This window comes from Caproicibacter fermentans, assembly GCF_014303955.1.
Classification (GTDB): Bacteria; Bacillota; Clostridia; order Oscillospirales; family Acutalibacteraceae; genus Caproicibacter; species Caproicibacter fermentans.
Map to the genome: position 1 here is coordinate 3,611,400 of NZ_CP060286.1, position 115,343 is coordinate 3,726,742.

Sequence of the window (115,343 nt, forward strand, 5' to 3'; positions counted from 1 at the left end):
TATCATAAACTTCTATCTTGCTCAATGATAATTAGGTTGAAATGGAAAAACAGCCGTTCGAAGGAAACATCTACAACGAAGAAGAATTGGAAAAGCTGTTCCAGGTTGTCAAGGGAACGCTGATTGAACTGGCGGTTCTTCTGGGTGCGTTCTATGGACTGCGAAGAAGCGAGATTGTTGGGCTGAAATGGGATTCCGTTGATTTTGTCCAGAAAACATTTACGATTCGGCATACCGTTACGGAAGTCAGCATCGACGGCAAATTTCTGACGATTGCGCGCGACCGCACCAAAACGAAATCCAGTTGCAGAACATTGCCGCTTGTTGCTCCATTTGAAAAGGTACTGCAAGAGTTGAGGCAGAAGCAGGAAAGAAATCAAAAATTATGCGGCAGCTCCTACTGTAAAAAATATCTTGATTACATTTATGTGAACGAGATTGGAGAGCAGATCAAGCCGGCGTATATTACGGATCATTTCCCTCGCGTGCTGGAGCAAAATCACATGCGCAGAATTCGTTTTCACGATCTCCGCCACAGCTGCGCGAGTTTGCTGTACGCTCATGGAGTGAGCCTCAAGGAAATACAGGAGTGGCTGGGGCATAGCAATATCGGCACAACCGCCAATATCGATACCTATTTAAGTTTCGATTCGAAGGTTTCCTCCGCCAACGCAATCCTGAATGTTTTTCCCGGTGCTCCATCCCTTACACATCCCTTACAAAAAAAGGCGGTAAATTCCACGGATTCCGTAAATTCAGCGAAGCGCAAAAAAGCAAAAAAAAGTCTCCAAACCCGCATGAATACTGGGCTTGGAGAAGTTCCGTTCTGGTGCCGCCAGCCGGACTTGAACCGGCAAGGAATCACTTCCGAAGGATTTTAAGTCGATTCATCCATTAAAGACTGAACGGGGTCTTGATGATTTCTGAAATTAAATATACGCAAGCGCTTGCTGATGATAAGTACACCTCTTTCTATGATAATCAAGCATATAAAAAATTAGCTGAGTATATTGCTCCAGGAAGTCCGGGCAGCGGATTTTCCATTTCAACAGTAAGGGGCAATATGCTTATACATGGCGAATTTGATAAAATCGTATTAGAGAAGGGATTCGTCCGCCTAACACAGATGGGTTTTAACTTTACAAAAGTATGTATGATTGAGTCCGAATTAATATCTGACCGATAGATTTATTCCACAAATCATCTTTTGTTCGTAGAACAAAAATAAGTCCGGGAATCCGTTTTCAGATTCCCGGACTGTTAATGTTACGGGCTATATCCGCTGTATCTCATTACGGAGCATCTGCTTGATTTTATCGTTCATGGTTTCACTGCTGGTGGTACTAAAATGAATCGTCACTCTGTACGTGGTTTTGACGCGATGATGAGCAGTATGTGATTTAGTTTGACATTGAGTTTCTAAAATTTTTGCAAAATCAGGAATATATTGGTGAAATACGTACAGGGGCGTGATATACTATAAAAGAATGAAGGATAATATGTAATTATCCATCGTTCATTGAAGGAGGAAATAGAGATGCGCAACCATCAAATAATCGAAAACATTCTTTCCCAGTATAATATTGATAATATTGACTTTGACGTATATGTTATTGCAGATGCGCAAGTACAAACAATAAAGGAAAGCGATAATCGTATTTGTCACGCTGATGAAAGTGAACTTCTTTTCGCGTACCGAGTTTGCAGAAATTGCATCCGCGCTCTTCAACGTATTTGGATTTGTTCGAGTATTTTATTCTGAGATTTCCTTTATTGAGTATATTTTACGAAACCATATTGATCCTAACGGTTGTATTGTATATAATTTGGCCCGCGATGGTAAGATGCCAGGAAAGAAATCGCTGATTCCATCTTTCTGTGACCTTTATCATATAAAATATACTGGTAGTGACGCATTCGTTATATCTCTGCTAAGGAATAAGCCAGACTTTTCTGACATCCTTTCAGTCCACGACATCAATGTCCCTATTTCAGTTGTGTTTAATCCCAAACAAGAAAACCTTTCTGAGCTAAATACGGCCCTTGAAGGACATGAAATACTCATTAAAAATGTTTGTGAATCAGCAAGTATCGGACTAACGCGCGAATGTAAAATGTTATTTTCTTCAGATGCATATCCAAAATTGCGCCAAGTAGCTACCAGTGTAAATCCCAAACAGGTTTTGGTCCAGGAATTTATTGATGGAATGGAGTGTGAGGTGCTTGTACTGCAATATCACAAAGATTATTATGCCATGACGCCAGTTGTCATTACATTTCCAAAAGACAGAACCTTTATGGATACACAGATATCCAATGGATATCAATATGGTTTTCAATTGCTACAGACCCCTGTAGCCAGTAGCATTTGTGCGACCGCAGAACATGCTGCCTCCATATTGAATATTAAAGATTACGCCCGGTTCGATTTTAGGGTTCGGGATAACATTCCTTACCTATTTGATATTGCTGGCACTCCATATACCATTCATCATAGCTCAGTAGCTTATCTCTTCAATGAGTATGGGTTACAATACGAAGATATCTATAAGACGATTGTATCTTGTATGTTCTCTAATTATTAAAATTAAAAGATTTACTGATACGAAGTGTATTGCAGATCAGAAAGCATCAATCCTCTGAAAAAGAATTTGGATAGCACCGTTTCTCGTCGATCCGTTTGAACCAAATGAATACAAAAATCATAGGCGCTTAGCACTTCTTTTGAAAGTATGAGTCTTTTAAGAGCAGCATTCTTCTTTTCCCAGAAAATTTCCTGCTTTTTAAATAGTGCTGGTATAAAGCCATCTATTTTATGAAATAGCTTTTCTGCTAGTTCCCATTTCTTGTCTCGCAAAGCTCGGTAAGCTTCAAACCACACGAAATAGTATCGGTAAAAATCATCTATATTTTCATCACTAACATCGGATACATCTGTGCATTGCATTAAATTTTCAATTTTATCTTTGTAATTGCTGTAACTTGCATCGTCGTCGCAATATAAGCACAGGGAGCATAGATTTGTTAAAATGACAAATTCGGTTGCACAAGGAGTACCCTGTAATTCTTGTGCAAGAAGTAGACGAGTGTTTTTCGCTTTAGTTGCACATTCCTGCTGATTACTTGAATTTTGTTCAAATTCTAGAAATTGAGCGATCAACAAGTTGTTGTTAATTTTAGCAGGCTGCGGAAGCATTATACCTTCTCTATCTGCAATTTCAGCAGCAGAGTTACAACAAATCTGTGCTTCTTGATATTTTTGAATAACGATGTCGGTACCCGCCTGGCAAACGAGGGTTATACAATATTCGTCCCAAATTTGACATTCAGAAAAGTACTTTTTTGCCCTCTCATAGTAAATTTCACATTGAGTAGGATTGGCAAAAAGGAATGCTTTTCGATTGAAAATATTTTGAATATACTGTGCAAGACCTTTTTCCCCTTTTGCTCTGGATTCTATAGAAAGCTGTTGGCTGAGTGTGTATAACAGGTTAAACTCATCAATGTCATTTCTTACATCTAAGATGTAAGGTGCAATTTCATAAACGATCGTAAGACGAATAATAGTTTCATCTGCTGGTTTTAGTTGAATCGGATTGATAAAATTTGAAAGCATAAGCTTATTCTTTGCATACTGTAAACATTCATTTAAAAGCATTTTTTGATATTTATCGTTTGTTTGAGTCATAGTATAGAAAAAATGGAAACAGGCTCTGGCCAATTCAGCTTTCAATGGCAATTCAAAGTCAAATTGCTTTAGCTTGCAATATATAGAATATGTATTGTCTCCCGTGGTAGGGGATTGCGAGAGCATGTCATAGAAATTTCGAATCTCCATAAATTCATTCAGTTGCTGTGTAACTGCATATTGTTTAATCAAATCATCAATCCGATTAAGTAAATCATAATCTAATAATCGTTGGGAAAAAATGTAGGCTAGACATAATAAAGTAAAGGCTTGTGATGTAAGCTTTCCCGCAAAAAGCGTTAGATAATACCCGCGAAAGTAATAATTATCTTGCTCTGTCTCTGTATAATATCGATAATAATATAATAAACGCTCTTTTCGTTCACTGATTTCTTCTTTTCTTAAAATAGACTGAATTTCAGGGCAGTGAAATTCATAAAAGCAATTTTGATCCTTATCTATAAAAATCTCATGTTTTGCAATATCAAATAGGTAAGGAATGTTATCCCGAACCCTAAAATCGAACCGGGCGTAATCTTTAATATTCAATATGGAGGCAGCATGTTCTGCGGTCGCACAAATGCTACTGGCTACAGGGGTCTGTAGCAATTGAAAACCATATTGATATCCATTGGATATCTGTGTATCCATAAAGGTTCTGTCTTTTGGAAATGTAATGACAACTGGCGTCATGGCATAATAATCTTTGTGATATTGCAGTACAAGCACCTCACACTCCATTCCATCAATAAATTCCTGGACCAAAACCTGTTTGGGATTTACACTGGTAGCTACTTGGCGCAATTTTGGATATGCATCTGAAGAAAATAACATTTTACATTCGCGCGTTAGTCCGATACTTGCTGATTCACAAACATTTTTAATGAGTATTTCATGTCCTTCAAGGGCCGTATTTAGCTCAGAAAGGTTTTCTTGTTTGGGATTAAACACAACTGAAATAGGGACATTGATGTCGTGGACTGAAAGGATGTCAGAAAAGTCTGGCTTATTCCTTAGCAGAGATATAACGAATGCGTCACTACCAGTATATTTTATATGATAAAGGTCACAGAAAGATGGAATCAGCGATTTCTTTCCTGGCATCTTACCATCGCGGGCCAAATTATATACAATACAACCGTTAGGATCAATATGGTTTCGTAAAATATACTCAATAAAGGAAATCTCAGAATAAAATACTCGAACAAATCCAAATACGTTGAAGAGCGCGGATGCAATTTCTGCAAACTCGGTACGCGAAAAGAATTCACTTTCATCAGCGTGACAAATACGATTATCGCTTTCCTTTATTGTTTGTACTTGCGCATCTGCAATAACATATACGTCAAAGTCAATATTATCAATATTATACTGGGAAAGAATGTTTTCGATTATTTGATGGTTGCGCATCTCTATTTCCTCCTTCAATGAACGAAGGATAATTACATATTATCCTTCATTCATTTGAACTGTTTTGGACAACAAAAAAGCTCCCGTGCAAACGGGAGCTGAAATTGAAAATCATAAGGTAATTCGGTTTCTTGGGTGTTTTTTTTCTCATAATGTTCTTTTGTTTACTTAATGATACATGTGTATAGATTTGTGTTGTTGTAATAGAACTGTGACCTAAAATACTTTGTATATAGCGTATGTCAACATCATCTTCCAACATCAGAGTGGCAAAAGAATGCCGAAGCATGTGTGGTGTGACGCGCTGTGTTATTTTGGCTAGTTCAGCATCTGATTTAATCATACCACGGACAGACTGTTCACTAAGTCTGCCACCCAGTCTATTTACAAAGAACCATCCAGACTCTGAGATCTTTTGAGAATAAGCTTTCTGATATGTACGCAGCGCTGTGAGAGTATCAGGATTGCTAATAAAGATAATTCTTTCCCGTGAACCCTTTCCCTGTACCTTAACAAATCCGTTTTTGAGGTCAATTTCCGAAGGCCTTATAGAACACAGCTCCGAAACGCGCAAGCCAGTTGCAAATAGAAGTTCTAAAACCGCTATATTTCTCAAACTGACGTAATACTGACATTGTGTCTGTTGCTGTTTTGCTGATTGATATGCTGCTCTCAAGAGTTTTTGAATAGTGGATAATGGCAAGGCTTTTGGAAGTACAAGTGGCTCGCGAAAATCCAAATGAATTTTGCTAATTGGATTGGATGTAATTTGCTCATCAAAGTAGAGGTAATTAATGAAGGCTCGGATACAGGCAATTTTCCTTTTTACGCTTTTTGGCTTGTATTTTACATGCAGCCTTTGAATATATTTACAAATGCAATCTTTTGAAAGTGGCTCTGGTTCGTCCACAAAAGAATTTTCAAACTGCGAGAGGTCAATCCGGTAAGCTTTCAATGTTTTGTCATTCAGCATTTTTTGATACTGGCAATAGGTTAAGTAATTACTAATTTGTGAGTGTAACTGGTTCATGATGTTCCTCCTGCTTTTTAAATTGAATTCATTATGAACTGTTTTTCAAGGTCTGTCGAATATATCATGGATCATTCCAATACCTCTGCGAGCTTTTATCCAACACATACAATAGTGAGATAATTTCATAACCAAAAGAGCTAATGCCTTATAGAATATGAAGGCATTGGCTCTTTTTTGTATTTCCTTCATGAAGATGTATAACGGAATCCAATATCGAAAATGAAACGGAGGCGATACGTTGAGAAAGGACGAAAAACTTCGGACAATCTATGAAACGATTGCCCCCTACATTACCCGAACCGGAAACAACTGGCGCGATTACCTGACGTTTGGAGCACGGTTTTTCAAGCATTCCTTTGATAATATGCTGCTGATCTACGCGCAGAATCCCGACGTAACGATGCTTGCCACCACCAAACAGTGGAATCAGGCGGGTCGATATGTGAACTCAGGGGCGAAGGGCATCGCCGTCTGCGAATACGAAAATGCCAGACTGACGATCAAATACCTTTTCGATATTTCACAGACCAACGGGCGGGCAATCAAACCGACCGACTGGCAGTTGACAGAGAACACAAAAAGTGAAATCTCAAAGCGGCTGGCTTTTTCCCATGGTTTTGAAGACGGCGGGTTTCCTGACCTGCTTCACCATCTTGCCGCTGAAGCGGTTTCTGACCACTATGAAGCCTATTTGCAAGATTTGAGTGTCGACATCGACGGCAATCTGTTTTCCGAACTTCCCGAAGGCGGATTTGAAGCGCAGTTCGTGGATCTTCTGACGACAGCGTAACATATTTTATGGGAAAACGATGCGGGCTTCCCGATGAAGAGATTCCTTTGGGAAACGGCATGGATACAATCCATCATTTCAATACTCTTCCGCTTGTCGGGCAGCTTGGAAACGCCGTTACCTCAATTTCAAAAAATGCCCTTTTGGAAATAGAACGTACCATAAAAATTGTCAACAAGGAAAGGACTGAAAATCATGGAAAAGCCATTGGTGGAACTGAATTACACAGAGAAGGACGGCATGATGCTACCGAACATCCAAGTATCCAACAATCAGGAGAACGACCGGCCGTTGGGGCGGTACGGCAGGCTGGCGCTGGAATATCTCAGGGAGAGCCATCCGCAGCGGTATATGACTTTGAAAATGGATGGCACTCTGATGGAGAAAATGCACCAAGTCAACGAGGAAGCTCTGAAACAGATCGAGGCTCTCACGCAGCAGATGCTTCAAAAGAAGCCGATGCCGGATACCGAGGACACGCTGGAGAGGACGAAACATCTCAACAGCCTGCGGCGGTCAGCGGAGGAAATCGTTCTACGCGACTTGGTGCTGAAACCGAGGTAAGCCCGTCGCCAACCGAACAGAATACGGAAAAGGAGTCATCGCAGGATGGCTCCTTTTTTGTGTCTTTTTCCCTTACGGATGAACAGGTAAGACGGAATTGCGAATCCATCCTCACCAGCACAGGGTTGTACCCGACTGAACTGTACCGCACCGTCCGCATCCTATATGAACAAGATGGTTTATCTCCGGAACAGAAAGCAACTTCTCTCGGCAAGATTTACAGTACCTACGGTGACAGGAAATATCAGGATGACATACTATACGGGTATGGCAATGTGGCCCAGCCGATAGTTCCGCAGCCGCCCGAATAACCCGCCATGTTGGCGGCTTCACGCAGAATGCCAAAGTAAGCCAAGATAACATCCTCCGGAGTCTGAAAATGATCCAGACTCAACGGGGATAAGTATGATTAAGAAATTTGAAAATGTGGACGTGATTGACACGCTGCGAAAAATCATGCTCCACAACACGCGATACTATCAGACGGATTTTGAATACGACATACGCACACTGGCCGACGCCGCCGAGTCCAATTCATGGACCCGGCCTTTTTTATGGATGAGCCGCGAAAGCGGAACGTGGTACTTTCCCGAACGGGACGTTTATATCAAAAGCACGCATCCGTACAATTCATGGCAGTCGTACCGGAACGATCAGGGCGTAAAAGCCTACTGGGTCATATTTGACAAACAGTCCGAAGATCATAAGGTAACGGGCACGATTTGTGAACTCGATTATCCCAAACACGCGGATCAGGTCCAAAAGAGTGCGGTTCAGCCGAACCGTGTGGAGCTTGTATTCAAGCGTCCCGCTGCGGTGCGGGTTTATGATTTTGAAGACTACGATAAGAACTGGTATGCCATTCACAGGGAAAACGGTGATATCTACAATAGGAGCTTTCTGGTGGAAAACGAAGCTGCCCTGCAAAACCAGATTGCCGACATTCGGAACGCCTGCTTCCAAGAAGCGGAACCGGTTGGCGTGGACGAGTATGTTTCCGAAATGGTGCGGCAGCATTTTTGCAGCCGCGGTTATACAGTCGGCGATATGACATATGTAATCCCCGATGATGTTTTCGAAGCCGTTCGGCGGGGAATTCCAGCCTACGCACTGTACCCCGACAACCGAAAAGAATTAATCCCGTCCGTAAAGGAAGCGGATCGCCTGAATATGCACGAAACATTGTTTGGCATCCGCCTGGAAGATAAAAAGCTGCTGGATTACTTGGTGAAACGCCCGTCCATGAAAGGGAAACTATTTTCTGGAGAAGAGCTTTTGCTGCTTGACTCCATTTTACTTCATACCGGAAAAACGGACGCTTTGAATGAACGTGGCAGAGAAACGCTTGACCGGATGATTCAAAAGCTGGATTTGGTAGTGTCTCCGACAGGCAACGAGGCAAATGAGATGGAACGGTCCTTGAATCACGAAGCGGAGTCGGATGAGCTGGAACGGTGAGGTGATTGTCGATGCGCTACGCTGATACATCTTACCGCCATTTCACGATGAAGAGATTGACAATGCCAATCACACCGATATTCTTTTCCTGGCTGAAAAATACGGCTATGAACCGGAAAAAGCAGGCCGGAAAGTTGTACACATGAAGCATAGCGGGGGGCTGTACTTGTTTCCGGAGAGCAATCGCTTTTTCCAATGGACCGGCCCTGACGGTGGAATCAAAGGCGGTGCCATCGATTTTGTTATGAGGGAGGAAAAAGTCTCCTTCGGAGAAGCAGTCGGGAAGCTGCTCGGAAAGGAGTACGCCACCTGCACCTGTGAGAGAAAGCCCTATCAGAAATGTCCGAGAAAACCGCTTGTGCTGCCGGATAAAGCGAAAAAATTTCAGGTTTGCCTATTGGTATCTTACGTCTGTTCGCGGCATCGATCCGGAGATCGTTCGGTTCTTTATGGGTCAAAAGATGATCTATCAGGAGGAGAAACACAGCAACTGCGTTTTTGTGGGATACGATTCGGACGGAACGGCGAAATATTGCGCCATGCGGGCAGCAAGTGAAAAAAGCAGCTTTAAAATGGATGCCGAAAATTCCGACAAAAGCTATCCCTTCTTCCATGAGGGAAAAAGCGATTTGCTGATCGTCAGCGAAAGCCCGATTGATCTTATGAGCCACGCAACGCTGGCAAAGGTGTACTACAGTCTCGACTGGACCGGGATCACCGTGTTTCCCTCGGCTGCCTGTGGGATGGTGCGCTGGAACGGTATCTGAAAAATCATCCTCAGATTAAGCGTCTTGTGTTCGCGGTGGACAACGATTACCTTTCCCGAAACAAGAACGGCGTCCTAACAAATTGGGGCCAGCGAACCGCCGCCAAGTGGTGTAAAAAGTACAGCGCGAAAGGTTATGAGTGTGCGGTTCACCGGCCTCATCTAAAGGATTTCAATTTGGACCTGACCGAAATGAGGAAAGGCCGGACACCGAATGATCTGGATCGCCAGCGCGAGTCAGAACTGCAAGCCGAGTTTGAAAGGGACGCGGCGGAAGACCCGGCTGAGGAACAAGATAGTGAAGATGAATTATCGCTATGAACGCTAAAAAAACAGATCTTTTGTCCCCTGAATAGCATTGAATTCGCAGAATAATTTCAGTATAATAATATAATCAGAATGAAAAAGGAGTTGGTGAAGATGGCGGACAAGTTGCATCAGCAATATGTTCTGATGCACAAAAACATACCTGTTGTCGATTTGGAGCTTGACACTGCTTCCGGTTCCATCTCCGCCATAGGCTCCGCTCATGAGGAAGCGCATATCCCCGTTGGCATTCCAGTGAAAAAGGGGGAAATTGACCGTGCAGCCCTGAACGAATGGTGGAAAGGCCGCGCGATTCCGGCAAGCCGCGACGGGATACGCCACGCACTGCTGAAACTGAATGTGTCCACGACACAGCAGCTTTTGGATAAATGCCTGGGCCTCAGTTTATCGGATCAGTACTGGATATGCCCCAAGAAGTCGGGGATTGAGTGGAAAGACATAAACTTTTTCGATCATGCCTTCGCCGACGATATTGGCAATATCCTGTTCGGAAAGGGTTCGTCCAGTGACAAAATCAGCCTGATGTCTCCTGACAATACCTCGGACGGCTGGTTGAAAAAGAAATGGGCGATCCTTGACGGAAAGCGATGCCTGATTAAAGGCGGCAGCGGTGCGACGCAGCAGGAGCCATACAACGAGGTTCTGGCAAGCCATATCATGGACAGACTTGGGATTCCCCATGTCCCTTACACACTGATGTTGCAGGATGATTATCCGTACAGTGTCTGCGAGGACTTTATTACTCCGCAGACAGAGTTGGTTCCGGCTTGGTACATTATGCAGACGCAGAAGAAGCAGAATCATGTTTCCGTATATCAGCACTATCTTGACTGCTGTGAGGCACTTGTAATTCCCTACGTAAAGGATTCCCTTGACCGGATGATGGTGCTGGATTACATCATTGCCAACGAGGACCGTCACCAGAACAATTTTGGAGCGATCAGAAACGCGGAAACACTGGAATGGCTTGGAGCCGCCCCGATTTACGATAGCGGATCTTCCCTTTGGTTTGCAAAGCCCACGGCGCTTATTTCCCCCGGTGCGAAGGTTCCGTGCAAGCCGTTTAAGGCCGACCATGAGGAACAAATCAGGCTTGTATCGTCGTTTGACTGGCTTGACTTGTCGGCCCTAAAAGGTATCGACGAGGAATTCCATGAAATCCTGAACGGTTCTCTGTTCATTGACGAAGCACGGCGCGACGCCTTGTGCTTTGCACTCCGCAGGCGGGTGGAAATGCTGATGGAAATCGTCAATTCCCGCGTCGTGCTGTTCCCTGTGGACGATTTAAGTACGGATGTGACGGAAAATGTGGCATATAGCGGAATGGATACCGAGGATGAGGACTTAGAACGGTAACTAAATATTATTAGGAAGGACTGCAGCAAAACGAATTTGCAATAGCAAACTGCACAAGAAACAGTCTCTATAAAAAGAAAATGCGCCTTGAAACGGCTCTTTGAGCCCAATCAAGGTGTATTTTTTATGCACTATTTTGCAACAGCCCCTTTTATACTTCTATGGAGATGGCGTTAGAAACAGAAAGGTCTCCACAAGGTGCTGTTATGATTAATAGACGCATATAAAATATTATCACTTATTTTGAAAAAATTGCCCTCTTCAAGGCGATTTTTCTTGATTTCTACGGGATAAGTGAAAGGAGATCAATTTGTTTGGAAGTCAAACAACAGCCAAATAAACTTAGGCAAACAATTCATAGGAGGTAGGTTCAATGAGTCAAAAGTCCATATCTACGGTGCAAGCAGCATCCAATGTCCAGATTTCCTACTTGAGCAGCGGTACATGGAAGACCATTAATGACCAAGTACAAAGCTCTATGGATGGCATCAAAATTCAGACAAGCTCAAACAGTTCCTATTATTTACAGTATCGGACATGGAATCAGGGGAAAACAGATTATTATCCTTATGTAAAAAGTAATGTAGATGATTATGCCGGCTCGTCAGGCAAACCTGTCCAACGGCTCCAAATACAGGCATACCAAAATGATGGCACAAAACTGTCAGCAGGTATCGTTGTAATGTATCGGGCATTTGTTGATGGAGAATGGCTGCCTTGGGTAAGCAATGCTGATCCTGAATGGATGCGAAGCGTACAAAACAAGTATAATTTGGGCGGTACTCTGGACACTGATGATTCTTATGCCGGTAAATCAGGCAAAAATATCAGTGGTATTGAAATCCGTGTTTATGAAGAAGGAGCAATTGGAGATTTTTCCGGAGGGGAAGCAACAGCACTCCTAAGTTATATGGCTGATAGTACTTCAAATTGGAATTCTTTTGAAAGAAGCACAGTCGCATCCCATATTGATGGGATCAAAATGCAAACTACAAACAAACCTTATTATCTCTTATATAAAACGTGGAACTCCGGTCAGTCCTCTTATTATCCGGCTGTCAAGAGTACCGACAATGATTATGCAGGCTCTGCGGGGAAGCCGATTCAGAGATTAAACATTCAGGCATATAAGAACGATGGCACAAAATTGGTTTCCGGTGTTATTGTTATGTACCGTGCCTACGTAAATGGCGAGTGGCTGCCTTGGGTGAGCAACGCTGATCCAGAATGGATGAGAAACGTACAGAACAAATACAGTTTAGGCGGTACGTTGGACACGGGCGGTTCATTTGCTGGTGAAGCAAATGAAGATATAAGCGGCATTGAAATACGTATTTTTGAAGATGATTCCCTGAACGCCGGAACAGATGATTTCTCAGGAGACGAACTCAGTCTATCATTAAGTTATATGGCTGACAGTAACGATAATTGGAACGGCTTCAATGGAAGTGTAACTGCACCACATATTGACGGAATCAGAATTCAGACAGACTCGGCTCAGCCCTTTTATCTGCTTTATAAAACTCTAAATTCCGGTCGTGATACGTACTATCCTGAAGTATCAAGTACGGGGAATGATTATGCGGGTTCAGCAGGAAAACCAATCCAGAGGTTAAGTATCCACGCTTATCAAAATGATGGTACAAAATTGACTTCCGGCATTGTCGTAATGTATAGGGCTTTGGTTGATGGAAGGTGGCTGCCTTGGGTCAGTAACGCTGACCCCGTGTGGATGCGTGGCGTTCAAACTCAGTATAACCTGGGTGGAACATTGGATCTAGATGCCTCTTATGCGGGTGCATCGGGTAAAAATATCAGTGGTATCGAAATTCGGGCATTTAAAGGCGACACAAATCTTACTCCTATAGAAGATTTGCCCGGAACAGAAACCACGCCATCCTTAAGTTATATGTACGACAGCATTTCAAACTGGCATTCCTTTGACAAAAGCGTGATGTCAGCACACATCGATGGAATAAAAATACAAACCAACCCGAATAAACAATATTATATTAAATATCAAACATGGAATTCCGGCCAGTCTTCCTATTATCCGGAAGTTGCCAGCACAGAAAACGATTACGCAGGTTCAGCAGGAAAGCCAATTCAGAGAGTAGGACTCCATGTCTATAGAAGTGATGGTGTAAAATTAACAACCGGTGTTGTTGTCATGCTTAGGGCTTATGTGGACGGAAATTGGCTGCCTTGGGTAAGTAATGCCGATCCTGAGTGGATGCGGAGCGTTCAAAGCAAATACGATTTAGGTGGAACACTGGATACCAACGGCTACTACGCTGGTATAGCGGGTAAAAATATCAGTGGTATCGAGATCCGAGTTTTTGAAGAGAATGGAATAAATACAACACCTACTACGCCTACAGGAAATTATAAAATTATTCAGGCGCCATTTATTTCACAATTGGGGGATTATCCCACCGGATGTGAAAGTGTGACTGCCGTCATGGCACTTAATTACGCGGGGATTAATACCTCGGTGGATACATTTATTGATACTTATCTGGATAAATCCACTATACCATTTGATCCAAATCTCACATTTGGCGGAGATCCCAGATCGTCCCACTCATATGGATGTTACTCGCCAGTGATTAAGAAAGCTTTAGATCGAGTGTTATCCGGTAAAGGCTATGAGGCTGATATATTAAATAGTGTATCCTTGGAAACATTGTGCTCCCAATACATTGACGAAGATATTCCAGTAATTATGTGGGCTACGATGTATATGAATCCACCATATATTGGTTCCACGTGGACTTTCAACGGTAGACCAATCCAATGGATTGCACCGGAACATTGTTTACTGCTAGTGGGATATGATGATAACAATTATATTTTCAACGATCCTCTGCAAACACAAGCCTTGAAATTTTACAGTAAGTCATCCGTCGAAGCTGCCTATAAAGGTTTATCCAGTCAGGCCATTGTCATTTTGAAAAAACTAAATAGGCCTTTCAATGAATCAAATCACGAAGCTTTAGAAAAAGAATTATCGGCACAAGTGGAAAGTGACATTGATTGGTTGCATAAACTTGGAAAGTGGCATTCCAGCGAAGAAGCATTAAGTAACGTATTAAAGTACGACAATGTCATTACTAATATTTGCAATCAGTTTTCTATGCAAAAAGCCTTGTTGCAAACGGTAATTTTTAGAGAGCAACGCTTCGTATGGTTTGCAGATGATGTTGCAGATGGGGTCGTAATGGGATCATATAACTATGACGCTGCGCTCGCTGAATGGATGAAATTGTCCCCAGCACAACAGCTAATTGTTCCCGCCCCGCAGATTCCAATTCCATATAGACACGATTGCAGTACTGGATTGTCCCAAATATTTGCAGCCACGGCTATTAAAGCAATTAATTTTGCTGTCGATCAAGGAATAATTTCTGATGAGAGAAAATATAACGGTGAGAATCTTGATGATCTGAAAACTATTTGGTATAAATTGAAAGATAATGACACTTTCAATATTAAATGTGCCACCTTAACACTAATATATGAATCTCTTTCAACTTTGGGATATCAAGACAATTTTGTAAAGTATTCGATGGATCAAATCGCAATGGTTTTCACTAAATACAATTCGCTTTCAGACATGCCAAACGATTATGGGAAAGATTGTGCTGAATGGTATAAAATTTTTAACAAATATAATAATTAAATTATGACACAGCTTTCTTAGTACAAAACTCTATAAAAAAACAGTCTTCAGCTATTCGCATTACTGAAGGCTGTTTTTTGTTATAATTTAATTGTCAATAGTGAAAGTTTCAGTTATTAGAGGCCAAACATACTTAAAAAGTTATTAAATCCAATTAGCATGACTGCTATAGCAAACAATACAACAAATAATAAAATGGGAATTACCCACATCCATTTTTCCTTGTGATAGAATGTATTCCCTAACCATATAGAAACAGGTAAAGTGGCCACGAGCAAAAATATTAGAGCTATTGCACCAATCATGATAGAAATATCCGTTTCACTTCTTAAATCATATGAATACCCTTTTCCGTGACCTGTAATAAACATATAGATAAAGCCTATCCAAATGGGCGAAATCAAAGCTATAAACCCTTGCCATATCAAAGCAATGGCTATTTTCGTTTTTTTCCTCATGTAATTTTCCTCTCAGTCTCAAAAAGAATACTGATTTCAGCCCTCCTTTTGTATCTTGTTATCTTTAACAGTAAAGTGTTCCGTTACCTTCAAGGAATCAGCGACCCATAGCGCAATCTTTCCAGAAGACAAATCTACGGAATCATCAAATGCTCCGGTAACTAAATAAGGAATGTCCTCTCGATAGCATTGTATAATATGATGTTTTTTGCCCCCATAGGTATAGGAATACTGAACTTCCGTTATTTTGCCGTGAGTGCCATCATAATGTTGATAATTGAAATCAATTTTTGGCGGATTCACCTTACTCGATTGATCTGAACTTAGTATATTCGCAGCATTGTCAAATGATTTTTTCATGTGCTTTTCATAAGCATTGGTTTTTCCGGCAAACAAATCTTTATACATTTGTTTGTCTTCCTCAGTTATCGCCGATGCTGAATAATAGTAATTTCCAATACTCACTGTAAAAGGCAAGGAATCTTCCTCTGCTTCAAACTTTTTCTCAGCCGCATCCTTAGGACACGCAACAACGGATAAATTATAATGTGGACCGGAAGCCCAACCTTCTGGTACTCCGAATTCAAAAGTCGCAAGATCCCCTTTACTGTTTTGTGTAACAGTTTTCATTGAAACCGGTGAATTTCCCACTGGGCTTTTGTTCGTTTGGCATCCAACCAAAAGGAGCAATAAGGTGAGCGCCATAAGTGTAATAGATAATTGTCTCTTTCTATTCATTTCTTCCCTCTTTTTTATTTATTGTTCTATTTTAGTCAGTCTGATTCTAATTCGCCGTTCCACTGACTAGCAAGAAATTTATAACCCATGGAAAAAAGTTAATTGAAGTTGTTAATTCCAGCGTCTTCCCGAAGTAAGCAGATAAAATATCAGTTCTAATAGTTATTATAAAGCATTGTATTTATTATTAACATTATATCATTTCTGTTTCTTTTTTCTACCAGTTTCATGCAAGCATTTATTGGAAAATATTAGGCAGCAGGAGGATAGGTATAGCAGACCAGTATTTTCAATATCCATTAATATTAACTTGGAATCCCTTTCGTTATCTTTTATCTATAACCACAATACGAACACTTCCGTTTTCGCTTTTTCAGGGAGCGAAGCGACAAGCCCCTGCCGGGTTACCGGCAGGGGCAACTTAATGCCAAAATCTGAAATTCTGGAGTTAAGGCAGGAATAGCCGTCATACTTCCGGCGCGTTTACAGCTTGAAAGCAGAGCTTTCAACATCTTTTCTCAGGTATGATTTTATATTTTCAGTATGATTTGCGTCATACTTTGTAATTTTTCATTTTGTATTGCTATTGTGCGGACATTTGCATATAATATAAAAGAAGATTGTTGCCGATGAGCGCGAAAGGAGCGATGAACCAATGGCAAAGACGTCGAATCTATATGCCCGGATTGAGCCTGATGTAAAAGAACAGGCTGAATCAATCCTGTCTGCACTGGGGATTCCGGTATCAAACGCCATCAACATGTTTTATAAGCAAATAATTTTACAGCGTGGGATTCCCTTTGAAATGAAACTTCCTGCAAGTCGGGTTCCCGACCTCAGTAAACTTACAAAAGAACAACTGGATACCGAATTGGAAAAGGGCTATGCGGATGTAGCTGCCGGTCGTACAAAAGCGGCTGGTACTGTGTTTGAAGATATCCGAAAGGATTACGGAGTATGAGCTATTCGGTGAAAATCTCCGAACAGGCAAATTCAGATCTGAGGGAAATTTTCGAATATATTTCCTTTGGACTGCAATCTTTTCAGAATGCAGAGGGACAGCTGTCACGGCTTGAAAAGAATATTTTGTCGCTGGACCATATGCCGGAGCGTTTCCGCCGATACAGCGAAAAGCCGTGGCTGAACCGAGGCCTGCGCATCATGCCAGTGGACAACTACTGCGTGTTCTATATCCCTGATCTTGAAAAGAAAATTGTCAACATTATCCGCATTCTGTACGGAGGCCGGGATATAGACACAGAGCTTGCAAAGCACACGGAAGAATAACACAGAAACTCAATTTAAATGGAAGAAAAGCAGTCTCATTTTTTAAGGCTGCTTTTCGCTGTCTATGGGAGAAAACAATCCATCCCGAACAGATCCGCTTGTAAAGGCAGTCAAAGGAGGCCCTGTTTGAAAGAAGAAGAGTGTAAAACGGAGCGCAAAACGCTCCATTTGCCGATCGATACCATCAAGGCACTGGAAAAGCTGGCGGCGAAAAATGGAACGGATTTATCCAAGGAGATCCGGCACGCCATCGACGCCTACCTTGACGTTTCCGTTACCGCCGAAAACATCAACATGATTCACGGGGCTTCCGGTCAAGGGAAATAAAAAACGGGCGGAAAGCATGCTACAGGCGGAGCGGAAAAAGTTTGAGCAGAAATCGGTAGGTGAAAACAAAGACATTCTGTTTTCGGATTTTCTGTTAAACTGGCTTGATATGATGAAGAACAGTGTGGAACTCACTACCTATGGGTCGTATGCCTATGTTGTGAAAAACCATATTATTCCGTATTTCAAGGAAAAGAAACTTCTGCTTCGGGACGTAAAGCCAAAACATATTCAGGATTTCTATCAGTACGAGCTGAACGACAAAGGAGTTTCCGCAAACACGGTCATTCATTATCATGCCAACATCCGAAAGGCTTTACAGTATGCTTTTGTGACGGGAATGATTCCATCCAATCCCGCCGACCGCGTGCAGCGTCCCAAAAAACAGCCGTTCGAAGGGAACATCTACAATGAAGAAGAGTTGGCAAAGCTGTTTCAGGTTGTCAAGGGAACGCTGATTGAACTGGCGGTTCTTCTGGGCGCGTTCTATGGTTTGCGCAGGAGTGAAATCGTCGGATTGAAATGGGATTCCGTTGATTTTATCCAGAAAACCTTTACGATTCGCCATACCGTTACGGAAGTCAGCATCGACGGTAAATTTCTGACGATTGCGCGCGACCGCACCAAAACGAAATCCAGCTGCAGAACATTGCCTCTAGTAGCTCCTTTTGAAAAGGTACTGAAAGAACTGAAGCAGAGGCAGGAAACGGACCGGAAATTATGCGGCAGCTCCTACTGCAAAAAATATCTTGAGTACATTTATGTAAATGAAATTGGAGAACGGATTAAACCGGCATATCTTACGGACCACTTTCCCCGAGTTCTGGAGAAAAACCATATGCGCAGGATTCGTTTTCACGATCTCCGCCACAGCTGCGCGAGTCTGCTGTATGCTCACGGGGTAAGCCTCAAAGAAATTCAGGAGTGGTTGGGACACAGCAACATCAGCACAACCGCTAATATCTACACGCACCTGAGTTTCGATTCTAAGGTTTCCTCCGCCAATGCGATCCTGAATGTTTTTCCCGGTGCTCCATCCCTTACACATCCCTTACAGAAAAAATTAACAAATTCTGTAAATTCAGTGAAACGCAGAAGAACAAAAAAGTCTCCAAACCCGCATGAATACTGGGCTTGGAGAGATTCTATACTGGTGCGAGTGTTCATAACGACAAACTCGGGAACCCGTATAAAATAAAGGTTTTCGGCATCAGGCAAACGGATATTACATTAAAAGTAAAGCAGTTATCTTTTCATCTGTTCTTCTGCATTCCAGTCAATGGACGGCAGTGTTTTTCCTGAAAACCATTTACACCCTAAACTAATCCAGTGTTTACGCCAGATTGCAATAGATTCATCTTTATTTAGAAAGTCGTCGCACCCAAATTGAAATCCGCAGCAGGGACAAACTTCATCAGAACCTACGCCACGATTATCATAAGGGGGATTTAGCAGTCCGTCATATTTGCATACAGGACAAATATTCTTCATTGGTTATACCCTCCGACAAATGGTAAATTGCTCAACCTTTTAATAGGGATAAATATCAAAGTTGATTTCGGCGTTGATTTTTGCAGCAAATTGGATACAGGCGCGTGAGAATTCCATAAGGGGGCTTTCACTATCATATATTTTAGCTACTATTCCAAAACCACACTTTAGATTGTTCTCTGTCAAAATAGAGTTAATCGCTATTTCTTTCTCTTTGAGAAGATCCATTATTTTTTGGAATTGGATCATAACATTTTGGGATTCTTCATATCCCGTCGAGATGCACCATTCTGTTTCTGCAAATTCCGGAATTTTAAAATCTTCTTTTCGGCGGGTCTCTGTGGGAGTTAAACCTAATTGTAGTGATACCTGATCGATATCAAATTTATCTCCGACAATCCAAAAATCTACCATCACACAAGTTTTTTCACTTTCCATTTATCACATACTCCTTATTCAATTGAAACTTTAATTCCGGTTTGTTTGCCTTCCAAATAACACTGACCAGTATTATTATCGACTTTAATATCGAATTTTGATATGTTGCTTTTACCAACATAATCTTCTTTGAGATCGTGTGCATCTTTATATCCCTTGGATTTTGCAATACGGTCAGCAGTTTTATTATCGACTTTTCTAAGACTTGGCTTACTATTTTGTTCTCTTTCGCCAATATTTCCGCTTCCCCCTCCTCCGCCGAATCCGGATGTGATAACATATCCGCCTGTTTTAATTACATAATGTCCGTTGACTTCTTTTGGTTCCTCAAGCAACTGTGTCGATCCTGCTTTGTAACAGCTATTATCCACAAACCCGTAAAAAGTCTTTTTATGTGGCAGATTGTTAGTTTTGGAGTAATCAACCTTGATAACATGGCCCTTCATTTCGGGGAACGGATCACAGTAGCAAATAATTGCTTTCGGCTCAATACGTCGGAGCATTTCGTTGTAGCCTTGTAGAAAAAAATCCTTTTCTTTTTTTTACACCTAATGTAGAAAGTGCAACAACGGAGTTCCTTTTGATTCCATCAAAACAATACCAATAGCTTTGAGGTTGTCCCCAATACACAGTAGGGATTACCGTAAATCCTTTAGACTGTAAATATGCACCGCACCACCTCGAACGGAATGTGTTGTAAATTTGCAACGATACCGGCATGGTATAATAGGCGCTAAATTGAGGTGACAATACACCTTTGTACTGACTAAGTTTTTCAAGACGCGGCTCAGGATCATTCCAGACGACTTCAAATTTGTAATCATCCAAAAAAAGTGGACAAAACTTTGTTCATTAGCTTTATCGCCGGGTTTAATTTGGTCATAACCAATCAGTTGGACATCTTTGAGGTCAATGTTTTGCCGACGAATAATTGGCATTTCAAAGATCCCATCACTCTTGAATTGATTTCTCAGAAACAACGGGTTGCTTCTGAATTCTTCACTAGTCACACTTTTCACCCTTTGGAAAGTTTAGCAGGCAAAAAATATGCCTCCACATATACCTCCAAAAAGGATAAGCATTGCACTGAAAAGGGCAACATTATTTAGATTTATAATTTATTTGTGCAAGTAAACGATATAAATATATTATCATAAACTTTTGATATAAGGGCAATCTCAAAATATTTTTTAATAAATTAAACCTAATAATGAAAGAAAAGCAGACTGACATATCATCAGCCTGCTTTTGTCGTTATGACCACTCGAGGGTCATTCGTAATGGTGCCGCTGACCAGACTTGAACTGGTACGGTATTGCTACCGAGGGATTTTAAGTCCCTTGTGTCTGCCAATTTCACCACAGCGGCAAATCTTTAATTTTGAAATTCCTAAATTCAAGGGATGCAAGTAAGGGATGCGAAAGAAAAAACAGATTTTGTTCTTGAAAAAATTCAATAGCCATGCGGGCTTGCAGATTTCAAGCGATAATGGACTGAACGGATTTTAAGTCCTTTGTGTTTGCCAATTTCACCATGGCGGCAAATTTAATTTTAACTTCCCTGAATTTCATCACTTCGGAAAATTAAGGGATGCAAGTAGGGGATGCGAAGCGAAAAGCTGTTTTGAACCTTAAAAAACTAAATAGCCATGCGGGTTTGCAGATTTCAAGCGACAATGGACTGAACAAATTTTAAGTCCTCTGTGTCCGTCGTTTCCACCACAGCGGCTCAGTTTTTAGCAGGAGTTATTATACCATAGCTCGGCGGCAAAAGCAAATCAAATCTTATATTTATGATTCGATTTCAATATCTTTGACACGGAAGTATTCTTTTGTCTCCGCGACACGGTAAACCTCCGACTGATGCTGCCGGAGCAGTTTTGTCAAGGCGTAAACGTCCACCCAGATCTCATTGTTGCATTCCTTCTGACTTTCGTCGAAAACCAGCTGAAGCCCGAAATGCAGATGGCTGACTTTGATATTATTCACATTTTCCTTGGAACTATATCCCGTACGGCCGACATACCCGATCACATCGCCCGCCTTGACGGTCTGGCCGACGCCAAGACCGGCAGCATACGGGCGGTTTTGTCGAAGATGCGCATAGTAATAGTACCGTTTGGTGTCAAAGGAGCGAATCCCGATTCTCCAGCCGCCGTACTGATTCCATCCAAGCGCTTCCACGATCCCGGATTCTACCGCGATGACCGGTGTTCCGGTCGCCGCCATCATATCGTGACCCAGGTGGGGCCGTGAGTATCCATAGGTGCGCCGCACCCCGAAATCATCACATTCCGAGTAAGGAAATGTCTTCGCAATCGGCGAATAACCGATCAGACCGTATTTTTCCTCACCGTTTTCCCGGTATTTTCCGAGAAGTCCGCCCAGCACCGCCGTATAGGCTTCCAAATAGTAATGATAGTATTTCATATCCTTGGTGATTTCATCAATGCCGGCAGTCTGCAGCTTTTCAACGAAAGCATCCATGTCGGAGCTTTTATAGCGGGTGAAATTCCCGCCGTATTTTGCCCCCAGATAGGCTAGAATCTGAATCCAGCTGAGGCTCCCGCCTTGTTCATGGGATTTAATATCCAGATTCATCGCCTTTTTCAAGGCAAGATACGAAACGTTGAATTCGACATATTTAATGTAATCCGCTTCTTTTTTTCTTGAATCTGTGTAGGAACCGACTGATGGACATAGCCGGCGGAAGCGGTCAGAAGGACAACCGCCAGAAAAAGGAGTAAAACTGTTTTCAGGGCCTTTCCCGTATGGTAAAACAACATTTCATCCCCCGCTGTTCTACCCAATCATATGTGAATCGCCCTGAAAATATGGCTCAAATTACCGCTGCAACGGTTTGAACCATAATTTTTATGTCACCCCAAACGCTGACTTTGCGTATATATTCCAAATTCAGTTCAGTTTTCGGCGGCAGGATTTGTTCAATATAGATCCGGTCCGGATCGCCGGAAGCAACCAGAAGCCTGTCTTCGTCCTTAAAGGCAATGCTGGAAGGAGCCGTAATCCCGGGACGAACCAGAAGCGTCGCCATCCCTTCGGGGCTGTAGGCGTCCACATAACGCCGGACTTCCGGCCTGGGGCCGACTAGGCTCATGGTTCCGTTTAGAACATTGATCAGTTGCGAAAATTCATCCAGCCTGCATTTGCGGATCAGCTTGCCGATTCGTGTAATGCGCGCGTCTTCACCGGTGGTAACGGCGGGGCCGATTTTGTCCGCGTTTTGTACCATGGTGCGAAATTTATAAATTCTGAAGTCCCGATTGTAGCGGCCGACCCGGACTTGGCGGTAAAAAACAGGGCCGGGCGAGTCAAGCTTGACCGCGATTGCCAAAAGGAGCAAAACAGGCGAAAATATCAAAAGGATGAAAAGAGACGCCAGGATGTCTCCGGTGCGCTTTAAAAACAGCGTAAAGCGTTTCCTTTGCAGCTGATTCCAATATTCCTGGGTAAACTCATTTTTCATGTTTGGCGGAAGAGCTTTCAATGTCATGTCTTTTTCACCATTTTCAATTTACTAAGTTTATTGTACCATTATATCACAGCTTTTACGCGAATGATTTTATTTTTTGAATTCGTATCAATCGTATTTACATTGCTCTACAAGAAATGCTATACTGATAAATATCACGGGGAAAAAGGAAGGATATCTCTTATGCATTATCTTGGGATTGACCTTGGGGGAACAAATATTGCAGCCGGTGTGGTTGATGAAGATTACCGGATTGCGGCAAGGGCAAAAAGAAAGACATCCGTACCCTGCACGCCGCAGGAAATCACCGAACAGCTTGCTTTAACCGCTTTGGAAGCGCTGAAAAACGCGCGGCTGACCTTAAATGATATTCCTTATGTGGGAATCGGAACGCCGGGCACGGTCAATCGGGAAAGCGGAGTGGTTGAATACTCCAATAACCTTTTCTTTGAAAATCTTGAACTCAAAAAGCTTCTGTCCGAACGGCTGAATCGGGATGTGATTCTGGAAAACGACGCCAACGCGGCGGCGTTCGGCGAGTACAGGGCGGGCGCCCTGAAAGGGGCCAATAACGCGCTTGCAATCACGCTCGGCACCGGGGTCGGCAGCGGCATTATCATTGACGGAAAAATCTACGCGGGCAGCAATTTCGCGGGCGGCGAAATCGGACATACCGTGATCGTGGCGAACGGAAGGCCCTGCACCTGCGGACGCAAGGGCTGCTGGGAATCTTATGCTTCCGCCACCGGCCTGATCGCCATGACGAGGGAGGCCATGCAAAAGGATCGGGAATCCCTGCTGTGGAAGCTGGCCGGCACTCTGGAAAATGTGGACGGCAGGACCGCGTTCGAGGGCATGAGGGCCGGTGACCCGACCGGAAAAGAAGTTGTGGATGAATACATATTTTATCTTGCGTGCGGCCTTGCAAACTGCATTAATATCTTCCAGCCGGATATTCTTTGCATCGGCGGAGGAATCAGCAACGAAGGGGAGTCGCTGATGGTTCCCCTTCGCAAAGCGGTCGCCGACGAAAACTACGCGCGAAACGCTCAGCATCAAACCCTCATCTGCAGGGCGCAGCTCGGCAACGACGCGGGAATTCTCGGCGCCGCTTTGCTGGGCGTATAAATACAGATTCAATGAATCGCGGGAGGAGTACAGTGATGGAAAAGCTGGAATTTGGCAGACTTTCCAACGGACGTCCCGTTGAAAAGGTAAGCTTGAAAAGCAAAAACGGGATGACGGGCGAGTTCTTGAATTATGGGTGCCGCATCGTCCGTCTGACGGTCCCGAACCGTGACGGGGTTTTTGAAAACGTGGTTCTGGGGCACGATTCGCTGGCGGAGTATGAGGCTCCCGGCGATGTGCAGGGCGCCGTCATCGGCCGCTTTGCCAACCGGATCGCGGGCGGGGAGTTCACCGTCGGCGGGAAGTCTTATCATCTTGCCAAAAACGAGGGGAACAACACGCTTCACAGTTCGGCGGCCGGGTTCCAGAACCGCCTGTGGCAGGTAAAGGAGACCACGGACGGCGGCGAGCCGTCTGTAACCTTCTCGCTCCTGAGCCCGGACGGCGACGGAGGATTCCCGGGCAATTTGCGCGCGGAAGTCACCTACACTCTGACAGAGGATCGTTCGCTTCGGATTGACTACCGTGCCGAAACGGACGCTGAGACGCCGCTGAATCTGACAAACCATTCCTATTTTAACATCACGGGGAATGCTGCAAAGGATGTTCTCGGCATGGAGCTGCGGGTGTTTTCGGACGCAATGACGGAAGCGGACGGCGGTCTGATTCCAACGGGAAGGCTTCTTCCGGTCGAAGGGACGCCGTTTGACTTTCGCTCCGCCGTTCCGATCGGTTCTCAGATCGGCGAGCCCGATCCGTTTCTTGTCCTGTGCGGGGGATACGATGTGAATTATGCTCTGAACGGCCCGGAGGGAATTAAAAAAGCCGCGGAGCTTTTTGACCCTCAAAGCGGAAGAGTCATGCTGGTCATGACCGATCTTCCCGGCATTCAGGTATATACGGCGAACAGCTTTGCCCCGGGTACGGTTGGATTCGGAGGAATTAAATATCAGCCGCACCATGCAGTCTGTCTGGAAACACAGTATTTTCCGGATTCGCCTCATCGGCCGGATTTTCCTTACCGGAACCTGGTACCGGGCCAACGTTTCCATTCCGCCACAATTTTTCGCTTTGAATGCAGATAAATATTGAAAAGTCGAAATCCAGCAAAAGGCCGGAACAACCGTACCCAAAGGGTACTGGCTGCTCCGGCTTTTTGCAATGACTTTTTCAGGGTTTGCGAGTCGGTGCTTTACTGATTTTCTTGAAGGAGCATCCTTTGGAAAAGAAATCCGACTACATTTAACCAGCGTGGATGAGACGGTTCTAAAGCTCCTGTGCCGGAGGAATTCAGGGAGTGGTGGTGGATTAAGCGATTGCGCTCTGGAGGAAGAAATACCCCTGCTGTAAAAAATAATAATTTTTATTATTTTTTTGTAAAGGCCTTGCAAATTGGAAGAGGTTATGATAAGATAAATTCATAAATTAAGAATGATTATTATTTAATTGGAGGTTGATTCAAATGCCGGCATTTACAAATCCGTTTTCAGGCAATGTTGAACGAAAAATGAGCCAGGAGGAACTGATTCAGGCAATCCGTTTGGATATTGCCGGAGAATTGGAAGCAATCTACCTTTACGATGCACATGTTCAGGCGACGGACAACGAAACGGCCAAGACCGTAATCGCGGATATCAGGGATGAGGAAAAAGCCCATGTCGGAGAACTGATGACGCTTTTGAGAACACTCGATCCGAAGGAAGCGGAGCTGTTTGCCTCCGGGGAATCGGAGGTCAGGGAACTGCTGGAGGACCTTGGAATTTCCGGTGGGGAGACCCGGCACGCGGCGGATCAATCAACCGTTGGAAACCTGTTGGAATAAAAAATCACGAAAGGAGGAATGAGGATGAGTTACCTGTCAAGAGAGAGCTCCGCACTATCTGCGGAGCTGTGGCGAAAAATCGATACGGCGGTGTTGGAGTCCGCCAGAAAGACATTAACCGGTCGGCGTTTTCTTCCTGTCTTTGGACCGCTCGGCGTTGGTGTGGAAAGCATTTCGATCGACAGCGCGGGACAAGTCGGCGAAGTTGCCAATAACGGCTTTATTACGACGAAAGCCAGAAAATACATGGAAATCCCCGCCCTTTATCAGGACTTTACCCTGGCGGCGAGAGACCTCGAAAACAGCGCGCGCCTCGGTTATCAGGCCGATCTGACCGGAGCGGTGCATGCCGCGCAGGCATGCGCCCGGATGGAGGACAAATTCATTTATTTCGGGAACGGCGATTTGGGCTATGAAGGCTTACTGACCGCTTCCGGAATTCAGAAGAGAAAAAGGTCCGAGTGGAAGACCGGCGAGAACGCTTTTACGGACATCGCCGCAGGAATCGAGAGCATGGCGGCAAAAGAGATTTACGGCACCTATGCCTTGTCTCTCAGCCCCGACCTTTATCTCGATCTTCAGCGGATACAGCCGGGAACCGGCCTGCTGGAAATCGACCGAATCAAAAAGATGCTGGACGGAAAGGTGTACCAGTCGGCTGCTCTGGGCAGCGGCAAGGCGGTTCTGGTTTGCTCTGAGCCGGCTAATATGGATCTTGTCATAGGGCAGGACCTTGCGGTCGCTTATCTGGAGCAGAAGGAACTGAATCACTGCTTCCGTGTTCTTGAGACCGTTTTGCCCCGTATCAAAAATAAAAACGCTGTTGTGGCGTTTGAATAAAATTTAAATTAATTTGAAGGAGAGATCATTATGTCAAATGCAGATTTTTATCGTTGCGAAAGATGCGGAAATATTGTTGTTAAGGTGAAAGACGGCGGCGGAACGCTCGTGTGCTGCGGTCAGGATATGACGAAGCTGGTGGCGAACAGTACGGATGCCGCTCAGGAAAAGCATGTGCCGGTTGTGACAAGGGAAAACGGCAGAATCAGGGTTGCCGTGGGATCCACGCTGCATCCGATGTTGCCGGAGCATCACATTGAGTGGATTGCGCTGGTTTCAGGCGAAAGGGTGGAGATTAAATACCTGCAGCCTGGTATGCAGCCGGTTGCCGATTTTGAAGACGCGGAAAGCGGAACGGTTTATGAGTACTGCAATCTGCATGGTCTTTGGAAAGCGGAGTTTTAAAAGGAATTCTAAAACGGCGAATGATTAAAGCAAAAACTTCGAATAATACCGGTACCATTATTATTTCAGGAGGTTATGACAGGATGGCAGTACAGAATGCAATGACTGCGGACTATCTTCGCTCCGCCTATGGCGGAGAAAGCATGGCGCACATGCGCTACCTGATTTGGGGCGATATGGCCGAAAAAGAAGGTTTCCCCAAAATCGCAAAGTTGTTTACGGCGATCGCCTATGCGGAACGGGTTCATGCAGGCAACCATTTTAAGGTGCTCGGCGGTTCGACATCCGATTCCACTGTCGCGGCCGGCGGGGTTTTCGGGACCGGCAGAACGGCGGAGAATCTTCAGGGAGCAATTAACGGCGAACTTCATGAAGTGGAACAGATGTATCCGGTATATCTGAATGCTGCGGAGTTTCAAAACGAACCCGAAGCAAAACGCTCTTTTCATTTTGCACTGGAAGCGGAGAAAGTCCACGCAAAGCTCTTCCAAGACGCCCAGAACGCGGCAAAAGAAGGAAGAGACATGGAATTGAAGGCTGTTTACGTTTGCCCTGTCTGCGGCCACACGGTTCTGGACGGAGCGCCGGACCGGTGCCCGATTTGCGGGGCGAAAAAGGAAATGTACAGGCAATTCTAAAAAACGGCAGAACTGGACTGTTGCAAAATGGGCTCATCCCAAAATTGAGCAAAAAATGCGTCTTAATCAGGCTTTGATAGCCGTTTTAAGGCGCATTTTCTTACTTTTCCGGTTGTTTATTTGTGTATTTTGCTGTCGCAAATTGCTGATGGAACAGCCTCCTTTCCATAATTTTATATTATGTTAACAGAAGCGTAAGTTTTTGTTTCAACCGGTTTTTTTCAACATGTTTGCCCCGATTGTTGAAAGACTGGGGTTTTGCTGCCGCTGTAAGATGGAAATTGTTGAAAACAAGGTGGAAAGTGTTGAATAATCAACATCGAAATTCTACAATATTAAAATAAAAAACAGGTTTATGTAAAGTGCAAGTAACCGATCAGAGGCAATCCTGATTCTATATTTTCTTATATGTAATTATTTAACCTTGAAAATAATGTAAAATACAATGGCGATTATTAGCAAAGGCCGGAAAGGAGGCACCAGGATGGAGAAAGCGGAACAGAGCAGAAAAAAGTGGATTATTTTCACCGTTGTCACTTTGATTTTTACCATTGCGATCCTGACCGGTGCTTTTTTGATGGTTCATCATATTCGGGAGAATTACGCAAGATATTCGCCGGACCAGATTACTCAGAGAATCATGAAAGAATTGGAGCCGGAAGACCTGGTCAAAGTAGAACCCGGACAAATCTCAAAGCATTATGACATACCGGACGGCGTTGTTGAGGCAAGTTCGCTGTATATGAGCAAATCCAGTGAAAGCGCATCGGAACTTGCATGCTTTCTTCTGACTGATACGTCAAAATACGATCAGCTGCAGCAGGCCATTCATGCGCACATCAGTGCAAAGGCCTCGGGATTTAAGAGTCTGAATCCAACCCAGTACAACGCCTTGAAGAATGTTTTAATTTCCCAGAAAGGACGATATGTTCTGGTTTCTGTGGGGAGCGTAACAACGGCGGAGGAAAAACTGTTTTTAGATTTACTGAGTCAAAAAAACACTTGAAAATCCTGATACAATATGATAAAATATTTTGCATGCGGGAGTAGTTCAGTGGTAGAGCGTCAGCTTCCCAAGCTGAATGTCGCGGGTTCGAATCCCGTTTCCCGCTCCAAGACAATTGCCCAATCATAGTTGCATGGCCCATAAAGCCAGTATTTATGCGGGCTGCGGGAGTTTTGAATGAGAAATTCAAGACTCCCGTTTTTCATAGATGCACACCTTCTTTTCTGCGGATTTGAGGGTTCAATCATATATAACTTAAAATACTCAGAATAGTGGTATACTGTTTGTAGAGGTGGTTGTATTCAGATAAGCCGGTTCTGCATAGCATCATTTTTTAGACGACTAAAATAGCTGACTGTCACTTTATAAGTGGTTGTCAGCCATTGTCCTTTATTGATAATACTGCCAGGGGCTTACCAGATGCGACAAATGCAGTGGGAAGCTTGTGCCAACGTCACAGACATGACCGAAGCCTCTGTACCGGCAAATAAATAAAGAGCCTTTTGAACAACCGGGCCGTTCATGCGGATTGAGACCGTGATGCAGGTGCTGAAAGAAGACGGTAAGCCGGCCGCTTCGAAATCGCGGATGTGGGTTTACGCCAGCAATGACCGCGGCGGCCGCCGATCCGATACTTTGAATATCAGCCGGACCGCAGTGGGAAGCACGCGGCCGCTTTCCTGAAAGACTTTACCGGCTTTCTGGTGACGGACGGCTACGCCGGGTATCATATAGTTGACAATCAAAAACAAACTCAAGTTTTCCATATCAATCATGTTCGTTTGGGACATACAACTTATTAAACTATCTTAAACCTTTCCGGTTTAATGTCGGAAAATATTACCGCAAAAGTTATCATACCCGAACATCTCTTGACATTACCTGGGGCATGAGAGGACAGTGTGATTTGCGTATGAACAACGCCGCCTTTTTTCGTATAGTCGTATATCATCCGTCCCACTCGTCTATAAGCTTTTCGCCGATGCGGTAGGCGGTTGCTGCGACGTCTGCTTTTGCCCAGCACAAAAGAAAGGGCGGCTCTGAAATTCAAAGCCGCCGTTTCTTTGAAAAGAGGAATATATCTGCCGGACGACGCTTTTTTGCAGCCGTCCGGCAGAAAATACAAAGGTCTGTTTCACTATTTACATCAATAGCGCCTTATAGTTCATTAATCGTATCGGTAACTGCCATATTCTGAATTCGTTTTGCCGGAGCATAGACCGCAGCGATAGCGGCGGCAATAACAAACAGAAGAATGATCACGAGAGGAACAGCGGGAATACTCCACACAGCGTAGCTATAATGAGCAGTAATAAGGTAGTCATATAACAGCTTACTGACCAGCAGACCAACGGTACAGCCGACGGCACAACCGCATACAGCATAGGTAAACGCTTCGGCAGCTATCATTTTCATTATCTGATGTTCATCCATGCCAACCGCACGCATGGCTCCGTACTGCTTGATCTTTGCGGACACGCTCATGGAAATGCTGTTCATAATATTTAATACCGTGACCAAAGTAATAATGGCTAAAAACGCATATACAAACAGTACGAACGCAATGTAGGTATTGGCCGTGCGCTGGTCGCGCAGATCGGAAAGCGTACCGTTTTCGTTTACTACGCCGCGGATGGCGGCCACATTTTTGTTCGTAGCGTCTTTTGACGTTTGGATCAGCACGAGCGAATAATCGGAAATGCCGGTCAGCCGGGTAAACGTTTCGTCGGAAGTAATGAGCGTTATTTTTTCGTCCAAACTGCCGTCGCTGCTAAAGGGGTTGTATTTCAGCGTCCCCGCGATGGTCAGCTTCTGACCGTTTGCTTTTAGAACGTCTCCCGCTTCCAAAGAATCGTTTTTGCCGCAAACAGCAAGCACATACTTGCTGTTCCCGTACACTTTCCCAATATCGCTGCCTTCTTTCAGTAGTTTGTCTTTCGTAAGGCAGTCCAAGTCAAAGTTACTATAGGAAACCAGGTCAATCCTTTCAGACCGGGAATTGTCTTTTCCGACTTCCGCCGGAACATCAGACAGGTTACGGCGGGCAAAAACACGTTTCACGCCATCCATACCCTCAAGCTTATTCAGCAGCGCACTGTCAACGGAATTTGAAGCATCGCTGCCGGAAATTTTGATGTCGGCGGTATTCGACGACTGCGGCATAATGCAGCCTACAAACTCTATCACAACCGTAAAGCTCAAAAAGAGGATAATGCTGAGCGCGAAAGAACCTGTCATAAGAATCAGGTTTTTCTTATTCGACACGGCATGGTGAATACCAAGGGCGGTTTCAATTTTGAAAAAGCGGGTATGCAACGCATGGTTTGCGTGGTTTGCAGCTTCAGAGTTGCCCGATACCGCTGTTACAGGGGATACTTTGGCGGCCCGTTTTGCAGGAGAACCGGCGGCAATGAGAACCGTAATAATACCTACAAGGATTCCGCTGACAATTCCGATCAGGCTGATTCCAAATAACGGTATGTTGGAAAACTCTTCCCCGACAAGATACCGCAGCACGCCACACAGCGCCCATGTGATTCCGATTCCAAGTAAAACGCCGATCGGAATAGCCGTTTTACACCAGTTCAGCGCTTCTAATCTTACAAAACGAATTATTTGCTGCCTGCTCATTCCAATACAGCGCATCATGCCGAAGAATTTTGTCCTCTGAGCGACATTGCTGTTAATGCTGCTTGAAATCATCAGCACTCCTGCAATCAGGATCAGCACAAACAGAGCCGCAGCAAGAAGAAAATAATTCTGTACCGCAGCGCTGCCGATCATATTTTCAAGCGCCTGACTGCCGTGCTTTGCCAGCAATCTTGCGGTCTCCATTCGGACGCTCATGTCCGCCATGGAAAAAACTGCCGTTACCAAAAACACCGCAAAGATGATGCAAAGAAGCGTCATGCGGTTCTGCCGTCTGTGTACCTTTGCGGAAATCGGAATCAGGCTAAGATAGCTTTTCATTCGCGGCACCTTCCGAAATCAGTTAATACACCGTCGGAGACCTGCAGGATCCGGTCTGCGGTCTGTGCGATGCTTCGGTTATGGGTAATCATAACGATGGTTTGTTCATACGTCTTTGCGGCTTCTTTCAGCAAAGCAATTACTTCGCTGCTGTTCTGCGTGTCCAGATTACCTGTCGGCTCGTCCGCAAGGATCAGGGACGGCCGCGTAATCAATGCGCGCCCTATCGCCACACGCTGCTGTTGTCCGCCTGATAACTGACTGGGTAAATGGCTGCGGCGCTCTTTCAAATTGAGCACAGTAAGCAATTCTTCCAGATACTTTTTATTGGGTCTCTGATAGTCGAGCAGTACCGGAAACATAATATTCTGCTCAACATTCAGTTCTGGAATCAGATTAAAGCTCTGAAAAACAAACCCGATGTTTCTGCGGCGGAAGATTGTCAGACTGCTGCCTTTCATAGCAAAAATATCTTTGCCGTCGATAAATACTTTTCCGGAAGTGGGATTATCAAGCGCGCCCACCATATTCAACAGTGTACTTTTACCGGAACCGGATTCTCCGACGACTGCAACAAATTCACCTTTTGGAACGGAAAAGCTGACATTTTTTAATGCGTGTACGGCTGCTTCCCCGCTGCCGTAGATTTTGGAAACTGATTGAACTTCCAATAAATTCACAGGTTACCTACCTCTTTCTGCCTTGATATGGAAAGAGTATCACATCAAGCCTACTGTCAGATGACGCACATCCTACAATTTTGTAGGGATTAAAAAATTGATTGTAAAAGCAGTGCCGATACCTAATTCGCTGTCAACCTCGATCGTTCCGTTGTGCGCTTCAATCACGGCTTTTGCAAGCGGCAAACCGAGCCCTACACCCTGCGCGTCTTTCGAAAAACGGCTGCGATAGAACCTTTTGAAAATATGGTGCAAATCCTCCGGGTGAATACCGCTTCCATCGTCTTTAATGATGACTTGTATCACAGACGCAAATTGTTTCCACTCAATATCAATTTCATTTCCTTTCTGGGTATGGTCAAAAGCGTTTTTTACAATATTGCCGATTGCTTCAATCAGCCAATTACGGTCGCACATTAGAGAAATATCTTCATCACCGGATAAAACCATTTTCTTTTCTTCTTGCATAGCACGAAATGCAAAGTGCCTCTCAATCCCGCCCATCATTTCGGATACGTTTTCTTCAGCCTTTTCTATCACGATTGTTCCGGCATCGAGTTTTGCGATTTTCAAAAGGTTTTGGACGAGTGTTTCTATCCTTTCCAGTTCTTGTTCCGAAAGACCTGTAAATTTCTGAATCGTTTGTGAATTCCCAGCTTCACCCTGTAAAATGCCATTATACACATTAAGCGCCGCGAGCGGCGTTTTAAGCTGATGCGAAATATCCGCTATCGTATTCTTCAAGAATTCCTTTGCTCTCAGTTCGTTTTCAGCGTGGGCATTCAAAATGGAAACCAAAGAATTTACTTCCTGGAACAGTCTGTATAACTCGCCTTCCTCATCACACTGGATACGGGCGTCTGGATCTCCGGCGATATAATCGGTAATTTGTTCTGCGGCGGTTTCAATAATCACGTGCTGTTCTTTGAAATACGCATAGCAGAAAATCAAGATTGCCACGGCCATGCATAAAGAGGATAGATAAATAGAGACCGCTGTATTTTGAGCTGTTACGTTCATAAAGACTGCTGCAACAACCGCGAACACAAGTATGCACATTAGGATCCTGGAAAAGAGCGCCTTGATTCTTTTGTTTGCCAGTATTTTCATCGTACACCTCAATCCGCCGAATTCCATTTATAGCCCATCCGCCGGACGGTAATTATCCTTCTGGGGCTGCCCGGATCATCTTCAATTTTTTCGCGTAATCTTCGAATGTATACAGAAAGCGTATTGCTGTCCACGTAATTTTCGCTGCAATCCCATAACCTGCTTAAAATCTGTTCCGGTGAAAGTACTATATCCGGATTTTCCATAAAAAGACGCAACAGCTTATATTCGCCTGCCGTTAATTCAAGCGGTTCACCGTTTTTATAGACTTCTCCTTTTAGAAGTTGAATTCTGATACTGTTAGAACACAGTTCGGAATCTTCCTGAATAAAATTATTGCTTCTGCGGAGCAGCGCGTTTACCCTTGACATAAATACTGCCAGTTTAAAGGGCTTTGTAATGTAATCATCGCCGCCAATATCAAGTCCCATGATAATGTCGGTTTCTTCGTCCGCCGAAGTTAGAAATATAATGGGTACCTTTGAAGTCTGCCGGATTTTTTGACAAATATCAAAGCCGGAACCATCGGGCAGAGAAACATCTAAAATCACCAAATCATATTCACCATCCGCCCATATTACACTTGCCTCATAGCTTGTGCGGGCAATCTCTATCTCGTATCCCTGCTTTTTTACTGCGAAGGACAGACCTTGCATTAAGCTTAAATCATCTTCAACCAATAGAATACGCTTCATTTGCTTTCATTCCCCCTTGGTTTGTTGAGTTTATATCGCTTATCAACGGTTTATCTTTTTCGGATTGACCGGATTGCCGCAATCTTTCTAGCTCCCGGAATGAGACCGGCAGTGCAGAAATCGTTTATCCTTCTGGGAGTAACAGCCCGCTTTTCGCTTGCTTCTTTCAAGGTCGTATAATCCATATGGCTTTACATTACCGCCACATTACGCTCTTTCGAACAATACAAGGATAATCATGTGAATTGTAAAGCAATGGTTTTGAATTCAAAACAGTGTTTTAGCCTGTATCTAAATTGAGCAAATGAACAGTTAAACAATCCATGTGTCAGGAGTTGAACGTGCACATGGATTTTTTGTCTTGTATCAATTATAAAATCCGCACGAAAACTTAAATTTACAATTCAGCATTACTCCGTACCAGGCAGTTGGAGGGCGACCATTAACAGATTGGCAACTTCTTCAGGAGATTTCCGCATTCCTTCGCTTGCCCATTGCCAGAGGACATTTAAGAGGCCCCCGGCACTGTATGAAAGAGCATATTTCATTGCCTCTGAATTTTTGGCCAGAGGATAATTGCCTTTACGCATCAGATACACTTCCCGAAATATTTGGTTGTACTCCTGCAATAACAGCGACATTAAATTATTACGGTAAAGCAAAAGAGCCAGTTCCCGATGTTCATTCCAAAGCTCCAGATACCAACGAATTGTATGAGAATAGCTGTGATCTTCATCAGTGGCAAGCTTTAGAATTCCCGTGCGCCAGATCGTCTGCAGATGAAAACAGATCACTTCTTCTTTCGAGGAGAAAGAACGGTAAAAAGTTCGGCGGGACAAATCGGCTTTCTCCGCAATTTCTGAAATACTGATTTCCCGAAATGGTTTTCTTTTCATTAACTCTAAAAGCGCATTCGCCAACCACTTCCTGGATCGTAAAGCGATTGGATTTTGTGTATCTTTCATGTGGCCTCCTTCAAGTGTCTCAAAAACGGCCAGATGTAGCACTTGTTCCTGAAATCTTGAATTACTGTTGTAGATTCATTATAATAAAAATAATGAAATGTCACAAGTGAGACATCTGCAATTGTGAGGCGATATTATGAAAAATGTGATCTACTATTTTACAGGGACGGGAAACAGCCTTCGCGCGGCACAGGTTATTGCAGAACGCCTAGGCGATACAGAAATCATCTCCATGCGATGCGACCCAAAGGATGTCCCGTCGGAAAATGCTGAGAGGATTGGTTTTGTTTTTCCAGTACATCACTGGACAATGCCGGCGTACGCGATTCATTTTGCAGAGCAGGTAAAGTTAAATCCGCGTGCATACATTTTTGCGGTCTCTACGCCAGGGCTGATCAATGGAGGCTGTCAGGATAGACTGGCGGAACTGCTGCAAGAAAAACACTGCACACTTTCCTACGGAGAGAAAGTTTACAGTGTTGCCAATTATGTGGCTATGTATCCGCCGTTTCCTGATCCTGACAAGCGCGTTCCAAAAACCGAAAAACAGCTTTTATACATTGCCCAAGAAGTTGCTGAAAAGAAGCTTCGCAATTATCCGCACGCCAATGCAATAACGAGATGGCTCGCACCACGGAAGATGCAGAAGTTTATTGAGCATTGCCCGTCAAACGATAAATACTTTTCTGTCTGGGATGACTGCATTTCCTGCGGATTGTGCGCGAAGGTCTGTCCCTGCCATAATATCAGTTTTAAAAATGGCAAACCAACTTTTCTTCACCAGTGCAGCCAATGCATGGCCTGTATTTCATTCTGCCCAAAACAGGCAATCAATTTCCCAAAATTCACACGGAAACGAAAAAAGTATCATAATCCACATGTCACAGCAGCAGATGTCGCTTCAGACAGAAAACAATACCCGCCACAAAACTAATTTGAACGCATCGGAATGCCTATTATTCCTATACCTACAAGGGTAAAAACATCAGATTATTCAGGCTATCGTGAGGACGAAACCGCAGTCGGTTAGCAGAAGGCTATGGGAAAAGCGTTTTGGTTTTCCGGTTAAAGAATCACAACTACGAGTTTTTTAGGCGGAAATGAAAAAAGTACTACCCAAACATTCAAATTGCGGTTAAAATAGAAACAGCAAAGCCGGCCGGCCCTCAGCGCAGACTTTTTTAAAGCTTTGCAGTTCAGCAGGCCTGCGGCGGTGAGGACCAGTTCCCATTAAATCGAAAGCAGCGTTCCGATTTCAAGCCCTTGGAGAGGGGCTCAAAATACTACTACTTTATAACGGTGAGGACATATTTATGGCTTGTACAACGATTCTGGTTGGAAAAAAAGCATCCTATGACGGTTCTACCATGATCGCACGGAACGATGATTCCGGTTCCGGTCATTTTACCGCTAAAAAATTCGTAACGATCCATCCCGGAGACCAATCGGCAGCCTACAAATCAGTGCTTTCCCATGTGGTAATCGAACTGCCCCAAAATCCCATGCGGTTTACGGCGGTACCGAATGCCGCAGAAGGCGATGGCATTTGGGCAGCCAGCGGCGTGAATGAGGCAAATGTAGGCATGACAGCCACGGAAACCATTACTTCCAATCCGAGAGTGCTGGGAGCGGATCCGCTGGTCGAGTATCATCCGGCGCAGGACGGGCAGCCTGAAACAGCCGGCGGCATCGGCGAGGAGGATATCGTTTCTATTGTACTTCCTTACATTCACAGTGCCCGAGAAGGGGTTAAGAGGCTGGGCGGCCTGCTGGAGAAGCACGGTACCTACGAGATGAATGGTATTGCCTTTCAGGATGCCAATGAAATCTGGTGGATGGAGACCATCGGCGGCCATCACTGGATCGCCAGAAAGGTGCCGGATGATGTTTATGTCGTGATGCCGAATCAGCTGGGACTTGACCGGCTTGATTTGGAAGATGCAGTTACCGAAGAGAAAGACTATATGTGTTCGTCAGATATGAAGGAGTTCATTGAAAAGAACCATTTGGATTTATCGCTGAACAGAGACCTTAATCCGAGAGACGCTTTTGGAAGTCACAATGACGCGGATCATGTTTACAACACGCCGCGCGCCTGGTATATGCTGCGGTATTTTAACCCGCACACCAAAGTATGGGACGGTCTGGATGCAAATTTCACGCCGCGTTCCGATGATCTGCCCTGGTGCATGGTGCCGGAGAAGAAGATCACGCCGGAGGATGTAAAATATGCACTGTCCTCTCATTATCAGGGAACGCCGTACGACCCCTATGAAAGATATGGCGATCCAGCGATGAAAGGCGTCTTCCGCCCGATCGGTATTAACAGGAATGACTTTATGGCGTTGATCCAGATTCGCCCGGACGTCCCGGAGGAGTTCCGCTCGGTAGAATGGATCGCTTTTGCGTCCAACACCTTCAATGTACTGGCACCTTTTTACGCCAATGTGTCCGCAACACCGGACTATCTTGCCAATACGACAAAGGAAGTTTCAACCGACAATTTCTATTGGTCCAGCCGCATGATCGCCGCTATGGCGGACGCTTCTTATGGGAAATCCGTGTTTCATATTGAACGATATCAGCTTGCCGTGCAATCCAAAGGGCATGAGCTGATCAACCAATATGATGAAAAGCTCCGGCGGGAAGCAGATCTTGCCAAGCGAACCGCCCTTCGGGAACAGGCCAATCAAAAAGTCGCGGACATGTTGAAAAAAGAAACCGCTGATACACTGGACAAAGTCCTCTTTGAGTTGAGCAGCCAGATGAAGAACGCCTTTTCCAGATCGGACGCTTGATCGGAACACGGGGCTCAGCCTGATTTCACTCTTATAGCGAAAAGCGGAGTAAAAATGACCTTAAAGAAAATATATTCAGACAAAGCTGACGAATATCTCTAATCAGTCTTCGCATTGGTACGATAAAAGCACAAACATTCGCCGGATACTGGTCAAGGCTGTGCTTGTTTCAAAGCCTTTCTTGGCCTTGATTAAGATGTTGTTTATACGTCTATGGATATAAATCCTGTAAATGGTGAGATAAATTAGTATGATTAAGCATTGGGCATCGCAACTGGATTTGAAAACCGGTTTTATCTATGATTTAGCACGTTAATTGTTTAAGCCACTCGCTAACAAGGTGACTGAATACCTCCGGCTGTTCAATTTGCAGATTATGCCCCGCGTTGTTTAAAATAGCCAATGACGCTTTTGGATAATTTTCAATGATTTTAAATAAATCACGATAACCAACACAGGAATCCTGCCGCCCGGCAATCATAAGAGTAGTCCTTTGGAATTTGGCATAGAACGGGTCGTCAACCTCAAAAGAAAATGAATATTTTTTCCGAAGTCTTTTAAGAAAGGGCTCATTTGCAATGCTTAATCCCACTGCAATTTCATTTTGGTATCTGTGAAAAGTGTACTCGTTTTGTATTACACCCATTTCACAAAATTCCTTTGCTTCATCCGGTGAAAGACTGGAAAGAAATTTTTCATCACGATAGGCAACCGTATCTTCTGGACAGTCTCTTTGAGTGTTTTCTGCAATGAAAACGGGACAAATCAAAAGGAGTCCATCTACCTGATTCTTCATCTTGTGAATGATTCCCCGGGCAAGATAGCCGCCATAAGACTGGCCCGCAAGCAAAAAATTTTGGTTTGGGATTATGCGTTTGATGCTGGTTATAACTGCTTTCAGCATATCATCTGTACTGATGATCCAAGAGGGAGAATCAGATTTTCCCATGCCGGGCAAATCCAAATAAATGCGTTTATATCCTTCATGCTCCCGAAATATGGGTTCCATACATCCTGTCATCAGCCTATGGTCCGGTGAAAAACCATGAAGCATAACAATAGGTTTTCCATTGCCAATCACTTCATAATAGATATTTGCATTGCCAATATTACAAAACAATCGAATCACCTTAAAATTTTTTTAAATTATATCATTTTTTATCACGGTCAGCAACACAAGAAGGAACCTGCAAAAAGTGTTTGCAATTCTGCTACACCTATGTTTTTACTCTGCAGCTCAATTAGCAAAAGACGCAAGGCAGAAGCCCGGAAAGCGGCATGAATGCCAGCTTTCCGGGCTTCTTACTGTACGTTTTCCTTTGTTATTCGCCGATATAATCCTTGCCGAGAGCGTCAGCGGCCAGAATTGCGGCATAAAGCTGTTCCGGAGTAACATCACCCAGCATGTTGTGAATGGATTCCCCCGAAGCGCATGCCTTTTCCGCGGCAATCATTACTCTGGAGGGGTCGGTCACGCCAACCTCCTTCAGCGTAACCGGCAGACCGACGGAAACACAGAAGTCCATCACCTCTTCGATTTCTTCCATGGGAGCGTCTTCCAAAACGAGCTGCACAACCGTTCCGAACGCGACCAGTTCCCCGTGCATTGTTTTTTCGCATTCTTCCAGTGCGGTAAAACCATTGTAGACGGAGTGAGAAGTTGCAAGGCCGCCGTTATCTGCACCTACACCGCTTAAATAGGTGTTGGCTTCAATAATAGCCTCAACTGCCGGAGTGAGGATACCGAGTTCAGCGGATTTTTTCGCCTTGAAACCGTCCTCAAGGAGGGTGTTGTAGCAGAGCTTACAAAGTGCCATGGCGGATTTTGTGATGCCGCCGTTTTCTAAACTGGGAGAATTCGTTTTCTGACACATTCTAGCTTCGAAATAAGTTCCCAATGCATCGCCCATGCCAGAGACGAGAAAACGAACCGGCGCTTTTACAATAATAGAAGAGTCAACAATGACCGCATCCGGATTTTTGGGATAGAAGATATACTTTGCAAAGGACCCATCGTCGTTGTAAATTACGGAAAGGCCGGTGCACGGGGCATCCGTAGCACATACGGTCGGAATAATTACAACCGGAAGTCCTTCGTAATAAGCTGTGGCTTTCGCTGTGTCAATTGCGCTGCCGCCGCCAATCGCGCAGATTACACCAACCTTGTTTTCTTTTGCAATCTTTTGCATTTTAGCGATCTCGCCGACTGAACTGATGCCGCCAAAAATCTCAAATTTTATGGATGCATTTTTGCCTGCGAAGCTCTTTTCAATTTTGGGCCGTGCTGCCTTATAGCCGCTTTTGCTGCATATAAAAAGGATGGATGTGCCCAAATCTTTCACATGATCATACAGTTCGAGTAAAGCATCAGGGCCCTGAACATATTTTGACGGTGCTCTCATTAAAGCCAGCATTTATTATCGCTCCTTCATGTTAATATTTTAACAATATTAAGTATAATGAATTTTTAGTAGTTTTTTCGCTTCAGTCGAAAATTATTAAATAAATTTGATCATCCCTCGCAGACTCCATATTTTCAGTAAGAGTGCGATTCCAGTCAAAACCATGTTTTTCCTTGAGTCGTGAGCTATTTTATTAAGGACGTCTCTGGTTATCAGAAAGGTCATGACAGACGGTTTTCATACGGTAAAACTTTCAGATGAAATTGGGACCAAGCAGGCAGCCGCGCAACTCGGTGCGGCCTACTACACGCTGCCGGAATGGCTCCAGAAGCGCAAGGTTTACGGTGATCACGCTTCGGGCTGCTTTGGCTAAAAGCATCGTGTTCCGGTACATTATGACCTGTTACAATCTATTCAAATCCATACCGGCAATCCGCAGGGCGGGTTTGTTTATATTCTGCACGATTCTTCATTTCTCCGCTCCAAGTAAAAAGCCCGAAAAGCAGCATGTATGCCAGCTTTTCGGGTCTGTTTTTTGCATATTGGTCCAAATGGGGAGTATCCTAGGGGCAAGGGAGGAAAAGTGGCAAACCGAATTTTTATGGCATCATTCCAAATTAAGAATTTCAGCAATCTGCATCATAGTATTGACCCGGTAATCCGCAAGAGAGGAGCTCGCTGCGTCGCCGATTGCGATTGCCGTCATGTTTCCCGCTTTCGCCGCCTCAATTCCTGCAACCGCATCTTCCACGACAACACAGTTCTCTGGTTTTGTTTCGAGTTTTCGGGCAGCGACAAGAAATACCTCGGGGTCCGGTTTGGAATGCTGAATTTCAGTTCCGTCCGCAATCGCGTCAAAAACGGTTTCAAGACCGATTTTTTGAAGAATCTTCCTGGTGTTTTTGCTGCTGCTTCCGATCGCGATTTTTACACCGGCTTTTTTCAGGCGGTTGATCAGTTCCACCACTCCGGGTAAAATATCCGAATGCTTCAGATTATCGAGCAGCTTTACATAGATGTCGTTTTTGTACTGCATCAATTCTTGTTTTTGCTGTTCGCTGTAAGACTTTTCCGACTTTCGCAGGATGATTTCCAGAGATTCGGCGCGGGAAACGCCGCGGAGCAGATTGTTGATCTGCCGGTCAAAGGGAATTCCGTTCCGGTCCGCCATGGACTTCCAAGCCTGAAAATGCAGGTCGTCGGTGGATACAATCACGCCGTCCAGATCGAAAATAACGGATTTCAAGATTTCTGCGTCCTTTCTGCCATTCCCTGTTTCAGCCATTTCAAACTAAGAGGGAGCCAGTAGGGGATGCTTAGCCCCTTGATTTCCGCCTCACTTTTCGTGTTTTCATCACAAAGAGACATTCCATGCGGCCCTTTTTCAAACAGATGCAGTTCACAGGGGACACGAACCGAATGGAGCGCGGTGGCAAGCCCTAACAGATCCGTGGGAGGGATCAGGCTGTCTTCATAGGTGCCCCAGACGAATGTGCGAGGCACTTTTTTATGGATTTTAGGAATCAGGTTCAGGGATGCGGCTTCCTCCTGCGTTATATTTTCGTGCCCAATCATGATTTCCTGGATACTTGGGCCGCGAAAATCCGGAATCAGGCCCTGCTCCATCATTTCCAGTACGAATTCAGGAGTTTCCCTGTTTTGGGGAATCAGGGTTATGGCGGGATAACCTAATATAATATGATTCGGGCGGATTTGATCTTCCGTCAGACCCATCTCGTCGGTGAGGAGAGGCTGATTGAAATAGATGCCCAGAGAGAGCGCCAGATTCCCGCCGGCGGAAAACCCGATTACCGCGATATTGTTACTGTCGAGCAGCCAATCCTCCGCGTTTTGGCGGATAATATTCATCGCCCCGGCAAGCTCTTTCAGGGCAGTGGGGAACGGGTGATCAATTTTGACGGAGTATTCGAGTACGAAAGTATGGTATCCCTTTGCCGCAAATGCCAAGGCAACGGGCTCGCCTTCGTTTTTCGAAATCATAGTATACCCGCCCCCCGGGCACACCACAACAGCCGGGCGACGGATGCCTTTTTTGGCAAATTCCCCGTCATCCAGAATGTTCGCGGTCAGTTTGGCGTCGCTGCTGTCGGACACCGGAAAAACAAAATTTTTCATTTAATATCTCCTTAAAGCTTTGTGTCCCATTTCCCGCAGAAGGGGTCCACAGGACTTTTCCCGACAAACTCGGAACGCCCCAAAAGCTTATCTACCAGTAGCTCCAGGGTATAGTCGTTCACGCCGTATGTATTGATGTATGTCGGTACACGCGGCACGTCCAGCAGATGATACGGGTTTTCTACCGAAATAAAAACGGTTGGAATGGACTTAAAGTAGATTGGTACGTTCAGGCCCATGGGATTCTGCCATTCAATCCGCACAACGGTTTGATTTGATTTGGTGGCAAGGCTGCAAAGGTAAAGGATCAGATCGTAATCCTCACGCATTTTTGAATAGGATGACTGGTGCCCTTCATAAACGCCGTCAGCGTGGAAGAGGGTTACCGTAAATCCCTCTTTTTCAAGCAGCCCGCGTAATTGGCCTGTCAGGCCCGACTCTCTGGAGTAGCCGATTGCGTTTGCTTCGCCCTCAATGTCATACAGAAGAACGCGTTTCTGCTTTTCGGGAGAAAGAGGAAGCAGCCCCGGCTGTTCCTTCACAAGCGTGATGGAGCGGTCGGCGATCTCACGCGCCGCTTGACGGTGCTCGTTGCAGCCTAGCACACGTTCCGCAGCCTTAGCGTCCGGAATGTTGTCCTTTTTATGAAGACCCAGCGAGGCTTTCAGCGCAAGAATCCTGCGGACGGCTTCCTCCAGCCTTTCCCGGCTTAGAAGCCCGTCTTGAAAGCCCTTTCGCATAAAACCGACGTCTTCCTCCAGATTCTTGGTGAAGAGAAACATGTCGCATCCGTTTTCAATCGCTTTTGGAACCGCCTGATCGCGCGGCATAGCCATGGCGAACCCGGCCATCGTGGTCGCGTCGGTCAAAATCAGTCCGTTAAAACCCATGCTCCCGCGCAGAAGTCCCTTGAGAAGCTCTGGCGAAAGCGAAGCGGGAAGAATATCGGCGTCCGAGAGCGAGGGGTTCAGCTTTTTAGAGTATTGCGGCTGCGCAATGTGACCTACCATCACAGCCTTGGCCCCGTGGTCGACCAAATAGCGGTAATTCCTGCCGTAGGTCGCTTCCCATTCCTCCGGGGAGAGGGAATTGATGGAGGTGACAAGGTGCTGGTCCCGTTCATCGGTTCCGTCACCGGGAAAATGCTTGATGGAAACGCAGACATCCTGCTCCTGGCAGCCCTTCAGATACGCTTCTCCACAGCGGAGCACCATGTCGGGGTCACTGCCGAAGGTGCGCGTGTTGGTGATTGGGTTGCGGAAATTGTAATCAATGTCGATCACAGGGGCAAAGGCGAAATTAGCGCCGACGCTTTTGCCTTCCTCCGCGCAGATTTTTCCAAGCTGATAAGCATAATCGGGGTCGCCTGTCGCGGCTACCGCCATATTGGAGGCGATTCGAGTCCCCTCCTGTACAATGCCTTTCCCGCCGTTTTCCAGGTTTGCTGCAATCAGCATGGGAATGCGGCTGTTTCGCTGCAGAGTTGTTACTGCGGCAATCACGCTGTCCTTATCCATGGGACGGCACATCAATCCGCCCACGCCGAGATCTTTGGAAAGATGGGTCAGAAACTCCTCGTCCTGACGGTATCCTACCATGAAGAACAACTGCCCGATTTTTTCATCGTCCGTCATTGCCTTTAATGTGCTTTCAACCCAATTCACATCGTCATCTGTTAGGAAAAAAAGGATTCTGTTTTAAGTTTTCAATATTCATTGCCGTACTCCTTTGCTATGCTGAAACAATGCCGGAACGGTGGAACATCCGCTGAGAAAACGCATGCAGCTTTTCCTGATTGGTGGTGTACCCCATAAAGATCACAATAAAGGCGCCGAGGATAATTGTTTGGACGGAGCCGTCGATTCCAAGAACGACCATCCCGTAAGTCAGCGCGTTCATTCCGATTGCCCCGGAGAAAATCCCCAGCGGCAGATTTGAGAAGCGGGCCAGATAAAGCCCCACAAGAACGGGCCCCATGGAGGAGAACATAATAGAGGTGGAGCCCAGATTTGAGGCAGGGCTAACCGAAACGGTGGAAGCGTTCAGCACGGCCGCCACCCCAAGGGTTGCGCCCACCAGCAAATAGGTCTGGATGATATTTTTCTTTTCATTGACGCCGTTATTTACCGCGAGCTGTGCATTGATGCCGAGGGAACGGGTATCGTAGCCGAATTTTGTGTCGGTAAGGAGAAAATAGTAGACGCCGAGGACAATAGCCAGAATGAGATAGCAGTACGGCGCCTTCGCAAATATAGTGAGCTTGGTATCCATAAACATATTGGCGCCGGAACCATCAAAAACCAGACCGCTGAGCGCTTCATAGATCATCACCACACCGAGCGAAACAATGATGGTAGGAACGCGGAGGAACAGGTACAGAACTCCCTCCAGCAAAGCCAGCAGAGTGCCGATGGCTACGGTTAAAAGCAGCATCAGAACCGCATTCAGACCAAGCATGGAGGCAAGGTTGCTGCCCAGAATGCCGGACAGAATGACGATGGTTCCGGCGGCGAAGTCCCACCGCGCTCCAGAAAGCGGAAGCGCGATCGCAAAAGCAATGATGGTAGACACAACACTGCCCCGAATGATAATATCAAATGCGTTGCCGCTCCAATACCCGGTTTTTTGTGCGCCAAGCGAAACCAGCAAAATGACCGCATACATCAGAAAGGGAAAAGAGAATGTTTTCATCAGACGCAGCAGTTGTTTCATAATCTTGTATTTCATGATCTCAATCAGACCTTTCCGGTTTCCCTGAAAAGAGAGCCGCACAGCTCAACCGTTGTGAACCGCGCGGCTTTGCTTTTCTGCGTTATAGCGCTTTTCTTGCCGCCTTGATTTCCGCAAGAGAGCGGTTGGTCAATATATTCAGGTCTTTCCATGTTGCGTTTGAATTGAAAGTTTTCATCACTTTTTTCAGCTCGTCCGCCGTAACGCTTCCTTTGGACTTGTCGGCCGGAATGACGTAGTTCTGGAAATCGGTGACTTCCTGTTCATTGGTGACAATCGGGTAGCTGACCGTGCCGTTCAGGCTCCAATCACTGTAGCTTTTTCCGTTGACGCGGTCATATAGCTGAGCGAACATATTGGCCACGATCTGGCTGTAATTGTTTGTCCCGGCCGCAACGACGCTGCCGCCTTTGATCGCAGTCATTGTAGAATCGTTGTAGCCCAGCGAAAGGATTTTGGTGCTTGGCTTTGTGCTGTCCTTGATGGCGGGGTAAATCATATCCATTCCGGAACCGAGCCCAAGAATCGAGTCGACGTTGCTGTGCTTCGTGAAAACGTTGGTCACAGCCGCTTTGGCAAGGTCAGGGGTGTACATGAAAGTTTCCATATCGTAGACTTCCGCGCTGGGGTCCAGCTGCGACATCTTTTTCTTGAAGCCGTCGGCGATTTTGGTTCCGTCCACAAAGGTGAAAGCCGGGAAGGAAATGACCCCGATGTGCTTCAGGCCTTTTTGATTGGCAATTTCAGCATAGGTTTCTCCAAATTTTTCAGGGTCGCCGTTGAACTGCTTCAGTCCGCCCACAAAGTACTTGCTGTTTCCCTTATAGGAGCTTTGAATATCGCCGAGCGCGACTCCGTAATAGACGCCCCTTTCTTCGCACATCTTGATGCTGTTGTCAAGTGCGGTGTCATAGCCGCTGATCACGGCGTCTACGCCCTTATTCAACAGATTTTCCAGGCCGCTGATGTGCTGGTCTTCGCTTTGGCCCACGGTTGCATACTCAAACTTTACGTTAAAGTTCTGCTCCAGATAGGAGGCGTAGGATTTAATTTCTTTTCCCTGTATGTCTGTATAATTGTAAAGAATTACGCCGATTTTAACTGGTTTTTGATTGGACGCCGAGCTGGAACCCGCCGTGCTGTCTGCAGACCCGTTGTTACTGGAGCATCCGGTCATGGAAAACGTCAGAGTAAAAATTGTTATCGCTGCCAGAAGGTAAGCAGTCAGTTTTTTCATTTTCATTTTTATTTCCTTTCCTTACTGGTTTTATTTTATCTGCAGGCGGTGTTTTCCGCCGTGAAAAATAAATTAACGAGGCAGAACCTTTTTAGACTTTGGCTGACGGATGGTGAGGAATACGACAATCAGGAAAATGATGCCCTTAATCAAAGAGACCACCTGCGTGTCTACCCCTGCCATAACCAACCCGTTGTTCAGTAACACATACGTAAAACTGCCGATGATTGCACTGCTGATGCGGGATTTTGCCCCGCCGTTCAAAGCCATTCCGCCAAGAATCAGGGCGACAATCGCGTCCATCTCCAGGCCGGAACCGGTTTTTTCGCTGACGCTTCCGGTTCTGGACAGAGAGAAAACGGCGGCAATCCCCACCATGATGCCGGCCAGGACATAAGCTTCCACCTTAACCTTTTTGACACGGACCCCGCTCTGCATGGCAGAAAGCGGATTATCACCAATGGCACGGTTCTGCTTGCCCAGCTTGGTCAGATTGAAAAGAACCGTCATCACGATGCAAAGAACCGCCATTGTGCCAATCAGGAACGGTGTGTTGGAGCGGAACAGTTCCAGGCCGGCCGTATTGTGCACCTCAATTTTATCAGTGCTCATGGAATTGACGTATGTGACAATTCCGCGGGCGACGAACATCACGGAGAGAGAGGAGATTGTGGACATCAGACCAAACTGATTGGTCACTATGATGTTTAACAGATAACACGTGACGGAAACAGCGATTGACACCAAAATTGCCGGCAAAACCTGGCCTGCCGTCAGGTTCATCACATACGTGGCGCACAGGGAACTCAGTGCGACCACTGCGCCGACGGAGATGTCCATTCCCCCATGGGAATAGATAAATGCCATTCCCAAGGTAATGGTGAGGATCACGACCAGCTGACGGATCAGCGTTTCCAAATTTCGGGCACTGAACAGATCGCCGTCCGTAAGATACAGAAAGACCGCGATGACGAAAATCAGCCCGAAATATTGGATAATATATTGTTTGTAATTCTGAATCCAGTGCAGGATACGGGAACCGAAACCGCTTTTTAATGTATTTTTCTCTTCCACGATCGCACCGCCTAAATCATATATTCAATAATCGAGGATTCCACCAGCTCCGGACTTCGTTGAAACTCCATGGAAACGCATCCATCCTTCATAATAAGGACACGGTCGCTCATTCCAATCAGTTCCGGCAGCTCCTCGCTGATGATCAGGATAGCGCAGCCCTGCTTTTTCAGCTGATAAATCAACTGGTACATGGTGGTTTTAACTCCTACGTCGACGCCGCGTGTCGGGCTGTCCAAAATCAGGATCCTGGACTGGTTTCCGATCCACTTTCCGAAGGATACCTTTTGCTTATTCCCCCCCGAAAGCTCGCCGACTGTCTGGTTGACGCCGCTGCACTTGATGTGCAGGCTGCCCACCTGCTTTTGAGAGAATTCTTTTTCGGCGCGCGGAAGGATAAAAAATCCTGTTTTCAGTTTGTCCAGTGCGGAAATCACCAAATTGTCCTTGATGGAAGCGTTCAGCAAGAGAGTTTCCTGATCTCTGTCCTTGGAAACGTAGCCGATGCCGTTTTCCATGGCGGTTTGAATATTTTTTACTCGGACCGGAATTTCCTTCCCGCCGGCTGATTTTGTATCTTGCAAAACCGTGACTTCGCCGCGCAGTGGAGGAAGCATCCCATACAACAGTTTTCCCAATTCATGCATCCCGCTTCCCGAAAGCCCCCCAACGCCCAGAATTTCGCCTTCATGCAGATCAAAGGTGACATCCTTCAGCGGTCCTGCGTCCACATGGCTGACCTGCATCATTCGCTTTTCGCCGTGGCTGGCATCAAAATCGCTGCGGTAAAAGTTATCCTGAATGGAACGCCCAACCATGGTCTGCTTAATCAGGCGCTCGTCAAATTCTTCTTTCCGGAAGGCGGAAATGAGTTTGCCATCACGCAGAACCGTTAAGCGGTCGCAGATTTCCATCAGTTCCGGCAGGTCGTGTGAAATGAAAAGAACCGCCTTGTTCTGTTCCTTTAAATCCCGCATGATTTTGTGAATCAAGGATCTTCCTTCATAGGAAAGGGCCGTTGTGGTTTCGTCCACGATCAGCAGAGTGGGATCGAAATACAGTGCGCGGGCGATTTCAACAAGCTTCCGCGTTTCAAAGCTCAGGGTTTCAATCGGTGCGGTAACATCGAAAGAAAGACCGACTTTTTCCAATGACTTCTCCGCTTCGCGCTGCATTTTTTTCCGGTTGATGGAACCGTGCTGCAGGAACATTGCTTCATCGCCGAGAAACAGATTGTCCGCGACGGAGAGCCCGCTGATGGTGCCTGTTTCCTGGACGATCATGCAAATTCGGTTGTCCCGGGCATCCAACGGACTGCGCGGACGATACGGCTTGCCCCGCAGCAGGATTTCGCCTTTGGTGGCCGTGTGAATTCCGCTGATGATGGAGGAAATGGTTGACTTGCCCGAGCCGTTTTCTCCAATCAGTCCTTGAATCTGGCCGCAGTAAACCTTTAGGCTCACCCCATCCAATGCTTTGATGCCGTCAAAGGCCTTTTCTAAATTTTTCGTTTCCAAAAACAAATCTTTTTCCATGACAAACACCTCTTTAACAGCTTGCAGAGTAAAAGGGAGAACTTACCTAGGTAGTGTTTCCTGACGGAGTTGCAACATTGTATTGGTATAATATGCAAATATTTTCATATAGTATGAATTGCTCTGCAGAACTTGCTGTCGTCTTGCCCTTGGCTTTCTTTCGGTACATATGAAATTATATACGGATTTTTTCCTGAATACAACCGGCAATTTTCTCGATAATTCACACACTAATTTAAAAGAAATGAATATGAAAATTTTCATGTTCATTTTGTACAAGTATTATGCACTTTCTATGGGGTATGGCTATATCAATAATTATAATGCTTTCTTGTAGCTTTTTCCCATTGAAAAAGCGGTGGAAAAAGCTATAATGAAATGAGTGAGAAAAACTTATGAAAATGAATTACAAATTTTCACATATTATTTTTTGGAGATTAAAATAAAATGAAAAAAGTAAACATGAATGACGTTGCAAAGCAAGCAGAAGTTTCACTGACAACCGTTTCTCGTGTGATTAACAATTCCGGTTATGTCGCCGAAGAAAAAAGGAAACGTGTCGAAAATGCGATTCGTGAAACCGGCTACCTTTTGCCGATTCAGCCGGAGAAGCCGGCACACATGGAAAATCTGATCGGGTTGATTCTCCGCAAGATTTCCGTCAACATTTTTTATGATCAGCTTAGCTCCGCCCTCCTGCAAGAGGCAGATAAGGTGGGTTACAGCATGGTGGCAATGTACAGCAACGGCGACCTTTGCAACGACAATCTGCGCGGCTATGTGGAAAAGCTTTTGAAATATAAGGTCAGCGGTATCGTCATCTGTGGTTTCGGAGACGAATATCTCTCCGAAAGCCTGAGGGAATTGCTGCAGGAATGCGGGATTCCAATTGTTTTTGTGGAACGCACAGCAGGCTGCTACGGTTTTAACCGCGTTTTGGTGGACAACTCCCTTGGAACCTATTACGCAACAAGATATCTGATCCAAAAGAAGCACGGCCGGCTGCTTTATATTGGTTTTGATAAGAAAGGCAGCGTTGAAAAGTCGCGGACCAAAGGGTTCCTGCATGCGGTGCAGGAGGCGGGCTATGCCGACTCGCAGTATTCAATTTACTCCTGCCCGGACAGCTCGGTCGCCTCGGGATATGCCGCAATGAAGTGGGCGCTTGAGAAGCAGGCCGATATCACGGGTGTGGTAGCTTATTTCGACGGTTATGCGGCCGGGGCGATGCAGTATCTTTACGAAATTGGGCGTAAGGTCCCGAATGACATCGAGATCATCGGTCACGATGATACTTATGCGCCGAATCTGGCTCCGCCGATCAGCAGCGTTCGCATGCCGTTCGAAGAAATGGGTTCTGCCGCGGTAAATATGATTCTTGAAAATCAGGGAAACACCATGGATTTTTTTGCAAAAACCGTCTCTCTGGAACCGAAACTCATTCTGCGCGGCGGAAATGCACAGGCGGTATCTCTATAAGCGCTGCAGTTTGAAATAGTGGTAGTAAAGCATATAAACCCCAAAAGAAATAGTCATGCCCGATTAATTTCACGTTTTGAGTAGCAAGTTATCCGAAGCAGAGCAAAGAAAGCACACCTAAAGCAAAGCTTAGGTGCGCAGATTTGGATAACTGTTATTGAACGAAACACGGCCGGTTGCAGAAGACTATGGGGAAAGCGTCTTGAGTTTTCGTATGCCCCGCAGCCGCGCCGAGTACTGTTTCAATCAAAAGCTAGAGCCGGGCATCTTTACAATGCCGGCTCTAGATGGATCTGAATTAAATTTACTTTTGAACTTGCTTATGGATTTACAAATGCTGTATTTTATTCAAAGTTTCCGTAAAGCCAGGACTCACTGCTGCCGGTCAGCCGGTAATTGAGCTGGGCTGTGTCCTGATCGAGATAAGAACCGTTCTGATATTTTTCCAGTACGACCGTAATGTGTCCCCATGCATCGTTGGACGGAGAGCCGATTTCAGACCGTGGAATTACCATTTCGATTCCTCCGGTTGTGGTGTCCCACTGCGGTGCTATGACGGAAGAAATGGTTTTGTTCAGTGACCAGTTACCGCCGGACACAGTGTATTTGTTGTAAGCAGAATCCGTGTTGCTCCGGGTAAAGAGGAACGCCATATTTCTTCCCAATGAGGAATCATGAATGGTTTTGGTCGATGTACTTGCGCTGTTGCTGAAATCCTCCGTATAAACGCTGACTTTAAAATTATTCTGTGAGGAGCCGGGGAGAGTCCCTGCTTCGTTGTTGATGCGAAGGTAGAGGTTATTCGCATCGTTGCTGATGTAAACCTTTTTAATATCCGTTTGGCTGTCCGAAACAGCGGTATCGCCGGGAGCATCCGCATAATAGGGGACGTATTGATACTGGCTCCAGTCTCCGCTTGCGCCGCTGGTTACGCTGATGGATTTGTAGCAGCCGGAATTGTTTTCAGAGGCGTAAACCCGCATATCGTAGTTGTTCGCATAGGCCAGACTTGCCAGAACAAACGAGGCGGCCGTAACCGGCTCGCTGGCCGTGCTGACACAGGGGGCCTCCGTCACGTTGCTTGCGGACTCTCCGGTTACCATCCATCCGGTGGCGGTTCTGTGCTTGAACCATTCCAGCATGTTATATGCTTTGTCCGGATTCCCGGAATAGATTTGGTAAACCGCGTCCCACATCGTCATCTGGGGCCACGACGGAGAAGCTTCCAGCGCCTCGTTGCCGCCCGGGCTCCACTGAGAGGTGTAATAGAAGGTGTCGCCGGAATATCTGGGCAGCCCGTATACGTCGTGAGCGAGGTCGGTTTCCAGCTTGGAAATGTGACGCGACGCCCTTGAGGAGTTCACGTCGATCGCGCCCAGCGCGAACAGAATATTGGTGGACGAGTCTTCCAGGGTGTTGTTGGAGAGGTCGGAGTTTACGCATCTGTTATAGTATCCTTTGGAAACATTCCAAAGGCCCTGACTGCTGTCATCGCGGTTGATCGCCGTCAGGATGGAACTGCCCGCGCCGTTGTAGCTGTCCGTTAAGGCGGCGTTGCCCATAGCTGCAGAAATCAGCGCCGCGCTTTTCAGACCCATGGCATAGGCTGCCTGTGTATAGGTGTAGTATTCGGAAGTGTCGCCCTCTTCCCAGATACTCTTGTCCGCAGGCCCAAATCCGGTGCTCTGGTTGATATTGTTCATAATATAATTCGCTGACTTTTGCACTGTGGAATAAAGAGCGGAGAGGAACGACTGGTCTCCTGTCAATTTATAATGCTGATAAACGCCGATTAGAAACATGCCGATGGAATCGTTTTCAGGTTCTACGAAATTCTGATTGGTGTTGTCCCATAATCCATAGCATGTGTGGAAGGTGCCATCCGAATTCTGGCGTGCCGCAAGCCACTTCCAGTAGGTTTCGGCCTCGTCGGTAAATCCGGCGGCGTCTAGTGCCATTGCCGTCACGGCGGAATCTCTGGCCCAGATTTTATAGCCGTAATTAACAGGGTTTGTCGTTGCCGGCATGGCTCCGTCACCGGTAGAGCTTCCGGGGCGGATCGAATTTTTAATCATAACCAGATTCCTTTTGTAGAGAGCAGTCAGGTCGGAATCTGAGAGGGAGGGAACGGTTTTTCCGCTGAACCAGTTCTGGTAATCGCTTGCCGTTTCTTCAAACCAATCGCTGCCGCTCCGGGAGGCCGCGGTATTGCACAAAGCCTGAATCTCATTCAGGGAGGCGCCGAGCCCCAGGTAGAAATATACGTATTGCGTGCCGCCGGCGGGAATTGTCACCGTTTGCTCAAATGCGGCGGAAACGTCCTGCGCAGAGACACTGGAGTTATTTTTGAGCGTGCCGCTGCCGTCAAAGGTATACCAGGGGGAGCAGGTTTGGCTGGAGGTGCTGCTGTCGGTATCGTTTGCCGCCTGATAGTAGCTTGGGGCCGCAAACGCTCCCAAAGCCAGATAGGGCTGGGAAGAGGCGCTCCTATTTACAATGATAGCTTTCCTGGAAGAATCGTAGCTTGCTGAAATTGTGTTGGAAGTGCTGTTGTTGGGGTGGAGCATATCAAGAACGCTGTAGGTTGCGCTGGAGGATCCGCTGTTTTTCAGCGCATAGCGCGTTACGATCAGGTTCTGATTCGGAATGGTCGCATAGTCTCTTGAAATCTCGATGGAAGGCTGGCTGCCGTCGTATTTCAGGTAATTGGTATGTAAAATACCGTCCTCGTCAAAATAGCCTTCCGAGTCGAAATTATGGGTCTGGTCATATTTGACATTGTTGGTTTCATCCCGGAAAAAGCCTGCGTAATCCTGAATCTGATTTTGGGACCAGTTGCCCGAATATCTCAGTTCGGAAAGGCGGGGGCCTTTTCCGCTGGAGGTGTCGGTGTCGTACAGCTTGCTGGCCTGCCAGATCGACATCATATTGTTCCAGTTCGAGGTGTACAGACTGCGCACGGAAACATGCTTAGGGGTCACAACAAGATTGTCAAGATTGATGTATCCGTCCGAGCTGTTTTCCACCGCAACTTTTACCGTGTGTGTACCGGAGGAAAGCGCGGTTCCAACATCCGTGGTGTTCCATATGTCCCAGCTTCCGGTGTCGGCGAAGTACGCGTTGCTGATAAAATTGCCGTCCACGTAGATTTCACGGACGTTGGTTGCTCCGGTATAATTCGTATAACGGAATCGAAGAGTAGTGTCTTCAGCGGTTGAAATGTTTATGGTAAATTGGACGGAATCGCCGGTATCGCCGAACCCGTCGACAAAGCCGGAGCCGGTATAACCGTTATGGTTCGTATTGGTGGTCACGTTGTTTAGCGATGCGGTTTCGGCTTCGTACTGGTTTTCCGTGTAAATTTTTGCTTCTGCGGCCGATTTCGGCAGCCATCCGAATCCGGCGAGCAGGCTGAACGCGAGCATGGCTGCGGTTACGGACTTTAACCTTCTCTTGTTTGCCAGTTTCATTTTCTTTTCCTCCTTGTTTTTTGATTTATCATGAATTCGCCGGTTGGATTTCAGGAGCTGATTTCAATATGATCCAGGTTAATGTATCCCTCGTATCCGCTTGAAACCAGCAGCACCAATCGGTGCATTCCCGACCTCATAGAAACCTGTTTTTCAGATTCCTGCCAGGTGTTCCAGTCTGCGGTTACCGGAAAATCCACTTCTCCTTCGGAAGCATTGTCCATAATCAGAAGGCGTTTGCATTCCGCCGCGGTTGCGTTTGAATATCTGAACTTTAAGTTGTAGTACCCGGTGGTCGGGACATCAAGATCAAATGTTACGGAAGAATACATGGTTCCATACGAATCCACAAATCCGGTTCCCGTGTATCCGGGGTGGTCTGTGTTGGTTGACACGCCGGAAAGGATGGAGCTCTCCGCTTCAATGATGGACGGGCAGGACTCCGAACCCCATTTCAGGTAGATCATATCCCAGTATTCCAGGGATGGAACCGTAAACGTAACGTATTTTCCGTTTGAATCTGTTGAGACCGTATAGTTGAGGGCCGTGGATATCCCTTCGTCCGCATCCGGAGAAGCAACACTGACGCCGGCAACGGATTTGTAGGTCGGAATGTAATATTTTACGGTCAAATTTGTCTTTTCGTCAGGCACCGCGGCTGCATTCCTCCAGTTTGTATCGGTTTCGGCAGTCATGTTGATGAGATGCAGAATCCCGTAATCGTCGCCTTTGTTTTTCGGGATAAACCAGATCTTGCCTGCTTCGCCGCTTCCGGACACGGCTTCGCCGCTGATACTGATGTTCTGAAGTCCGCCGTCCGACGGGATAATATCCGGGTCATACAGCAGATTCTCGTATGCCGTGATGAAATTGTACTGATTTTTCATCGCCGTTCTCAGGTTGTCCCTCATGGACTTATACGCTTTGGGGTAATAGGGATGCCCCAGCATGACGGCGTCGCTGTAGCCGGAGGAACCATTGGCCATGGAGAGACCGGAACCCATTTCAATATGCATGGCGCCGGAAGCGGCCAGCACCGCGTCCGTCAGGCGGACGGAATTTGAATCGAAGGTTCCCAGCGTGATGCTGTCAAGACGGATATCTCCACCCGCATTGTCGCTGTCCTGCTGAATCCGGATCGTGTGCGTTCCCTGCGTCAGGTACAGCGTCTTTGGCGTTGTGAACGACGATTCGGCGGAATACTGATACCAGCTTGGGTCGGCGGGGATCAGCCCGGTTCTTGTGCTGTCAAAGTTTGCAACCATTGTTTTGGTTCCATCGACATAAATGCTTTTTTGGGCTCTGGTATCGGTTCCGTTGGAGGCAAGGAACACAAGAGAATAGGTCCCTGTTTCAGGAGCCTGAACGGTATAGGAGGAGTAATCGCCTGTTTCGTCGAATCCGGTGACATAGGTTACGTTGTTTTCCGTCCCGGAATGGACGCCGCTGAGAGTGCCGCTCTCGGCCTGATAAGTAGTCCCGAGATTATCGTACTGGTTCATATACGCGGCGCAGACCATCGTCTTGCCGCCGTCGTTTTTTCTTTGCCAGTCGATGTAGTTCTTCAGATCGTTATAATTGCTGCAGTTTTCCCAGATTTCGCTGAACGGGAAATCCGTATTCGCGTTTTTGATAATATCGTTGGAAGAAAAATCATCGTTGGGAGACGCGGCTCCATTGACCGCGTTCATGGTGATATAATTTTTACTGCTGTTGTTTGCCGTTAAATTTTGCTTGATTTCATTCACATAGGAAGAAAAGGAATTTGCCAAATCGACGGAGTTTCCCGAGTAGTCGTAGTAATTGACATTGCCCCAGAAATCACCCATCTGATCGAGTTGAATCCCATCGAACCCAAATGTGTTAACGGCCCCCGTGTACTGACTGGACATGAAATTTCGCCAGGACTCATTAAAGGGATTGAATACAAAAAGAATCGGGAACGGCTTTCCCTCCAAAGGAAATATAAATTGGTCGATACGATTCAGAGAAGATGGATTGTTGGTTTCGTAGCTGATATTATGATTGAGATTTTTGTACAGTCCCCATTCCTTGCTGACACCGTAATTTTCATATCCTTCCCGTGCCATATAAACCATTTGATAGGCCATTGCCTTTTGATTCAGATTATGTCCGGCGTTAATCCTCTGCAAAATGCTGGCTTTTGAAATGGTGTTCCCGAACATGTCCTCCCAGGTGGCCGCCGTGTCCGATGGAATATCCTTTTCATGGCGCCACATCCAGTCGTAATACTGAACAAGGTTGATATGGTAATCCCTTGCCAGTTCCTGCATCAGGGAAGTGCTTTCCGTTTCGGATTCTCCTACCGGAAAATCGACGCTGTACCCATAACGTGGATAGCGGGAAACATCGGAAGAAACGTCGATTGCCGTTACTTTGGTGCTTCCATTCCCCAGCGACACCCGTACCAGATATCCGGTGTAGTCGGCAGAATCGCATTGCCATGAGAGATTGTGTCCGACTGTTCCGCCGGCTGCTACGGTTACATTTTCACTGCTTTCCCAGACCTGTTGGTTCAGATGGTAGATCTTTGTAGTGACGGTCTGTTCGATACCGCTTCCGGTGCTGTTTTTGATTTTTGCAGTGAGAATGGCGGTGTCTCCCGGCTGATAACAGGCTTTATCCGTGTAAAGATCAATGATTTCACCGTAAGCCGATGGGGTTGAGCTGAGGGTAGTCTGTTGCTGAGATACGGAGGCTGCCGACTCAGCCGCGTAGACGGTGCCGCCGTTTGAAACGATTACGGCACAGGCCAGAGTCAATGACAAGCAAGCTAGAAACCTTTTCAATCAAATCCTCCTCCTTTTTTACACTCCTCTTTTCTGATAAAAAAGCACGCGTAACACTTCCTTCCATAATTTACATTTATTTCCATATTCATTATAACGCAAATATATTTTGGTTTAAATTCCTATTTTTTTAGATTTCAGTTCAATTTTTTTATATAAAAATTAAAATTTTGCAATTTATTCTTGTGATCAGTAAAGGATAAGGCTGGATGAAGAAAAGAAATGTCCGCTTCCTATAAATTGCACCATTTAACGCGAATCGGCTCTGCTTTGATCTCCCTTTCTAAACTTCATGATTGTATTTATTTCCGCTGAGAGATATAATGTGGAAGAAAAAAATTCTGATTATTTATAGCATGGGAAAGGGACGCAGAAGATAGGTTCTTCCAACAGAAAGACTGCGTTGAATCGGATTGTCATGGCCGTAATAGATTTACAGGCTCCATACCGTGTATTTCATATTTTGGGGCAATAAAATGAACAAAAGGCCTTGGATAAGCAGACATTCGTTGAGGTAATGCTGAATATGGCCGGAAGCTGTCTACATGAGGATACGGCATATCGGTTCCGCCAGCCGGTGCTGCTGCTTTGCGGTGTCGATGACAAATTGGGAAACATTAGGAAGGCTGCGGAGCCTTGGGCAAAAGAAGACAGAAATTGTTATTTGCATATGATTGAACATGCAAATCATAACTCCAATCAGGACAACCCTACTCAGGTTAACCGGTTGATCGCGGGTTTTTTGGACCTGAATCAAACTTTTTTTCGCGAGCAGGAAGAGTTGTGAAGGAGATTTGAGATCAGTCGATTGCACTGTTTCTTTCGCTCCGAAAACATGAGAAAGCCACCGCACCGGAAAAGGGGAACAGAATGAATGTATTAGTATTGGGCGGCACAAGATACTTTGGTGTACATATGGTTGAAGCCCTTCTTCAAAAAGGGCATCAGATCACGATTGCCACCAGGGGGGTTGAAAAAAGACAATTTCGGCAACAGGGTTCGGCGGGTTGTTGTTGAGCGCACATCACCCCGAAGCATGGCGGAAGCATTCTGCGGCAGATTTTTTGACGTAGTGTGCGACAGCCTTGCTTACTGCTCCAACGATGTGAAATATGCGTTGGATTCCATAAGCTGCAAACGCTATGTGATGACATCCTCGGCGTCTGTGTACGATCTGCATGTCGATACAAAGGAAGGCGACTTTAATCCTCTTGTAAAACCGTTGAAATGGTGTAACAGAGCGGATTACCCGTATGATGAAGTCAAACGACTCGCAGAGTGCGCCGCGTTTCAGGCATACCCCTCGCAAAACACAATAGCCGTCAGATTCCCATTTGTGATAGGACCCGACGACTATACCAATCGACTGTATTTTTATGTCGAGCATATTGTAAAGGGGATACCCATGTTGATTGACGATATCGATGCGCAGATGGGATTTGTCAGTTCAAACGAAGCGGGCCGTTTTTTGGCTTTCTTAGCAGAGCAGGAGTACACAGGCGTCATGAACGGAAGCAACAGCGGAACAATATCGTTACAGGAGATCATTCAGCATGTGGAAGAAAAGACAGGCAAACAAGCAATTCTATCAAATCATGGGGATAATGCTCCCTATAACGGCGGAGTGGATTATAGTTTAAATACCAAACTTGCGTCAGATTTAGGTTTTTGTTTTTCTCCAATCAGACCATTTATCTATGATCTGATTGACAGGTACCTAGAACTCGCCGGAAAGTAAAATACGATTTCCCAAGAAGTTTAATGAATAGACTTTAGGGAAATCCAGTGATTTGCACGCTTTTTAAAAACCGCAAATTGCTTGTGCGAAAAAAACTCAGTACACATCGGAAGCGAGGCGAAGCTCAATGGAATTCAATGAAAAATTGCAGCAATTACGAAAACAGAAAAATTTGACACAAGAGGAACTTGCCGACTCGCTCTATGTATCCCGCACGGCGGTTTCCAAATGGGAATCCGGGCGTGGATATCCCAACATCGATTCCCTCAAAGCGATTTCAAAACTCTTTTCCGTATCCGTTGACGAGCTGCTTTCCGGCGAAGAATTGATAACGCTGGCGGAAACGGAAAGCAAAGAAAATGCAAAAAGCTTTTCCGATATGGTTTTCGGAATACTCGACTGCACAATGGCCCTGCTGCTTTTTCTGCCGTTCTTTGGGCAGCAAGGAGACGGTATGATATACACCGTTTCGCTCATTGCTCTCACGGATGAACCAAACTATATTCTCGTTCCGTATTTTGTGCTTGTGTCGTTGACTCCCTTTTTGTGATGCTCACTACAATGCTCATGTATGTGGATGTGAAGCCTGTAGGGCCGAAGGGTTCTTATGTAGGGTTGGCAACTCTGAACAAATGGATGTCTGAACGGCTGGGAGTCAATATGCTCCTGTACCACATTACCGACTGGCTTGGCGTTGTGCCTGTTTTGTTTGCCTTGGGCTTTGCGATCCTGGGGCTGACTCAGCTTATTAATAGAAAGAGTCTGAAGCGTGTGGATTACAGCATTCTCGTACTGGGAGCGTTTTATCTGCTTGTGATCGGGGCTTATTTGTTTTTTGAGTTCAATATCGTAAATTACAGACCGGTTCTTATTCAGAACGTTTTAGAAGCGTCGTATCCTTCTTCCACCACACTGCTTGTCCTATGCGTTATGTCCACGGCGATCATGCAGTTCAACCGTCTGATAAAGGGCAGATCGGCAAGAATTGCCATTAATGCGGTTTGTGCCGTCTTTGTTGTCATCGCTGTAGTCGGGCGGCTGCTGTCAGGAGTTCACTGGCTTACCGATATTCTTGGCGGTGCGCTGCTGAGTTCCGCGCTTGTTATGCTGTATGATTCGGTTAATACATTTATTGAAATTAAAAAAAACCGCTGAGGCAGGCCCGGCCCCATAAAGAGCGTGCGCGGTCCGGAAAAGCAAGGGTTGCGCATAACGACAGACAATTTCATGGAGTGAAGGCACCGTCTGTGGAAAAAGTGCAATTTGTGTGAGGGACAATTCGGAATATTGGTACCGTCATTTAAATGCCGACCACTTGGCTACAGCATTTCCATTTTAGATTGCAAATATGGACATATCCTTCCTCCGCCGAAGGAGGGGGAGGAATATAAGTAAATTCTACAATTCAACTGGAATTGCTGTAATATGATTTGCCTGTCATGCACCGTAATTCTTAAGGCTTTATGTTTGGAATAATAAGTTCTGGAGGATGAAAATGATTTACAGAAAGATGGAAGAAGCTGATATTCAAAAAGTTATTCCGCTGTACATAGAATACTACAATTATAAGGATAACAGCTGCTGGACGAAGGAAACCACCTATAAACGCATTCATCAGGTTTGGAGCAGAGAGGATTCTCATTGCTTGGTTCTTGAAAATAATGAAGTCATAATCGGCTTTGCGATGGGTTATTTTGAGCAGTATGACGATCTGGTCGCTTACGATTTGATTGAGATTGTGATTGCACTTGCCTATCAAAATAAGGGATTTGGCACTGCTTTGATGTTGGAGCTTGAGCGGCAGGTAAAAAGCATGGGCGCGTCGATGATTCAGCTGCAGGCCGTAAACGATGAGAAACATAACCGGTTTTACGGCAGGTTACAGTATAAAGACGTCGGCAATCTGATTTTAAAAGCAAAATGGCAATTAGGCGCGGATTAAAAATATGGACGTCCCCGGCTGCCGGAAAGGTCATAAAGTTTTTTAGTTTTTTTAAAATGCCTCTTGCAATCTTTTTTTAATAGACTTACTCTTTATTTCAAGGATATCCTTCATCAATGAAAGGAGAAAACTGATTGCATGAAGCAGGAAAAAATTGAAGAGCTTGAAAAGGTGATTTGCGCCGAGTATGGCAATATCGCGGGCATTCTTGTGCAAAAAAGCGGAATGAAATTATACGAAAATTACTGGAACGGATACACGGCCGGTCATGCTGTCCACGTGGCATCGGTGACCAAAAGTGTTGTTTCCGCGTTGATTGGCATCGCTATCGAGCAGGGTTATATTGAAAACGAGGATCGGAAGGTGTTGGACTTTTTCCCGGATTACACGGTGAAAGCGGGCGAAAGAACAATACAGAACATTACTATCAGAAATTTACTTACCATGACGGCCCCGTATCGATATCAGACGGAGCCCTACGAAAAGTTCTTTACAAGCCGGAACCCGATTCGGGACGCCCTCGATTTGTTAGGCGGAGACGGTGCCATCGGAGAATTCAATTATTCCGCCATCGGCGGAACTCATATTTTGTCGGGAATCCTTGTAAAGGCGACAGGGCGGTCCGTGCTTGATTTTGCTGTTGAAAATTTATTCGCGCCACTGGAAATGAAAGTGCCGCGCAATGTGGTGCTGCGTAATAAGGAAGAACATATCGCTGTGATGAACGATAAAAACACCAGCGGCTGGGCCGTTGACGCGCAGGGAATCAACACGGCGGGCTGGGGCCTTTTCCTGACGGCTGAGGATATGGCGAAAATAGGCCGGTTGTACCTGAACGGCGGAGTATGGGACGGCAAACAAATTGTTTCGGCTGGGTGGATTGCTGAGAGCACACGCGAACATAGCCGATGCGCCGAATGGGGAAATCTGGCCTACGGCTATCTTTGGTGGATCCTTGACGGCGACAGCTATGCGGCTCTGGGTGACGGAGGCAATGTAATCTATGTGAATACAAAGAAAAAAATGGTGATTTCCATTGCTTCGCTTCTTATACCGGATGCCAAGGATCGAATCGAACTGATTCAAAAATATATCGAACCGATTTTTCAGGATTAAAAAACGGTAATCCATTTCCGGATTGCCAAAACCGACAGGGCCGCGAAACAATTCCGTTGTCTCGCGGCCCTGCTATTTGGTTTTGATTGGATTTCATCGGACCGATGCCGGCGGACGGAAGATGAATCAGTCCGTCCGTTTCACAATTTGCAAATGTGCAACGGCTGAACCGCTGCCCTGACCTGTCACGGGATGTTTTGGCGAATGAACATTGAACATAAAACCATTTGAACTGCAGATTGTTTCAACGTCATGGCTTTCTTCCACGACCGCGTGTCTGACCCTGCCGACAATCATCGCGTTAATGCCTTTTCCCGAAAGGTCGGACGCGGTTTCAAGCGTGCATTCGTAGCACAAGAAGGCCTCTCGGATTCGGGGCGGTTTTATTGTCGTTGCCGGCTCGGCGGTAAAGCCCCCAACAGCCAATTCGTCGGTATCGTCATCATTCTGCTCGATGGTTTTCAAGCAGCGGTCGTAATAATCCGGATTGAGGAAATTGATGCAGAATTCCTTGTCGCGGAGAATATTACGGTAAGTATGCGTACTTTGCATCAGGCCGGACATGACGGCAAAAAAGCCGCCGCCGTCGCCGGAAAATGTGCTCCACGCGTGCAGGCAGGCGTTTGGCTTTCCGTTTTCTTTTCGTGTCGTAATCAAAAACAGGGCGGAGGGGACGCCGCACGCAAACTCAAGATGGGAAAACACGTCATACTGACCTTGCCATTCTTCCGCAAAGGTTGCGGGCCGATTTTCGTCAACTTCAAATCTCATTCTTTTGACTGCTCCTTCCATTTGACATAAAAAAGTTTGAGCGGTCTGAAAGGGGACCTACAGCAATTCCAGTTGAATTGTAGAATTTTCTTATGTCCCTCCCCCGCCGAAGGCGGGGGAGGGACATGTCCGTATTTGCAATCTAAATTGGAAATGCTGTAAGGAGCGCCCTGATGGACACTCCGGTTCCCGGCTTCGGTCTTTTTACTGGATCTTAGCTGACCGCTTCTTACTGATACAGAATACCACATCAATCCTGACAACTGTATGTCAGCTTCACTCGTACTGCTTTAAAATTATTTTCGCTTCTTTCCGAATAGCGTCGGCAAGGCTTTTGGGGGATAGAACTTTCGCGCCTTTCCCCAGCCCTAAAATGGTTTTTACCATTTCGTGTTCATTCACATAATCCCATTTGGCAAGAATGCGATGATCAATAATTTCGTAGGAATCCGGGCCGTATTCATCCACCGCCACGTATTCGAGACTGCGGTCCAGCAGAAGGGTCGCGTATCGTTTTGTTTCAGGATCGGACAGAAACGCATCAAGGTTCAAACTTTCTTCGGGAACGTCCCGAAACTGAAAGGAATCGTCGGTCATTTCCAGATGTAGCAGACGGCTGAGCTTAAACAGCCTGAAATCATCGCGCAGACGGCAATAGCCGAACACATACCACGCGGACCATTTGAACGTAATCAAATACGGTTCCAATTCCCGCTTGGTTCTGCCGGTTTTACTGTAATATTCAAACCGCACCGCTTTTCTCGTCAGGATTGCGTCTCGAAGCAGAGCAATCTTGGGCGCGAGATCATTTTTATAAAAAGAGGCCAGATCGATGATGATTTCATCCTTGAGTGAAATAAAACGATCCGGTTCAGGGGAAAGCTTCGCGATCAGGGAACGGATGGACGGGTTTGACATCACGCTTGAAAGACTTTTCAGTCCAAGTAAAATACTCTGCATTTCCTCCCGTGTGAGCGCGCTTTTATCCAGCGTGAAGCCTTTCTCAATTCCGATTCCGCCGTCCCCTCCCGGGTAGGTGATAATTGGGATTCCGGCTTTCCCGATATCCTCAATATCCCTGTAAATGGTACGCAGCGACACTTCGAACCGTTCTGCAAGATCTTTTGCTTTCACTTTGTTTTTTTGTGTAAGGATCGTCAGGATTCCGAGTAAACGGTCGACCTTCATGACACCACTTCCATTTCTACCGGTATCATAGCAAAGCTGTCATGAGAATGTCAACTTAATTGCCTCCCCGCAGATCCGTTTTTCGGTTCAAAAGGCATGATGCGAAATCCAATTCTCTATTCTAAAAGAAAGAGATGTATGGTATAATTTTCTAAAACACCGGTCCGTTTTTCCTTTCCATGCTTGAATATTTTACGGTTCGGAGATCGAAAAGCAGGGTAGGGTTTTGGATGCGGAGCAAGGAGTAACAGCGTGAAAACAGATCGGCTTCTGGAGATTATTATTTATCTTCTGAATCACGAGAAGGTCACGGCGAAACAGCTGGCAAACAAATTCGACGTTTCTGTCCGAACAATCCAGAGAGACGTTGACAGTATTTCTTTAACCAGAGTTCCGATTTTAGCCGCGACGGGCCTTCATGCAGGGAGGACTCAATCGCGGAGCTTGAGGAGTATTTCCCCGGGGAAAAGAAAGAACGGCTGAACGACGGAAATTATTTGCTGCACCTGCATGTACCGCCGCAGGAAAAACTGTGGCAGGCTCTGCTTCTCAGTATGGGACGCAAAGTCAGAATTTTAAGCCCGGAATCTTATCGGGACAGGCTGGTTCGTACCGCGGCCGGATTTTTATCAAACCATGACATGCTTATGTCGTAAATGTTGTGCTATGATGAGGAAAACCTGAAGGAGTGATTTTTATGAATTCATTTGGCACGGCGCTGATCGCCTCTCAAAAAAGCGCGGTGATTCCGGAAGAACAAAACCTGTTCGGACAGTTTGTCGGCGATTGGGATTTTGACTGGTATGACAGGATCGGAGCGCATGCGGGAAGGCATGTCAAGGGGGAATGGATTTTTGCGTGGGTGCTGGAGGGCACCGCCGTTCAGGATTTGTTTATCTGCCCCTCGAGAGAGGAACGGCTGGTCAACAGCCAGCCTGATAACGAGTATGGCACGACAATCCGAATCTACAATCCCAAAACCTGCGCATGGGATATTTTCTATGGCTGCACTGGGGAAGCCACCCGGCTGGAGGCTCGGAAAGAAGACGATAAAATCGTACTGACGGAAATCGGCGACAAGAAAATGAAGTGGATTTTTTCAGAGATTACAAAAGATTCTTTTCGCTGGCAATGCGATGATACGGAAGACGGCTTGACCTGGAAGACTTACCGGGAGCTTTTTGCGGTGAGGAAAAAAAGATAAGAACCATTTCTTAACGGTTCATATCCAATCAAATAGAAAAGAGAAAGCTCGGCATCAAGTGGGAAACTTGAAGCCGAGCCTTTTCTATTCACAGTTGAAACGGCTGCCGATCATTTTCGGAAAATCCAGGCTTTGCCAACCTGCGGCAGGTACGGAAGCGTCATCCTTTTACAGCCCCGGCGGTCAGGCCTTTCATCAGGCTTTTCTGAAAGATCAGAAAAGCGACGATCACAGGAATCACGGCAATCACGGCCGTCGCGGCCATCAGATTCCAATGCGCACCGGCAAACTGCTGGAAATAAACCGACAGCGCCTGGGGAATGTTATGCTTTTTCGTATCCTGCAGGAAGAATACCGCTTGGGCGTAGTTGTTCCAGATGCCGAATCCGTTCAAAATTATAACGGCGGCGACGGATGGCTTGAGCAGAGGGAACGTGATTTTCCAGAAAACCCGGAACCAGGAGCATCCGTCGATAATCGCGGCCTCTTCAATTTCCCTTGGCAACGACTTTACAAATCCCGTAAAGATGAAGACGGAGGAGGGAAGAGCGATTGTGGCGCAGACCAAGCTCATTCCCCAAAGCGTGTTGATTGCGTTCAGACGGATCATCAGAGCGTAGAGAGGGACGGTGTTAATGATTCCCGGAATCATCATGCAGCTCATGAAAAGCCAGAACACAAACTTGTTGAATTTATAGTCGAACCGGGCGATAGTGAAGGCGGCCATTGCTCCGAAAATGAGAATGATCGCCAGCGATTCCACAGTGATGACAGCGGAATTGACAATCGCCGTTCCAATGTGGGATTTCTGCCAGGCATCAATAAAGTTCTGAAAATAAAAATCCGGTACGAACAGATTTCCCTGATAAAAGATCCGCTGAGGCTTGTTGAGAGACAGAATCAGAAGAATATAAAACGGAATCAGACAAACGGCGCAGATCAGAATAATTGCCAGATGTTTCATGAAATTGACTGCAGAATTCAAACCGTTCACTCCTTTTCCCGCGTCAGCCGCATCGAAATCATGACGGGAATCAAAATGATAAAGAACATGATGATCGCCACGGCGGTGGAATACCCGGTTTTGCTTCCGTAGCACATACGCATGATATAAATGCTGAGGGTTTCGGTGGCGTACCCCGGGCCGCCGTCGGTCAGAGCCATGACGATATCGAAGACGGCAAGGGAACCGATAATGTTTGTAACGACGTTGATCCGAATAGACGGCAGCAGCATCGGCATGGTGACATAGCGAAAGCTGTCCCAGAAACCGGCTCCGTCGATTTTCGCGGATTCGTACAGCTCATCGGGAATGCTCTGCAGTCCCGCCAGGTAGATTACCATGGTCATCCCGGCGTACTGCCATACGTTTACAAGAACAAGCACAACCATACACGCGGTGTAATCCCCAAGCCAGTTCCCGAGAAGCGAGGATTTTCCGATCAGATCCAACGCGTGAAAAACAAATCCACGGTCCGGCTGCAGCAGCATGTACCAGATGTACCCCATAATCAGAGGGCTGATAATGGCGGGCAGATAGATCATCACGCGGGCAATGCCTTTTCCCTTGAATTTTCCATTCATTAAAAGCGCGTACCCAAGACCTACCAGATTTAGCAGCGGCGCGCTTCCCAACGCAAAGATCAGCGTGTTTTTAATATCCGCAATGGCCCTACTGTCTTTAAAAAAATCAAAGAAATTCCGCAGGCCGATAAAATTAGCTCTGCTGATGCCGTCCCAGTCCGTCAGGCTCATCCAGATTCCCTGCGAAAGCGGATAAAGAAAAAACACCGCGAACAAAAGAAAAGCGGGAACGGCCATAAAAGTGTGCAATCCAATTTTTTTTGTTTTCATCATACCGGCAGATAACCCCTTTTAAAAAACGGGGGGGTATCTTTTAAGACACCCCCGCGCAAAATGTCTTCGCTTATTTCATGCCGTCGTTCCAAGCTTTTTCGTACGCTGTGGCAAAGGTTTCCGGCGTGTATTTTCCGCCGAGCAGGTCCTGCACCATACGGCCCGCGTCGTCACCGGAGAATCCGGCCGGCTTTTCATTGGTGAAATCGATGTTGGCGGCGGATTTCAGGGCGGTGGTGACCTCATTTGCCAGAAGCGCCGGCGCCCAGTCGGCCTGAACATCCGTGAAGGCGGAGGGAGCTCCCGCGGCTTCGCTGTATTTTTTCTGGTTTTCCGGTTTAAACAGATAATTTAAAAATTCGATGGCCTCCGCTTTGTGCTTGGTCGTGGCGGAGATGGAATAACCGGAATCCTCCGCGCTTAAAATGACCGATTTGGATTTCGGCATATAGGATGGATAAGGAGCAAAGCCGATTTTGCTCACGATATTGGGATCGGCGTCCGTCAGGCTGGAGAGGACCCACATCCCGTTGCTGAACATGGCGGCTTTTCCGGTGACGAAATCCTGCACGCAGTTGTCGCTGGTCGCGGTCAGCACGTCGGAGTTGATCAGGCCTTTGTCCTTTAGGTCCAGCAGGTCTTTTGCGAACACGGCCATGGGGCCGTCGGCGGCGCCGAAGTTCAGCTTTTCCTTGTCGTTGTCGAGCATCGCTTTTCTCGCGCCGACCGTTCCGAGCGTCTGCTTTATGTACCCGTGCGGAATGAATTCAATCAGGTGGCCCAGATGCCACGCTTCTTTTCCGAAGATAAACCACGGGGTCACGCCGGGTTTCTTTTGCTTGATGGTTTCCAGATTCTTTTCGAATTCTTCCCAGGTGGTTGCCTGCTTTAAACCCAGCTCGCTGAAAATATCTTTGTTGTAAAAGAATCCGGCCATTGTCATGTTGGTGCAGACACGGTACTGCTTTCCGGTTTTCACATCGGTGCAGTCGGCCTTCATCGCGGCGGAAAGCCGGCTCCACCAGTCCGTCTGGTCGGACAGGTCAAGGTATTTGCCCTCATCGACGTAACCCTGCTCGTAGGTCGTCATGATGTCGGGTACCTCGCCGGAAGCAAACTTGATCTTGATGATGTTACTGGCGTCCTTCTGGTATTCCTGCTCCACCGTGATCTTGTCCTGGGACGAATTGAAATCATTGATGATTTCATTCATGACATCGATGGTTTCGATTTTGCCCGTGAATAGTTTCAGGGTTACTTTTCCCCCGGAATCCGACTGCGAGCCTGCTTCGGAAGACGCGGCTCCCTGAGGCTGGGACGACGCGGAGGGGCTGACCGACGTAGCGCATCCGGAAAATGTTCCGCCAAGAAGCGCCGCACTCAGCAGTACGGCTAAAAGTTTTTTCAATGAAAATTCCTCCTTTAAAATTCAACTGCCTCCTTTTTAAGAGTAACATGTTTGCAAAGAAAAGAAAATTCCCGCTTTATTAGATAATAGTTTGAGTTTTTTGGATTGATTATTGGTTTAATTGCTTAACGCCCGGATTGTTGGTATAATGTTAATAAGGGGGAGGCGGCGTTGATGAAAAGACGATTTTTTCACCCCTATCGCAGTTGGAGCATCCGGCGAAAGCTGCTGGTGATCATATCTCTGCTGATCGTCCTGTCCGTGACGCTGGTATCCGTATTAAGCTATAACCGTTATACGAATTACTTTACGGAGCAGACCAAAGAACAGACCCAGCAGATCATCGATCAGATCAGCATGAATGTGGATACCTACCTGAAAGAGCTTTTTCGGCTCAGCCTGACGCCCTATTACAATAACAGTGTCATGGAGGAACTGGAAAGTCAACCCCAAAACGATATGGAGAAGCTGGAAAAGCAGCGAAAAATCGAAAATTATCTGGGCTCCGTCATGATCTTGCCCCGCGACGATATTTTGCGCGTTTATATTCTGACGAACAGCGATGTTTACTCCAATGTAAAAACGCCCTATAACATGGCGGATTACCTTGATTACACGAAATCCTCGTGGTATCGGCAGGCCATTTCCACCCAGGAACAGATTTTTCTTCCCGTCCATTCGGAAAAGGTCTTCGGAAACGACAAAACGCAGATTTTTTCCTTTGTTCAGAGCCTTCGAAGCAAAGAGGATAATTCCAGGGTTCTCGGCGTGATCAAGGTTGACGCGAATTACGCGGGAATTAAAACCATTTGCGATAAAGTTCAGTTGGAGGACGGCAGCGCGCTTTTTATTATCGACCAGGATAAAAACATTATCTACCAGAACAGCAGATTTACGGTCGGAAAGCTGGATGACCCAATTTATCAGGCTGCTCTGGAGACGGACGGAAGCACGATTTCTTTAATTGACGGGACAAAATATGTCATCAACACTTCCACCCTGAGTACGACAAGCTGGAAGATCGCAAAAATCAGTTCTTACAACCAGTTAAACCGGTATTTTTTGGAAACCAGGAACGCCGCGATTATCGCTGCGCTGGTCTGCGCGGCCGCTGCCGTTTTTGTACTGGTCCTGTTTGCAAACAGCTTTTTAAATCCTATTTTTACGATCGTCAGGCGGATGCGGGAGGTGCAGGACGGCGACCTGTCGGTGCAGGTTCCGGTGAAAAACCATGATGAAATCGGGTATCTGACCGAATCTTTCAACACGATGGTAAACAGGCTCCGGCAAACGGTGCGCAAAAACACCCGGCTCGTCAAGGAGGTCTATCAGTCGCGCTATCTGCAGAAGGAGGCGCAGTACAACGTGCTGTGCAGTCAGATTAAGCCGCATTTTTTGTATAACACGCTCAATACGATCAGCTTATTGATCAAGTGCGGGGAGCAGGACGAGGCGATCCGCAGCATAGAGGATTTTTCGTTTTTTCTCCGGGGAGTCATGAACACAGACAAGGACATTCCGCTGTCTGCGGAGCTGAAGCTGGTGGATGCTTATCTGAGTCTGCAAAAGACCCGGTATGAAGACCGCTTTTTGTACCGGATTGAGATTCCGGAGCAGTTTATGAAGTATGAAATTCCTGCTTTGACGCTGCAGCCGATTGTGGAAAACGCCATTATTCACGGTTCTGTGAGCTGAAACGGGGAAATTCCGTCATTCAAATCGGCTGTAAAGAGGAGAAAAACAGCTTCGTGATTTTCATTGAGGATAACGGCAGAGGAATGGAACAGCCGCAGGTGGAAGAGATGAACCGCATGTTTCGGGTTCCTCCTTCTCAAGTTTCTGACCGGGGAGAGGACGTTCTGAACGAAAGCATTGGGCTGATGAATGTGAATTCCAGACTGCAGCTGAAATTCGGGGCGGAATATGGGATCAGCGTTGCATCAAAGACCAATGAGGGAACTTGTGTATCTTTGCGTATGCCGATCAACGGCAGGAAAGGAGAGCGGACCGATGTATTCCTTAATGATTGTTGACGACGAACCGTTGATGGTGAAGTATTTTAAAAACAGTATTGAAAGGATTGCTCCGGAGTGGCAGGTTTCCGGCATTGCGCTGGATGGCCTGCAGGCAGTTGAATTGCTGCAGCGGCAGAGCTTTGAGCTTGTGGTCACGGACATTCGGATGCCGGAAATGGATGGCCTGGAGCTGGCAAAATTTATCAGCGAAATCTATCCTCAGACCAGAGTCGTGATTATTTCCGGTTTTGATGATTTTGATTATGCGCAGAGGGCCATTCGCTGCGGCGTTTCGGACTATCTTTTAAAACCGATCAGCGATCAGAGCATCGCCGATACGCTGAAGAAAATTTCCGAGCAGATCCGCTCGGCTCAGTCAAAACTCTTTTCGGAGGATTTCCTTTTCAAAGAGGAGAGGCTGACGGATCCGGAGCTTCGGTCCCGGTTTTTGAGTTCAGTGATTCATCAGGAAAGCCCCAACATGAAATCGATTTATTCCGTCATGGCAGGCAAAAAGATGGAGCTGCTTCAGCAGGCTTATTCTTGTGTGGGGATAATCGGAGTCGATTCGGCTGCTTTAATGACCGAGGGAAAAAGCTACCAGGAAACGGAGTCGTATCAAATGCGCTTGAATCAGACCTGCATGGAAAACTGCAAAGACGACCCCAACTCCGCGGTATGCTACTGCGACGGAGACAACACGGCCGTTTTAATCTGTTCCCGGGAAAAAGAAGAGATGCTCGAAAAGGCTCGGCGGTTTTACAAAGAGGTGCGTTCCCAAATGGAACGCGACTATTCTGTTCCGACACTAAACGCGATTGGTACGGTGGAACATGATATTCTGTGCCTGCGGAATTCCTATGAAGCCGCGTCGCAGAATTTTATTCTGGCTTTTTTGCAGCAGCCGGGGCTCTCTTCGGGGGAGGAAGGCCGGAATCCGGCCGCCGGCTTTGCGGGGCTCGCGTCTTCGGTTTATTCCGACTATATATCTGGCAATGATTCCGGGATTTACGCCGGTCTCAAGGATTTTTTTCAAGGTTTGCCGGACGATGCCGACCCTCTGGTTTCCGCGCGTTTTGGCCTTTCCCTTCTGCAGCAGATCTGTAAGAAGGGCAAAGTCAAAAGAAATCGTTTGGAAAGAGGTTTTCAGCAGCTTGCGCTGTCATGGCAGAAAACGCGCGGCAAGGCGGCGGGAGATGGAATGGCGGACGCGGTTTATCAGGCGATCCTTGCGCTGAATCAGGATGAAAAGCTTCAGCTTGCCGATGACGGCAATCATTTGGCGGAACGGGCCAAAGAATATATTGCCGCCCATTACAGCGAACCGATCAGCCTTACGCTGATCGCTGAAAAATTAGGGGTTTCGTCCAGCTATTTAAGCGATCTGTTTCACAGGGAAGTGGGGGAGCCTTACTCCAAATTTGTTACCCGGGTCAGAATGGAACAGGCAATTATGAGAATGAAGGCGGACCCAAACAAGAAAATCTATACATTAGCCGCGGAGGTTGGGTTTATCAATTCCAAGCATTTTAATTCGGTCTTTAAGAAATTCTACCATGTTACTCCTACGGAATACTTTAAAACCCTGTGACACCTTTACAAAATAATTGCAAAAAATGCGCCTTGAGCGGGCGTTAAAACCCGCTTTCAGGCGCATTTTCATGTTGTTGGACCCTGCTGCTTCGCGTAGTTTGCTGTCACAAATTCATTTTAAAGCACTTTGTTTCGAGCGTTTCGGTTCAGCTTAACAGATAGACGCGGCTTTCGAAAGGAGGAAGATCCATCGTTTTCGAGAGAATTTGGTTTTCGCATGCCGGATCATTTGAAATGAGCAGAGATCCGGATGGGCCGACGGAATCCGGAAGCCTGACCTGCGCGGCTTCTTTGCTGAAATTCAGAACAATAAGCAGAGTCTTTTCATGATACTCTCTCTCAAAACAGATGACCTGTTCGTGGTTTTCCAGCAATGGGCGGTAGGAACCGTAAATCAGCGCCGGGAATTTCCGGCGCAGCCGGATCATTTTCTGGTAATAATGAAAAACGGAGTCCGGGTCGGAAAGGTTTTGGCTGACATTGATCCGGCGATAGTTTGGATTGACCGGGATCCACGGCTCGGCCTGGGAAAAGCCCGCGTTGGGAGTATCGTCCCACTGCATGGGGGTTCGCGCGTTGTCGCGGCTTTTAGCGCGGATGTACCGCATGACCCGAGCCTCTTCGCCCGGATACCGGTCGTTCAGCTCACGGTAGGCGTTCAGCGTTTCAATATCGCGGAACTGCGCGATGTTCTGAAAGGGGACGTTGGTCATTCCGATTTCCTCCCCCTGATAGATAAAAGGCGTTCCCTGCAGGGTCAGCAAAAGGGTCGCAAGCAGCTTTGCGGATTTTTCCCGGAATTCTCCGTCGCTGCCGAACCGTGAAACGGAGCGCGGCTGGTCGTGGTTGCCAAAGTACAGACTGTTCCACGCTTTTCCGTCCAGCTCCGTTTGCCAGCGGGTGATGATTTCTTTCAGGTCGCGCAGCGCAACCGGCCGGTCGTTCCATTTTCCGTTTTCGTTGCCGCCGAGGTCCACATGCTCAAACTGAAAAACCATATTCAGCTCATGCCGGTCAAAACCGGCATATTTTTGCGCGTCCGCCGTTGTGATTCCGCCGGTTTCTCCAACCGTCATCACATCGTATTTGCTCAGAACCTCCCGGTACATTTCCTGCAAAAACTCATGGACGCGCGGCCCGTTGGTGGTGTGTTTCCATCCGTCTCCGTACTTTTGTCCGGGCGGAACCTCTCCGTCGGGAAAACGCTGATCTTTGGAAATGGCGTTGATCACGTCCATCCGGAACCCGTCGACGCCCTTCTCCAGCCACCAGGTCATCATATCGTAGACATTTTTTCTCACCTCAGGATTTTCCCAGTTTAAATCCGGCTGCTTTTCGGCAAACAGATGCATGTAATATTGTTTTGCGGATTCGTCGAATTTCCATACGGAGCCGCCGAAGACAGCGCCCCAGTTGTTGGGCTCCCTGCCGTCTTTTCCGTCTTTCCAGATATAATAGCCGCGGTACTGATTCGCGGGTGACTGCCTGCTCTTTTGGAACCATTCATGCTCGTCGGAGGTGTGGTTTACCACAAGGTCCATCACGATTTTCAGGCCCTTTTGATGGGCCTGTGCGAGCAGCTCCTCAAAATCCCGCATGGTACCGAATTCCTTCATGATTTTGCGGTAGTCCCGAATATCATAGCCGTTGTCCGCGTTCGGCGAATCGTAGATCGGGCAGAGCCAGATCACGTTTGCGCCTAAATCCCGGATGTAGTCGAGCTTTTGGATGATTCCCCGCAAGTCGCCGACGCCGTCCCCGCTGCTGTCCAGAAAGCTTCGCGGATAGACTTGATAAACGACGGCTTCTTTCCACCATTTCTTTTCCACTGACTTAACCTCGCTGTCGTCATAATTTTTTGCCTATGATCCCTGCATTGACGTTAGGGTAATTTTACCTTGATCGCAATGACGTCCCAGATTTTCAATTCTGGAACTGAAAATTGAACCGCGCGGCACCCGTTCTCGCGTATACTGCGGGTGAAATTCAGCGCTTGACTCTCTCCGTGATTCAAATCGGGCGACATCAGGCGCACCTCCTCCACGTCCTCCGCGACCAGCGCGTCAACGTGGATTCCTTTCACAAAATCGGGCGATTTTTCCTGGGCACGGTTCCAATCCATGTGGTCGATCCCGGTAAAATTGACCAGGTGGATCACCCGGTAAGCCGCCGTGTGTTTGATTTGGGTCCAAACGCAGCCGGCCTTTGGAGTCGTTGAAAATTCGGCCCCGGCAAACAGATAGTCTTCGTTGATTCCGCCGGTATGCGTTCTGGTGTCGTCGACAAGAGAAAGGTCGAAAAGGAGCTCTTCGTATGCGGTGATAAAATCGTAATAGTCAAGCATTCGCGAGACAAATTCCCCGCTTTGCAACCGGCAGTAATCAGAATAATATGCCTGTGTCAGCAAACCGTTTTCTTCCCCGAGCAGAAGATGGAAGCCTCCGCTTGAAAAGATTGTCGCCATCGCAAGAAAGGCGGTCCACATGATGTTTTGAGGATCGTCACAGCCCGCGAAGGGAAGCAGATATGCGGCCAGAATCACCTGTTTGTCCGGCGCCGCCTTCTTTGCGTCGGCGATTAATCGGGTTAAGTCGAAATAGGTGTCGTTGGGGGACCAGACTTCGATATAAACACAGTCCTGATCCGTATCCGCAACGGCGTCGGCCGGCCAGTTGTTAACCGCGTTAAAAATGGCCCCGCAGCCCGGCAGGGCCGCCTTTGTGTCGTTGATCAGCGCGGGAAAATCTTCCCGCAGCTTTCGGAGCCTCCATTTTCCGTTCTTTTTGGCGTACGCCTCCTTGGGAAAGCCGTACTGATCCATATGAATGCCGTCAAAGCCGAATTCAACCGCTTTTTTATATTCGCCGAGAATATGGTCGTGCCATTCGCTGCCCCTGCTGATATCCATAAAATAGATGCGGTCGATAAATTTCATCGGCTCGCCGTGCCCGTCATAAAGAGAGCATTCCGGGTGCTCCTGACGGTACTTTTCGGCTCCGTAAACGGCGCCGTAAGCGAAGGCTTTCATGCCGTGGCGGTGTGCAAGCCCGATTTTATTTTTGACCGCGTCCATGGAAGAGGCTTTCCCCATAATATCCGTAAAATCGCTTTTCGGAGGGAAAAAATCGTCATGCCGGTACATCCAGTCGTAAAACTGGATGACATTCAGATGATAACGGTTCATCTGGAGAATGTCCCTGTCGTCCGTGAGATTTTCTTTCTCAAAATCGGATAAAAAGCCGTATCTCGGAGCGTACCTCCAGTTTACCGCCCTGTCGCACGCGGTGGTTTGCCGCGAGACAACCGTCTCACCCCGTTTTTGGATGGCCTGCACCCAATATCCCTCCATGCTTCCCCGGCTGTTTGGAGGAGCGTATTGAAACAACAGGGTTTTCTGAACGGCTTTCTCTTCTTCAAAGCAAAGCCGGCCCAAATGAAACAGCCGGATTTTCACTGTGTCGTCGGAAGAAAATCCCTCCTCGACATGGACTTCGAAAGCGAGGGGTTCGTTCATGGAAAACTGAGCTTTTAGTGGTGTGATGTCTCGAATCATATGGTTTGCCTCCCGTCTTGGTTTCACCTCAGCCCTTCACGGCGCCTTCGCCGCCCGCGGACTGAACAAGATTTTTTTTGTACGATAATAAACATAATCAGCTCCGGAATAAACAGGAGGACGGAAGCTGCCATCACCGTTCCCCATTCGGTTGCGTGTTCCCCGCGCAGCAGCTGCAGGGCCACGGGCAGGGTCCATTTGTCGCTGTCTTTTATAAAGGTCAGAACGGTGAAAAAATCACTCCATATTCCTGAAAACACCATAATGCCGAGGGTTCCGAGAGAGGGTTTGGAAAGCGGGAGAATAATGTGCCAAAAAACGCACCAGCGTCCGCCGCCGTCTATGATCACCGATTCTTCAAGCTCATGGGGGATGTTTTCAAAGAAGCCCCGCAAAAAGAAGGTGTTGCCGGCAATGCCTCCGCCGACCATCAGCAGAAGAATCCCCGTGTAGGTGTTGACCAGATGCATTCCGCTGATGACGGAATACTGGGCAATCAGGTTTAACACCCCCGGAACCATCATGGTAAACAAATAAAGGTTGAAAATTAATTTTTTAAACGGGAAATCGAACCTTGCAAATCCGTATGCGGACATGGAAGAGATGAGAAGAACGCACGCTGTTACAACCGTTGCCAAAAACACGCTGTTAACAAAGTACCGTAAAAAATTGTCCTCTTCTATGACCTTAACGTAGTTCGAAAAATTGACGGAATCCGGCAGTATTTTCGGCGGGTAGGGCAGCTCGTACATCGCCTGACTGAAGGATGTGCTGATCATTGATAAAAACGGAATGAGCGAGATGATGACAAAAAGCCATAGAAATAGGTATTTTGCACTTTGACCAAGTCTGTGTTTCATCCAAGCCACCTAGTTCCTTTCATATTTAAAGAACTTATCTCTAAATATCGTCAGCAGCAGAATCGAAAGCCCTGTGATGACGCTGATCGCGCAGGCATAGCCGAAGTTCATGTATTTGAAGGCCTGATTGTACATGTAGTTCTGCAAGACATCGGTAGTTCCGATGGGGCCGCCGCTGGTCAGCATATAGACGGCAAAGAACACGTTGAAGGAACCGATAATCAGATTGATCAGAACGAAATACGTTGTGGGCCGGATTAAGGGAATGGTGATTTTTAAAAATTTCTGCGTTTTGGTCGCGCCGTCTATTTCGGCGGCTTCATAAATATCCTTTGAAATTCCCTGCAGGCCCGCCAGATAAATAATCATCACCCACCCGATGCTTTTCCAGATACCGAAAATCCAGATGACCGCGTTCGCGGTCCAGGTGCTTGAGAACCAGGCGATCGGCTGCTGTAAAATATTCAGCTTCATTAAGTAGTAGTTGACAAGGCCTGCTTTTCCGTCGGAAAACAGATAGAGAAAGATGATACTGACGACGATCCAGTCGATGAGAACCGGAAGGTACAGAATCGCGCGGAAAAACGTATTGAACTTTTTAACGCCGTTGATCAGAACAGCCAGGATGAGTCCGATCAGCATCCCGGGCGGAATGGTGAATACGCCGTACAGGATTACGTTGCGAAAGGCAATCCAGAACTTATCTTTTTCATCGCCGACAAAGGCCTTGGCGTAATTTTGGATTCCCACAAAGATGCTGTTCGACGGCTGCATGATGTTATATTCCGTTAAGCTCATCCAGACGTTTTTAATCTGCGGATAGATGACAAAAATGCAGACGAAAACAAATCCGATGAGGATAAACGGAGCAACCGCGATCAGCTGGCGCGCGCCTTTGCGGAAAGACGTTTTTTCAATCGAGTTTTTATCCATAGACACACCTCCTGATAAGACAACCGAGTAATTGCTTGAGCCGGACGATTATGCCTGCGTCTGCACGACAAGCATATCCCAGTATTGCAGGGAAGGAATGTTTACACTTAGTTTTCCATTTTTTACGGAAAAGTCAAGAGGAAACATGCTTCCGCCCTTGATATCCGGCGATGCCAGGAAAACGCTTTTGACTTTGCCGGAAAAATCGTCCAACTTCAAAGTAAAGGCGCCGAGTGTTTTGGGGTTTTCACAGCTTGCCGTATCGTCGCGCCATTGCTCGTCGGACCTCGACAATAGATTGATCAGTTGAATGGTTTCGCACGTTTTGTTTTTGGAACCGAAAACCCAAACGCTGCCTGCGTCGCCCGAATCACTGACGGGATAACCGTCAATCTCCGCGGTGAGATCCGACCAGCTTTTCTGGCCATGCAGAATATTTTCATAGGCGGTCAGAAAATCGTAGTAGCTTCTTAAATCATTTTTCAGGTGATCCGATAAAATCATTTTTTGATTCGGGAAATACTCGCTTGAAAGCATCCCGGTATCTCCCAGTTCAAGGTGGGACCCGCCCGCGGCGAAAATAACGGCGTCTGTCAGTTTAACCGCGTTTTCGTTGAACTCCCGGCCGGACGCTTTGTAATTCATATAAGCGGCGATTACAGACGATTTCTTTCCCCCGGAAAGCCGTGTGTTATCATCAACCGCGTCTTTCAGACGGCTGTAGGTCGGGTAGGTGTCGGGCCAGACTTCGGTGTACAGAAAGTCCGTGTTTGCTTTGGCGGCTTCGCCTGCTCCATACCCGTTTACCGCGTTCATTACGATCCCTTTTTTCAGAGCCTTTTTTGCCTGGTTCAGGAAACCGGTGTACTGTTCGTCAAGTGAAATCCTGTTTCCGTCGTAATCATACCGGATTCCCCGGTTGCCCAGCGTATCGACATGGAAGACGTCGAAATTGTAAATTTCAAAAGCATCTTTCTCCCGTGAAAGGAGGTCGTTTTGCCAACCCGCGCTGCCGGGATTCATCAGATTCAAATTGCTGGCCCAGCTGGTCGGAAGCTCGTGCGTGTCCTGCAAATCATGCTCGGGGTCCTTATAGAGCCCCCATTCTTTTTGAATGCCGCGCTTTTCGTAATCGTTGTACGCCGCGAACATCAGATTGTAGTTGCAGGCCATCATGTTTCGGCTGTGGCAGGCCTGAATATAGTTCTTCACGGTTGATGCGAAAGTGTCGCGGTTGGCGATATCTTTCCATTCTTCCGCCGGATTTTGTAGGGTGCCGGCAAGCGGCTGGTCGTGGGAGTTCTGCCAATCATAAAATTGCAGCCCGTTAATGTGATATTTGCACAGCCAATCCACCGTGTCCTGAGTCTGTTCCTTTGTCATTTCACCGTAATTGCACAGGTAACCGTAACGGGGAAATTTTTCCCATGTGGATGATACATCAACCGCGGTGTTCCTCTGGTCTTCTATTTGATTGCCCGTTACGGCCAGAACCTCTACCAGATAGCCCGTGTAATCCTCCGACGGCGGAAGCCATGCGGCTGAAACGGACTTTTCCTCGCCCTTTTTCAGCCCGACTTTAATCTCCTGTGTTTTTACCGTCTGATCCAGGTGTTTAAATTTCAGATGGAGCGTTCCTTCGAAGTCGCGGCCCGTCTGATTGTTTAAAGAAAGGGTGAGGCGGACGGTTTCCTTCGGACGGTACGCCGATTTGTCCGTGAACACGTCGTGGATCAGTTTGCTCTGGGCTGCGTAAGAATCCGTCGGCTGAATCTTGACCTGATTGCTTTGGGAACAGCCGAAGACGAGAGTGAATAATAGGAAGCCCGACAAGAGAATCCAGATCATTCTGCTGCTTTTTTTCATAAGAACCTTCCCCGTCAAAAAATATAGTAAAATCCAGCCTGCCGCCCCGCCGCTGCGGAGCGGCAGGCTGATTTGATTCAGGATGGCGCGGCTTGTTCGGCCGTAATGGAAAAAGCTTTATGAATTCTTCGCGAACAGGTCGTCGAGCTGCTTTGCCAGCGCGTCCAGATTTTCTTTTACGGTGCCTTTGTGGCGGAATGCCTTTTCAAAAGCAAGGCTGATGTCGTTATCCATTTCCTCAATCGACGGATTCGGAATCCTTGCCCAGGAGGTTTCAAGCTGCTGCATATAAATTTTGAAAATCGGGTTGGAGGTCAGCTCGGAGTCCTGAGCCACTTTTTTGTTGACGGGATACTGGTTTACCTCAAGCGCCATGGTCTTCTGGGCATAATCGGAGAACATGAATTTCATGAACAGCCAGGCTGCTTCCTGATTTTTGCAGTTCTGGAACATGACCATGTCTTCGCCCCCGACCACCGAAATGCTTTGGGAAGTGTCGGCGGGCATTTGCGCATAGGTATCGTTGTCGGTTGTCTTTTTATCCTGCAGGGTATAGAACCACGGCCCGTCGTTCACCATCATGTAGCCGTCGTTTGCTTTCAGGCCGTCCCATGTTCCGGGCTGACCGTTGAGCATGCACTTGCCGATCAGGCCCTTGTCGTTCCATGAAACCAGCTTTGTCAGCGCCGCGATACTCTCATCGCTGTTGACATACCCGGTTGCCTTTGTGTAGCCGTCGTCACAATATTTTCCGCCGAGCGACAGAAAATACGGTGCCATGCTCCACATACCGGTTCCGGATATACCGATCAGCCCGTTTGGATGCCGGCCTTTGATTTTTTCAGCCGCTTCGGCTAATTCATCCATCGTTTTCGGCGCCGCGCTCAAGCCCGCGTCCTGTAGATCGGCATTATTATAGATTGCGATCGTCGTATTGGTATCGAGAGGAATACCGTAATATTTCTCTTTCCATTTACACGTGTTCAAAGTAGCCTCATAGCTGTTGGACTTGATGTCGCTGAATCCGTCCATGCCGTCGACCGCAACGAGAGCATTTAAATTTGCAAACTGCGGAACCCAGGTAATATCCATCCGCATAACGTCCGGCGCGGAACCGCTCGCCGCCGCCTGTAAAACCTGCTGCTTAAAGTTATCGGTCGGCATGGTGACCGATTTGATTTTGATATTCGGATACTCCTGATTGAATGCCGGGATAATTTTTTCGTTCAGCACCTTCGCTTCTGAATTTGCGCTGTAGGTATGCCAGAACGTCACCGTAGCCTTTATGTCTTTTGCTGATGTCGCCGACGCCGTACCGCCCGACGCCCCCGGAGCCGCGGAAGCAGCGCCGGAAGAACCGGACGAGCATCCTGCCATCGACGCTGCCATGACGGACAGCGAAAGGAATAGTGCCGCCAAACGACTTGCTTTGTTTTTCATAACAGCAACCCCCTGAAAATAATAGAATAAAACTTTGAAAAGTGCCTGACAAAGGAATAAAGGTAATCGTTTACGTAACCGGACCAAAAAAGAATCAGACCTTTTTGACCGAATCGCGTTCAACGATTTCATAGGGAAGGATTTGATTCTCCGCTTTTTTTCCCTGCTCCATTTCGTTTTGCAGCATATGAAAGGCCTGCTCCCCCATGGGGTAGAGAGGCTGTGAAACCGTGGTGAGGGGCGGAACCGCCATTTCTGCGGTTCTGGTGTTATCGTAGCCGATCACAGAGAAAGCATCGGGCACTTTTAACCCGGCTTCATACGCAGCGGAAATTGCGCCGACGGCGACCTCGTCGCAGCAGGCCACAACACCGGTGAAGCTCTCGCCGCTGTTCAGCAGATCCTTTGCGGCCTGCAGTCCTGTTTCATAGCTGAAGCGGGTATACTGGACCAGCTTCGGGCTGTAGGGAATCCGGTTGTCTTCCAGTGCTTTTCGGTAGCCCTTCAGTCGCAGCACGCCTGCGACAACGTCATCCTGAGAGCCCGCAAGCATCGCGATGTTCTTATGACCTTTGCTAATCAAATATGTAGTTGCGGCGTAAGAGGCCTTGAAATCGTCCACCCTGATATAGGGAATGGAATAGCGGGAGGACAGAGTGGAAACCAGCACGCAGGGAATTTCACATTCTGCCATCAGCGTGTCGATCTTCTCATCCGGAGGGAGGCTGCAGCCGATGATACCGTCCACCTGGCGCTCCGCCAGCATTTTAATATATTCCTGCGTTCTGTTCCCGGAAATCCCCACATGGCAGACCATGACGCTGTAACCGCAATTTTGCGCCGCGTCCTCGATTCCGTTCAGAATTTTGACGTAAAATGTGGTTTCCACCTGAGGAATCAGAACGGCGATAATGTTTGTCTTTTTCAGTTTCAGATTTCTGGCCACAGCGTTAAACTGGTAACCCAGCTCGGCGATTGCGTTGCGTACCCGTACTTCCGTTTCGGCGGAGAAGCCCGTAAGACCGTTCAATACACGGGAAACGGTAGCGACCGAAACATTTGCTTTTTCAGCAACGTCTTTTATAGTAGGATTATTTAACATTTTACCTATAATCTCCATTACGTAATCGTTTACCGACTATTAAAATATCACTAATACTTTCGAATGTCAAGAAGAAATTTTAGGAGGAATTGAAAGAGAAGTCCGCCGGAAGGCTTGCGGCTTTTTTACCGGCGCCTGATTGATTTTTCCGTTTACCTGCTATTTTGAATTAATGACGATGAAAAATTGCAGAATGTATTGACATCAGGACCAAACAATTATATAATAGTAATCACTTTATAAATGTATAAATAATAATGTTTTTACTATCTTATTAAAAAGAAAGCAACGGTGCTTTCCCAAAAGCGAGGGGAGACCGCTGCTTTTTTTAATAATTCAGAAAAGGAAGGAAATTACAGATGAGATTGGCACATATCTCCTGGGTGAAAGCAGAAGAGTACTTCCGCAATAACGATATGATCGTCATAGCGGTCGGCAGCAACGAATGTCATGGAAAACATATTGCGCTTGGTACGGATACGCTGATCCCCGATAAAATTCTGGATTTGATCGAAGAAAAGTCGGATGTTATGATCGCGCCGACTTTGCCCTACGGCGCGTGCGACGATCTTTCCATGTTCCCCGGCACCATAACTCTCGGCACCGACGTGCTGTACAGCGTTCTGAAAAAAATCGCGGATGGCTTTTTCAGGTTCGGGGTTCGCCGGTTTGTATTTTTGAACGGCCACGGCGGGAATATTCAGGTGCTGGACCGCATCTGCTCCGAGCTGCATCAAAGGGGCGCGCTCGCGGCGGAGCTGAACTGGTGGCTGATGGCGTGGGAATTGAATCCTGCATGGAAAGGCGGACACGGCGGCGCGGAAGAAACGGCGGCCGTCATGGCGGTGAACGAGTCTTTTGTGGACAAGAGCATGATCGGCCCGATGGAGCTGAAAAACGATATCGGCGAAAATATGATCACCACCGGATTCCGCTCCGTACAGTATAAGGGCGTAACGGTCCAGTTCCCGCGTTATGTGAAAGAATACGCCGGCAACGGATGGATCGGCCCGGACCATCCGGAAAAGGCGACTCCCGAATGGGGCCGCGAAATGCTGCAGGCTACTGCGGACTATATTGTTGATTTTATGGGAGAAATGAAGAAGCTGAAACTGCCTCAGCCGATCGATTGAAAAAGGTTTTGATCAGATAACATAAATATAGAAACTGGAGAATGAATGCATGCAGCCAAAGGAGCAAAATTTTTTAAAACTTGCTGAAGATTTATCCAATGCAAAAGGAGCTTCCGGATTCGAGGACGAGGTCCTCGCGGTAGCCAGAAAATACGCCCGGGATATTGCCGAAATTCAGGAGGACAGTGTCAGAAACTTATACCTCAGGCATGCAGGAAGCACGGGGAATAAGCCGGTTGTAATGCTGGACGCTCATACGGATGAAGTATCGTTTATGGTCCAGGCGATCAAACCGAACGGAACGCTGCGTTTTATTCCGCTGGGCGGCTGGCCCGTGAATTCCATTGCGGCCCACAGGGTTTTAGTCCGAAACGCCGAGGGAAACTACATACCGGGCATTACCGTCAGTAAACCGCCCCATTTTATGACGGAAGCGGAAAAGAAAATGGAAAACGATATTTCCAATATGGCGATCGATATCGGGGCCATGTCGAAAGAAGACGCGGAACAGAGATTTCACATCCGCATGGGCGAGCCGGTTGTCCCCGACGTAACTTTTGAATACAATGAGGAAACAAACCTGATGTTCGGCAAGGCGTTTGACTGCCGGCTGGGCGTCGCTTCCGTGATCGGAACGATGAAGACTCTGGTCGGGGAGAATCTGGACGTCGATGTAGTCGGCGCTCTTGCCTCCCAGGAGGAAGTGGGGACACGCGGTGCAAAGGTAACGTCCCGCACGGTTAAGCCGGATATTGCGATTGTATTTGAGGGGTTGCCCCGCGGACGACACGTTTACGGAAGATTACATGATTCAGACTGCGGTAAACAAAGGCCCCATGCTCCGTTTCATCGACCGCGCGATGATTACGAATCCGAGGTTCCAGCGTTTCGCGCTCGATCTGGCGGAACAGCTCGGTATTCCGGTGCAGACCGCGGTGCGTACCGGCGGCTCGACCAACGGGTCGCAGATCCATTTGTCCAACAGGGGGAGTCCCCGTGATTGTAGTCGGCGTTCCGGTTCGCTACGCGCATACGCATTATGGCATTTCGTCCTTGTCGGACTGCATGAACGCGATTCGGCTGGCAACCGAAATTATCAAAAGACTCAATCAGGATCTCATAAAAAGTTTTTAGTATTAGAGGTGGCGTATTATGAAAAAGAAGATCACAGGGAAAATCGCGCTGATTCTTGCGGCCTGCAGCATTGTCGGCTTATCCGGCTGCTCGGGGCAATCCGCTTCGTCCGGCGCGGCGGCGGGCAGTTCGTCCGCGGCAACGGAGTATGAGGACACCGTCAACATCGGCCTCGCCGGCGACCCGGCGTATCTTGACCCGGACCAGTCGTCCATCGGCCCCACGGAAGCAACCGTGATGCAGCAGATTTACCAGGGGCTGGTTACGACCAGCGCGGACAGCACATCGATTGAACCGGATCTGGCGACAGACTGGAAAATCAGCGACGACGGCCTGACTTACACCTTCAACCTGAAGCCGGGCACCAAATTTTCGGACGGAACGCCCGTAAAGCCGGAGGACTGGGTCTGGTCGCTGACCAGAGCGCGCGACTGCGACACCTCCGAATACCGTTTTATCGCGGAAGAAATTAAAGATGTGAAGGCGGATGAAAAGACCGTTACCATTACCCTGAAGTACCAGTGGGCTCCTTTCCTGGCGGACCTGTGCAACTTCAACATGGTGGTGGGCTGCAAAGCCTATTACGACAAAGTCGGCGGGACTGAGTACGCGCAGAAACCCCTGGGCACCGGCCCGTATATGCTGAAGGAATGGGTCAAGGGCAGTTCGCTGACTCTGGTCAAAAATCCAAACTACGCTGAGTCCGGCTACCCCAAAACATCAACCCTAAAATTCACGGTGATTCCGGACGACAACACCCGGCTCATGCAGCTTCAGTCCGGACAGCTCGACGTTGTGGGAGACGTACCGTATTCTCAGGTCGACACCATTCAGAAGGATCAGAATCTGAAGGTACAGACCTTCAAATCCACGCAGATCCGCTACTTGATTCTGAACACGACAAAAAAACCGCTCGATAATCTGAAAGTGAGACAGGCAATCCTTTATGCGACCAACAAACAGGAAATCGCCAACCTGGTTGCGACAAAGTACGGCCAGCCGGTTGCCTCCGTCCTTTCCGAGTCCCAGGGCAAGTGGTTTAATTCCGACCTGAAGGTGATAAATTACGACCCCGAAAAAGCAAAAGAGCTGCTGAAAGAGGCCGGGTTCCCGAACGGCGTGACACTGACCATCAGCGTCAGCTCCGGGTCACAGGTTTACCAGCAGATTGCGACTCTGCTCAAATCCGAATGGGAAAAAGCCGGCATTACCGTCAATATTGAGCTGCTGGAAAAGGCGGCGCTGAGCAATAAGTTCCAAAGCCTTCAGCATCAGGCCACGGTATTGCAGTGGGTGGACGACATTATGGACCCGTCCGAGGTTTCCGGCTGGATTGCGGATTATGACCAGAGTCATGCGTGGTACACGGGGCTGAAGGATCAGGCGCTGGACGACCTGAACGCGCAGGCCAGCAAAGAGATGGACGAAACCAAGCGGGTTACAATGTACAAAGAGATTCAGCAGAAGATTTCCGACAACTCAAATGTAATTCCGCTGTTCCGGAACGATTTTGTTTACGCAACATCCAATAAGATTCAGAATCTTGAAGTAAGTCCGTTCAGCGTCATGAGGCTCAAAGACATCCAGAAAACGAAATAGTTCAGTGCTGTGAAGCCAATTTGGAAGGCGAAAAGCGAAATAAGTTTGTGAAAAGAATTTGTGAAGGACCGGGAAGCGCCTAAGACTTCCCGGTCCTTTATAAAAAGGTGCCATACATATGAATCGATTAAATTATATCATCAAGCGCATTCTGCAGATTATTCCCGTTCTGCTTGTGGTCTCCATTCTCATCTTTCTCATGCTGCGCTTTATTCCTGGCGACCCGGCCCGTCTGGTGCTGGGCGAGAAGGCAACAAACGCGGAAGTGGCGGCCATGCACGAAAAGCTTGGTTTGAACAAATCGCTGCTGGAGCAGTACTGGATTTATCTCAAGGGAATTCTCACATTGAATCTTGGGGATTCGCTGAAATATCAACGGCCGGTGATCGACCTGCTGAGGGAGCGTACCGGCGTGACACTGTTGCTGACGCTGGTATCCACGCTTTTTTCACTCATTGTCAGTTTTCCGCTCGGCTATTTTGCGGGGATGCACAAAGACAGGCTGGGCGACCACGTGATACGTACGACCGCGCTTGCGGCGATCGCGATGCCGTCGTTTTGGGTCGGGCTTTTGCTGATGATTGTTTTCGGACTTTGGTTCCGCGTGCTGCCCGTCGGCGGCTGGGGCGCCACGCTGCCCGATCAGCTGAAATGCTTGATTCTGCCGGGAATCACGCAGTCATTAATGACTTCCGCACTGCTGATTCGAAATATCCGCAACTCCGTGGTTGAAATCAATCTTCTGGACTATGTGGATTTTGCCCGAAGCAAGGGGATTCCGGAAGGCGAAGTGAAGAACAATCATATTCTGCGCAACGCCATGATTTCGACTGTGACCCTGCTGTCCATGCGGATGGCTTATATGCTTGGCGGCAGCGTCATTATCGAGACTGTCTTTTCCCTGCCCGGAATCGGCGCGCTCACGACGGAAGCGATTTTCTCGCGCGACTACTCGCTGGTTCAGACATTGGTTTTCCTTTTTGCTCTTCTTGTACTGATCATCAATCTGCTGACCGACATCCTGTATTCATTTCTTGACCCGCGGGTGGAATTTTAAAAGGAGGACCGCAAGATGTTTAAATCCAAGATCAAAGAACGGCGTCTCACAAAGCGGCCCGCCTGGCTGAGAAATCTGTCCTTCCTCACCGGAGCGGTCATCGTGCTGTTCGCGGTGGTCGTCGCTCTTTTTCCTCAGCTTTTTACTTCCCACGACCCTCTTGAGGTGAACGCCCTTGCCGTTTTGCAGGGTCCTTCCGGCGCGCATCTGTTTGGCACCGACAATTACGGACGCGATGTTTTTTCGCGGGTTGTATGGGGAACGCGGATCGACCTGCTGCTCGGCGTGCTCGGCACGGTCATTCCCTTTGTCGTCGGCTGCATTCTCGGTCTTCTTTCCGGCTATTTCAGCGGGGTTCTGGACAATATCCTGATGCGCGTCATCGATATTCTGATGGCGTTTCCGTTTATCGTGCTTGTCATCGCGATTATGACCGTGCTCGGTCAGGGAATGATCAATGTTTACATCGCTCTTTGGGTCGTCGGCTGGATTTCTTATGCAAAGCTGGTTCGCGGCGATGTTCTCGTGCTGAAAAATGCGGAATACATTCAGGCGGTTAAAATCGCGGGTTTCAAAAACAGCAGAATCCTCCTGCGCCACCTGCTGCCGAACGTGATTAACGCGGCGGTTGTTTTCGCAACTTCCGACATCGTGCTGAACATGCTGACCGGCGCGAGCCTGAGTTTTATCGGCCTTGGCATTCAGCCCCCGACTCCGGAATGGGGCGCCATCATGAACGAGGGCCGCGGGTATATCAATATCGCCTGGTGGATTACTCTTTTCCCGGGACTTGTCATGGCGGTCACCGGAATCGGATTCAGCCTCTTAGGGGACGGCCTGGCCGATTTCCTGCGGACAAAAGGAAGGTGACGGCGATGGAGAATTTACTGGAAGTCAGAGATTTAAAGACTTATTTTTATACGCAGGACGGCGTGGTAAAGTCGGTTGACGGGGTCAGCTTTTCCGTGCGCAGGGGCGAGACGTTCGGGCTTGTGGGGGAATCCGGCTGCGGAAAAAGCCAGACCTGCCGGTCCGTGCTGCGGCTGATTAAAAAACCCGGCAAGATTGTCGGCGGCCAGGTTTTGTACCGCGGGCGGGATCTTGTCAAAATGAAAGCGCGTGAACTGCGGAAAATCAGGGGAAAAGAGATCAGCATCATTTTTCAGGAGCCGATGACTTCTTTAAACCCGGTCCTGAAAATCCGGAAGCAGATTTACGAGTCCTTCGAGGGGCTGAACCTTTCCAAGCAGGAAAAGAACGACCGCGCCGTGGAATTGCTGAAACTGGTCGGAATTCCGATGCCGGAGACGCGCCTGGACGAGTACATTCATCAGTTCAGCGGCGGAATGCGCCAGCGGGCGATGATTGCCATTGCACTCGGTTCCAACCCGAAGCTGCTGATTGCTGACGAGCCGACCACGGCGCTCGACGTTACCATTCAGGACCAGATTATGAAGCTGCTGAACCGGTTAAAACAGGAGCTGGATATGAGCGTGATTCTGGTTACGCATGATCTGGGCGTTGTCGCGCAGATGTGCGACCGTGTGGCCGTCATGTATGCCGGTATGGTGATGGAGATGACCGATACGGTCACACTGTTTGCAAAGCCGCGTCACCCCTACACCTACGCGCTGATGTCGTCGCTCCCGGACCAGAGCAAACGGGGAAGCCGCTTGGAACCGATTCTCGGTTCTCCCCCTGATCTGGGGAATCTTCCGCAGGGCTGCCCTTTTGCCCCGCGCTGCAAATTTTGCCGTGACATCTGTAAAAAGGAATTGCCCCCGCTGGTGGAGGTCGAGCCGGGTCACATGAGCCGCTGCCACCTGAAAAAGGACGAAACAAATTTCAGCGGGATTATTTCCGTCCCGGAAGCAAAGGGGGAGAAAATACTGAAATGACACGGAAATTGAATGATCAAACGGCCCAAAAGGTGCTTGAAACCCGGAACCTGAGCAAATGGTTTGCCCAGAAATACGGAATCGCGGACCGCATTTCCGGGAAACCGCAAAAGTATGTGAAGGCAGTCAGCGACGTTTCCATCCAGATTTACCGCGGTGAAAATCTGGGCCTTGTGGGAGAGTCCGGCTGCGGAAAAAGTACCCTGGCAAGAACGATCCTTCGTCTGTACGAGCCGACGAAGGGGAGGATCCTGCTCAATGGAACCGACATTACCGGTCTGCGGGGGGAAGAATTGAGAAAAATTCGTCCGGCCATGCAGATGGTCTTTCAGGACCCCTATTCTTCCCTGAATCCCAGAATGACGGTCTCTGAAATATTGTCCGAAATGCTTTCCGTTCACCATGTTGTTCCGAAACAGCAGATCCCGGAACGGGTGAAAGAGCTGCTTGACATGTGCGGGCTTGGCTCGGAGGCCGCGAATCGTTTTCCGGGAGAATTTTCAGGCGGCCAGCGGCAGAGAGTCGGAATCGCGCGGGCGCTGTCTCTGAATCCGGAATTTATGATTGCGGATGAACCGGTTTCCGCGCTGGACGTTTCCATTCAGGCGCAGATCATCAACCTTCTGGGCGAACTTCAGCGCTCGCTGAACCTGACGATTCTGTTTATTTCCCACGACCTTCATGTGGTTCGCTATATTACCCACAGAATCGTCGTGATGTATCTTGGATCCGTCGTGGAACAGGGCGGAACGGAACAAATTTTTCAACAGCCTCTTCATCCATACACGGATGTTCTGATCAAGGCGACGCCCGGATTAAATCCGTTAATGAAAACAAGGGAATACGCGATTACCGGCGAACCGCCGAGTCCGGTCGATATTCCGTCGGGGTGTGTTTTTCACCCCAGATGCACACGCTGCAAACAGAAGTGCAAAACGGAGGTTCCTGCGCTCAGGGAGGTTTTGCCGGGGCGTTTTGTCGCCTGCCATTATCCCTTGACGGAAGAGCAATCCTGTGCGGAGAAAGGAGCGTCGTCAGATGCGAAAAAGTAATGACGCGGCGGATGTCAAAAAACTGTCTGAAAAACTTCTGAGGAGCGGCAAAAGCCCGCGGATTTCGGAAGAGCTTTGGAACAAGGCGTATGAGTACGCGGAAGGTTATAAGGCGTTTATGAACACCGTGAAGACGGAGCGGGAGGCGGTCGTTTATGCTGTCGATTTGGCCGAGAAAGCCGGCTTTTCCGCTTTTCAACCCGGAAAAAAATATGCGCCCGGTGACCGGGTGTATCTGAATAACCGCGGAAAGGCGCTGCTCTTGGCGGTCATCGGCCGGGACGGTTGCCAAAACGGCGTGCGCATTACGGCGGCTCATATCGATTCGCCCCGCCTTGACCTGAAACCCCATCCGTTGTTTGAAAAAGACGGGCTGTCGTTTTTTAAGACGCATTATTACGGCGGGATTAAAAAGTACCAGTGGACGGCGATTCCGCTTTCCATGCACGGCCGAATTGTCCGCAAAGACGGGACGGCCGTTGATATCAAGGTCGGGGAAGAGGACGGAGAGCCCCGCTTCTGCGTCACGGACCTGTTGCCTCATCTTGCCGATGAACAGATGACGAAAACCATGGAGAAGGGGATCGAAGGGGAGAAACTGAATCTGATCAACGGCAGCCGTCCTGTTTTCCCGGAAGAGCCCTCTCTGGAGGGAAACCGGGTTCGGCTGAACGTGATGAAACTCCTGAACGAAAGGTATGGGATCACGGAAGAGGATTTTGTTTCCGCGGACCTTGAGTTTGTCCCCGCGTTCCCTGCGGTGGATATCGGCTTTGACCGCAGCATGGTCGGCGCGTACGCGCAGGATGACCGCGTCTGCGTTTATCCGGTGCTGATGGCAACTTTAAATACCAAAACTCCGAAAAAGACGGTCGTTGCGGTCTTGGCGGACCGGGAAGAAATCGGAAGCGTGGGGAATACGGGGCTGAATTCTCATTTTCTGACGGACTTTATCGAGGATTTGGCACAGGCAGAGGGACTTTCCGCACGCCGTGTCCTGGCTGGATCCCAATGCCTTTCCGCCGATGTGGCAGCGGCTTACGATCCGAATTTTTCGGAGGTATTCGAGCCGAGCAATTCCTGTTATCTGAACGGCGGGGTCGGAATCGAGAAATATACCGGCGGAAGAGGAAAGAGTAAAACAAGCGAGGCCTCCGCCGAATATGTCGCCCAACTGCGAGGCATGTTTGAACAAAACCATGTGCTGTGGCAGATGGGGGAAAACGGGAAAGTCGACGCGGGCGGCAGCGGAACCGTTGCAAAATTTATCGCTGCGCTCAACGTGGACGTCATCGATCTCGGCGTGCCGGTTCTTTCCATGCATGCTCCGTTCGAGGTGGTCTCTAAGCTTGACCTCCTGATGACCGACCGCGCGGTGCGGGCGTTTTACCGGGAATAAAGTATTTTTGAATCCGAGATCAAAAGGGGCTGTTGCAAAATAACCTCGCTGAAAAATAATGCACGAAAAGATGCGCCATGAATAGGCTTTTCAGCCCGCTTCAAGGCGCATCTTCTTGTTTTTGGGGCTGTTTGTTTGTGCAATTTGCTATCGCAAATTCATTTTGCAACAGCCCCTTTTTGTTGTAATACGAAAACTCCCGGCTGCGCGGGAGTTCAAAGCTGTCGAGATACGCGAGTCTGCTAGAACTCCGATTGGCTCCATGATGCCGGCAAAGTCGCTGGAGTTGCGGCATACCATCCACCTTATCCGGGAACTGGACGAAGAGATTAAAGAAATTGAAGCGGAGATTCAGCAGATCATGGATGATCTGCACTCTCCCATTACGACGATTCCCGGAAAACATATCAAGGAGAGCAACCGAAATGATTTACAGATTATCATGATCTTTATTTTTTGCCCATTTGGATAGATAATGCGGGCAGTCCATCACGGCAGCCCGGTAACTCTGTTTACAGCCTTTAACGCATTTTCGGCACAAGGCAAGTCCCAAACTGTGCACGTCCTAAGAGTTCTGACACGTTTTTGGTTTCAGGGCAGTGAGCTGCTGGTAAACCGGCTTGTTATCTGCATACTTCTGCCACATGGAGAGACGCTTTTCCAAGTCATCGATCTGGCGGGCGATGGCGGCAATTTCACCGCGCAATCCGCAATATTTTCGATCGGATTCTTTTCTTGGACCCGATTGGTCAGGGCGGAAAGCCGTACCCCGGTGGGGGCATAAAATGCTGTTTTAGTACATTGAATTTTGACTCGTGAGATGATAAACTGGAATAAATTAGCCCCTGCGGTCTGCCGCCGTTTCCTGAAATCGGGCGGGAGCGCCGCTTTCGTTCTCCGGTCCGTCGGTCCGGAGTTCGCGTCCGGTTGCGGAGAGGCAAAAGGGATTCCGGAAAACGTCCGGAGGAGAGGAGAAGGAAGATGAAGGAGATCGCCGTCATCGCGCCAATACAGGACCTGTACGACAAAGCCGTCGGGCTGGTTGTTGAGCGGGGGTACGACAACGTCGACGTCGTCCCGGGCAGCATGAGCGAGGGCGTGAAGGCAGCCCATCTTGCGATTGAGGGGGGGGGCGAAGTATCTTGTGTCCCGGGGTGGGACCTACCGGATGCTCAAGGCCGAATTCCCCAGGGTCCCCATCGTGGAGATCAAGGTGAGTGCGTTCGACATCCTCAAAAGCTTTGAAAAGGTCAAGGATTTCGGCGGGACAATCGGGGTGGTGGGCTACAGTAACGTCGTCTACGGGATGGATGTCCTGCACAGGATTTTGAACTGCAATTTCATCGAGGTCCAGCTGAAACGGGAATCCGACATCTATCAGGTCATTCAGGAACACAAGAACCGCGGGATCGAAACGTACATCGGCGACGCCAACATCATCCCGATCGTCCGTAAATTGAACTGCAACGGCATCCTGATCACCTCTCAGAAGGACTCCATCCTGTCCGCCGTTCAGGAGGCGCGGAGAATCTGCATGGCGACCCGGGAGGAAAAGGAGCGCGTGCAGGAGATCACCACCATCACCGATTTCGTGCACGACGCCATCGTCGCCGTCAACGAGGAGGAGCGCATCACAGTCTATAACAAAAAGGCCGAGAGCATCTTCGGCATCCCTCGGGAGACCGCCCTTGGCAAGAAGGTAAAGGAGATCATCCCCAACACAAGGCTGCCGGAGGTCCTGCACACCGGCGAGGCCCAGCTTGGGGAGCTGCAGAATATTGGCAAGATCAAGCTGGCCACCAACCGGGTTCCGGTCGTTGTGGAAGGGAACGTGATCGGCGTTGTTGCGACGTTCCAAGCAGTTTCCGAAGTGCAGAGCATGGAGCAAAAGATCCGCCGGACCCTGTACGAGAAGGGCTTTATCGCAAGATATCATTTTTCGGACATCATCCACTCAAGCGAAAAGATTCAGGACTGCATCGAAACGGCGGAAAAATACGCCAAGTACGACACGCCGGTCCACCTGTTCGGCGAATCCGGCGTGGGCAAGGAGCTCTTCTGCCAGAGCATGCACAACAGCAGCCCGCGCCGCGGCGGGCCGTTCGTCGCAGTGAACTGTGCGGCGATCCCTCCGGCGCTGATCGAAAGCGAATTCTTCGGGTATGAGGAGGGTTCCTTCACCGGGGCGAGGCGCAACGGCAAGCCGGGTGTTTTCGAGCTCGCGCACGGTGGAACACTCTTTCTCGACGAGATCAGCGAAATCCCCATCGAGCTCCAGGGGCGCCTGCTCCGCGTGATCCAGGAAAAGCAGGTCATGCGGGTCGGCGGGAACAAGATCATCCCGGTTGACGTCAAGATCATCACCGCCTCCAACAAAAACATCTATCAGGAGATGCAGAAGGGCAGATTCCGCAAGGACCTGTTCTTCCGCATCAACGTCCTGACGCTGGATATCCCTCCGCTCTCCGAACGGAGGGAGGACATTCTGGTCCTCGCAAACTATTTTATCAAAAAATATTCCACTAAATATCAGAAACCGGAGCTGAAAATGACGCAGAAAGTTCAGGACTATCTGGAAAACCGCACCTACGAGGGGAACATCAGGGAACTGGAGGGCTTGATGGAGCGCTGCGTCATCGTCTCTTCCTTCGACGGGCTGTTCCGCGAAAGGCTGCCTTCCAGCGCGAACCTGTCGGGCGGGGAGGACCCGTTCGACAAATTCTGCGGGAGGAAAATGGATCTGCGGGCGCTGGAGGAGGCCTATATCCGGAGCGTTCTGGAAGAAACCGGAGGGGACATCAAAAAGACCTGCCAGATTCTGAAGATCAGCCGCTCCACCCTCTGGCGGAAATGCCGGGATATGGAGCAATACGTTTCATCTTGAACAAACTTGTTTCAAAATGAAAGAGAACTTGTACGGATTCACCCATAAAAATTCTTTTTAGAAAATATACTGGGCGAAAAATAGCCGATCAGGGCGTTTTTTCACCTGGCATGTTTTTTGCTGTTACCTACTCTATGTAGGCTCGTCTGCACCGAGCCAAAAAATTTGAGGAGGTTTTGCACTTGAAAATTTTGAAAACAGTCCAGAAGGTGCCCGGCGGTCTCATGATCGTCCCGATGCTGCTGGGGGTGCTGGTCAACACATTTGTACCGGGATTCCTGACCATCGGCAGCTTTACCACTGATCTGTGGAAAAACGGGGCGATGCCGATCCTCGCGGTGTTCCTCTTCTGCAACGGCGCGCAAATCGACTTGAAGCAGGCCGGGCAGCCGCTGGCCAAAGGAATGATCCTGACCGTGGTCAAAGTTGGCCTCGGCGCGGTGATCGGCGTGTTGGTCAACAGGCTGTGCGGTCCCGCCGGCGTCATCGGAATCGTTCCGCTCGCGGTCGTTTCCTCGCTGGCCAATTCGAACGGCGGCCTTTATGCGGCCCTTGCGGGCGAGTTCGGCGACGCGGGAGACGTAGGCGCGGTTTCTATCCTTTCCCTGAACGACGGCCCGTTCTTCACGATGGTCGCTTTCGGGCTGACCGGTCTGGCACAGATCCCGATCATGGTGCTGGTCGGCGCGGTTCTGCCGATCGTCGTCGGCCTCATCCTGGGCAACCTGGACCCGGAGCTCCGTAAATGGTTGGCGCCGGCTACGACGGTCACGATCCCGTTCTTCGCCTTCCCACTCGGCGCCGCCCTGAACCTGGGACAGCTTGTCCAGGCGGGGCTGCCCGGCATCGTCCTCGGTGTCGCCTGCACCGCGATCACGGGCTTCGGAGGCTATCTGGCGATGAAGCTGATCAAGTCGAAGCATCCGCAGGTCGGGGCCGCCATCGGGACCTCCGCCGGGAATTCTGTCGCGACGCCCGCGGCACTGGCGGCGACGGATGCGACCCTGAAAACGGCGGCCGCCATGGCTACCGTACAGGTCGCAGCAGCCGTCATCGTGACCGCGATCCTCTGTCCGCTGCTGGTGAGCTGGCTGGATAAGGTCGAAAAGAGAAAGCAATCGCCGGATTCGTTCCCAAAATCTGCTGCAAACGAGGGATCGGTGTGAAACGCTGCTTCATCCTGGCGGATGATTTCACGGGTGCCAACGATACCGGTGTCCAGTTCCGGAGCCGCGGGATCCCCACGGTCGTGCTGTTCGACGGCTCCCGAATTCCGGAGGAAGGCACCGTCATCGTCGATACGGAGTCGAGGGCCCTTTCCGCATCGGAAGCCGGCGCGGCGGTGCAGCGGTCCCTTGCGGGGATCGGCCCATCCGTGTTCGGGCTTTTCATGAAAAAGGTGGATTCCACGCTCCGGGGGAACATCGCCGCGGAGGTCCGAGCTGCCGACTGCCGGATGCATTTCGACCAGATCCTGTTTGCGCCTGCCCTTCCCGATCTGGGCCGCACAACAAAGGACGGGATTCACCGCCTCGACGGTATCCCGATTCTGGAGACGGAGCTAGCCCGGGACCCAAAGACCCCCGTGCGCGAAGACAACATCGCCCGCCTTCTGCAGGCGGAGTTCGACGAGCCCGTCGTTCGGATACCGCTCGATCAGGTTTCCGAAGACCGGATCCGGCTCGAAGGAGGGCGCATCTTCGCCTTTGACGCGGTCACAAACGCGGACCTTGGAAACATCGTCCGCGCGGGGCTTGCGGAAAAGGGCCGGGTTCTGTGGGTCGGAGCGGCGGCGATGGCGGAACAGCTGATCGGGGCCCAGAGCAAGGTGCCGCCGGCCGTCGCCGTCGTGGGCAGCGTCAGCTCCGTGACGCGCCGTCAGGTTAGGTATGCGGAACAGGAGGGGACGGTCCTTGTCAGGATTCCGATCTACGGCCTGCTGGACGGCACTGCCGATCCGATGGAATACGCTGTGCGCGCGGCCGCGCTCCTGAGGGAAAACAGGGACGCCGTCGTTCTGCCGACTTCCTCCTGCGATGCGGAGGAAATGGCCCGCACCGACCGGGCGGGTGCGGAGCGGGGCATGACCCCGAAGGAGATGTGCGATTACATCCGGGAGGTCCTCAGTCAAATATCGCGCCGGATTCTGGAGGCCGCGCCGGTCAGCGGCGCATTCCTGACGGGAGGGGACACCGCCATCGGCTTTATTCGGGCGGCGGAGGCCTCCGGCTCCTCCATCCTTATGGAGATCGCGGCCGGGATCCCGATGATGCGCCTCATCGGCGGGCCTTACGCGGGGCTGAAAATCATTACGAAAGCGGGCGGGTTCGGCGGCGATGACGCCATCGTAACCGCGATGAAAAAACTGAAGGAGGTGATTCCGCTGTGAATCGGTTTGGAATCACGTTGGGCGACCCATGCGGGATCGGCCCGGAGATCACGCTGAAAGCCCTGCGCGCGCACCCGGAGTACCTGGACCGCTGCGTCGTCTTCGGCAGCGCGGAGCTTCTGTGCCACTACGGCCGGCTGCTCGGGTGCGGCTTCCCGATCCGCACCGTGGAGCGCCCTTTCGACTGCGGAGATGGCTGTCTGAACGTCGTCGACCCGAACCCCGTTTCCCTTGAGGAGATCCCGGTCGGCAGGGTCAGCCCCGTCGGCGGCAGATGCGCGTTCCTCGCGGTCAGGGCCGCGATCGACGCTGCGCTGAAAAAGGAGATCTCGCTGATCGTAACGGCGCCACTGAACAAGGAGGCGCTCCATCTTGCGGGGTACCCGTACGCCGGGCACACGGAGATCTTCGGGGAATTCGCCCACGGGGACAGCTACGCCATGCTGCTTTGGAGCGAGAAACTCAAGGTGATCCACGTGAGCACCCATGTTTCCCTCCGCAAGGCGTGCGACGCCTGCCGGAAGGAGAGGGAGACGGAGGTGATTCGCCTTGCGGACCGCACGCTGAAAAAGGCCGGCTATGAAAAGCCGCGCATAGCGGTCGCGGGACTTAACCCCCACGCGGGGGAGAACGGGATCTTCGGGGACGAGGAGATTGTGGAGATCGCGCCCGCGGTTGAGCTCTGCCGGGCGGATGGCGTCGACGTCGTGGGGCCCCTGCCGCCGGATACGGTTTTCCTGCGCGCCCTGAACTGCGAATACGACGTCGTCGTTGCCCAGTACCACGACCAGGGGCATATTCCGCTCAAGCTGCTTGATTTCGACGGCGGCGTCAACATCACGGTCGGTCTGGACGTGCTGCGCACCTCTGTGGACCACGGAACGGCGTTCGATATCGCCGGCAAGCTGGTCGCAAGAGAGGACAGCATGCTCAAAGCGATCGAAATCGGCGAAAAACTGCATCACTGAAAGGAAGGCAACAAGCATGAACGCAGTCATTCATATCAACGAGAAAGACAATCTGGTCACCTGCCTGCGGCCGATCGCCAAAGGAGAGACCATTGAATTTGAGGGTAAGCACTACACGGCGAGCGCCGACATCCCCAAATTTCATAAGATGGCGGTAGCCGAAATTAAAAAGGGCGAGCACTGCTACAAGTACGGCGAAGTGATCGGGGCTGCCACGACGGACCTGCATCCGGGGGATTATGTCCATGTGCACAATCTGGAAAGCACCCGCGGGCGCGGCGACAAACATACGAAGGAATAAGGAGAATCAAATCATGACGAAACTGATGGGTTATAAGAGGGAAAACGGGACGTACGGCGTTCGGAACCATCTGCTCATCCTGCCAACGTCCGTCTGTGCCGCCGATACGGCGGAAAAGATCGCCGCACAGATCCCCGGGGCAATCAGTGTGCCGAACCAGCACGGCTGCTGCCAGATCGGTTCCGACCTGTCGCTAACACAGGAGACGCTGGTCGGATTCGGGAAGAACCCGAACGTCGGTGCGGTTGTGGTCGTCGGGCTCGGCTGCGACGGCGTTCAAGCCCGCTCCGTCGCGGACGAGATCCGCGAGACCGGCAAGCCGGTGGAATCCGTCGTCATTCAAGAAGTCGGCGGCACACTGAAGGCGATCGCGGTCGGAGCGGAATTCGCGGCCAAGATGGCGCGCGATCTTTCACTGCAGACCCGCGTGGAATTCGATATAAGCAAGATCGTCCTGGCACTGGAATGCGGCGGTTCGGACCCCACCAGCGGCCTTGCCTCCAACCCGACGATCGGCTACGCCTCCAACAAGCTGGTCGGCGAAGGCGGCAGCAGCATCCTCAGCGAGACGACCGAGGTAATCGGAGCGGAGCACCTGCTTGCGGCGCGCTTTGAAGACGCCGCTCAGCGTGAAAAATTCCTGCGGATGGTCAAAAATGTGGAAGACCGCGCGATCATGATGGGAGAGGACCTCCGCAGCGGGCAGCCCACCCCTGGAAACAAGGAAGGCGGACTTTCCACCATCGAGGAAAAATCTCTGGGGTGCATGTACAAGGCGGGAACCCGCCCGTTCGTGGGCGCTCTGAATTATGCGGAGCCCGTGTCGGCCGCGAAGAAGGGCCTTTACTTTATGGATACGCCCGGCCAAGACATCGACTCCATTACCGGCATGGTCGCCGGTGGAGCGCAGATCGTGGTGTTTTCGACCGGGCGCGGAACGCCGACGGGCAGCCCGATCGCGCCCGTAATCAAAATCACGGGAAACACCGACACGTTCAAAAAGATGCCGGACAACATCGACATCAACGCCGGAACAATCATTTCGGGCGAAGCCAAGCTGAACGAAGTCGGCGAGGAGCTTTTCCGCGAGATTGTCGAGGTCTGCAACGGCAGGCAGACGAAGGCGGAAAGCCTGGGGCACCGCGAATTCGGCATCTATAAGCTCACCGGCACATTTTAAAACCAGCCGGGAACTTTGGGCGCGAAAGCTGCCCGGAAAGCGGACAAAAATCAGACGAACGGTCCTCCCGAAGATCGACGGAAAACGACCGGAGAATGCATTATACCAAAAGGAGCAGGCAGAGCCTGCTCCCCAGTCTGAAGACAAAGTATCGAAATCAGGTACTTTGTCTTTTTTTAGTGCTTGAGAAATGGTAAAATATAAACAGGTGATAAAAATGTTGAACGAAAAAAGTAATGACGGTCGGAAACAAGTCGGCTTTTACCGCATGGAGGATCTGGTACCGAAAGAGCATGTGAGGGAAATAGATAAAGCGATTGATTTCAGCTTCATATATGATTTGGTAAAGGACAAGTACAGCGAAGACACAGGCCGTCCCAGCTTTGATCCGGTGGTGCTGTTCAAGATTGTATTCATCCAATATCTGTTTGGGATTCGGAGCATGAGACAGACCATTAAAGAAATCGAAGTTAACGCGGCGTATCGGTGGTTTCTGGGATATGACTGGAACGACCCGATCCCGCATTTCACAACCTTCGGAAAGAACTATTCCCGACGATTCGAGGGAACTGATATTTTCGAGCAGATATTTACCCATATTTTGCTGGAAGCTGTAAAGCTGAAATATGTAGACCCGAAAGCGGTATTCATTGATTCAACGCATATTAAGGCCAGCGCCAACCGGAACAAGAAAATGAAGATGCAGGTTCAGATGGAGGCACAGCACTACCACAAAGAGTTGATGGAAGAAATCAAACAAAGATCGGGAAGCACATGGGAAAAAGAAGTGGAAATCAAAAGACTCGAGGTTCAAACCAAAATCCGGCTTTTCATTCATTTTGTTCTCAGCCAGAAATCAACTGTTAAAGTGCCGCTTGGGCTTAAATCCCGAACGGCCTTTTGCCTACAATCTGAGGAGCAGACAGATCCTGCTCCTTTTGTTTCGTTGGACTGCTTTGGAAAGCTATTCTGATTTATTTTCTTCTAAAAAATTCACGACATTATATGCTTTTGTGACCAGATCATCGTATTTTCCCCCCATTTCTATTACGATGCAGGAGGCGATCAAATTAATCAGCGCGACCGGCAAAGACAAAGAGTTGTAGAAGAGCTTGGTCGAGGTGTTGCAGAAGAAATTCAGGCTTCTTTTTGTGATGATGGGCGATGTGGGGCTGTCGGTAATCGTAATAAGATCGGCGCCGCTTTGCTCGGCGTATTTTGTGATGCTTTGAATCAAGGGGTAATATTTTGGAAAAGCGATTGCGATTAACAGATCGCCGCGCTTCATACGGACAAGATTTGCCTGCACGTTGTCCATGTCTTCCGGATGAATATAAGAGCACCCGATGCTCAGGTGCGAGAGATGCAGATAAAAATAATCCGCAAGTATTTTGGAAACGCCGTGAAAGCAGATAAAAATATTCCGTGCTTTCAGAATCCGATCCGCGGCCGCAAAAATATCCTTATCGCTGATCGCATGATAGAAGCCGAGACTCTTCTCACAGTCATTGTCACGGATTTGATGGAACAGGCCTTCCTTTTCGTTTTCCTTGCAAACTGGCATGTCCAAAACAAAAAAATTGGAGCTGGAAGAATTTTTGACCAGCTTTTGGGTGTGCACGCGAAAGGCATTTTTCAGCGCAATATAATTTTGAAACCCGAGCTTTTTGCACATGCGAAGGATGGTCAATTCCGATACCGAGAGGTGTTCGCTTAAGTTTTTGAGCGAGATATAGCAAATATCTTCCGGATGGGAAAGCATATAATCGGCAATTTCCTTTTGCTTGGAAGTCAAATCGGAGTAGTATTTTTCAATATTCTGATATAAGTCCATGGTACACCCACTCTAATATGTCGTTTTATGGCAATATTATAGCACAATGCAAAATAAAATAGCAATTCCGTATTTCATGCAAACAGATCATTCCGGCTCGTTTGTGTTCTGGCGGATGCTGTTTTCACTTTACAGGGGTTTTCTGAAAGCGGGTTCCCCGACTCTGAATAAAAATTGTTATTCTGGCATTTTTTGGCCTAATTTGCGTTACACGGTTGAAAGAAGACCGAAAGAAAATTATAATTAGATAACAATACTTGTCATCGGAGGCAGAACTGATGAGATATGTCCCGACACTTTGCCTGCGCGAAGGCATGGTGCTTGCGAAAAGTTTATATGCTTACGATGGCGGTCTTTTGCTGCAGAAGGGACAGCCGCTGAAGCAATCATACATTTTGCACATTGCCCAAAACGGCTTTCAGGGTGTTTATATTGTCGATCAGCTTTCGGAAGAGATCGAAATCAAAGCCGTGATCGACGATGAACTGAGAAATTCGGCCGCGAAGGCGGTCAGGGATATTTATGTTCAAAGCATGAATACCGGGATCAGCCGGGCCATGGCGGAAGATGTGAAAGCGATTGTTCACAGCATTGTGGAAGAGATTATTGAAAACAGGAACATCATCGTTAACATGATCGATTTAAAATCATACGACGATTATACCTACTATCATTCCGTCAATGTCGGGGTGCTTTCCATTGTGGTGGGGACAGCGCTCAACATGAATTCCACAAGTCTTTTCAAACTCGGTTTGGGGGCGTTGCTGCATGACATCGGCAAGGTGTTCATCGACAAGGATATCATTGATAAACGGTCTTCGCTGACTCCGGACGAGTACGAGGAGGTCAAAAAGCATCCCGCTTTGGGGTACGAGTATCTTGTCAACACCAATCTGGATCTGCCCGTATCCGGCTTGATCGGGATTTTGCAGCATCACGAGCGAAACGACGGGAGCGGTTATCCGTCGGGTCTTGCCGGGGAAGAGATCAATCAATTCAGCCGTATTATTTCGATTGCTGACGTCTTTGACGCCATGACCTCGGACCGCCCTTACAGACCGGCCATGATGCCGTCGGAAGTGATGGAATTTTTAATGGGCGGCGCGGGCACGCTGTTCGATCCGGAGCTTGTTTCCCTGTTCACCAGGAAAGTCGCGGCGTATCCTCTCGGCACCTGTCTTCTGCTGAGCGACGGCCGGACCGCGATTGTTGTTCAGAATTTTGAGGACTGCTGCCTGCGGCCCAAGGTCAGGGTTGTGGACGAAAACGCTTCTGTTCCGGTTTATCTGGATTTGAAAAACGACAGAAGCCTTGCGAATATAACAATTACGGATATCGTCAGAATGTAGTGCGAACGCGTTTAAATATGCCGCAGGCAAAGCTCCCGCCGTATTTCGGCTCAGGCGGGAGCTTTTTGGACTGGAATAGAACAGAACCACCGCGCCCTGGTCGTTGGGCTTCAAAAGATAAATCAGCTGTTCCAACTGACCGATGTGTCCTTTTTCTTCTTCGGCGATGCCGGAAAGAACTTTTTTTACCCTTTCGTCCGTGGTCGCTTCATATCCGATAATTGCCTCGTACTCGTTGATCATATCTTCCCTCAGGGATTGGATCACCTCTTCCGCGTTCATGGTTTTCGGAACGTTTGCTGTAAACGGGTTGCTGATTCATGCCATGTTAATTCTCATTTGGGTATTTGATCGGGTTATTGTTTTTGAGACAGAACCACACGAATCGCTTCGCCGATTTCTTCATAGCTGGTACAGCGGCAGATGTTGCTTTGCAGCCATTCGTCGATGACGTAGTCCGGCGGGTTCGGATGCTTCTGTGCCAGCGCATGGCAGGCCATTAAGAATCCGGACGTACAGTATCCGCACTGAAATGCGAATTTTTCGATGAACGCCTTTTGGACCGGCGCGTTTTTCAGCCCCTCCACCGTCGTGATTTTTTTTCCGACGGCCTCTGCCGTCAGCATCAAACAGGATTTGATCGGCCATCCGTCCACAATGACCGTGCAGGCCCCGCAGTCGCCGTTCTCGCAGCCGGGTTTTGCTCCGGTCAGGGCAAGCTGATTGCGCAGCGTGTCGAGAAGGATATCGGAGGGACGTGCGACGACTTCACGGTCTTCTCCGTTCACATTCAGGTGAAGGATGCTTTTTTCTTTGATGCGGAACATGTTACACCCCCTTTAACGTCTGAAGTACGTTGATCAGCGTGTTGTTTAAGACGAATTTGCGAAATTCGGCAGAGCCGTCCAGATTGTTCAGAAGATGCGGAGCTGCCAGAGCGGAAATCTGCTCGGCCCGTTCGGGAAAGCTCAGGCTTTTGTCATTCATCAGGTTTTCCCACTGCAGATCGCGGAACGGGTAGGGCAGCAGACCGCTGAACGCCATCCGGATTTTATCGTCCGCTTTCAGGCAGGCAACCGTCAGCAAAGGATAGTCGACCTTTTCATTCTTTGTCTTTTTTACGTGAATATAGGGCGCGGACAGCCAGCGCTTTTCAATCGAGGCCCTCACAATAAATTCTCCGCGGGGAAGCTGAAGACGTTCGCGGAAGATCTGTGTGATTTTATAATCCCGCAGGCCGCCCTGCGTCGCCACGGTGACAACGGCGTCGGCCAGCAGAAGTGGGAGAACGGTTTCTCGGTAAATGATTGTGGAAGCAAGGTTTCCGCCGAATGTGATCTTGCACTGCATGGTATGGTCCGCAACGCGCCCTGCCGTATGGTCCAGCAGGGGGAAGCGCTTCGCCTCCACAAGATCGGAGAGGGTAAGCGCGGAGCCGATGAGAAGACGGTCCTTGTCGTATTCGAACACACGGCATTCCGGAATCGCTTTCAGGTCGACGACGGCCCCGGTTTTTACGTTTCCCATGCGCGCCATGCTGATGATTTCTGTTCCGCCGCCGAAAAACATCGGGTTTTTCTGTTCTGCATCCAGCTGTCTGAAAACCGTCAGGGCCTCGCCGACGGTGTCGGGTCGGTCGTATTCAAAGTCGAAAGGGATCATGCCCTGCCTCCCGTCTTGATTCTCCAGATGGTTTCCGGTACCAGAGGCAGTTCGTCCAATTCAACGCCGGAGGCAACGGAGAGCGCGTTGGCAAGCGCCGCCGGGATTCCGATGATTCCGTGTTCGGCCAGTCCGCGTGCGCCGTAGGGAGAATTTTCAAGAGGCGTCTCCACAAAATCAACCAGATACTGCGGCGTCTCGCCGAAATGCATCACCTTGTAGGTGCGCAGACTGGTATCCAGTACCTCGCCCTTGCCGCTGTAGGAGAAATTTTCGCGCGTTCCAAGGCCCAGGCCCATGCACATGCCGCCTTTTACCAGAGCCTCGCACATCTTCGGATTCAGGACCTTTCCGGCGTCGATTACGGTTGCAGCTTTGATGAGACGGTAGGTGTATTCCTCGGTGTCGTATTCCACTTCCACGCCCTGGGCGCCCACGGTCCACCAGGGTCCGGCTTTCCCTTTCCCCGTTTCCTTGTCCAGCAGGTTCAGGTCCCCCATGATGAAGCTCCCCCGGCCGATGATCTGTCCCTCCACCGCGTTGCCGTTCTGGTACTGGTATCCATGGACCAGGTCCTTGAAGTGAATGAAATTGGACGGTTCATGGCGGACGTAGACCCGTTCGCCTCCCACTTCCAGATCTTCCGGAGGGCATCGAAGCACGGCTGCGGCAAGGCTGACCAGCTGGCGGCAGACGTCCTCCGCGGCGCGCATGGCGGCTCGCCCCTGCATAAAGGTCGTCATGCTCGCAACGGTTTTCCAGTGCGTCGGGCTGCACTTTGTGTTGACGTCCATATTGACATGAACGCGGCTGATGTCCATTTTCAGCTTTTCGGATAAAAGCTGCGCGACCGTGGTCTTCATGCTCGGCCCGCATTCCACGCACCCGCAGTTCACGTTCAGACTGCCGTCGTTGTTAAATGTCAGGATAATACCGGAGACAGCGTCCGGGGACGAATCGGAGGTTTTCCAGAAGCAGCTGATTCCCTTGGCTCGGATTTTATGGTTGCCCAGCTCAATCCTTTCGCCTTCCTCCCAGTTGATCAGCGGCTTGAGCTTTTCGATGCACGGGCCCAGGCTGCCCAGGCTGCTGGCGGTTAGCGGAACCTGCGTGGGGGTCAGGTTTCCCGGGGCAAGTCCGTTCTTCTTTCGCAGTTCCAGCGGGTCCATTTGCAGCTTTTTTGCCAGCTTGTCAAGAGTTCGCTCCACGCAGAAGGTGTAAGAGGCGTGTCCGAAGCCGCGAAATGAGGTGGCGTAAGGGTGATTGGTATAAACGCAGACCGCGTCGCAGGAGACGTTTTCAATGTTGTACGGCCCCGTGCAGTCGACCGCCATTGCCTTGCTGAGCCTCGGCCCCATGTCGGCGTAAGCGCCGGCGTCCACCAGATAGGTCATCTGCGCTGCTTTAATCATTCCGTCTTTGGTCGCGCCCAGCTTCAGCGTCGCGTCCAGACCCAGCTTGCAGGGGGAGGACGTAATGTCCTGTTCTCTTGAGTTTCGAATGCCGACCTCGCGGCCGCACACCGCTTTCGAGGCCATGTAGGCTAGAAGTTCCAGTTGGGTTGCCGCTTTTCCTCCGAACCCGCCGCCTACAAACGGGACCTCTACAACAACTTTTCCCTGCTCCAGGTTAAAAACGGAGCTGAGCTCCTTCTTAATTCCGAACGGCGCCTGGGAAGCGGATTTGACAAAAACGGTTCCGTCGGGTGAGATTCTTGCGCGGGCGGCCCGGGTTTCCATGGCGATATGGTCCGACTGGGGAAGGCTGTAATGAGCTTCGACGATCGAATCACAATTTGAGAAGGCTTGATTGACGTCTCCTTTTCGGATCTTTTTGATGTCGCAGATATTGGTTCCCGGCTGCGGATAAAGATCTTTGGAGATATGTTTATAGGTTTCCTGATGCTCATGAACTAAAGGGGCTCCGCTTGCAAGAGCCTGCGACAGGGAATTGATGACCGGCAGCGGTTCATATTCCACCTTTACGAAGGTGACGGCATTTGCGGCGTCGAATTCCGAATCGGCAACCACAAGAGCGACCGGCTCGCCGTAATAACGGACTTTCCCGTTTGCCAAAGGCGGTCGGTCCGCCACCAGCCCTCCGCTTAAAACCGGATAATCCTCTCCGGTGATCACGGCTTTCACGCCTTTTTGCAGCAGCGCTTGCGAGTAATCTATTTTTTTGATTTTTGCGTGAGCGAAGGTGCTGGTAACCATCCGGGCGGTCAGAACCCCCGCAGGATTCTCATCGGCGGTATATTTTGCGTTACCGGTGACTTTATCCCATGCTTCTTTTCGAATGACGGTTGTTCCGATTCCGGCTTTAGGCATGACAGTCCCTCTTTTCTTCGTGTCTTTTGTATTATCCGTTTTCATTTGTTAAAAATACGGAGTGAAGGGAGAGATTCTATGGAAAAGGCGTTGAAAGAGCCTGATATCTATATGATCGTGATTGGAATCATCATGGGGGCTTCCGCCCGCATTGCCACGCTGAAGGTGGATTACAGGCAGATTCCAACTTACCCGTGCGCTTATTTCAACAGTATCGTCATGGGATTTATTGCTTCCAGCCTGGGGGCGATCGCCATTCCGGCGATCCTGTCCGGCGACTTTGTTTCCATTACTTTTCTGACGGTCGCCGTTCAGCAGTTCCGTGAAACCCGCAAGGCGGAGGGCGAAAGCCTGAGCCGATTGGAGCATACCGAATACACGAAGCGCGGGGACGCTTATATCGATGGAATATCAAAAACGTTCGAGTCCAGAAACTATATCGCCATGGTTACCGCTTTGCTTTCGGTGCTGGCAATGAAACTCAGCGATTCCAAAGCCCCGGCGGTTTTGATCCCCTGCGGGGTCATTACGGGAGCAGTTGTCATTATTCTGCTCTATCGGTTTACAAAGGGCAAAACCATCGGGGATATCTGCAATATCCGCGACGGGGAGATCGAGATCAAAGGCTCGGAGCTTTTCGTCGACGGAATTTTTGTGACCAATACGCTCGGCGCCGACAAAAGCAGAGAGCTTTTTGCCAAAGACGGCCTTGCCGTCGTAATCGAACCCAAAAGGCCGGCCAGCCGGCTGACCCTGGAAAATTACGGGCAGAGGCAGGCAATTCTTTTTGAAGCGGTCAAGGCGCTTGGAGTCAGAAGATACAAATATACCAGAAGGAATTTTTCAAGCGATACCGGCATGATCATCATCGCGTTTGTACCCATGATCCACGACAAGAATTTACTGCACTATGCGGTCGCACATACTCCCGTTCTTGAGAACAGCAGAAAAATCGGCCGAATCGTCAAAGGGGGTTAACCGTGAAACAGCAAATTGAAATACTGGCCTATATCACTGCCGACGAAAACAGGGTTCTCGGCGGCGATCCCCTGACGCTCCTGGTAAAGGATCCGGAGAAGCAGAAAGAGCTTGTCAGGGATCTGGGCCTTGCGCTGCGCGCGAACGTGGTGCAGCTTAAGAACGGAGATTATATCCTGATTACGAATTGACAAAGGCACGTTCCGGACGCATTGCCCGGGACGTGCCCTTTGTAGATGCTTTAGTGTACCATACCCTGACCCTGCTGATTTGTCTGGTTCGGGACGTTGAATTTCGGGGGCTTGGGGTTCTGCAAGTTCTTGGTGTCGAAATATTTTCCGGGGGTCGACAGGTCGAAATATTTTTTGGAGTCCGAAGTTACGCCCCAATCGGCCAGCGAACCGGTTTCCTCCAATTTGTTGAAAGCCTCGCGGAACAGGGTGTTGTGCGCCTCTTCCCGGTTCAGCAGAAAATCGATGGCTTCCCTTACGCCGGTATCCGTGATCTGACGGTACAGATATTCGTAGACGACCTTTGCTCTTTGCTCAGAAGCAATGTCGGACAAAATGTCCGCGGCAAGGTCCCCGGTTTCGTTAATCCACGCGGCGTTGAACGGGTAGCCGGAAGCGTTTGTCAGCATTGGAGTAAGGCCGGTTAAGGTCGAAGCTTCCACCGATCCAACGGTTGTGTTCTGCGCGTCCAGATTATGGCCGTTGAGCAGATTGACCAGAGTGCCGACCATTTCCATATGCCCCAGCTCTTCCGAACCGATATCCAAGAAAAGATCCTTGATGGCGGGGTCTTTGATGCGAAAACTCTGAGAAATATACTGCAGTGCAGCCTTCAGTTCACCCTGCGGGCCGCCAAGCTGCTCTTGCATCATGTTGGCGTAATTCGGGTTGGGTCCGTCAACGCGGACCTCCTTCAGCAGTTGCTTTTCGTGTTTAAACATTATTATTTCCTCCTGCGGCGCCTGAAATCAAACGCCACAGTTAGTATGGCAGAAAAAACGGCGGATAAACATATCCGCCGTTCCAGACCGTCGAGGAAGCCGCGCAAAATCGTTTTTAAAAATTATCCGGTCGTTCGCCCGAATCCACAGATTCCCGCGCATACGGAAGCCGCCGGTCAATGCTGGTGATGCTCCCCGCAGGTGCTTTCAAATTCGTGCTCATGGCAAACGCTGCCGGCGGATTCCAGCTCTCCCTTCAGGTATTTTTCCACCGCTTCTGCCGCTTCTCCCGCGGCGCCGGAAATCACTTCGATATTTTTTTCGTTAAAAATATCGATTGCTCCGCCTCCAATGCCGCCCGTAATAATGGTGGAGACTCCCAGATCGCTGAGGTAATTGGGCAGGAATCCCGGCTTGTGGCCCGGGTTCTGGCTGAATTTACGTTCGGTGATCTTGCCGCCTTCCACGGTAAACAGTGTAAATCCCTCGCAGTGCCCAAAATGGGCGGAAACATTTTTGCCGTCGCATGCAACCGCAATTTTCATCATAATCATACTCCTTTTTCAATATTTTCATCCATTAACATGGGATAAACTTGTTCCCAAATTTGCCGAATCGCTTTCCCTGCCTCGCTGCCGGCATTGTCAACCACGGTTTTTCCGGAATTGACGGCTTCTGCGACGGCCGGATCAAATGGGATTTTCCCCACCAGAGGGATTTGCTCCCGCAGGCAAAACGATTCGATTTTTTGTGAAATTTCAGTGCAGACATCGTATTTGTTGATGCACGCGGCCGCTTTGGCGCCGAACCGCCGCGCGGTTTCAAGAACCCTTTTCATATCGTGAAAGCCGGACAGGGAGGGCTCCGCAACAATCAGAACCAGATCGGTTCCGGTAATGGACGCAACCACGGGGCAGCCGATGCCCGGGGAGCCGTCCAGAATGGCCAGCGGCTCTTTGGACGCGGCTCCGTAAAGATTTGCGCGCACTTCCGAAACCAGGCGCCCCGATGCACCGCTTCCGATTTGAAGCTGTGCCGTTGAAAACAGTCCGGCCTCCGTGTGGAACAGCATGGTTTTTCCGGACGTCCGGTCTTCCAGCCGGATCGCGGGCCGTCCGTCGCCGTCGCGGGCGGGGCAGACCGCCTCGCACACGCCGCAGCCCTCGCATTCATAGGGGTTGACGGAACCGTTTGTAATGGCGCCGAACCGGCAGGAATCCTCGCACCGGCCGCAGCCGGTGCAGGCTTTCGTGTTCAGCACGGCTTTTTTCAACCCAAAATACGGTTTTTCCTCCGGCTGTTCCTTTCCTGCAAAAATCTGATGCAGATTCGGGGCTTCCACGTCGCAGTCCGCGTAGACCTTGCTGCCGCACAGCCGAATCAGGGAAGATGCGACCGTCGTTTTACCGGTTCCGCCTTTCCCGCTCAGTACAACAAGCTGCTTCATGCTTCCTTTTCCTCCGATCCTTTTAGTGTTTCCAAAAGATTCAGAAAGATCGGGCGGAAGGTTTCTCGGCCGGCGGCAAGATTTCCCTGTGCCGACGCCCGGGCAAGTTCCGCGTCATAGGGAATGCGCGCGAAAATGGGAATCTGAAACTCACGCGCCGCCGCTTCCATCATTTTTGTGGAATCCGTAGCTTTATTTACGACGATCGCGCAGGGCTTATGAAATGTCTGCGCAAGCTGTAAGACGAGTTTCAGGTTTTCAAGGCCGAACAGCGTCGGCTCCGTTACCAGAAGACAGAAATCGGCGCCCTTGATACTCTCCATTACGGAGCAGGAGCTGCCGGGTGGGCAGTCGATGACGGTGACCGGAGCTGCGGGAATTTCACGAATCATCTGCCGGATAATAGGTACGCCGGTCGCTTCGCCGCTGTTGAGGGTTCCGGAAAGAAAGGAGACTCCGCCGGCTCTTCCGTGTTCAATCACACCGACCGCGCGTTTTCGTTCCCGAATTGCCTCTTTGGGGCAGAGCAGAGAACATCCGCCGCAGGAATGGCAGAGCTCCGGAAAAACGCGGGGCTTTCCCTTGAGAAAGGCAAGCGCGTTGAAACGGCAGAATCTGACGCAGCTCCGGCAGCCGTCGCAAGCACTTTCGTCGATTTCCGGCACGGCGACTTCAACGGATTCCTCTTTTTCAATTTCAGGCTTTAAAAACAAAAAGCCGTTGGGTTCTTCCACGTCGCAATCGACGTAAGCGGCGTCTTTTGCCGCCGCGGCGAGGTTGACGGAAAGAAATGTTTTTCCGGTTCCGCCCTTGCCGCTTAACACCGCAATCCGCATTTCTCCGCCCTCAACCATGACCGTGGTATCCGGCATGAATTTCACTTAACTCTGCCAAGGTTCCGTTTTTCCATGCGTCCGCCATATCGGCGACCGTCCCGGGAACCGCTTTCCAAAGCCGGATTCCGGCGGCGTTTAAAACCTCCGCGGCGTTTTCCCCGCAGTGAAACGTCACCACCGCTCCGGCGCCGCTGTCAACGATCGTCTGGGCCGCTTTGATGCCGGCGCCGCCCTGGGCCGCCGCGGCTTCGTTGTCAATCACCTTGAAGTCTCCGGTTTCCGTATCCGCAACTATAAAACAGGGGGTTCTGCCGAACGAACGGTTAACGGGGCTGTCCATTTGTTTCCCTTCCGATGGAACCGCAATTTTCATTTGTGCTCTCCTTTCACGCTACCATGATTCGTCTCCGTCGGTTCCGACGCAAACATTTCATCCAGTATTTGGGCCGCTATGCCGACCAGCTCGGAACAGGGCCGCTTCATATAGTATTGTTCTGTTCGGGCTTCCGGCGTTGGACTGTCGTGCTTCACGCTCAGCCCCAGCAGCTCCCGGCAGATAATTGATCCGTTTTTCTCTTCAAAACGCTTTGCCAGGGCCTGTATTCGTTCATAGTGCTTCGCTTTTGCGGCCGGGTCCGACGGATCCGTGTAGCCTTCTTTTAATCCGGCGGCCAGAAACATTCCAGTAACGGCGCCGCAGACCTCTCGAAGGCGTCCCATGCCGCCCCCGAAAGAAGAGGAGAGCTTTAACGCGCTGGGAAGGTCCAGCCCGAGTTCTTCGCAGTAAGCGGCAAAAACGGACTGCGAACAGTTGTAGCCCTGACGAAACAGCTCGACCGCGCGTTCCCGATGATCCATAGTCTCACCTCTGATCTTTTATTATGGTCATATGACCATTATCGTATTCATTATAGTCTTGTAAAAAACAGTTGTCAATTAATTTCCTGAAATAATGGAAGAATGTTATTGGATCAAAGCCGGAACCTGTTGCAAATTGACTGCGGACAAACTATAATAAGGCTCTGGGCTGCCGGGGCCTTGAGAGCATTCTCCCGGGAAAATCATTTTACCGTATGAATAAAAATATCAATTAAAGTAGGAGAAGAAAATGGATCTTATCAGAGCGATTCTGTTCGGTATTATCGAGGGCTTGACCGAATGGCTGCCGATCAGCAGCACCGGGCATATGATTCTGGCCGAAGAGTGGATTAAAATGGATTTGTCCGCTAAATTCATGGAAATGTTCCTTGTCGTCATTCAGTTCGGAGCAATTCTGGCTGTCATTGTTTTATATTTTCATAAGCTGAATCCCTTTTCCGGGCGGAAATCGACCGTTCAGAAAAGGGAAACCGTCTCTCTGTGGATGAAAGTTCTGTGCGCCTGTGTTCCGGCCGGCATCATCGGTGTATTATTTGACGACCCGATCAACGCGCTCTTCTACAATTATAAAACCGTAGCCATTACATTGATTTTGTACGGAGTGTTTTTTATTCTGGTGGAAAACCGGAACCGCGGAAGGATCCCTTCCATCCGGAACTTTTCGTCCCTGAGCTACCGCACTGCTTTTATCATCGGCATTTTTCAGGTTCTGGCGCTGATTCCCGGCACGTCCCGGTCCGGCGCGACAATCCTGGGCGCCATCTTAATCGGAACTTCACGGGAAATCGCTGCGGAGTTTACGTTCTTTCTGGCGATCCCCATTATGTTCGGGGCAAGTTTGCTGAAGATGGTAAAATTTGGATTCGCCTATACCCCGATGGAGGCCTGGGTATTGCTTCTTGGCATGCTTACGGCTTTTCTGGTATCCGTTTTTGCAATCCGCTTCCTGATGGGATACATTAAAAAGCACGATTTTAAACCGTTCGGCTACTACCGAATCATTTTGGGAATCGTTGTTCTGCTGTACTTCGGGCTTGTACATTAAACGGCTGGATTTTCCGGTGCATAAAACGGTCCCCGAACAGATTGTCCGGGGACCGTTTTGGGCTGCATTCTGATGATTCCCTTCCCGTTGCAGTCTGGCCGACTCTTTCGCAAGGCGCTCCGGAGTAATGACATTTTCCTGGAAATCGAAGGCTTTAAGCCAGCCCAAGCAATCGGACCGAGTTCGCAACCAGAAAACAGACGGCAATCCCTGTGACAGTAGGAATTGCGAAAGAAAGCAAAGTCCATTTCATGCTTTGAGTTTCTTTATGGATGGTGAGGCACGTCGTTCCGCAGGGCCAGTGCATCAGGGAAAAGAGCATGACGCAGACGGCCGTCAGCCAGGTCCAACCGCGGCTGACAAATAATGTATGCAGCTGAGCCAGACTTTCGTAGTCCGTCAGGGCCCCTGTGGCCATATAGCTCATAATGATGATGGGCACGACGATTTCATTTGCAGGGAAGCCGAGAATAAACGCCATCAGAATATATCCGTCCATCCCGATCAGACGGCCGAATGGGTCAAGAAAGTCTGCGCAATGAGCCAGAAGGCTGATGCCGCCGACATGGATGTTGGCCAGAAGCCAAATGACAAGGCCGGCTGGAGCCGCCACAACGACTGCGCGTTGCAATACAAACAGTGTCCGGTCGAAAATGGAACGCACGATCACACGGCCAATCTGCGGACGACGGTAAGGAGGAAGCTCCAGATTAAAGGAGGACGGCATCCCTTTTAGAATCGTTTTGGAAAGAATTTTGGAGATTATCATGGTCATGAAGACTCCAAAAACAATAACGGCGGTTAAAGTCAGAGCGGAAACGGCGGACTGGAACGGACCGGACACCGCCGCCGCAAAAAACATGGTGATAACGGCGATCAGTGTGGGAAACCTGCCGTTGCACGGAACGAAGTTGTTGGTCAGAATGGCAATCAGCCGTTCGCGCGGGGAGTCGATGATCCGGCAGCCGATGACGCCGCACGCGTTACAACCAAATCCCATGCACATGGTTAACGCCTGTTTGCCGTGCGCGTGCGCTTTTCTGAAAAAGTCATCCAGATTGAAGGCGACGCGCGGAAGATAGCCGAGATCCTCCAACAGAGTGAACAGAGGAAAGAAAATGGCCATCGGCGGCAGCATGACGGATACCACCCATGCCAGCGTGCGGTATATTCCGTCTATCAGGATACCCCGGATCCAGGCCGGAGCCGAAATCAGGATGAAAAATTCCGTCAGCCGGTCTTCCACCCAAAAAAGTCCGGCCGCGATCAGCTCGGACGGGTAGTTTGCCCCCGTAATCGTCAGCCAGAAGATCAGCAGAAGCAAAAGCAGCATGATGGGGATACCGGTTGCCCGGGAGGTTAAAATCCGGTCGATCTTCCGGTCGCGCTCCGCGTATTTTTCCTTATCGCACACGATTACGCCGCGGCAGATGTCCTCGCAGTTTTGTATGATCCTGGTCACGACCCGGTCGCGGAACAGATCCCCGGTGATCGAGTTTTCGGCCAGAAGGGAACGGGCGCGCTCCAGACTTTCCACGATATCTTGAAAAGAGAGAAGATCATAGCCAAGATATTTTTTGAGCGACTTTAACAGGCTTTCATCTCCGTCCAAAAGCTTGAGGGAAACCCAGCGGCTGTTCAGCTTTCCGCTGAGCACGTGATCGACGGCGGGCCGGAGAAGTTCAATAGCTTTCTCAACCGCTTCGTCATAGGTGATTGGAAAAGGGGTCGCTTTTTGGTCCGATCGGGTCAGCCGCATGACGGTTTCCATCAAATCGTTCAGCCCTTTCCCGCTTCGGGCGCTTGTTCCCACTACGGGGATTCCGAGCTTCTGCGAAAGCAGCTTCAAATCAATGCGGATTTTTTTCTTTCTTGCTTCATCCAGAAGATTAACGCATAGAATCACATGTCCGGAAATCTCCATTGTCTGAAGAACCAGATTTAGATTCCGCTCCAGACAGGTTGCGTCCGCTACAACCACGGTTGCGTCCGGATTGCCAAAGCAGATGAAATCGCGGGCAATTTCCTCCTCTTCGGAGTTGGCCATCAGGGAATAGGTTCCCGGAATATCCACCAAAATGAAATTTCTGCCCTGATACCGGTAGGTTCCCTGTGCGTTCGCTACTGTTTTGCCGGGCCAGTTTCCCGTATGTTGGTTCATTCCTGTCAGATTGTTAAAAACCGTGCTTTTCCCAACGTTTGGATTTCCCGCGAGTGCAACGACCTGATCCAGCTCGGTTTCCTTTTCTATTCGCAGCAAGCCGTCGCAGCAGTTTAACACTCCCGCTCCGGTAGACGCTCCGGATAAGCCCATAGGATTTCCCTCCTGCTTCAATATATGGATTTTAACCTGAAAACAGGGCAAATCCGAGGGAGCCGGCAAGAAAGGAAATCCGATCCCCAATCTGCCTGATTCCGGCGGATTTACCCTGTCTGTCAGGCGTTCACCATGATTTTAGCGGAAACGTCCGACCTTAATGCGATTACGGCGCCGCGAATCAAATACGCGACCGGATTCCCCGAAGGGCTTTGATAGAGCGATTCTATCTGTGTGCCGTCAATGACGCCAAGGTCCAGCATCCGGCGCCTTGTGGTGCCGTCTGAAAGAAGCGAAGTCACGCTGGCCTTTGCTCCGACCGGCAGCTGGTTCAACGGAATCTCTTTTTGGTTCATTGTGGATGTACCTCCCATATATTTTCATAGATAGCGGTCGTTGAAATTGTTTCACTAGGCTAATCTATGGTTCTTCAGCCGAAAGTGTTACGGTTTTCAATTATCCGGCGTAAAAAAAACGGCCTGTCAGTACCATTCGGTAATGACAGACCTGTTTTGGCTTGTGCCGGACGGGCAGAAAACGGTTATGCGAAATCACGGACATCCTGGCATCAAGCTATTCCGAAGGCCCCATATCCTGGTCAATCAGGTAGTTCATATAGGCGTTCAAGCTCATTCCAAGAGAATCCGCGTGAGCTTTGATTTCCGCCTTACGGCCTTTTTTTACGCGGAATATGATATCGTCCAATTTTTTCAGATATTTTTTCGTCGCTTTTTCCCGGGCCCTGCTTATCATGTCAAAACACCTCAAACATATATCGACTTTATAAATAAATACTTGATAGTAAAAATGTATTTTATGGGTATTTTATAAGTCAATAAAAGCAGCCTCCCGCAGCGGCATCAGCCGCCGGGAAGGCTGCAACATTTTTTTGGCTAACG

Annotated in this window: 110 protein-coding genes, 2 tRNA genes and 4 pseudogenes; 63 read left to right on the top strand and 53 right to left on the bottom strand. The window is 48.6% G+C overall.

Annotated features, from left to right (window positions below; genetic code table 11):
- The first annotated feature begins 41 nt into the window (after positions 1 to 41).
- Positions 42 to 881: a site-specific integrase gene (locus tag HCR03_RS17925; RefSeq protein WP_187035732.1), complete on the top strand. Its 840-nt coding sequence runs from the start codon at positions 42 to 44 to the stop codon at positions 879 to 881.
- Positions 882 to 916: 35 nt separating this feature from the next.
- Entirely contained in the window at positions 917 to 1,186 is a 270-nt protein-coding gene (locus HCR03_RS17930; protein WP_187035734.1) for a hypothetical protein, read from the top strand.
- Positions 1,187 to 1,273: 87 nt separating this feature from the next.
- Here the strand turns inward: HCR03_RS17930 and HCR03_RS20765 are convergent, their stop codons facing one another.
- The gene (locus HCR03_RS20765) at positions 1,274 to 1,474 is read right to left on the bottom strand and encodes a transposon-encoded TnpW family protein (protein ID WP_456236872.1); all 201 of its coding nucleotides are present in this window, start codon (positions 1,472 to 1,474) and stop codon (positions 1,274 to 1,276) included.
- A 202-nt stretch (positions 1,475 to 1,676) separates the two neighbouring features.
- On the opposite strand from HCR03_RS20765, the gene HCR03_RS17940 reads away from it, so the two are divergent.
- Positions 1,677 to 2,585: a D-alanine--D-alanine ligase family protein gene (locus HCR03_RS17940; protein ID WP_187035736.1), complete on the top strand. Its 909-nt coding sequence runs from the start codon at positions 1,677 to 1,679 to the stop codon at positions 2,583 to 2,585.
- 11 nt (positions 2,586 to 2,596) lie between these two features.
- Here the strand turns inward: HCR03_RS17940 and HCR03_RS17945 are convergent, their stop codons facing one another.
- Entirely contained in the window at positions 2,597 to 5,098 is a 2,502-nt protein-coding gene (locus tag HCR03_RS17945) for a D-alanine--D-alanine ligase family protein (RefSeq protein ID WP_187035738.1), read from the bottom strand.
- 46 nt (positions 5,099 to 5,144) lie between these two features.
- Complete coding sequence (locus HCR03_RS17950) at positions 5,145 to 6,128, bottom strand: tyrosine-type recombinase/integrase (RefSeq protein WP_187035740.1); 984 nt, start codon at positions 6,126 to 6,128, stop codon at positions 5,145 to 5,147.
- Between the two features lie 241 nt (positions 6,129 to 6,369).
- Here HCR03_RS17950 and HCR03_RS17955 point away from each other — a divergent pair, with 241 nt between their 5' ends.
- The 7 genes from HCR03_RS17955 (at position 6,370) to HCR03_RS17980 (ending at position 15,074) form a co-directional block, all read left to right on the top strand.
- Positions 6,370 to 6,921: a hypothetical protein gene (locus HCR03_RS17955; protein ID WP_187035742.1), complete on the top strand. Its 552-nt coding sequence runs from the start codon at positions 6,370 to 6,372 to the stop codon at positions 6,919 to 6,921.
- Between the two features lie 195 nt (positions 6,922 to 7,116).
- Entirely contained in the window at positions 7,117 to 7,485 is a 369-nt protein-coding gene (locus HCR03_RS17960) for a TnpV protein (protein ID WP_156990077.1), read from the top strand.
- A gap of 405 nt (positions 7,486 to 7,890) precedes the next feature.
- Positions 7,891 to 8,943 (top strand): hypothetical protein, encoded by a 1,053-nt coding sequence (locus HCR03_RS17965; protein WP_187035744.1) that lies wholly within the window; start codon positions 7,891 to 7,893, stop codon positions 8,941 to 8,943.
- A 449-nt stretch (positions 8,944 to 9,392) separates the two neighbouring features.
- Positions 9,393 to 9,710: a DUF3991 domain-containing protein gene (locus tag HCR03_RS19920; protein WP_267459196.1), complete on the top strand. Its 318-nt coding sequence runs from the start codon at positions 9,393 to 9,395 to the stop codon at positions 9,708 to 9,710.
- 176 nt (positions 9,711 to 9,886) lie between these two features.
- A complete protein-coding gene (locus HCR03_RS19925; RefSeq protein WP_228725015.1) occupies positions 9,887 to 10,030 on the top strand; it encodes a hypothetical protein in 144 nt (47 codons plus the stop codon).
- Between the two features lie 99 nt (positions 10,031 to 10,129).
- A complete protein-coding gene (locus HCR03_RS17975) occupies positions 10,130 to 11,392 on the top strand; it encodes a HipA domain-containing protein (RefSeq protein ID WP_187035746.1) in 1,263 nt (420 codons plus the stop codon).
- A gap of 373 nt (positions 11,393 to 11,765) precedes the next feature.
- A complete protein-coding gene (locus HCR03_RS17980) occupies positions 11,766 to 15,074 on the top strand; it encodes a C39 family peptidase (RefSeq protein WP_187035748.1) in 3,309 nt (1,102 codons plus the stop codon).
- A gap of 116 nt (positions 15,075 to 15,190) precedes the next feature.
- Here the strand turns inward: HCR03_RS17980 and HCR03_RS17985 are convergent, their stop codons facing one another.
- Together HCR03_RS17985 and HCR03_RS17990 are read right to left on the bottom strand one after the other, a co-directional pair.
- Positions 15,191 to 15,532 carry a hypothetical protein gene (locus HCR03_RS17985; protein ID WP_187035750.1) on the bottom strand — a complete coding sequence of 114 codons (342 nt, stop codon included), beginning with the start codon at positions 15,530 to 15,532 and terminating at the stop codon, positions 15,191 to 15,193.
- Positions 15,533 to 15,568: 36 nt separating this feature from the next.
- Entirely contained in the window at positions 15,569 to 16,270 is a 702-nt protein-coding gene (locus HCR03_RS17990) for a hypothetical protein (RefSeq protein WP_187035752.1), read from the bottom strand.
- Positions 16,271 to 16,925: 655 nt separating this feature from the next.
- Between HCR03_RS17990 and HCR03_RS17995 the strand changes: the two genes are divergently transcribed.
- The 4 genes from HCR03_RS17995 (at position 16,926) to HCR03_RS18010 (ending at position 19,082) form a co-directional block, all read left to right on the top strand.
- Entirely contained in the window at positions 16,926 to 17,231 is a 306-nt protein-coding gene (locus HCR03_RS17995) for a type II toxin-antitoxin system RelB/DinJ family antitoxin (RefSeq protein ID WP_187035754.1), read from the top strand.
- Complete coding sequence (locus tag HCR03_RS18000; RefSeq protein WP_187035756.1) at positions 17,228 to 17,557, top strand: type II toxin-antitoxin system RelE/ParE family toxin; 330 nt, start codon at positions 17,228 to 17,230, stop codon at positions 17,555 to 17,557. The genes HCR03_RS17995 and HCR03_RS18000 overlap by 4 nt, the downstream gene beginning before the upstream one ends.
- A gap of 126 nt (positions 17,558 to 17,683) precedes the next feature.
- Positions 17,684 to 17,884: a ribbon-helix-helix domain-containing protein gene (locus HCR03_RS18005; protein ID WP_187035758.1), complete on the top strand. Its 201-nt coding sequence runs from the start codon at positions 17,684 to 17,686 to the stop codon at positions 17,882 to 17,884.
- 16 nt (positions 17,885 to 17,900) lie between these two features.
- Positions 17,901 to 19,082, top strand: a complete 1,182-nt coding sequence (locus HCR03_RS18010) for a tyrosine-type recombinase/integrase (protein ID WP_187035760.1) — start codon at positions 17,901 to 17,903, stop codon at positions 19,080 to 19,082.
- Between the two features lie 47 nt (positions 19,083 to 19,129).
- Here the strand turns inward: HCR03_RS18010 and HCR03_RS18015 are convergent, their stop codons facing one another.
- The 7 genes from HCR03_RS18015 to HCR03_RS18045 all read right to left on the bottom strand — a co-directional run bounded on the left by HCR03_RS18015 (position 19,130) and on the right by HCR03_RS18045 (position 23,326).
- On the bottom strand, positions 19,130 to 19,375 hold the full coding sequence (locus tag HCR03_RS18015) for a hypothetical protein (RefSeq protein WP_187035762.1): 246 nt from the start codon (positions 19,373 to 19,375) through the stop codon (positions 19,130 to 19,132).
- Between the two features lie 39 nt (positions 19,376 to 19,414).
- Positions 19,415 to 19,813, bottom strand: a complete 399-nt coding sequence (locus HCR03_RS18020; RefSeq protein WP_187035764.1) for a DUF4279 domain-containing protein — start codon at positions 19,811 to 19,813, stop codon at positions 19,415 to 19,417.
- A gap of 14 nt (positions 19,814 to 19,827) precedes the next feature.
- On the bottom strand, positions 19,828 to 20,316 hold the full coding sequence (locus HCR03_RS18025; RefSeq protein ID WP_187035765.1) for a hypothetical protein: 489 nt from the start codon (positions 20,314 to 20,316) through the stop codon (positions 19,828 to 19,830).
- Positions 20,300 to 20,641 carry a DUF4417 domain-containing protein gene (locus tag HCR03_RS20715; RefSeq protein WP_187035767.1) on the bottom strand — a complete coding sequence of 114 codons (342 nt, stop codon included), beginning with the start codon at positions 20,639 to 20,641 and terminating at the stop codon, positions 20,300 to 20,302. Before HCR03_RS20715 ends, HCR03_RS18025 begins: the two co-directional genes overlap by 17 nt.
- A 453-nt stretch (positions 20,642 to 21,094) precedes the next feature.
- Positions 21,095 to 21,181: transfer RNA gene (locus HCR03_RS18035), tRNA-Leu, on the bottom strand.
- Between the two features lie 422 nt (positions 21,182 to 21,603).
- Positions 21,604 to 22,413, bottom strand: coding sequence for a M23 family metallopeptidase (locus HCR03_RS18040; RefSeq protein ID WP_187035769.1), 810 nt, complete (start codon positions 22,411 to 22,413; stop codon positions 21,604 to 21,606).
- A 238-nt stretch (positions 22,414 to 22,651) separates the two neighbouring features.
- Positions 22,652 to 23,326 carry a sugar transferase gene (locus HCR03_RS18045; protein ID WP_066645149.1) on the bottom strand — a complete coding sequence of 225 codons (675 nt, stop codon included), beginning with the start codon at positions 23,324 to 23,326 and terminating at the stop codon, positions 22,652 to 22,654.
- 162 nt (positions 23,327 to 23,488) lie between these two features.
- On the opposite strand from HCR03_RS18045, the gene HCR03_RS18050 reads away from it, so the two are divergent.
- The 10 genes from HCR03_RS18050 to HCR03_RS20720 all read left to right on the top strand — a co-directional run bounded on the left by HCR03_RS18050 (position 23,489) and on the right by HCR03_RS20720 (position 29,947).
- Positions 23,489 to 24,433, top strand: coding sequence for an ROK family protein (locus tag HCR03_RS18050; protein ID WP_066645151.1), 945 nt, complete (start codon positions 23,489 to 23,491; stop codon positions 24,431 to 24,433).
- Positions 24,434 to 24,468: 35 nt separating this feature from the next.
- Positions 24,469 to 25,518 carry an aldose epimerase family protein gene (locus HCR03_RS18055; RefSeq protein WP_187035771.1) on the top strand — a complete coding sequence of 350 codons (1,050 nt, stop codon included), beginning with the start codon at positions 24,469 to 24,471 and terminating at the stop codon, positions 25,516 to 25,518.
- A gap of 377 nt (positions 25,519 to 25,895) precedes the next feature.
- Positions 25,896 to 26,255, top strand: coding sequence for a demethoxyubiquinone hydroxylase family protein (locus tag HCR03_RS18060; RefSeq protein ID WP_187035773.1), 360 nt, complete (start codon positions 25,896 to 25,898; stop codon positions 26,253 to 26,255).
- 24 nt (positions 26,256 to 26,279) lie between these two features.
- Positions 26,280 to 27,095: a family 1 encapsulin nanocompartment shell protein gene (locus HCR03_RS18065; protein ID WP_156991173.1), complete on the top strand. Its 816-nt coding sequence runs from the start codon at positions 26,280 to 26,282 to the stop codon at positions 27,093 to 27,095.
- Between the two features lie 27 nt (positions 27,096 to 27,122).
- Entirely contained in the window at positions 27,123 to 27,500 is a 378-nt protein-coding gene (locus HCR03_RS18070) for a desulfoferrodoxin family protein (protein WP_407926883.1), read from the top strand.
- Positions 27,501 to 27,583: 83 nt separating this feature from the next.
- Positions 27,584 to 28,138 (top strand): rubrerythrin family protein, encoded by a 555-nt coding sequence (locus tag HCR03_RS18075; protein WP_187035775.1) that lies wholly within the window; start codon positions 27,584 to 27,586, stop codon positions 28,136 to 28,138.
- A gap of 484 nt (positions 28,139 to 28,622) precedes the next feature.
- Positions 28,623 to 29,144, top strand: coding sequence for a DUF4358 domain-containing protein (locus HCR03_RS18080; RefSeq protein ID WP_066645163.1), 522 nt, complete (start codon positions 28,623 to 28,625; stop codon positions 29,142 to 29,144).
- 34 nt (positions 29,145 to 29,178) lie between these two features.
- Positions 29,179 to 29,253: transfer RNA gene (locus tag HCR03_RS18085), tRNA-Gly, on the top strand.
- A 413-nt stretch (positions 29,254 to 29,666) separates the two neighbouring features.
- Complete coding sequence (locus HCR03_RS18090; protein WP_175391702.1) at positions 29,667 to 29,828, top strand: hypothetical protein; 162 nt, start codon at positions 29,667 to 29,669, stop codon at positions 29,826 to 29,828.
- Positions 29,771 to 29,947, top strand: a complete 177-nt coding sequence (locus tag HCR03_RS20720; RefSeq protein WP_083210059.1) for an IS66 family transposase — start codon at positions 29,771 to 29,773, stop codon at positions 29,945 to 29,947. The genes HCR03_RS18090 and HCR03_RS20720 overlap by 58 nt, the downstream gene beginning before the upstream one ends.
- A gap of 355 nt (positions 29,948 to 30,302) precedes the next feature.
- On the opposite strand, the gene HCR03_RS18100 is transcribed toward HCR03_RS20720, so the two are convergent.
- The 5 genes from HCR03_RS18100 to HCR03_RS18120 form a co-directional block, all read right to left on the bottom strand.
- Complete coding sequence (locus HCR03_RS18100; protein WP_187035777.1) at positions 30,303 to 32,114, bottom strand: ABC transporter permease; 1,812 nt, start codon at positions 32,112 to 32,114, stop codon at positions 30,303 to 30,305.
- Entirely contained in the window at positions 32,111 to 32,794 is a 684-nt protein-coding gene (locus tag HCR03_RS18105; protein WP_066645165.1) for an ABC transporter ATP-binding protein, read from the bottom strand. The genes HCR03_RS18100 and HCR03_RS18105 overlap by 4 nt, the downstream gene beginning before the upstream one ends.
- Before the next feature lie 72 nt (positions 32,795 to 32,866).
- Positions 32,867 to 33,904, bottom strand: a complete 1,038-nt coding sequence (locus tag HCR03_RS18110) for a sensor histidine kinase (protein ID WP_066645201.1) — start codon at positions 33,902 to 33,904, stop codon at positions 32,867 to 32,869.
- 8 nt (positions 33,905 to 33,912) lie between these two features.
- Positions 33,913 to 34,599 (bottom strand): response regulator transcription factor, encoded by a 687-nt coding sequence (locus tag HCR03_RS18115; protein WP_066645166.1) that lies wholly within the window; start codon positions 34,597 to 34,599, stop codon positions 33,913 to 33,915.
- 410 nt (positions 34,600 to 35,009) lie between these two features.
- Positions 35,010 to 35,564, bottom strand: a complete 555-nt coding sequence (locus HCR03_RS18120; RefSeq protein WP_066645167.1) for a TetR/AcrR family transcriptional regulator — start codon at positions 35,562 to 35,564, stop codon at positions 35,010 to 35,012.
- Positions 35,565 to 35,700: 136 nt separating this feature from the next.
- Here HCR03_RS18120 and HCR03_RS18125 point away from each other — a divergent pair, with 136 nt between their 5' ends.
- Both HCR03_RS18125 and HCR03_RS18130 read left to right on the top strand, forming a co-directional pair.
- Entirely contained in the window at positions 35,701 to 36,498 is a 798-nt protein-coding gene (locus tag HCR03_RS18125) for an EFR1 family ferrodoxin (protein WP_187035779.1), read from the top strand.
- Positions 36,499 to 36,877: 379 nt separating this feature from the next.
- Positions 36,878 to 38,362, top strand: a complete 1,485-nt coding sequence (locus HCR03_RS18130; protein ID WP_187035781.1) for a C69 family dipeptidase — start codon at positions 36,878 to 36,880, stop codon at positions 38,360 to 38,362.
- A 304-nt stretch (positions 38,363 to 38,666) separates the two neighbouring features.
- Here the strand turns inward: HCR03_RS18130 and HCR03_RS18135 are convergent, their stop codons facing one another.
- Both HCR03_RS18135 and HCR03_RS18140 read right to left on the bottom strand, forming a co-directional pair.
- Positions 38,667 to 39,482, bottom strand: coding sequence for an alpha/beta fold hydrolase (locus tag HCR03_RS18135; protein WP_187035783.1), 816 nt, complete (start codon positions 39,480 to 39,482; stop codon positions 38,667 to 38,669).
- Positions 39,483 to 39,684: 202 nt separating this feature from the next.
- The gene (locus HCR03_RS18140; protein WP_187035785.1) at positions 39,685 to 40,776 is read right to left on the bottom strand and encodes a glycerol dehydrogenase; all 1,092 of its coding nucleotides are present in this window, start codon (positions 40,774 to 40,776) and stop codon (positions 39,685 to 39,687) included.
- Between the two features lie 211 nt (positions 40,777 to 40,987).
- Here HCR03_RS18140 and HCR03_RS18145 point away from each other — a divergent pair, with 211 nt between their 5' ends.
- Complete coding sequence (locus HCR03_RS18145; protein WP_187038180.1) at positions 40,988 to 41,137, top strand: hypothetical protein; 150 nt, start codon at positions 40,988 to 40,990, stop codon at positions 41,135 to 41,137.
- 234 nt (positions 41,138 to 41,371) lie between these two features.
- Here the strand turns inward: HCR03_RS18145 and pgmB are convergent, their stop codons facing one another.
- The 7 genes from pgmB to HCR03_RS18180 form a co-directional block, all read right to left on the bottom strand.
- On the bottom strand, positions 41,372 to 42,010 hold the full coding sequence (pgmB, locus tag HCR03_RS18150) for a beta-phosphoglucomutase (protein WP_066645180.1): 639 nt from the start codon (positions 42,008 to 42,010) through the stop codon (positions 41,372 to 41,374).
- Positions 42,007 to 42,900, bottom strand: a complete 894-nt coding sequence (locus tag HCR03_RS18155) for an alpha/beta hydrolase (RefSeq protein WP_066645181.1) — start codon at positions 42,898 to 42,900, stop codon at positions 42,007 to 42,009. The genes pgmB and HCR03_RS18155 overlap by 4 nt, the downstream gene beginning before the upstream one ends.
- Before the next feature lie 11 nt (positions 42,901 to 42,911).
- Entirely contained in the window at positions 42,912 to 44,564 is a 1,653-nt protein-coding gene (locus HCR03_RS18160; RefSeq protein WP_228725016.1) for a glycoside hydrolase family 3 protein, read from the bottom strand.
- 67 nt (positions 44,565 to 44,631) lie between these two features.
- Positions 44,632 to 45,612: an ABC transporter permease gene (locus HCR03_RS18165; protein WP_187035787.1), complete on the bottom strand. Its 981-nt coding sequence runs from the start codon at positions 45,610 to 45,612 to the stop codon at positions 44,632 to 44,634.
- 100 nt (positions 45,613 to 45,712) lie between these two features.
- Positions 45,713 to 46,873, bottom strand: a complete 1,161-nt coding sequence (locus HCR03_RS18170) for a sugar ABC transporter substrate-binding protein (RefSeq protein ID WP_187035789.1) — start codon at positions 46,871 to 46,873, stop codon at positions 45,713 to 45,715.
- Positions 46,874 to 46,939: 66 nt separating this feature from the next.
- The gene (locus HCR03_RS18175) at positions 46,940 to 47,941 is read right to left on the bottom strand and encodes an ABC transporter permease (RefSeq protein ID WP_066645186.1); all 1,002 of its coding nucleotides are present in this window, start codon (positions 47,939 to 47,941) and stop codon (positions 46,940 to 46,942) included.
- Positions 47,942 to 47,952: 11 nt separating this feature from the next.
- Entirely contained in the window at positions 47,953 to 49,476 is a 1,524-nt protein-coding gene (locus HCR03_RS18180; protein WP_066645187.1) for a sugar ABC transporter ATP-binding protein, read from the bottom strand.
- 447 nt (positions 49,477 to 49,923) lie between these two features.
- On the opposite strand from HCR03_RS18180, the gene HCR03_RS18185 reads away from it, so the two are divergent.
- Positions 49,924 to 50,955 carry a LacI family DNA-binding transcriptional regulator gene (locus tag HCR03_RS18185; RefSeq protein WP_066645188.1) on the top strand — a complete coding sequence of 344 codons (1,032 nt, stop codon included), beginning with the start codon at positions 49,924 to 49,926 and terminating at the stop codon, positions 50,953 to 50,955.
- Between the two features lie 344 nt (positions 50,956 to 51,299).
- Here HCR03_RS18185 and HCR03_RS18190 read toward each other — a convergent pair whose 3' ends face one another.
- Both HCR03_RS18190 and HCR03_RS18195 read right to left on the bottom strand, forming a co-directional pair.
- Entirely contained in the window at positions 51,300 to 54,425 is a 3,126-nt protein-coding gene (locus HCR03_RS18190) for a CBM35 domain-containing protein (protein ID WP_187035791.1), read from the bottom strand.
- Between the two features lie 50 nt (positions 54,426 to 54,475).
- On the bottom strand, positions 54,476 to 57,235 hold the full coding sequence (locus tag HCR03_RS18195) for a glycoside hydrolase family 66 protein (RefSeq protein WP_187035793.1): 2,760 nt from the start codon (positions 57,233 to 57,235) through the stop codon (positions 54,476 to 54,478).
- A gap of 490 nt (positions 57,236 to 57,725) precedes the next feature.
- On the opposite strand from HCR03_RS18195, the gene HCR03_RS18200 reads away from it, so the two are divergent.
- The 7 genes from HCR03_RS18200 (at position 57,726) to HCR03_RS18225 (ending at position 62,031) form a co-directional block, all read left to right on the top strand.
- Positions 57,726 to 58,022 carry an alpha/beta fold hydrolase gene (locus HCR03_RS18200; RefSeq protein ID WP_156991187.1) on the top strand — a complete coding sequence of 99 codons (297 nt, stop codon included), beginning with the start codon at positions 57,726 to 57,728 and terminating at the stop codon, positions 58,020 to 58,022.
- Positions 58,023 to 58,150: 128 nt separating this feature from the next.
- Positions 58,151 to 58,252 carry a hypothetical protein gene (locus HCR03_RS20725; protein WP_407926884.1) on the top strand — a complete coding sequence of 34 codons (102 nt, stop codon included), beginning with the start codon at positions 58,151 to 58,153 and terminating at the stop codon, positions 58,250 to 58,252.
- Positions 58,206 to 58,973: a Rossmann-fold NAD(P)-binding domain-containing protein gene (locus HCR03_RS18205; protein ID WP_187035796.1), complete on the top strand. Its 768-nt coding sequence runs from the start codon at positions 58,206 to 58,208 to the stop codon at positions 58,971 to 58,973. Before HCR03_RS20725 ends, HCR03_RS18205 begins: the two co-directional genes overlap by 47 nt.
- A 127-nt stretch (positions 58,974 to 59,100) precedes the next feature.
- Positions 59,101 to 59,523, top strand: coding sequence for a helix-turn-helix domain-containing protein (locus HCR03_RS18210; protein WP_456236868.1), 423 nt, complete (start codon positions 59,101 to 59,103; stop codon positions 59,521 to 59,523).
- 11 nt (positions 59,524 to 59,534) lie between these two features.
- Complete coding sequence (locus tag HCR03_RS18215) at positions 59,535 to 60,128, top strand: phosphatase PAP2 family protein (RefSeq protein WP_228725017.1); 594 nt, start codon at positions 59,535 to 59,537, stop codon at positions 60,126 to 60,128.
- 340 nt (positions 60,129 to 60,468) lie between these two features.
- Entirely contained in the window at positions 60,469 to 60,915 is a 447-nt protein-coding gene (locus HCR03_RS18220; RefSeq protein WP_187035797.1) for a GNAT family N-acetyltransferase, read from the top strand.
- Between the two features lie 138 nt (positions 60,916 to 61,053).
- Positions 61,054 to 62,031 (top strand): serine hydrolase domain-containing protein, encoded by a 978-nt coding sequence (locus HCR03_RS18225; RefSeq protein WP_156991192.1) that lies wholly within the window; start codon positions 61,054 to 61,056, stop codon positions 62,029 to 62,031.
- A 126-nt stretch (positions 62,032 to 62,157) separates the two neighbouring features.
- Here the strand turns inward: HCR03_RS18225 and HCR03_RS18230 are convergent, their stop codons facing one another.
- Both HCR03_RS18230 and HCR03_RS18235 read right to left on the bottom strand, forming a co-directional pair.
- Positions 62,158 to 62,802: a flavin reductase family protein gene (locus HCR03_RS18230; RefSeq protein ID WP_066649227.1), complete on the bottom strand. Its 645-nt coding sequence runs from the start codon at positions 62,800 to 62,802 to the stop codon at positions 62,158 to 62,160.
- Between the two features lie 276 nt (positions 62,803 to 63,078).
- The gene (locus tag HCR03_RS18235; RefSeq protein WP_187035799.1) at positions 63,079 to 63,990 is read right to left on the bottom strand and encodes a helix-turn-helix transcriptional regulator; all 912 of its coding nucleotides are present in this window, start codon (positions 63,988 to 63,990) and stop codon (positions 63,079 to 63,081) included.
- 252 nt (positions 63,991 to 64,242) lie between these two features.
- Here HCR03_RS18235 and HCR03_RS20730 point away from each other — a divergent pair, with 252 nt between their 5' ends.
- Genes HCR03_RS20730 through HCR03_RS18245 form a run of 3 tightly spaced genes read left to right on the top strand, consistent with a single transcriptional unit; the run spans position 64,243 to position 65,194 of the window.
- Entirely contained in the window at positions 64,243 to 64,473 is a 231-nt protein-coding gene (locus HCR03_RS20730) for a helix-turn-helix transcriptional regulator (RefSeq protein ID WP_207727257.1), read from the top strand.
- Positions 64,474 to 64,487: 14 nt separating this feature from the next.
- The gene (locus HCR03_RS20735) at positions 64,488 to 64,646 is read left to right on the top strand and encodes a hypothetical protein (RefSeq protein ID WP_407926821.1); all 159 of its coding nucleotides are present in this window, start codon (positions 64,488 to 64,490) and stop codon (positions 64,644 to 64,646) included.
- A 41-nt stretch (positions 64,647 to 64,687) separates the two neighbouring features.
- The gene (locus tag HCR03_RS18245; RefSeq protein WP_066646016.1) at positions 64,688 to 65,194 is read left to right on the top strand and encodes a hypothetical protein; all 507 of its coding nucleotides are present in this window, start codon (positions 64,688 to 64,690) and stop codon (positions 65,192 to 65,194) included.
- 160 nt (positions 65,195 to 65,354) lie between these two features.
- On the opposite strand, the gene HCR03_RS18250 is transcribed toward HCR03_RS18245, so the two are convergent.
- The 3 genes from HCR03_RS18250 to HCR03_RS18260 form a co-directional block, all read right to left on the bottom strand.
- Complete coding sequence (locus HCR03_RS18250; RefSeq protein WP_139104085.1) at positions 65,355 to 66,179, bottom strand: carbohydrate ABC transporter permease; 825 nt, start codon at positions 66,177 to 66,179, stop codon at positions 65,355 to 65,357.
- Positions 66,180 to 66,184: 5 nt separating this feature from the next.
- Positions 66,185 to 67,051 (bottom strand): carbohydrate ABC transporter permease, encoded by an 867-nt coding sequence (locus HCR03_RS18255; RefSeq protein ID WP_228725018.1) that lies wholly within the window; start codon positions 67,049 to 67,051, stop codon positions 66,185 to 66,187.
- A 70-nt stretch (positions 67,052 to 67,121) separates the two neighbouring features.
- Positions 67,122 to 68,459, bottom strand: coding sequence for an ABC transporter substrate-binding protein (locus HCR03_RS18260; RefSeq protein ID WP_156991194.1), 1,338 nt, complete (start codon positions 68,457 to 68,459; stop codon positions 67,122 to 67,124).
- Between the two features lie 174 nt (positions 68,460 to 68,633).
- Between HCR03_RS18260 and HCR03_RS18265 the strand changes: the two genes are divergently transcribed.
- Genes HCR03_RS18265 through HCR03_RS18275 form a run of 3 tightly spaced genes read left to right on the top strand, consistent with a single transcriptional unit; the run spans position 68,634 to position 72,065 of the window.
- Positions 68,634 to 70,154, top strand: coding sequence for a cache domain-containing sensor histidine kinase (locus HCR03_RS18265; protein ID WP_187035801.1), 1,521 nt, complete (start codon positions 68,634 to 68,636; stop codon positions 70,152 to 70,154).
- A 53-nt stretch (positions 70,155 to 70,207) separates the two neighbouring features.
- Positions 70,208 to 70,492: a sensor histidine kinase gene (locus HCR03_RS18270; protein WP_267459197.1), complete on the top strand. Its 285-nt coding sequence runs from the start codon at positions 70,208 to 70,210 to the stop codon at positions 70,490 to 70,492.
- On the top strand, positions 70,470 to 72,065 hold the full coding sequence (locus HCR03_RS18275) for a response regulator transcription factor (protein ID WP_187035803.1): 1,596 nt from the start codon (positions 70,470 to 70,472) through the stop codon (positions 72,063 to 72,065). The genes HCR03_RS18270 and HCR03_RS18275 overlap by 23 nt, the downstream gene beginning before the upstream one ends.
- A 148-nt stretch (positions 72,066 to 72,213) precedes the next feature.
- Here HCR03_RS18275 and HCR03_RS18280 read toward each other — a convergent pair whose 3' ends face one another.
- The 7 genes from HCR03_RS18280 to HCR03_RS18310 form a co-directional block, all read right to left on the bottom strand.
- A complete protein-coding gene (locus tag HCR03_RS18280; RefSeq protein WP_066646026.1) occupies positions 72,214 to 73,896 on the bottom strand; it encodes a glycoside hydrolase family 13 protein in 1,683 nt (560 codons plus the stop codon).
- A 53-nt stretch (positions 73,897 to 73,949) separates the two neighbouring features.
- Positions 73,950 to 75,620 (bottom strand): glycoside hydrolase family 66 protein, encoded by a 1,671-nt coding sequence (locus tag HCR03_RS18285; RefSeq protein ID WP_139104086.1) that lies wholly within the window; start codon positions 75,618 to 75,620, stop codon positions 73,950 to 73,952.
- Positions 75,621 to 75,643: 23 nt separating this feature from the next.
- On the bottom strand, positions 75,644 to 76,480 hold the full coding sequence (locus tag HCR03_RS18290) for a carbohydrate ABC transporter permease (RefSeq protein ID WP_207727258.1): 837 nt from the start codon (positions 76,478 to 76,480) through the stop codon (positions 75,644 to 75,646).
- 9 nt (positions 76,481 to 76,489) lie between these two features.
- A complete protein-coding gene (locus HCR03_RS18295; RefSeq protein WP_187035805.1) occupies positions 76,490 to 77,413 on the bottom strand; it encodes a carbohydrate ABC transporter permease in 924 nt (307 codons plus the stop codon).
- 48 nt (positions 77,414 to 77,461) lie between these two features.
- Complete coding sequence (locus tag HCR03_RS18300; protein WP_187035807.1) at positions 77,462 to 79,279, bottom strand: glycoside hydrolase family 66 protein; 1,818 nt, start codon at positions 79,277 to 79,279, stop codon at positions 77,462 to 77,464.
- Between the two features lie 117 nt (positions 79,280 to 79,396).
- Positions 79,397 to 80,719 carry an extracellular solute-binding protein gene (locus HCR03_RS18305; protein ID WP_187035809.1) on the bottom strand — a complete coding sequence of 441 codons (1,323 nt, stop codon included), beginning with the start codon at positions 80,717 to 80,719 and terminating at the stop codon, positions 79,397 to 79,399.
- A gap of 94 nt (positions 80,720 to 80,813) precedes the next feature.
- Positions 80,814 to 81,821: a LacI family DNA-binding transcriptional regulator gene (locus HCR03_RS18310; protein ID WP_066646038.1), complete on the bottom strand. Its 1,008-nt coding sequence runs from the start codon at positions 81,819 to 81,821 to the stop codon at positions 80,814 to 80,816.
- Positions 81,822 to 82,180: 359 nt separating this feature from the next.
- Between HCR03_RS18310 and HCR03_RS18315 the strand changes: the two genes are divergently transcribed.
- The 18 genes and pseudogenes from HCR03_RS18315 to HCR03_RS18390 form a co-directional block, all read left to right on the top strand.
- Positions 82,181 to 82,954 (top strand): creatininase family protein, encoded by a 774-nt coding sequence (locus HCR03_RS18315; RefSeq protein WP_066646040.1) that lies wholly within the window; start codon positions 82,181 to 82,183, stop codon positions 82,952 to 82,954.
- A 241-nt stretch (positions 82,955 to 83,195) separates the two neighbouring features.
- Positions 83,196 to 83,669, top strand: a pseudogene (locus HCR03_RS20380) (M42 family peptidase); the annotation flags it as partial.
- Positions 83,670 to 83,790: 121 nt separating this feature from the next.
- Positions 83,791 to 83,889: pseudogene (locus tag HCR03_RS20385) on the top strand (hypothetical protein); the annotation flags it as partial.
- A gap of 61 nt (positions 83,890 to 83,950) precedes the next feature.
- Entirely contained in the window at positions 83,951 to 84,088 is a 138-nt protein-coding gene (locus HCR03_RS20390) for a hypothetical protein (RefSeq protein ID WP_330601196.1), read from the top strand.
- Positions 84,089 to 84,106: 18 nt separating this feature from the next.
- On the top strand, positions 84,107 to 85,687 hold the full coding sequence (locus HCR03_RS18325) for an ABC transporter substrate-binding protein (protein WP_066646044.1): 1,581 nt from the start codon (positions 84,107 to 84,109) through the stop codon (positions 85,685 to 85,687).
- A gap of 118 nt (positions 85,688 to 85,805) precedes the next feature.
- The gene (locus HCR03_RS18330) at positions 85,806 to 86,744 is read left to right on the top strand and encodes an ABC transporter permease (RefSeq protein WP_066646046.1); all 939 of its coding nucleotides are present in this window, start codon (positions 85,806 to 85,808) and stop codon (positions 86,742 to 86,744) included.
- Between the two features lie 15 nt (positions 86,745 to 86,759).
- Positions 86,760 to 87,614 carry an ABC transporter permease gene (locus HCR03_RS18335; RefSeq protein ID WP_066646047.1) on the top strand — a complete coding sequence of 285 codons (855 nt, stop codon included), beginning with the start codon at positions 86,760 to 86,762 and terminating at the stop codon, positions 87,612 to 87,614.
- Between the two features lie 5 nt (positions 87,615 to 87,619).
- Positions 87,620 to 88,642 (top strand): ABC transporter ATP-binding protein, encoded by a 1,023-nt coding sequence (locus HCR03_RS18340; protein ID WP_187035811.1) that lies wholly within the window; start codon positions 87,620 to 87,622, stop codon positions 88,640 to 88,642.
- Complete coding sequence (locus HCR03_RS18345) at positions 88,639 to 89,694, top strand: ABC transporter ATP-binding protein (protein ID WP_187035813.1); 1,056 nt, start codon at positions 88,639 to 88,641, stop codon at positions 89,692 to 89,694. The genes HCR03_RS18340 and HCR03_RS18345 overlap by 4 nt, the downstream gene beginning before the upstream one ends.
- Complete coding sequence (locus HCR03_RS18350; RefSeq protein WP_187035815.1) at positions 89,681 to 91,093, top strand: aminopeptidase; 1,413 nt, start codon at positions 89,681 to 89,683, stop codon at positions 91,091 to 91,093. The genes HCR03_RS18345 and HCR03_RS18350 overlap by 14 nt, the downstream gene beginning before the upstream one ends.
- Positions 91,094 to 91,313: 220 nt before the next feature.
- Positions 91,314 to 91,493 (top strand): annotated as a pseudogene (locus tag HCR03_RS18355) (IS110 family transposase); the annotation flags it as partial.
- A 744-nt stretch (positions 91,494 to 92,237) separates the two neighbouring features.
- Positions 92,238 to 93,977, top strand: coding sequence for a sigma 54-interacting transcriptional regulator (locus HCR03_RS18360; RefSeq protein ID WP_228725019.1), 1,740 nt, complete (start codon positions 92,238 to 92,240; stop codon positions 93,975 to 93,977).
- Between the two features lie 176 nt (positions 93,978 to 94,153).
- On the top strand, positions 94,154 to 95,143 hold the full coding sequence (locus HCR03_RS18365) for a 2-keto-3-deoxygluconate permease (RefSeq protein ID WP_407926822.1): 990 nt from the start codon (positions 94,154 to 94,156) through the stop codon (positions 95,141 to 95,143).
- Positions 95,140 to 96,366, top strand: coding sequence for a four-carbon acid sugar kinase family protein (locus tag HCR03_RS18370; protein WP_187035817.1), 1,227 nt, complete (start codon positions 95,140 to 95,142; stop codon positions 96,364 to 96,366). Before HCR03_RS18365 ends, HCR03_RS18370 begins: the two co-directional genes overlap by 4 nt.
- Positions 96,363 to 97,334 carry a 4-hydroxythreonine-4-phosphate dehydrogenase PdxA gene (pdxA, locus tag HCR03_RS18375; RefSeq protein ID WP_066646061.1) on the top strand — a complete coding sequence of 324 codons (972 nt, stop codon included), beginning with the start codon at positions 96,363 to 96,365 and terminating at the stop codon, positions 97,332 to 97,334. Before HCR03_RS18370 ends, pdxA begins: the two co-directional genes overlap by 4 nt.
- 16 nt (positions 97,335 to 97,350) lie before the next feature.
- Positions 97,351 to 97,635: a UxaA family hydrolase gene (locus tag HCR03_RS18380; protein ID WP_066646063.1), complete on the top strand. Its 285-nt coding sequence runs from the start codon at positions 97,351 to 97,353 to the stop codon at positions 97,633 to 97,635.
- A gap of 13 nt (positions 97,636 to 97,648) precedes the next feature.
- Entirely contained in the window at positions 97,649 to 98,815 is a 1,167-nt protein-coding gene (locus HCR03_RS18385; protein ID WP_066646065.1) for a UxaA family hydrolase, read from the top strand.
- A 220-nt stretch (positions 98,816 to 99,035) separates the two neighbouring features.
- Positions 99,036 to 99,636: pseudogene (locus HCR03_RS18390) on the top strand (transposase); the annotation flags it as partial.
- 143 nt (positions 99,637 to 99,779) lie between these two features.
- Here HCR03_RS18390 and HCR03_RS18395 read toward each other — a convergent pair.
- Positions 99,780 to 100,649 carry a MurR/RpiR family transcriptional regulator gene (locus tag HCR03_RS18395; protein ID WP_066643241.1) on the bottom strand — a complete coding sequence of 290 codons (870 nt, stop codon included), beginning with the start codon at positions 100,647 to 100,649 and terminating at the stop codon, positions 99,780 to 99,782.
- A 278-nt stretch (positions 100,650 to 100,927) separates the two neighbouring features.
- Here HCR03_RS18395 and HCR03_RS18400 point away from each other — a divergent pair, with 278 nt between their 5' ends.
- Positions 100,928 to 101,998, top strand: a complete 1,071-nt coding sequence (locus tag HCR03_RS18400) for an HD-GYP domain-containing protein (protein ID WP_187035819.1) — start codon at positions 100,928 to 100,930, stop codon at positions 101,996 to 101,998.
- A 356-nt stretch (positions 101,999 to 102,354) separates the two neighbouring features.
- Here HCR03_RS18400 and HCR03_RS18405 read toward each other — a convergent pair whose 3' ends face one another.
- The 3 genes from HCR03_RS18405 to HCR03_RS18415 are packed head-to-tail and all read right to left on the bottom strand — an operon-like array spanning position 102,355 to position 105,990.
- Complete coding sequence (locus tag HCR03_RS18405; RefSeq protein ID WP_156991200.1) at positions 102,355 to 102,825, bottom strand: (2Fe-2S)-binding protein; 471 nt, start codon at positions 102,823 to 102,825, stop codon at positions 102,355 to 102,357.
- A gap of 1 nt (position 102,826) precedes the next feature.
- A complete protein-coding gene (locus HCR03_RS18410) occupies positions 102,827 to 103,660 on the bottom strand; it encodes an FAD binding domain-containing protein (RefSeq protein WP_187035821.1) in 834 nt (277 codons plus the stop codon).
- Positions 103,657 to 105,990: a xanthine dehydrogenase family protein molybdopterin-binding subunit gene (locus HCR03_RS18415; protein WP_066643221.1), complete on the bottom strand. Its 2,334-nt coding sequence runs from the start codon at positions 105,988 to 105,990 to the stop codon at positions 103,657 to 103,659. Before HCR03_RS18415 ends, HCR03_RS18410 begins: the two co-directional genes overlap by 4 nt.
- A 78-nt stretch (positions 105,991 to 106,068) precedes the next feature.
- On the opposite strand from HCR03_RS18415, the gene HCR03_RS18420 reads away from it, so the two are divergent.
- Entirely contained in the window at positions 106,069 to 106,968 is a 900-nt protein-coding gene (locus HCR03_RS18420; RefSeq protein WP_187035823.1) for a YIEGIA domain-containing protein, read from the top strand.
- A gap of 2 nt (positions 106,969 to 106,970) precedes the next feature.
- Positions 106,971 to 107,159 (top strand): capping complex subunit for YIEGIA, encoded by a 189-nt coding sequence (locus HCR03_RS18425; RefSeq protein WP_066643215.1) that lies wholly within the window; start codon positions 106,971 to 106,973, stop codon positions 107,157 to 107,159.
- A 50-nt stretch (positions 107,160 to 107,209) separates the two neighbouring features.
- Here the strand turns inward: HCR03_RS18425 and HCR03_RS18430 are convergent, their stop codons facing one another.
- The 6 genes from HCR03_RS18430 to HCR03_RS18455 all read right to left on the bottom strand — a co-directional run bounded on the left by HCR03_RS18430 (position 107,210) and on the right by HCR03_RS18455 (position 111,061).
- Positions 107,210 to 107,920: a manganese catalase family protein gene (locus HCR03_RS18430; protein WP_066643213.1), complete on the bottom strand. Its 711-nt coding sequence runs from the start codon at positions 107,918 to 107,920 to the stop codon at positions 107,210 to 107,212.
- Between the two features lie 176 nt (positions 107,921 to 108,096).
- On the bottom strand, positions 108,097 to 108,468 hold the full coding sequence (locus tag HCR03_RS18435) for a NifB/NifX family molybdenum-iron cluster-binding protein (RefSeq protein ID WP_066643207.1): 372 nt from the start codon (positions 108,466 to 108,468) through the stop codon (positions 108,097 to 108,099).
- A 2-nt stretch (positions 108,469 to 108,470) separates the two neighbouring features.
- Positions 108,471 to 109,367, bottom strand: coding sequence for an ATP-binding protein (locus HCR03_RS18440; RefSeq protein WP_066643204.1), 897 nt, complete (start codon positions 109,365 to 109,367; stop codon positions 108,471 to 108,473).
- Positions 109,364 to 110,239, bottom strand: a complete 876-nt coding sequence (locus HCR03_RS18445) for a nucleotide-binding protein (protein ID WP_228725219.1) — start codon at positions 110,237 to 110,239, stop codon at positions 109,364 to 109,366. The genes HCR03_RS18440 and HCR03_RS18445 overlap by 4 nt, the downstream gene beginning before the upstream one ends.
- Entirely contained in the window at positions 110,214 to 110,576 is a 363-nt protein-coding gene (locus HCR03_RS18450; RefSeq protein ID WP_187035825.1) for a NifB/NifX family molybdenum-iron cluster-binding protein, read from the bottom strand. The genes HCR03_RS18445 and HCR03_RS18450 overlap by 26 nt, the downstream gene beginning before the upstream one ends.
- The gene (locus tag HCR03_RS18455; RefSeq protein WP_187035827.1) at positions 110,573 to 111,061 is read right to left on the bottom strand and encodes a C-GCAxxG-C-C family protein; all 489 of its coding nucleotides are present in this window, start codon (positions 111,059 to 111,061) and stop codon (positions 110,573 to 110,575) included. The genes HCR03_RS18450 and HCR03_RS18455 overlap by 4 nt, the downstream gene beginning before the upstream one ends.
- A 250-nt stretch (positions 111,062 to 111,311) precedes the next feature.
- On the opposite strand from HCR03_RS18455, the gene HCR03_RS18460 reads away from it, so the two are divergent.
- Entirely contained in the window at positions 111,312 to 112,127 is an 816-nt protein-coding gene (locus HCR03_RS18460; protein WP_187035830.1) for an undecaprenyl-diphosphate phosphatase, read from the top strand.
- A 154-nt stretch (positions 112,128 to 112,281) separates the two neighbouring features.
- Here the strand turns inward: HCR03_RS18460 and feoB are convergent, their stop codons facing one another.
- From feoB to HCR03_RS18475, 3 genes are all read right to left on the bottom strand, one after another.
- Positions 112,282 to 114,441 carry a ferrous iron transport protein B gene (feoB, locus tag HCR03_RS18465; protein ID WP_187035832.1) on the bottom strand — a complete coding sequence of 720 codons (2,160 nt, stop codon included), beginning with the start codon at positions 114,439 to 114,441 and terminating at the stop codon, positions 112,282 to 112,284.
- Positions 114,442 to 114,563: 122 nt separating this feature from the next.
- Positions 114,564 to 114,800 carry a FeoA family protein gene (locus tag HCR03_RS18470; RefSeq protein WP_066643194.1) on the bottom strand — a complete coding sequence of 79 codons (237 nt, stop codon included), beginning with the start codon at positions 114,798 to 114,800 and terminating at the stop codon, positions 114,564 to 114,566.
- 217 nt (positions 114,801 to 115,017) lie between these two features.
- The gene (locus HCR03_RS18475) at positions 115,018 to 115,197 is read right to left on the bottom strand and encodes a hypothetical protein (protein ID WP_066643191.1); all 180 of its coding nucleotides are present in this window, start codon (positions 115,195 to 115,197) and stop codon (positions 115,018 to 115,020) included.
- Positions 115,198 to 115,343 lie beyond the last annotated feature (146 nt).

What these genes read in the sequence shown, in the direction of transcription:
- HCR03_RS18245 (WP_066646016.1), top strand. Translation starts at nt 64,688, where the DNA reads ATGAATTCATTTGGCACGGCGCTGATCGCCTCTCAAAAAAGCGCGGTG.
- HCR03_RS18130 (WP_187035781.1), top strand. Translation starts at nt 36,878, where the DNA reads ATGGCTTGTACAACGATTCTGGTTGGAAAAAAAGCATCCTATGACGGT.
- HCR03_RS18380 (WP_066646063.1), top strand. Translation starts at nt 97,351, where the DNA reads ATGAACGCAGTCATTCATATCAACGAGAAAGACAATCTGGTCACCTGC.
- HCR03_RS18050 (WP_066645151.1), top strand. Translation starts at nt 23,489, where the DNA reads ATGCATTATCTTGGGATTGACCTTGGGGGAACAAATATTGCAGCCGGT.
- HCR03_RS18060 (WP_187035773.1), top strand. Translation starts at nt 25,896, where the DNA reads ATGCCGGCATTTACAAATCCGTTTTCAGGCAATGTTGAACGAAAAATG.
- HCR03_RS18055 (WP_187035771.1), top strand. Translation starts at nt 24,469, where the DNA reads ATGGAAAAGCTGGAATTTGGCAGACTTTCCAACGGACGTCCCGTTGAA.
- HCR03_RS17990 (WP_187035752.1), bottom strand. Translation starts at nt 16,270, where the DNA reads ATGAATAGAAAGAGACAATTATCTATTACACTTATGGCGCTCACCTTA.
- HCR03_RS18045 (WP_066645149.1), bottom strand. Translation starts at nt 23,326, where the DNA reads ATGACATTGAAAGCTCTTCCGCCAAACATGAAAAATGAGTTTACCCAG.
- HCR03_RS18345 (WP_187035813.1), top strand. Translation starts at nt 88,639, where the DNA reads ATGACACGGAAATTGAATGATCAAACGGCCCAAAAGGTGCTTGAAACC.
- HCR03_RS18020 (WP_187035764.1), bottom strand. Translation starts at nt 19,813, where the DNA reads ATGGAAAGTGAAAAAACTTGTGTGATGGTAGATTTTTGGATTGTCGGA.
- HCR03_RS17985 (WP_187035750.1), bottom strand. Translation starts at nt 15,532, where the DNA reads ATGAGGAAAAAAACGAAAATAGCCATTGCTTTGATATGGCAAGGGTTT.
- HCR03_RS18230 (WP_066649227.1), bottom strand. Translation starts at nt 62,802, where the DNA reads ATGAGATTTGAAGTTGACGAAAATCGGCCCGCAACCTTTGCGGAAGAA.
- HCR03_RS18100 (WP_187035777.1), bottom strand. Translation starts at nt 32,114, where the DNA reads ATGAAAAGCTATCTTAGCCTGATTCCGATTTCCGCAAAGGTACACAGA.
- HCR03_RS18385 (WP_066646065.1), top strand. Translation starts at nt 97,649, where the DNA reads ATGACGAAACTGATGGGTTATAAGAGGGAAAACGGGACGTACGGCGTT.
- HCR03_RS18305 (WP_187035809.1), bottom strand. Translation starts at nt 80,719, where the DNA reads ATGAAAAACAAAGCAAGTCGTTTGGCGGCACTATTCCTTTCGCTGTCC.
- HCR03_RS18040 (WP_187035769.1), bottom strand. Translation starts at nt 22,413, where the DNA reads ATGAATCTGGATATTAAATCCCATGAACAAGGCGGGAGCCTCAGCTGG.
- HCR03_RS18235 (WP_187035799.1), bottom strand. Translation starts at nt 63,990, where the DNA reads ATGAAGGTCGACCGTTTACTCGGAATCCTGACGATCCTTACACAAAAA.
- HCR03_RS18015 (WP_187035762.1), bottom strand. Translation starts at nt 19,375, where the DNA reads ATGAAGAATATTTGTCCTGTATGCAAATATGACGGACTGCTAAATCCC.
- HCR03_RS19920 (WP_267459196.1), top strand. Translation starts at nt 9,393, where the DNA reads ATGGGTCAAAAGATGATCTATCAGGAGGAGAAACACAGCAACTGCGTT.
- HCR03_RS18210 (WP_456236868.1), top strand. Translation starts at nt 59,101, where the DNA reads ATGGAATTCAATGAAAAATTGCAGCAATTACGAAAACAGAAAAATTTG.
- HCR03_RS18145 (WP_187038180.1), top strand. Translation starts at nt 40,988, where the DNA reads ATGACAGACGGTTTTCATACGGTAAAACTTTCAGATGAAATTGGGACC.
- HCR03_RS18420 (WP_187035823.1), top strand. Translation starts at nt 106,069, where the DNA reads ATGGAAAAGGCGTTGAAAGAGCCTGATATCTATATGATCGTGATTGGA.
- HCR03_RS18325 (WP_066646044.1), top strand. Translation starts at nt 84,107, where the DNA reads ATGAAAAAGAAGATCACAGGGAAAATCGCGCTGATTCTTGCGGCCTGC.
- HCR03_RS18455 (WP_187035827.1), bottom strand. Translation starts at nt 111,061, where the DNA reads ATGGATCATCGGGAACGCGCGGTCGAGCTGTTTCGTCAGGGCTACAAC.
- HCR03_RS18075 (WP_187035775.1), top strand. Translation starts at nt 27,584, where the DNA reads ATGGCAGTACAGAATGCAATGACTGCGGACTATCTTCGCTCCGCCTAT.
- HCR03_RS18405 (WP_156991200.1), bottom strand. Translation starts at nt 102,825, where the DNA reads ATGTTCCGCATCAAAGAAAAAAGCATCCTTCACCTGAATGTGAACGGA.
- HCR03_RS18155 (WP_066645181.1), bottom strand. Translation starts at nt 42,900, where the DNA reads ATGAAAAATTTTGTTTTTCCGGTGTCCGACAGCAGCGACGCCAAACTG.
- HCR03_RS18350 (WP_187035815.1), top strand. Translation starts at nt 89,681, where the DNA reads ATGCGAAAAAGTAATGACGCGGCGGATGTCAAAAAACTGTCTGAAAAA.
- HCR03_RS18065 (WP_156991173.1), top strand. Translation starts at nt 26,280, where the DNA reads ATGAGTTACCTGTCAAGAGAGAGCTCCGCACTATCTGCGGAGCTGTGG.
- HCR03_RS18090 (WP_175391702.1), top strand. Translation starts at nt 29,667, where the DNA reads ATGCGGATTGAGACCGTGATGCAGGTGCTGAAAGAAGACGGTAAGCCG.
- HCR03_RS18310 (WP_066646038.1), bottom strand. Translation starts at nt 81,821, where the DNA reads ATGTTAAATAATCCTACTATAAAAGACGTTGCTGAAAAAGCAAATGTT.
- HCR03_RS18125 (WP_187035779.1), top strand. Translation starts at nt 35,701, where the DNA reads ATGAAAAATGTGATCTACTATTTTACAGGGACGGGAAACAGCCTTCGC.
- HCR03_RS18295 (WP_187035805.1), bottom strand. Translation starts at nt 77,413, where the DNA reads ATGGATAAAAACTCGATTGAAAAAACGTCTTTCCGCAAAGGCGCGCGC.
- HCR03_RS17945 (WP_187035738.1), bottom strand. Translation starts at nt 5,098, where the DNA reads ATGCGCAACCATCAAATAATCGAAAACATTCTTTCCCAGTATAATATT.
- HCR03_RS18415 (WP_066643221.1), bottom strand. Translation starts at nt 105,990, where the DNA reads ATGCCTAAAGCCGGAATCGGAACAACCGTCATTCGAAAAGAAGCATGG.
- HCR03_RS18330 (WP_066646046.1), top strand. Translation starts at nt 85,806, where the DNA reads ATGAATCGATTAAATTATATCATCAAGCGCATTCTGCAGATTATTCCC.
- HCR03_RS18430 (WP_066643213.1), bottom strand. Translation starts at nt 107,920, where the DNA reads ATGTTTAAACACGAAAAGCAACTGCTGAAGGAGGTCCGCGTTGACGGA.
- HCR03_RS18435 (WP_066643207.1), bottom strand. Translation starts at nt 108,468, where the DNA reads ATGATGAAAATTGCGGTTGCATGCGACGGCAAAAATGTTTCCGCCCAT.
- HCR03_RS17995 (WP_187035754.1), top strand. Translation starts at nt 16,926, where the DNA reads ATGGCAAAGACGTCGAATCTATATGCCCGGATTGAGCCTGATGTAAAA.
- HCR03_RS18315 (WP_066646040.1), top strand. Translation starts at nt 82,181, where the DNA reads ATGAGATTGGCACATATCTCCTGGGTGAAAGCAGAAGAGTACTTCCGC.
- HCR03_RS18410 (WP_187035821.1), bottom strand. Translation starts at nt 103,660, where the DNA reads ATGATCCCTTTCGACTTTGAATACGACCGACCCGACACCGTCGGCGAG.
- HCR03_RS18120 (WP_066645167.1), bottom strand. Translation starts at nt 35,564, where the DNA reads ATGAAAGATACACAAAATCCAATCGCTTTACGATCCAGGAAGTGGTTG.
- HCR03_RS17975 (WP_187035746.1), top strand. Translation starts at nt 10,130, where the DNA reads ATGGCGGACAAGTTGCATCAGCAATATGTTCTGATGCACAAAAACATA.
- HCR03_RS18115 (WP_066645166.1), bottom strand. Translation starts at nt 34,599, where the DNA reads ATGAAGCGTATTCTATTGGTTGAAGATGATTTAAGCTTAATGCAAGGT.
- feoB (WP_187035832.1), bottom strand. Translation starts at nt 114,441, where the DNA reads ATGGGCTTATCCGGAGCGTCTACCGGAGCGGGAGTGTTAAACTGCTGC.
- HCR03_RS18010 (WP_187035760.1), top strand. Translation starts at nt 17,901, where the DNA reads ATGCTACAGGCGGAGCGGAAAAAGTTTGAGCAGAAATCGGTAGGTGAA.
- HCR03_RS18220 (WP_187035797.1), top strand. Translation starts at nt 60,469, where the DNA reads ATGATTTACAGAAAGATGGAAGAAGCTGATATTCAAAAAGTTATTCCG.
- HCR03_RS18000 (WP_187035756.1), top strand. Translation starts at nt 17,228, where the DNA reads ATGAGCTATTCGGTGAAAATCTCCGAACAGGCAAATTCAGATCTGAGG.
- HCR03_RS18165 (WP_187035787.1), bottom strand. Translation starts at nt 45,612, where the DNA reads ATGAAACAACTGCTGCGTCTGATGAAAACATTCTCTTTTCCCTTTCTG.
- HCR03_RS18265 (WP_187035801.1), top strand. Translation starts at nt 68,634, where the DNA reads ATGAAAAGACGATTTTTTCACCCCTATCGCAGTTGGAGCATCCGGCGA.
- HCR03_RS18395 (WP_066643241.1), bottom strand. Translation starts at nt 100,649, where the DNA reads ATGGACTTATATCAGAATATTGAAAAATACTACTCCGATTTGACTTCC.
- HCR03_RS18285 (WP_139104086.1), bottom strand. Translation starts at nt 75,620, where the DNA reads ATGATTCGAGACATCACACCACTAAAAGCTCAGTTTTCCATGAACGAA.
- HCR03_RS18255 (WP_228725018.1), bottom strand. Translation starts at nt 67,051, where the DNA reads ATGATGAAAACAAAAAAAATTGGATTGCACACTTTTATGGCCGTTCCC.
- HCR03_RS18400 (WP_187035819.1), top strand. Translation starts at nt 100,928, where the DNA reads ATGAGATATGTCCCGACACTTTGCCTGCGCGAAGGCATGGTGCTTGCG.
- HCR03_RS20725 (WP_407926884.1), top strand. Translation starts at nt 58,151, where the DNA reads ATGGTTGAAGCCCTTCTTCAAAAAGGGCATCAGATCACGATTGCCACC.
- HCR03_RS18300 (WP_187035807.1), bottom strand. Translation starts at nt 79,279, where the DNA reads ATGAAAAAAAGCAGCAGAATGATCTGGATTCTCTTGTCGGGCTTCCTA.
- HCR03_RS18445 (WP_228725219.1), bottom strand. Translation starts at nt 110,239, where the DNA reads ATGCCGGATACCACGGTCATGGTTGAGGGCGGAGAAATGCGGATTGCG.
- HCR03_RS18110 (WP_066645201.1), bottom strand. Translation starts at nt 33,904, where the DNA reads ATGAAAATACTGGCAAACAAAAGAATCAAGGCGCTCTTTTCCAGGATC.
- HCR03_RS18185 (WP_066645188.1), top strand. Translation starts at nt 49,924, where the DNA reads ATGAAAAAAGTAAACATGAATGACGTTGCAAAGCAAGCAGAAGTTTCA.
- HCR03_RS18440 (WP_066643204.1), bottom strand. Translation starts at nt 109,367, where the DNA reads ATGAAGCAGCTTGTTGTACTGAGCGGGAAAGGCGGAACCGGTAAAACG.
- HCR03_RS17980 (WP_187035748.1), top strand. Translation starts at nt 11,766, where the DNA reads ATGAGTCAAAAGTCCATATCTACGGTGCAAGCAGCATCCAATGTCCAG.
- HCR03_RS18170 (WP_187035789.1), bottom strand. Translation starts at nt 46,873, where the DNA reads ATGAAAATGAAAAAACTGACTGCTTACCTTCTGGCAGCGATAACAATT.
- HCR03_RS18180 (WP_066645187.1), bottom strand. Translation starts at nt 49,476, where the DNA reads ATGGAAAAAGATTTGTTTTTGGAAACGAAAAATTTAGAAAAGGCCTTT.
- HCR03_RS18215 (WP_228725017.1), top strand. Translation starts at nt 59,535, where the DNA reads ATGCTCATGTATGTGGATGTGAAGCCTGTAGGGCCGAAGGGTTCTTAT.
- HCR03_RS18475 (WP_066643191.1), bottom strand. Translation starts at nt 115,197, where the DNA reads ATGATAAGCAGGGCCCGGGAAAAAGCGACGAAAAAATATCTGAAAAAA.
- HCR03_RS17960 (WP_156990077.1), top strand. Translation starts at nt 7,117, where the DNA reads ATGGAAAAGCCATTGGTGGAACTGAATTACACAGAGAAGGACGGCATG.
- HCR03_RS18335 (WP_066646047.1), top strand. Translation starts at nt 86,760, where the DNA reads ATGTTTAAATCCAAGATCAAAGAACGGCGTCTCACAAAGCGGCCCGCC.
- HCR03_RS18290 (WP_207727258.1), bottom strand. Translation starts at nt 76,480, where the DNA reads ATGAAACACAGACTTGGTCAAAGTGCAAAATACCTATTTCTATGGCTT.
- HCR03_RS18190 (WP_187035791.1), bottom strand. Translation starts at nt 54,425, where the DNA reads ATGAAACTGGCAAACAAGAGAAGGTTAAAGTCCGTAACCGCAGCCATG.
- HCR03_RS18275 (WP_187035803.1), top strand. Translation starts at nt 70,470, where the DNA reads ATGTATTCCTTAATGATTGTTGACGACGAACCGTTGATGGTGAAGTAT.
- HCR03_RS18025 (WP_187035765.1), bottom strand. Translation starts at nt 20,316, where the DNA reads ATGCTCCGACGTATTGAGCCGAAAGCAATTATTTGCTACTGTGATCCG.
- HCR03_RS18225 (WP_156991192.1), top strand. Translation starts at nt 61,054, where the DNA reads ATGAAGCAGGAAAAAATTGAAGAGCTTGAAAAGGTGATTTGCGCCGAG.
- HCR03_RS18460 (WP_187035830.1), top strand. Translation starts at nt 111,312, where the DNA reads ATGGATCTTATCAGAGCGATTCTGTTCGGTATTATCGAGGGCTTGACC.
- HCR03_RS17965 (WP_187035744.1), top strand. Translation starts at nt 7,891, where the DNA reads ATGATTAAGAAATTTGAAAATGTGGACGTGATTGACACGCTGCGAAAA.
- HCR03_RS17950 (WP_187035740.1), bottom strand. Translation starts at nt 6,128, where the DNA reads ATGAACCAGTTACACTCACAAATTAGTAATTACTTAACCTATTGCCAG.
- HCR03_RS18340 (WP_187035811.1), top strand. Translation starts at nt 87,620, where the DNA reads ATGGAGAATTTACTGGAAGTCAGAGATTTAAAGACTTATTTTTATACG.
- HCR03_RS18140 (WP_187035785.1), bottom strand. Translation starts at nt 40,776, where the DNA reads ATGCTGGCTTTAATGAGAGCACCGTCAAAATATGTTCAGGGCCCTGAT.
- HCR03_RS18080 (WP_066645163.1), top strand. Translation starts at nt 28,623, where the DNA reads ATGGAGAAAGCGGAACAGAGCAGAAAAAAGTGGATTATTTTCACCGTT.
- HCR03_RS17930 (WP_187035734.1), top strand. Translation starts at nt 917, where the DNA reads ATGATTTCTGAAATTAAATATACGCAAGCGCTTGCTGATGATAAGTAC.
- HCR03_RS18450 (WP_187035825.1), bottom strand. Translation starts at nt 110,576, where the DNA reads ATGAAAATTGCGGTTCCATCGGAAGGGAAACAAATGGACAGCCCCGTT.
- HCR03_RS18470 (WP_066643194.1), bottom strand. Translation starts at nt 114,800, where the DNA reads ATGAACCAAAAAGAGATTCCGTTGAACCAGCTGCCGGTCGGAGCAAAG.
- HCR03_RS17925 (WP_187035732.1), top strand. Translation starts at nt 42, where the DNA reads ATGGAAAAACAGCCGTTCGAAGGAAACATCTACAACGAAGAAGAATTG.